At 71.0% G+C, this 115,343-nt stretch carries 99 protein-coding genes, 3 tRNA genes, 3 pseudogenes and 1 riboswitch (2 of these 106 running past the window's edge); of the genes and pseudogenes, 68 read left to right on the top strand and 37 right to left on the bottom strand.

The annotated features are described in order from the left end of the window. From IE212_RS02885 to recQ, 12 genes are all read left to right on the top strand, one after another. On the top strand, window positions 1-1,131 hold the 3' portion of the coding sequence (locus IE212_RS02885; protein WP_190196026.1) for an NADH-quinone oxidoreductase subunit D. 192 nt of this gene lie to the left of the window's left edge; 1,131 of the gene's 1,323 nt are visible here — the last part of the coding sequence; its start codon lies off the left edge, out of view; its stop codon occupies window positions 1,129-1,131. Beyond that, entirely contained in the window at window positions 1,128-1,988 is an 861-nt protein-coding gene (gene nuoE / locus IE212_RS02880; RefSeq protein ID WP_190196025.1) for an NADH-quinone oxidoreductase subunit NuoE, read from the top strand. The genes IE212_RS02885 and nuoE overlap by 4 nt, the downstream gene beginning before the upstream one ends. Further along, on the top strand, window positions 1,985-3,334 hold the full coding sequence (nuoF, locus tag IE212_RS02875) for an NADH-quinone oxidoreductase subunit NuoF (RefSeq protein WP_190196024.1): 1,350 nt from the start codon (window positions 1,985-1,987) through the stop codon (window positions 3,332-3,334). Before nuoE ends, nuoF begins: the two co-directional genes overlap by 4 nt. After that, complete coding sequence (locus tag IE212_RS02870; RefSeq protein ID WP_190196023.1) at window positions 3,331-5,835, top strand: NADH-quinone oxidoreductase subunit G; 2,505 nt, start codon at window positions 3,331-3,333, stop codon at window positions 5,833-5,835. The genes nuoF and IE212_RS02870 overlap by 4 nt, the downstream gene beginning before the upstream one ends. After that, entirely contained in the window at window positions 5,832-7,208 is a 1,377-nt protein-coding gene (gene nuoH / locus IE212_RS02865) for an NADH-quinone oxidoreductase subunit NuoH (RefSeq protein WP_190196022.1), read from the top strand. Before IE212_RS02870 ends, nuoH begins: the two co-directional genes overlap by 4 nt. Further along, the gene (nuoI, locus tag IE212_RS02860; RefSeq protein WP_030234330.1) at window positions 7,201-7,866 is read left to right on the top strand and encodes an NADH-quinone oxidoreductase subunit NuoI; all 666 of its coding nucleotides are present in this window, start codon (window positions 7,201-7,203) and stop codon (window positions 7,864-7,866) included. The genes nuoH and nuoI overlap by 8 nt, the downstream gene beginning before the upstream one ends. Beyond that, window positions 7,863-8,705, top strand: a complete 843-nt coding sequence (locus IE212_RS02855; RefSeq protein ID WP_190196021.1) for an NADH-quinone oxidoreductase subunit J — start codon at window positions 7,863-7,865, stop codon at window positions 8,703-8,705. The genes nuoI and IE212_RS02855 overlap by 4 nt, the downstream gene beginning before the upstream one ends. Continuing rightward, window positions 8,702-9,001: an NADH-quinone oxidoreductase subunit NuoK gene (nuoK, locus tag IE212_RS02850; RefSeq protein WP_003992252.1), complete on the top strand. Its 300-nt coding sequence runs from the start codon at window positions 8,702-8,704 to the stop codon at window positions 8,999-9,001. The genes IE212_RS02855 and nuoK (IE212_RS02850) overlap by 4 nt, the downstream gene beginning before the upstream one ends. A gap of 15 nt (window positions 9,002-9,016) precedes the next feature. Then, window positions 9,017-10,981, top strand: a complete 1,965-nt coding sequence (gene nuoL / locus IE212_RS02845) for an NADH-quinone oxidoreductase subunit L (protein WP_190196020.1) — start codon at window positions 9,017-9,019, stop codon at window positions 10,979-10,981. Window positions 10,982-10,986: 5 nt separating this feature from the next. Then, entirely contained in the window at window positions 10,987-12,558 is a 1,572-nt protein-coding gene (locus tag IE212_RS02840; RefSeq protein WP_190196019.1) for an NADH-quinone oxidoreductase subunit M, read from the top strand. After that, window positions 12,555-14,204: an NADH-quinone oxidoreductase subunit NuoN gene (gene nuoN, locus IE212_RS02835; RefSeq protein WP_190196018.1), complete on the top strand. Its 1,650-nt coding sequence runs from the start codon at window positions 12,555-12,557 to the stop codon at window positions 14,202-14,204. Before IE212_RS02840 ends, nuoN begins: the two co-directional genes overlap by 4 nt. Before the next feature lie 191 nt (window positions 14,205-14,395). Continuing rightward, on the top strand, window positions 14,396-16,402 hold the full coding sequence (gene recQ / locus IE212_RS02830) for a DNA helicase RecQ (protein ID WP_190196175.1): 2,007 nt from the start codon (window positions 14,396-14,398) through the stop codon (window positions 16,400-16,402). A gap of 79 nt (window positions 16,403-16,481) precedes the next feature. On the opposite strand, the gene IE212_RS02825 is transcribed toward recQ, so the two are convergent. The 8 genes from IE212_RS02825 to fahA form a co-directional block, all read right to left on the bottom strand. Further along, a complete protein-coding gene (locus tag IE212_RS02825) occupies window positions 16,482-19,286 on the bottom strand; it encodes a fumarate reductase/succinate dehydrogenase flavoprotein subunit (RefSeq protein WP_373301325.1) in 2,805 nt (934 codons plus the stop codon). Between the two features lie 11 nt (window positions 19,287-19,297). Further along, the gene (locus IE212_RS02820) at window positions 19,298-20,095 is read right to left on the bottom strand and encodes an ABC transporter ATP-binding protein (RefSeq protein WP_190196017.1); all 798 of its coding nucleotides are present in this window, start codon (window positions 20,093-20,095) and stop codon (window positions 19,298-19,300) included. Further along, a complete protein-coding gene (locus IE212_RS02815; RefSeq protein WP_190196016.1) occupies window positions 20,079-20,957 on the bottom strand; it encodes an ABC transporter permease in 879 nt (292 codons plus the stop codon). Before IE212_RS02815 ends, IE212_RS02820 begins: the two co-directional genes overlap by 17 nt. Beyond that, entirely contained in the window at window positions 20,954-22,360 is a 1,407-nt protein-coding gene (locus IE212_RS02810) for an ABC transporter substrate-binding protein (protein ID WP_229864002.1), read from the bottom strand. The genes IE212_RS02815 and IE212_RS02810 overlap by 4 nt, the downstream gene beginning before the upstream one ends. Window positions 22,361-22,390: 30 nt before the next feature. After that, window positions 22,391-22,618, bottom strand: a complete 228-nt coding sequence (locus IE212_RS02805; protein ID WP_003992261.1) for a 4Fe-4S dicluster domain-containing protein — start codon at window positions 22,616-22,618, stop codon at window positions 22,391-22,393. Window positions 22,619-22,651: 33 nt separating this feature from the next. Continuing rightward, window positions 22,652-23,452: a GntR family transcriptional regulator gene (locus IE212_RS02800; protein ID WP_373301323.1), complete on the bottom strand. Its 801-nt coding sequence runs from the start codon at window positions 23,450-23,452 to the stop codon at window positions 22,652-22,654. A 142-nt stretch (window positions 23,453-23,594) separates the two neighbouring features. Beyond that, window positions 23,595-24,533 (bottom strand): M56 family metallopeptidase, encoded by a 939-nt coding sequence (locus IE212_RS02795; protein ID WP_190196172.1) that lies wholly within the window; start codon window positions 24,531-24,533, stop codon window positions 23,595-23,597. A gap of 265 nt (window positions 24,534-24,798) precedes the next feature. Continuing rightward, window positions 24,799-26,016 (bottom strand): fumarylacetoacetase, encoded by a 1,218-nt coding sequence (gene fahA, locus IE212_RS02790; protein ID WP_190196014.1) that lies wholly within the window; start codon window positions 26,014-26,016, stop codon window positions 24,799-24,801. Between the two features lie 257 nt (window positions 26,017-26,273). Here fahA and IE212_RS02785 point away from each other — a divergent pair, with 257 nt between their 5' ends. The 10 genes from IE212_RS02785 to IE212_RS02740 all read left to right on the top strand — a co-directional run bounded on the left by IE212_RS02785 (window position 26,274) and on the right by IE212_RS02740 (window position 37,713). Next, a complete protein-coding gene (locus IE212_RS02785) occupies window positions 26,274-26,834 on the top strand; it encodes an RNA polymerase sigma factor (RefSeq protein ID WP_190196013.1) in 561 nt (186 codons plus the stop codon). Continuing rightward, a complete protein-coding gene (locus IE212_RS02780) occupies window positions 26,831-27,661 on the top strand; it encodes a zf-HC2 domain-containing protein (RefSeq protein WP_190196012.1) in 831 nt (276 codons plus the stop codon). The genes IE212_RS02785 and IE212_RS02780 overlap by 4 nt, the downstream gene beginning before the upstream one ends. Further along, the gene (locus IE212_RS02775; protein WP_190196011.1) at window positions 27,658-28,491 is read left to right on the top strand and encodes an ABC transporter ATP-binding protein; all 834 of its coding nucleotides are present in this window, start codon (window positions 27,658-27,660) and stop codon (window positions 28,489-28,491) included. The genes IE212_RS02780 and IE212_RS02775 overlap by 4 nt, the downstream gene beginning before the upstream one ends. Then, window positions 28,488-29,885, top strand: coding sequence for a hypothetical protein (locus IE212_RS02770; protein ID WP_190196010.1), 1,398 nt, complete (start codon window positions 28,488-28,490; stop codon window positions 29,883-29,885). Before IE212_RS02775 ends, IE212_RS02770 begins: the two co-directional genes overlap by 4 nt. After that, window positions 29,882-30,457, top strand: a complete 576-nt coding sequence (locus IE212_RS02765) for a hypothetical protein (protein ID WP_190196009.1) — start codon at window positions 29,882-29,884, stop codon at window positions 30,455-30,457. Before IE212_RS02770 ends, IE212_RS02765 begins: the two co-directional genes overlap by 4 nt. 150 nt (window positions 30,458-30,607) lie before the next feature. Then, entirely contained in the window at window positions 30,608-31,837 is a 1,230-nt protein-coding gene (locus IE212_RS02760; protein ID WP_190196008.1) for a DegT/DnrJ/EryC1/StrS family aminotransferase, read from the top strand. Then, window positions 31,830-34,088 carry a lipopolysaccharide biosynthesis protein gene (locus IE212_RS02755; RefSeq protein WP_190196007.1) on the top strand — a complete coding sequence of 753 codons (2,259 nt, stop codon included), beginning with the start codon at window positions 31,830-31,832 and terminating at the stop codon, window positions 34,086-34,088. Before IE212_RS02760 ends, IE212_RS02755 begins: the two co-directional genes overlap by 8 nt. Before the next feature lie 57 nt (window positions 34,089-34,145). After that, window positions 34,146-36,098: a glycosyltransferase gene (locus IE212_RS02750; RefSeq protein ID WP_229864001.1), complete on the top strand. Its 1,953-nt coding sequence runs from the start codon at window positions 34,146-34,148 to the stop codon at window positions 36,096-36,098. Next, window positions 36,095-36,568, top strand: coding sequence for a hypothetical protein (locus tag IE212_RS02745; RefSeq protein ID WP_229864000.1), 474 nt, complete (start codon window positions 36,095-36,097; stop codon window positions 36,566-36,568). The genes IE212_RS02750 and IE212_RS02745 overlap by 4 nt, the downstream gene beginning before the upstream one ends. Further along, window positions 36,565-37,713, top strand: a complete 1,149-nt coding sequence (locus tag IE212_RS02740; RefSeq protein ID WP_229863998.1) for a glycosyl hydrolase — start codon at window positions 36,565-36,567, stop codon at window positions 37,711-37,713. The genes IE212_RS02745 and IE212_RS02740 overlap by 4 nt, the downstream gene beginning before the upstream one ends. Window positions 37,714-37,742: 29 nt before the next feature. On the opposite strand, the gene IE212_RS02735 is transcribed toward IE212_RS02740, so the two are convergent. From IE212_RS02735 to IE212_RS02725, 3 genes are all read right to left on the bottom strand, one after another. Beyond that, the gene (locus IE212_RS02735; RefSeq protein WP_190196169.1) at window positions 37,743-38,498 is read right to left on the bottom strand and encodes a polysaccharide deacetylase family protein; all 756 of its coding nucleotides are present in this window, start codon (window positions 38,496-38,498) and stop codon (window positions 37,743-37,745) included. Between the two features lie 149 nt (window positions 38,499-38,647). Next, window positions 38,648-39,937 (bottom strand): glycosyltransferase family 2 protein, encoded by a 1,290-nt coding sequence (locus IE212_RS02730; protein ID WP_190196006.1) that lies wholly within the window; start codon window positions 39,935-39,937, stop codon window positions 38,648-38,650. 23 nt (window positions 39,938-39,960) lie between these two features. Further along, window positions 39,961-41,046 carry a GNAT family N-acetyltransferase gene (locus IE212_RS02725; protein WP_190196005.1) on the bottom strand — a complete coding sequence of 362 codons (1,086 nt, stop codon included), beginning with the start codon at window positions 41,044-41,046 and terminating at the stop codon, window positions 39,961-39,963. Between the two features lie 171 nt (window positions 41,047-41,217). Between IE212_RS02725 and IE212_RS02720 the strand changes: the two genes are divergently transcribed. Then, entirely contained in the window at window positions 41,218-42,066 is an 849-nt protein-coding gene (locus tag IE212_RS02720; protein WP_190196004.1) for an HAD family hydrolase, read from the top strand. Here the strand turns inward: IE212_RS02720 and IE212_RS02715 are convergent. After that, window positions 42,030-42,785 carry a transglycosylase SLT domain-containing protein gene (locus IE212_RS02715; RefSeq protein ID WP_190196003.1) on the bottom strand — a complete coding sequence of 252 codons (756 nt, stop codon included), beginning with the start codon at window positions 42,783-42,785 and terminating at the stop codon, window positions 42,030-42,032. The two genes, IE212_RS02720 and IE212_RS02715, sit on opposite strands and share 37 nt — an antisense overlap. A gap of 2 nt (window positions 42,786-42,787) precedes the next feature. Beyond that, window positions 42,788-42,966, bottom strand: a riboswitch (cyclic di-AMP (ydaO/yuaA leader). A gap of 500 nt (window positions 42,967-43,466) precedes the next feature. Here IE212_RS02715 and IE212_RS02710 point away from each other — a divergent pair. The 4 genes and pseudogenes from IE212_RS02710 to IE212_RS34770 all read left to right on the top strand — a co-directional run. After that, complete coding sequence (locus tag IE212_RS02710) at window positions 43,467-44,477, top strand: polyprenyl synthetase family protein (protein WP_190196002.1); 1,011 nt, start codon at window positions 43,467-43,469, stop codon at window positions 44,475-44,477. Between the two features lie 251 nt (window positions 44,478-44,728). Further along, window positions 44,729-45,973, top strand: a complete 1,245-nt coding sequence (locus IE212_RS02705) for a LolA family protein (RefSeq protein WP_190196001.1) — start codon at window positions 44,729-44,731, stop codon at window positions 45,971-45,973. Window positions 45,974-46,015: 42 nt separating this feature from the next. After that, window positions 46,016-46,212, top strand: a pseudogene (locus IE212_RS02700) (ABC transporter ATP-binding protein); the annotation flags it as partial. Further along, a pseudogene (locus tag IE212_RS34770) lies at window positions 46,194-46,331 on the top strand (RNA-guided endonuclease TnpB family protein); the annotation flags it as partial. The pseudogenes IE212_RS02700 and IE212_RS34770, both read left to right, overlap by 19 nt. A gap of 6 nt (window positions 46,332-46,337) precedes the next feature. Here IE212_RS34770 and IE212_RS02695 read toward each other — a convergent pair. The 3 genes from IE212_RS02695 to IE212_RS02685 form a co-directional block, all read right to left on the bottom strand. Beyond that, complete coding sequence (locus tag IE212_RS02695; RefSeq protein WP_190196000.1) at window positions 46,338-46,919, bottom strand: flavodoxin family protein; 582 nt, start codon at window positions 46,917-46,919, stop codon at window positions 46,338-46,340. Window positions 46,920-47,000: 81 nt separating this feature from the next. Further along, entirely contained in the window at window positions 47,001-48,236 is a 1,236-nt protein-coding gene (locus IE212_RS02690; RefSeq protein WP_190195999.1) for an amidase, read from the bottom strand. A gap of 5 nt (window positions 48,237-48,241) precedes the next feature. Beyond that, entirely contained in the window at window positions 48,242-48,748 is a 507-nt protein-coding gene (locus IE212_RS02685) for a DUF6668 family protein (protein ID WP_190195998.1), read from the bottom strand. 157 nt (window positions 48,749-48,905) lie between these two features. Here IE212_RS02685 and IE212_RS02680 point away from each other — a divergent pair, with 157 nt between their 5' ends. Next, window positions 48,906-50,180 (top strand): tetratricopeptide repeat protein, encoded by a 1,275-nt coding sequence (locus tag IE212_RS02680; RefSeq protein ID WP_190195997.1) that lies wholly within the window; start codon window positions 48,906-48,908, stop codon window positions 50,178-50,180. A 6-nt stretch (window positions 50,181-50,186) separates the two neighbouring features. Here IE212_RS02680 and IE212_RS02675 read toward each other — a convergent pair whose 3' ends face one another. The 3 genes from IE212_RS02675 to IE212_RS02665 all read right to left on the bottom strand — a co-directional run bounded on the left by IE212_RS02675 (window position 50,187) and on the right by IE212_RS02665 (window position 53,281). After that, complete coding sequence (locus tag IE212_RS02675) at window positions 50,187-51,134, bottom strand: M28 family metallopeptidase (protein WP_190195996.1); 948 nt, start codon at window positions 51,132-51,134, stop codon at window positions 50,187-50,189. Window positions 51,135-51,281: 147 nt separating this feature from the next. Beyond that, window positions 51,282-52,232: an EamA family transporter RarD gene (gene rarD / locus IE212_RS02670; RefSeq protein ID WP_190196168.1), complete on the bottom strand. Its 951-nt coding sequence runs from the start codon at window positions 52,230-52,232 to the stop codon at window positions 51,282-51,284. 194 nt (window positions 52,233-52,426) lie between these two features. Continuing rightward, complete coding sequence (locus tag IE212_RS02665; RefSeq protein WP_190195995.1) at window positions 52,427-53,281, bottom strand: SDR family oxidoreductase; 855 nt, start codon at window positions 53,279-53,281, stop codon at window positions 52,427-52,429. A 91-nt stretch (window positions 53,282-53,372) separates the two neighbouring features. Here IE212_RS02665 and IE212_RS02660 point away from each other — a divergent pair, with 91 nt between their 5' ends. Further along, window positions 53,373-53,753: a winged helix-turn-helix transcriptional regulator gene (locus IE212_RS02660; protein ID WP_190195994.1), complete on the top strand. Its 381-nt coding sequence runs from the start codon at window positions 53,373-53,375 to the stop codon at window positions 53,751-53,753. Window positions 53,754-53,787: 34 nt separating this feature from the next. Here the strand turns inward: IE212_RS02660 and IE212_RS02655 are convergent, their stop codons facing one another. From IE212_RS02655 to IE212_RS02635, 5 genes and pseudogenes are all read right to left on the bottom strand, one after another. Next, on the bottom strand, window positions 53,788-54,867 hold the full coding sequence (locus IE212_RS02655) for a 2-oxoacid:ferredoxin oxidoreductase subunit beta (RefSeq protein ID WP_190195993.1): 1,080 nt from the start codon (window positions 54,865-54,867) through the stop codon (window positions 53,788-53,790). Further along, window positions 54,860-56,788: a 2-oxoacid:acceptor oxidoreductase subunit alpha gene (locus IE212_RS02650; protein WP_190195992.1), complete on the bottom strand. Its 1,929-nt coding sequence runs from the start codon at window positions 56,786-56,788 to the stop codon at window positions 54,860-54,862. Before IE212_RS02650 ends, IE212_RS02655 begins: the two co-directional genes overlap by 8 nt. 157 nt (window positions 56,789-56,945) lie before the next feature. Next, complete coding sequence (locus IE212_RS02645; RefSeq protein ID WP_308430170.1) at window positions 56,946-57,605, bottom strand: response regulator transcription factor; 660 nt, start codon at window positions 57,603-57,605, stop codon at window positions 56,946-56,948. A gap of 260 nt (window positions 57,606-57,865) precedes the next feature. Next, window positions 57,866-59,228 (bottom strand): annotated as a pseudogene (locus IE212_RS02640) (sensor histidine kinase). A gap of 110 nt (window positions 59,229-59,338) precedes the next feature. After that, window positions 59,339-60,547, bottom strand: a complete 1,209-nt coding sequence (locus IE212_RS02635) for a sensor histidine kinase (protein WP_190195990.1) — start codon at window positions 60,545-60,547, stop codon at window positions 59,339-59,341. Between the two features lie 240 nt (window positions 60,548-60,787). Between IE212_RS02635 and IE212_RS02630 the strand changes: the two genes are divergently transcribed. From IE212_RS02630 to IE212_RS02575, 12 genes are all read left to right on the top strand, one after another. After that, window positions 60,788-61,195, top strand: a complete 408-nt coding sequence (locus IE212_RS02630) for an NADH-quinone oxidoreductase subunit A (protein WP_190195989.1) — start codon at window positions 60,788-60,790, stop codon at window positions 61,193-61,195. After that, the gene (locus IE212_RS02625) at window positions 61,186-61,800 is read left to right on the top strand and encodes an NADH-quinone oxidoreductase subunit B (RefSeq protein WP_190195988.1); all 615 of its coding nucleotides are present in this window, start codon (window positions 61,186-61,188) and stop codon (window positions 61,798-61,800) included. Before IE212_RS02630 ends, IE212_RS02625 begins: the two co-directional genes overlap by 10 nt. Further along, window positions 61,797-63,182 (top strand): NADH-quinone oxidoreductase subunit C, encoded by a 1,386-nt coding sequence (locus IE212_RS02620; RefSeq protein ID WP_190195987.1) that lies wholly within the window; start codon window positions 61,797-61,799, stop codon window positions 63,180-63,182. Before IE212_RS02625 ends, IE212_RS02620 begins: the two co-directional genes overlap by 4 nt. Continuing rightward, complete coding sequence (locus tag IE212_RS02615) at window positions 63,179-64,147, top strand: complex I subunit 1/NuoH family protein (RefSeq protein ID WP_190195986.1); 969 nt, start codon at window positions 63,179-63,181, stop codon at window positions 64,145-64,147. Before IE212_RS02620 ends, IE212_RS02615 begins: the two co-directional genes overlap by 4 nt. Before the next feature lie 2 nt (window positions 64,148-64,149). Further along, complete coding sequence (locus IE212_RS02610) at window positions 64,150-64,800, top strand: 4Fe-4S binding protein (protein WP_190195985.1); 651 nt, start codon at window positions 64,150-64,152, stop codon at window positions 64,798-64,800. Beyond that, entirely contained in the window at window positions 64,797-65,471 is a 675-nt protein-coding gene (locus IE212_RS02605; protein ID WP_190195984.1) for an NADH-quinone oxidoreductase subunit J family protein, read from the top strand. The genes IE212_RS02610 and IE212_RS02605 overlap by 4 nt, the downstream gene beginning before the upstream one ends. After that, the gene (gene nuoK / locus IE212_RS02600) at window positions 65,471-65,860 is read left to right on the top strand and encodes an NADH-quinone oxidoreductase subunit NuoK (RefSeq protein WP_190195983.1); all 390 of its coding nucleotides are present in this window, start codon (window positions 65,471-65,473) and stop codon (window positions 65,858-65,860) included. Before IE212_RS02605 ends, nuoK (IE212_RS02600) begins: the two co-directional genes overlap by 1 nt. Beyond that, window positions 65,857-67,851, top strand: a complete 1,995-nt coding sequence (locus tag IE212_RS02595) for an NADH-quinone oxidoreductase subunit 5 family protein (protein WP_190195982.1) — start codon at window positions 65,857-65,859, stop codon at window positions 67,849-67,851. The genes nuoK (IE212_RS02600) and IE212_RS02595 overlap by 4 nt, the downstream gene beginning before the upstream one ends. 6 nt (window positions 67,852-67,857) lie before the next feature. Continuing rightward, entirely contained in the window at window positions 67,858-69,432 is a 1,575-nt protein-coding gene (locus IE212_RS02590; protein ID WP_190195981.1) for a complex I subunit 4 family protein, read from the top strand. Further along, window positions 69,429-70,955: an NADH-quinone oxidoreductase subunit N gene (locus tag IE212_RS02585; RefSeq protein WP_190195980.1), complete on the top strand. Its 1,527-nt coding sequence runs from the start codon at window positions 69,429-69,431 to the stop codon at window positions 70,953-70,955. The genes IE212_RS02590 and IE212_RS02585 overlap by 4 nt, the downstream gene beginning before the upstream one ends. 271 nt (window positions 70,956-71,226) lie before the next feature. After that, window positions 71,227-72,090, top strand: a complete 864-nt coding sequence (gene htpX / locus IE212_RS02580; protein ID WP_190195979.1) for a zinc metalloprotease HtpX — start codon at window positions 71,227-71,229, stop codon at window positions 72,088-72,090. Continuing rightward, window positions 72,087-72,479 (top strand): YccF domain-containing protein, encoded by a 393-nt coding sequence (locus tag IE212_RS02575; RefSeq protein WP_190195978.1) that lies wholly within the window; start codon window positions 72,087-72,089, stop codon window positions 72,477-72,479. The genes htpX and IE212_RS02575 overlap by 4 nt, the downstream gene beginning before the upstream one ends. 257 nt (window positions 72,480-72,736) lie before the next feature. Here IE212_RS02575 and IE212_RS02570 read toward each other — a convergent pair whose 3' ends face one another. Beyond that, window positions 72,737-73,993 (bottom strand): APC family permease, encoded by a 1,257-nt coding sequence (locus tag IE212_RS02570; RefSeq protein WP_190195977.1) that lies wholly within the window; start codon window positions 73,991-73,993, stop codon window positions 72,737-72,739. Between the two features lie 188 nt (window positions 73,994-74,181). Between IE212_RS02570 and IE212_RS02565 the strand changes: the two genes are divergently transcribed. Then, window positions 74,182-74,448 (top strand): GlsB/YeaQ/YmgE family stress response membrane protein, encoded by a 267-nt coding sequence (locus tag IE212_RS02565; RefSeq protein WP_190195976.1) that lies wholly within the window; start codon window positions 74,182-74,184, stop codon window positions 74,446-74,448. Between the two features lie 123 nt (window positions 74,449-74,571). On the opposite strand, the gene IE212_RS02560 is transcribed toward IE212_RS02565, so the two are convergent. The 3 genes from IE212_RS02560 to IE212_RS02550 form a co-directional block, all read right to left on the bottom strand. Beyond that, on the bottom strand, window positions 74,572-75,060 hold the full coding sequence (locus IE212_RS02560) for a YajQ family cyclic di-GMP-binding protein (RefSeq protein ID WP_190195975.1): 489 nt from the start codon (window positions 75,058-75,060) through the stop codon (window positions 74,572-74,574). Window positions 75,061-75,523: 463 nt separating this feature from the next. Continuing rightward, window positions 75,524-76,057: a hypothetical protein gene (locus IE212_RS02555; RefSeq protein WP_190195974.1), complete on the bottom strand. Its 534-nt coding sequence runs from the start codon at window positions 76,055-76,057 to the stop codon at window positions 75,524-75,526. A gap of 86 nt (window positions 76,058-76,143) precedes the next feature. After that, a complete protein-coding gene (locus tag IE212_RS02550) occupies window positions 76,144-78,921 on the bottom strand; it encodes an AAA family ATPase (RefSeq protein ID WP_190195973.1) in 2,778 nt (925 codons plus the stop codon). Window positions 78,922-79,382: 461 nt separating this feature from the next. Between IE212_RS02550 and rox the strand changes: the two genes are divergently transcribed. After that, window positions 79,383-80,810, top strand: a complete 1,428-nt coding sequence (gene rox / locus IE212_RS02545) for a rifampin monooxygenase (RefSeq protein ID WP_190195972.1) — start codon at window positions 79,383-79,385, stop codon at window positions 80,808-80,810. A 230-nt stretch (window positions 80,811-81,040) separates the two neighbouring features. Further along, window positions 81,041-81,253 carry a hypothetical protein gene (locus IE212_RS02540; protein ID WP_020275027.1) on the top strand — a complete coding sequence of 71 codons (213 nt, stop codon included), beginning with the start codon at window positions 81,041-81,043 and terminating at the stop codon, window positions 81,251-81,253. Between the two features lie 167 nt (window positions 81,254-81,420). Here the strand turns inward: IE212_RS02540 and IE212_RS02535 are convergent, their stop codons facing one another. Continuing rightward, the gene (locus IE212_RS02535) at window positions 81,421-82,077 is read right to left on the bottom strand and encodes an NAD(P)H-binding protein (protein ID WP_190195971.1); all 657 of its coding nucleotides are present in this window, start codon (window positions 82,075-82,077) and stop codon (window positions 81,421-81,423) included. Between the two features lie 305 nt (window positions 82,078-82,382). Further along, window positions 82,383-83,642, bottom strand: coding sequence for an amidohydrolase family protein (locus tag IE212_RS02530; RefSeq protein WP_190195970.1), 1,260 nt, complete (start codon window positions 83,640-83,642; stop codon window positions 82,383-82,385). 237 nt (window positions 83,643-83,879) lie between these two features. Between IE212_RS02530 and IE212_RS02525 the strand changes: the two genes are divergently transcribed. The 9 genes from IE212_RS02525 to IE212_RS02485 all read left to right on the top strand — a co-directional run bounded on the left by IE212_RS02525 (window position 83,880) and on the right by IE212_RS02485 (window position 89,074). Then, a tRNA-Thr gene (locus IE212_RS02525) sits at window positions 83,880-83,952 on the top strand. Window positions 83,953-83,998: 46 nt separating this feature from the next. Next, a tRNA-Met gene (locus IE212_RS02520) sits at window positions 83,999-84,071 on the top strand. A gap of 89 nt (window positions 84,072-84,160) precedes the next feature. Further along, window positions 84,161-84,325: a 50S ribosomal protein L33 gene (gene rpmG / locus IE212_RS02515; RefSeq protein ID WP_003948671.1), complete on the top strand. Its 165-nt coding sequence runs from the start codon at window positions 84,161-84,163 to the stop codon at window positions 84,323-84,325. Window positions 84,326-84,424: 99 nt separating this feature from the next. After that, entirely contained in the window at window positions 84,425-84,877 is a 453-nt protein-coding gene (locus IE212_RS02510) for a MaoC family dehydratase N-terminal domain-containing protein (RefSeq protein ID WP_190195969.1), read from the top strand. A gap of 8 nt (window positions 84,878-84,885) precedes the next feature. After that, window positions 84,886-85,314, top strand: coding sequence for a MaoC family dehydratase (locus IE212_RS02505; RefSeq protein ID WP_190196167.1), 429 nt, complete (start codon window positions 84,886-84,888; stop codon window positions 85,312-85,314). A gap of 112 nt (window positions 85,315-85,426) precedes the next feature. After that, window positions 85,427-85,981 (top strand): TetR/AcrR family transcriptional regulator, encoded by a 555-nt coding sequence (locus tag IE212_RS02500; RefSeq protein ID WP_190195968.1) that lies wholly within the window; start codon window positions 85,427-85,429, stop codon window positions 85,979-85,981. Between the two features lie 92 nt (window positions 85,982-86,073). Continuing rightward, complete coding sequence (locus IE212_RS02495; RefSeq protein ID WP_190195967.1) at window positions 86,074-87,510, top strand: MFS transporter; 1,437 nt, start codon at window positions 86,074-86,076, stop codon at window positions 87,508-87,510. Between the two features lie 35 nt (window positions 87,511-87,545). Then, window positions 87,546-87,926, top strand: a complete 381-nt coding sequence (locus IE212_RS02490) for a DUF3291 domain-containing protein (protein ID WP_190195966.1) — start codon at window positions 87,546-87,548, stop codon at window positions 87,924-87,926. Window positions 87,927-88,018: 92 nt separating this feature from the next. After that, the gene (locus tag IE212_RS02485; RefSeq protein WP_190195965.1) at window positions 88,019-89,074 is read left to right on the top strand and encodes a UDP-N-acetylmuramate dehydrogenase; all 1,056 of its coding nucleotides are present in this window, start codon (window positions 88,019-88,021) and stop codon (window positions 89,072-89,074) included. A gap of 759 nt (window positions 89,075-89,833) precedes the next feature. On the opposite strand, the gene IE212_RS02480 is transcribed toward IE212_RS02485, so the two are convergent. Further along, window positions 89,834-90,865, bottom strand: a complete 1,032-nt coding sequence (locus IE212_RS02480) for an adenosine deaminase (RefSeq protein WP_190195964.1) — start codon at window positions 90,863-90,865, stop codon at window positions 89,834-89,836. A 137-nt stretch (window positions 90,866-91,002) separates the two neighbouring features. Continuing rightward, a complete protein-coding gene (locus IE212_RS02475) occupies window positions 91,003-92,229 on the bottom strand; it encodes a pyridoxal phosphate-dependent aminotransferase (protein WP_190195963.1) in 1,227 nt (408 codons plus the stop codon). Between the two features lie 306 nt (window positions 92,230-92,535). Here IE212_RS02475 and IE212_RS02470 point away from each other — a divergent pair. From IE212_RS02470 to IE212_RS02420, 11 genes are all read left to right on the top strand, one after another. After that, window positions 92,536-92,608 (top strand) — tRNA-Trp (locus IE212_RS02470). A 108-nt stretch (window positions 92,609-92,716) separates the two neighbouring features. Continuing rightward, complete coding sequence (gene secE, locus IE212_RS02465; protein WP_190195962.1) at window positions 92,717-93,001, top strand: preprotein translocase subunit SecE; 285 nt, start codon at window positions 92,717-92,719, stop codon at window positions 92,999-93,001. Window positions 93,002-93,081: 80 nt separating this feature from the next. After that, window positions 93,082-93,906 carry a transcription termination/antitermination protein NusG gene (gene nusG, locus IE212_RS02460; protein WP_190195961.1) on the top strand — a complete coding sequence of 275 codons (825 nt, stop codon included), beginning with the start codon at window positions 93,082-93,084 and terminating at the stop codon, window positions 93,904-93,906. 149 nt (window positions 93,907-94,055) lie between these two features. Next, a complete protein-coding gene (rplK, locus tag IE212_RS02455) occupies window positions 94,056-94,490 on the top strand; it encodes a 50S ribosomal protein L11 (protein ID WP_003992325.1) in 435 nt (144 codons plus the stop codon). Window positions 94,491-94,567: 77 nt separating this feature from the next. Beyond that, entirely contained in the window at window positions 94,568-95,293 is a 726-nt protein-coding gene (gene rplA / locus IE212_RS02450; protein ID WP_190195960.1) for a 50S ribosomal protein L1, read from the top strand. Between the two features lie 127 nt (window positions 95,294-95,420). Then, entirely contained in the window at window positions 95,421-96,278 is an 858-nt protein-coding gene (locus IE212_RS02445; protein ID WP_190195959.1) for an SCO4651 family lipoprotein, read from the top strand. 95 nt (window positions 96,279-96,373) lie between these two features. Further along, complete coding sequence (locus IE212_RS02440) at window positions 96,374-97,198, top strand: SCO4651 family lipoprotein (RefSeq protein WP_190195958.1); 825 nt, start codon at window positions 96,374-96,376, stop codon at window positions 97,196-97,198. Between the two features lie 292 nt (window positions 97,199-97,490). After that, window positions 97,491-98,021: a 50S ribosomal protein L10 gene (gene rplJ, locus IE212_RS02435; protein ID WP_190195957.1), complete on the top strand. Its 531-nt coding sequence runs from the start codon at window positions 97,491-97,493 to the stop codon at window positions 98,019-98,021. Between the two features lie 114 nt (window positions 98,022-98,135). Next, entirely contained in the window at window positions 98,136-98,525 is a 390-nt protein-coding gene (rplL, locus tag IE212_RS02430; protein WP_030233938.1) for a 50S ribosomal protein L7/L12, read from the top strand. A 573-nt stretch (window positions 98,526-99,098) separates the two neighbouring features. Further along, a complete protein-coding gene (gene rpoB, locus IE212_RS02425; RefSeq protein WP_190195956.1) occupies window positions 99,099-102,584 on the top strand; it encodes a DNA-directed RNA polymerase subunit beta in 3,486 nt (1,161 codons plus the stop codon). Window positions 102,585-102,678: 94 nt separating this feature from the next. Next, the gene (locus tag IE212_RS02420; RefSeq protein ID WP_190195955.1) at window positions 102,679-106,575 is read left to right on the top strand and encodes a DNA-directed RNA polymerase subunit beta'; all 3,897 of its coding nucleotides are present in this window, start codon (window positions 102,679-102,681) and stop codon (window positions 106,573-106,575) included. 56 nt (window positions 106,576-106,631) lie between these two features. On the opposite strand, the gene IE212_RS02415 is transcribed toward IE212_RS02420, so the two are convergent. The 6 genes from IE212_RS02415 to IE212_RS02390 form a co-directional block, all read right to left on the bottom strand. Continuing rightward, a complete protein-coding gene (locus tag IE212_RS02415; protein WP_190195954.1) occupies window positions 106,632-107,582 on the bottom strand; it encodes a M48 family metalloprotease in 951 nt (316 codons plus the stop codon). Between the two features lie 38 nt (window positions 107,583-107,620). Continuing rightward, window positions 107,621-108,127: a Pycsar system effector family protein gene (locus IE212_RS02410; protein ID WP_190195953.1), complete on the bottom strand. Its 507-nt coding sequence runs from the start codon at window positions 108,125-108,127 to the stop codon at window positions 107,621-107,623. After that, window positions 108,124-109,095, bottom strand: coding sequence for an SPFH domain-containing protein (locus IE212_RS02405; RefSeq protein WP_190195952.1), 972 nt, complete (start codon window positions 109,093-109,095; stop codon window positions 108,124-108,126). Before IE212_RS02405 ends, IE212_RS02410 begins: the two co-directional genes overlap by 4 nt. Window positions 109,096-109,114: 19 nt before the next feature. Then, window positions 109,115-111,214 carry a hypothetical protein gene (locus IE212_RS02400; RefSeq protein ID WP_190195951.1) on the bottom strand — a complete coding sequence of 700 codons (2,100 nt, stop codon included), beginning with the start codon at window positions 111,212-111,214 and terminating at the stop codon, window positions 109,115-109,117. Beyond that, entirely contained in the window at window positions 111,211-111,954 is a 744-nt protein-coding gene (locus IE212_RS02395) for a hypothetical protein (protein WP_190195950.1), read from the bottom strand. The genes IE212_RS02400 and IE212_RS02395 overlap by 4 nt, the downstream gene beginning before the upstream one ends. Before the next feature lie 134 nt (window positions 111,955-112,088). Further along, complete coding sequence (locus IE212_RS02390; RefSeq protein WP_190195949.1) at window positions 112,089-112,793, bottom strand: Crp/Fnr family transcriptional regulator; 705 nt, start codon at window positions 112,791-112,793, stop codon at window positions 112,089-112,091. 209 nt (window positions 112,794-113,002) lie between these two features. Between IE212_RS02390 and IE212_RS02385 the strand changes: the two genes are divergently transcribed. The 4 genes from IE212_RS02385 to fusA all read left to right on the top strand — a co-directional run. Further along, the gene (locus tag IE212_RS02385) at window positions 113,003-113,524 is read left to right on the top strand and encodes a DUF1707 and DUF4190 domain-containing protein (protein ID WP_229863993.1); all 522 of its coding nucleotides are present in this window, start codon (window positions 113,003-113,005) and stop codon (window positions 113,522-113,524) included. Between the two features lie 321 nt (window positions 113,525-113,845). Continuing rightward, window positions 113,846-114,217 carry a 30S ribosomal protein S12 gene (rpsL, locus tag IE212_RS02380; protein ID WP_003948652.1) on the top strand — a complete coding sequence of 124 codons (372 nt, stop codon included), beginning with the start codon at window positions 113,846-113,848 and terminating at the stop codon, window positions 114,215-114,217. A 2-nt stretch (window positions 114,218-114,219) separates the two neighbouring features. Further along, a complete protein-coding gene (gene rpsG, locus IE212_RS02375; protein WP_003998848.1) occupies window positions 114,220-114,690 on the top strand; it encodes a 30S ribosomal protein S7 in 471 nt (156 codons plus the stop codon). 39 nt (window positions 114,691-114,729) lie between these two features. Continuing rightward, window positions 114,730-115,343: the start of an elongation factor G gene (fusA, locus tag IE212_RS02370; RefSeq protein ID WP_190195948.1), read on the top strand. Its footprint extends 1,513 nt past the window's final position; the window shows 614 of its 2,127 coding nt (coding positions 1-614); it begins with the start codon at window positions 114,730-114,732; the stop codon falls past the right edge of the window.

Below are 115,343 nucleotides of genomic sequence, written 5' to 3'. Positions count from 1 at the left end.
GTCACCGAGGCCCGCTGCGGAATCGGTTATCTGCACACCGGCATCGAGAAGAACCTCGAGTACCGGACGTGGACGCAGGGCACCACGTTCGTGACGCGCATGGACTACCTGACGCCGTTCTTCAACGAGACGGCGTACTGCCTCGGCGTCGAGAAGCTCCTCGGCATCGAGGACCAGATCCCGGACCGCGCCTCGATCATCCGCGTGCTCCTGATGGAGCTGAACCGGCTGTCGTCGCACCTGGTGTGCATCGCCACCGGCGGCATGGAACTCGGCGCCACCACGATCATGATCTACGGCTTCCGTGATCGTGAACTCATTCTCGACATCTACGAGCTGATCACCGGCCTGCGGATGAACCACGCCTACATCCGCCCCGGCGGACTCGCCCAGGACCTGCCGCCCGGCGCGGTGGACCAGATCCGCGAGTTCGTGAAGAAGATGAAGAAGAACCTCCCGGAGTACGACAAGCTCGCCACCGGGAACCCCATCTTCAAGGCCCGTATGCAGGACGTGGGCTACCTCGACCTGGCCGGCTGCATGGCGCTCGGCGCGACCGGCCCGATCCTGCGCTCCACCGGCCTGCCGCACGACCTGCGCAAGGCACAGCCCTACTGCGGCTACGAGACGTACGACTTCGACGTCCCGACCGCCGACACCTGCGACAGCTACGGCCGCTTCCTGATCCGGCTGGAGGAGATGCGCCAGTCGCTGAGGATCGTCGAGCAGTGCCTGGACCGGCTCCAGCCCGGCCCCGTCATGGTCGCCGACAAGAAGATCGCCTGGCCCGCCCAGCTCGCCCTGGGCCCCGACGGGCTCGGCAACTCCCTCGACCACATCAAGAAGATCATGGGCACCTCCATGGAGGCCCTGATCCACCACTTCAAGCTGGTCACCGAGGGCTTCCGCGTCCCGCCGGGACAGGCGTACGCGGCGGTCGAGTCACCCAAGGGCGAACTCGGGGTGCACGTGGTGTCCGACGGCGGCACCCGCCCCTTCCGGGTCCACTTCCGCGACCCGTCCTTCACCAACCTGCAGGCCATGGCGGCGATGTGCGAGGGCGGCCAGGTCGCCGACGTCATCGTCGCGGTGGCGTCCATCGACCCCGTGATGGGAGGCGTCGACCGGTGACCACATCGTCTTCCGAGCGGGGCGTCAGCCTGGGCATGCCCGAACTGCCCGCACCCGCCTACCCGGACGACGTCCGGGCCCGTCTGGAGACCGACGCGCGCGAGATCATCGCCCGCTACCCGGACTCCCGGTCCGCCCTGCTGCCGCTGCTGCACCTCGTGCAGTCGGAGGAGGGCCACGTGACCCGCACCGGCATGCGGTTCTGCGCGGACATGCTCGGCCTGACCACGGCCGAGGTCACCGCCGTCGCCACCTTCTACACCATGTACCGGCGCCGGCCGAGCGGTGACTACCAGGTCGGGGTGTGCACCAACACCCTGTGCGCGGTCATGGGCGGCGACGCGATCTTCGAGGAGCTCCAGGAGCACCTCGGCGTCGGCAACGGCGAGACCACCGACGACGGCAAGGTCACCCTGGAGCACATCGAGTGCAACGCGGCCTGCGACTTCGCGCCGGTCGTGATGGTCAACTGGGAGTTCTTCGACAACCAGACCCCGGCCACCGCCAAGCGCCTCGTCGACGACCTGCGCGCCGGCCGGCCGGTCACGCCCACGCGCGGGGCGCCGATGTGCACCTTCAAGGAGACCGCCCGCGTCCTGGCCGGCTTCCCCGACGAGCGGGAAGGGGCCGTCGAGTCCGGGGGAAGCGCGGGCCCCGCCTCCCTGGTCGGCCTGAAGCTCGCCAAGGGGGAGTCCGCTCCCGCGCGCGTGGTGCATCCGCGCGGTGAGCCGACCCGCACCGGGACACCGCACGACCCGTCGCCGACGGAGCACCTGAGCTCGCACGACGCGCCGCAGGACACATCGGCCTCCGACCCTGCCCACCCGGCCGGGCCCACCGCCGAGGAGGGGGAGTGATGACCTTGGCAGCCGAGCTGAAAGACATGAGCCCCGAGAAGCTGCTCGCACCGGTGCTGTCGGCCTTCTGGGACGAGGACAGGTCCTGGACGCTGGACGTGTACCGGCGGCACGACGGCTACGAGGGGCTGCGCAAGGCGCTCGCCATGACGCCGGACGACGTGATCGCCTACGTCAAGGACTCCGGTCTGCGCGGGCGCGGCGGCGCGGGCTTCCCCACCGGCATGAAGTGGCAGTTCATCCCCCAGGGGGACGGCAAGCCGCACTATCTGGTCGTCAACGCCGACGAGTCGGAGCCCGGGACGTGCAAGGACATCCCGCTCCTCCTCGCGAACCCGCACAGCCTCATCGAGGGCATGATCATCGCGTGCTACGCCATCAGGTCGTCGCACGCCTTCATCTATCTGCGTGGTGAAGTCGTCCCCGTGCTGCGGCGGTTGCACTCGGCCGTGCGCGAGGCCTACGCGGCCGGCCTCCTCGGCGAGAACATCCTCGGCAGCGGACTCGACCTCGACATCACCGTGCACGCGGGCGCGGGCGCGTACATCTGCGGTGAGGAGACCGCGCTGCTGGACTCGCTCGAAGGCCGCCGGGGCCAGCCCCGGCTGCGTCCCCCCTTCCCCGCTGTCGCGGGCCTCTACGCGTGCCCGACCGTGGTGAACAACGTCGAATCGATCGCGTCGGTTCCCGCGATCATGCAGCGGGGCAAGGAATGGTTCCGGTCGATGGGGAGCGAGAAGTCACCCGGCTTCACGCTCTACTCCCTCTCCGGCCACGTCGCGAGCCCCGGCCAGTACGAGGCGCCGCTCGGGATCACGCTCCGCCAGCTGCTCGAGATGAGCGGCGGGATGCGCCCCGGACACCGCCTGAAGTTCTGGACGCCGGGCGGCTCCTCGACCCCGATGTTCACCGACGAGCACCTCGACGTCCCCCTCGACTACGAAGGAGTGGGCGCCGCGGGTTCCATGCTCGGCACCAAGGCCCTCCAGTGCTTCGACGAGACGACCTGTGTGGTCCGAGCCGTCACGCGCTGGACCGAGTTCTACGCCCACGAGTCCTGCGGCAAGTGCACGCCCTGCCGCGAGGGCACCTACTGGCTCGTGCAGCTGCTGCGCGACATCGAGGCCGGCAAGGGACAGATGTCCGACCTCGACAAGCTGAACGACATCGCCGACAACATCAACGGCAAGTCCTTCTGCGCCCTCGGCGACGGCGCCGCCTCGCCGATCTTCTCCTCGCTGAAGTACTTCCGCGAGGAGTACGAGCAGCACATCACGGGCCGGGGCTGTCCCTTCGACCCGGCCAAGTCGACGGCCTGGGCCGACCGCACGGAGGTGACCGCATGACCGTGACCACCAACGCTCCCTCAGGCGGGGGAGAGGCGGCGGTCCCGCCGGAGGACCTCGTGTCGCTGACGATCGACGGCGCGGAGATCAGCGTGCCCAAGGGCACCCTGGTCATCCGGGCCGCAGAGCAGCTCGGCATCGAGATCCCCCGGTTCTGCGACCACCCCCTCCTGGACCCGGCCGGAGCGTGCCGCCAGTGCATCGTCGAGGTCGAGGGCCAGCGCAAGCCCATGGCGTCCTGCACGATCACCTGTACGGACGGGATGGTGGTGAAGACTCACCTCACCTCGCCGGTCGCCGAGAAGGCCCAGAAGGGTGTGATGGAGCTCCTGCTCATCAACCACCCGCTGGACTGCCCGGTCTGCGACAAGGGCGGCGAGTGCCCGCTGCAGAACCAGGCCATGTCGCACGGCGACGCCGAGTCCCGCTTCGAGGGCCGCAAGCGGACCTACGAGAAGCCCGTCCCGATCTCCACGCAGGTGCTGCTCGACCGTGAGCGGTGCGTGCTGTGCGCCCGCTGCACCCGGTTCTCCAACCAGGTCGCGGGCGACCCGATGATCGAGCTGATCGAGCGGGGCGCGCTCCAGCAGGTCGGCACCGGCGAGGGCGACCCGTTCGAGTCGTACTTCTCCGGCAACACCATCCAGATCTGCCCGGTCGGCGCGTTGACCTCGGCGGCGTACCGATTCCGCTCCCGGCCCTTCGACCTGGTCTCCTCCCCGTCGGTCTGCGAGCACTGCTCCGGCGGCTGCGCCACGCGCACCGACCACCGGCGCGGCAAGGTCATGCGCCGCCTCGCGGCGAACGACCCCGAGGTCAACGAGGAGTGGATCTGCGACAAGGGGCGGTTCGCGTTCCGGTACGCGCAGCAGCGGGACCGGCTTCAGACGCCGCTGGTGCGCAACGCCGAGGGTGAGCTGGAGCCGGCCTCCTGGCCCGAGGCGCTGCAGATCGCGGCCCAGGGGCTGCTGGCCTCACGGGGCCGCACCGGTGTCCTCACCGGTGGTCGCCTCACCATCGAGGACGCCTACGCGTACAGCAAGTTCGCGCGGGTGGCGCTCGACACCAACGACATCGACTTCCGGGCGCGCGTGCACAGCGGCGAGGAGGCCGACTTCCTCGCCGCCCAGATCGCCGGCCGCGGCCGGGACCTCGACGGCACGGGCGTCACGTACGCCGCGCTGGAGAAGGCACCCGCGGTCCTGCTGGTCGGGTTCGAGGCGGAGGAGGAGGCGCCCGGCGTCTTCCTGCGGCTGCGCAAGGCGTGGCGGCGGCACGGACAGAAGGTCTTCTCCCTGGCCACGCACGCCACGCGCGGTCTGGAGAAGGCCGGCGGGACGCTGCTGCCGGCGGCTCCCGGCACCGAGACCGAGTGGCTGGACGCGCTCGCGAGCGGCGTCGGCCTGGAGGACGGCGGCGCCACCGCCGCCGAGGCGCTGCGCGCCGAGGGCTCGGTGATCGTCGTCGGCGAGCGGCTGGCCGCCGTGGCCGGTGGACTCACCGCCGCCGTCCGCACCGCCTCGGCGACCGGGGCCCGGCTGGTGTGGATCCCGCGCCGGGCCGGGGAGCGCGGCGCCATCGAGGCGGGCGCGCTGCCGTCGCTGCTGCCGGGCGGACGTCCGGCCACCGACCCCCGCGCGCGGGACGAGGTCGCCGCCGTCTGGGGCGTCGCGGGACTGCCGCACCGCTACGGCCGCGACACCGGCCGGATTCTGGAGGACGCCGCGACCGGCGAGCTCCAGGCCCTGCTGGTGGCGGGCGTGGAGATCGCCGACCTGCCCGACCCGGCACGCGCGCGTGCGGCCCTTGACGAGATCGGTTTCCTGGTCTCGCTCGAACTGCGGCCCAGCGAGATCACCCGCAAGGCCGACGTGGTCCTGCCCGTCGCCGCGGTCGCCGAGAAGGCCGGCACCTTCCTCAACTGGGAAGGCCGGGTGCGCTTCTTCGAGGCCGCGCTCAAGCCCGACCAGATGATTCGCCGCCTCGCGCCGACCGACGCGCGCGTGCTGCAGATGCTGGCCGACGCCATGGACGTCCACCTGGGGCTCCCGGACCTGCGCACCATTCGCGCGGAGATCGACCGACTCGGCGCCTGGGACGGTCCGCGGGCCACCGGGCCCCTGGAGACCGCGAGCGCGCTGCCCCGCCCGGCCGCCGGGGAGGCCGTGCTCGCCGGGCACCGGCTGCTGCTCGACCAGGGCGTCCTGCAGCAGGGCGACGAAGCACTCGCCGGGACGCGGCACGCCGCACGCGCGCGTGTGTCGTCCGCGACCGCCGCGGAGGCGGGCGTCAAGGAGGGCGACCTGCTCGCCGTGACCGGCTCGGCGGGAGTCGTGGAACTCCCGCTGCAGATCAGTGACATGCCCGACCGGGTGGTGTGGCTCCCACTGAACTCCACCGGTGGCGGCGTCGCCTCCGACACCGGGGCGCGGCCCGGCTCCCTCGTCCGCATCGGCCCGGCGACCTCCGCCGGCGAGGCCCCCAAGGAGGTGGAGGCATGAGCCCGTACCTCGCCGCTGAAGACCTCTCGATGTTCGGCACCGACCCCTGGTGGCTGGTCGTCGTCAAGGCGGTCTTCTGCTTCGCCTTCCTGATGGTGACCGTGCTGATCTCCATCGTCATGGAGCGCAAGGTCGTCGCCTGGATGCAGCTGCGCATCGGCCCCAACCGGCACGGCCCCTGGGGCATGCTCCAGTCGCTCGCCGACGGCATCAAACTGATGCTGAAGGAGGACGTCGTCGTCAAGCGCGCGGACAAGGTGGTGTACGTCCTCGCGCCGATCGTCGCGGCCATCCCGGCCTTCATGGCGATCGCGGTGATCCCGTTCGGCCCGGCCGGAAACGAGGTCTCGATCTTCGGCCAGCGCACCACGATGCAGCTCACCGACCTGCCGATCGCGATGCTCTACATCCTCGCGGTCGCCTCGGTCGGCATCTACGGCATCGTCCTGGCGGGCTGGAGCTCCGGCTCGACCTATCCGCTGCTGGGCGGCCTGCGCTCATGCGCGCAGATGATCTCCTACGAGATCGCGATGGGCGCCGCCTTCGCCTCCGTGTTCCTCTACTCGGGATCGATGTCGACGTCGGCGATCGTGGAACAGCAGCAGGACCGCTGGTACATCGTCCTGCTGCCGCTCTCCTTCGTCCTCTACATCGTGACGATGGTCGGCGAGACCAACCGCGCCCCCTTCGACATGCCGGAGTCCGAAGGCGACCTGGTCGGCGGCTTCAACACCGAGTACTCCTCGATCAAGTTCGCGATGTTCATGCTCGCCGAGTACGTCAACATGGTGACCGTCTCGGCCGTCGCCACCACGCTGTTCCTCGGCGGCTGGCGGGCACCGTGGCCGGTCAGCACCTTCTGGGAGGGCGCGAACCACGGCTGGTGGCCGATGCTCTGGTTCACCGTCAAGGTCCAGCTGCTGCTGTTCATGTTCATCTGGATCCGCGGCACCCTCCCGCGGGTCCGCTACGACCAGCTGATGAAGCTCGGCTGGAAGGTCCTCATCCCGGTCTCCCTGGTGTGGCTGATGCTCGTCGCGACCGTCCGGGCCTTCCGCAACGAGGGCTACGACTTCGGCGACATCGCCCTGTACGTCGGCGGCGGCGTGCTCGCCCTGCTGGTGCTCTCCTTCGTCGCGGACATGTTCCGCGAGAAGTCCAGGCAGGCCGAGCGGCCGGCCGAGACCCCCGCCGCCTTCGACCCCATGGCGGGCGGATTCCCCGTGCCGCCACTGCCGGGACAGGAACTCCCACCGGTTCCGCGACGCCGCCCGCGCGGTGAGCGGGAGCTGATTGTCAGTGGCGGCCCCGATACTCAGAGTGACGGACCCCTGGGCGGATCTACGGATGGAAAGGAGGCGTCCGATGGCTGAGGAACTCGAGCGTTCGCAGGCCGAGGAACCGAAGGACACCAAGCCCGGTTTCATGAACCCCGTGGCCGGCTTCGGCGTGACCTTCAAGGCCATGTTCAAGAAGCGGCTGACCGAGCAGTACCCGGAGCAGCAGAAGACCACGGCTCCGCGCTTCCACGGACGGCACCAGCTCAACCGCCATCCGGACGGCCTGGAGAAGTGCGTCGGCTGCGAACTGTGCGCGTGGGCCTGCCCGGCCGACGCCATCTACGTGGAGGGCGCGGACAACACCGACGAGGAGCGCTACTCGCCGGGCGAGCGGTACGGCCGCGTCTACCAGATCAACTACGCCCGCTGCATCCTGTGCGGCCTGTGCATCGAGGCCTGCCCCACGCGCGCCCTCACGATGACGAACGAGTTCGAGCTGGCCGACTCCAGCCGGGCCAACCTCATCTACACCAAGGAGCAGCTGCTCGCGGGCCTGGAGGAGGGCATGGTCGACTCGCCCCACGCCATCTACCCGGGCATGGACGAGCAGGACTACTACCGGGGCCTGGTGACCGAGGCCGCGCCCGGCACCGAGCGGCAGGTCGCCCACTCCAAGGGCGAGGTCGTGCAGGAGGCCGACTCGACCTTCGGCGGGACCGAGCCGGCGTCAGGGAAGGTGATCGGGCGATGACCACCCAGCTCGCCGCCTACTCCACCTCCACCGGAGAGGCCGTCCAGTTCTGGATCCTCGGCACCGTCGCGGTGCTCGGCGCCCTGGGCACCATCCTCATGAAGAGGGCCGTGCACAGCGCCCTCTGCCTCGCCGGGACCATGATCGTCCTGGCGGTGTTCTACCTCGCCAACGGCGCCTACTTCCTGGGCGTCGTGCAGATCATCGTCTACACCGGCGCGATCATGATGCTGTTCCTGTTCGTGGTGATGCTCGTCGGCGTCACCGCGGCGGACTCCCTGAAGGAGACCATCAAGGGCCAGCGCTGGCTGGCCGCGCTGTGCGGCCTCGGCTTCGGCATCCTGCTGACGGCCGGGATCGGCAACGCCTCCCTGGACGAGTTCAACGGCATCGGCCAGGCGAACGCCGGCGGCAACGTGGAGGGCATCGCCGCGCTCCTGTTCACCAGGTACGTGTTCGCCTTCGAGATCACCGGCGCCCTGCTCATCACGGCCGCCGTCGGCGCCATGGTGCTCACCCACCGCGAGCGCACCGAGCGCGCCAAGACGCAGCGCGAGCTCGCCGAGCAGCGCGTCCGGGAAGGCAAGTACCTGCCGCCGCTGCCGGCCCCCGGTGTCTACGCCCGGCACAACGCGGTCGACATCGCGGGCCTGCTGCCCGACGGCACCCCCTCCGACCTCACCGTCAGCAAGACCCTGCGCGAGCGGGGCCAGATCCGGGACGTGTCGCAGGAAGCGCTCAACGACCTCAAGGCCCTGGAGCAGCGTGCCGAGGAGCGCCTGGAGCGGAAGGCCATCGCGCCGGCCACCTTCAAGCGGCCCGAGGAGGCGTCGAAATGAACCCGGTCAACTACCTCTATCTCGCGGCCCTGTTGTTCACGATCGGCGCCACCGGCGTGCTGATCAGGCGCAACGCGATCGTGGTGTTCATGTGCATCGAGCTCATGCTCAACGCCTGCAACCTCGCGTTCGTCGCCTTCTCCCGGATGCACGGCAACCTCGACGGCCAGATCATCGCCTTCTTCACGATGGTCGTCGCCGCCGCGGAGGTCGTCGTCGGGCTCGCGATCATCGTGTCCCTGTTTCGTGCCCGCCACTCGGCCTCGGTCGACGACGCCAGCCTGATGAAGCTGTAAGGGGTCGGGAGAATCGTGGAGAACCTGATTGCGCTGCTGATCGCGGCGCCCCTGCTCGGAGCGGCGGTCCTGCTGTGCGGCGGACGCCGGCTGGACGCCGTCGGCCACTGGATCGGCACGCTGCTCGCGGCCGTCTCCTTCGTCCTCGGCGTCGTGCTCTTCACCGACATGCTGGGCAAGAGCGCCGATCACCGTCAGCTGAACCAGCACCTGTTCAGCTGGGTCCCGGTCGAGAGCTTCCAGGCGGACGTCGCCTTCCAGCTCGACCAGCTGTCCATGACGTTCGTCCTGCTGATCACGGGCGTCGGATCGCTGATCCACCTGTACTCGGTCGGGTACATGGAGCACGACGAGCGGCGCCGCCGCTTCTTCGGCTACCTGAACCTGTTCCTCGCGGCGATGCTGATCCTCGTCCTCGCCGACAACTACCTGCTGCTGTACCTCGGCTGGGAGGGCGTCGGTCTCGCCTCCTACCTGCTGATCGGCTTCTGGCAGCACAAGCCCAGCGCCGCCACGGCCGCGAAGAAGGCCTTCCTGGTCAACCGCGTCGGCGACATGGGCCTGTCCATCGCGATCATGCTGATGTTCTTCTGGTTCGGCACCTTCGCCTTCGGGCCGGTGCTCGGCGGCCACGGCGAGGCCGGGCTCGCCGGCGCGGCCGGTGAGGACAAGCTGACCGCCATCGCCCTGATGCTGCTGCTCGCCGCGTGCGGCAAGTCCGCCCAGGTGCCGCTGCAGTCCTGGCTCGGGGACGCGATGGAGGGCCCGACCCCGGTCTCGGCGCTCATCCACGCCGCGACGATGGTGACCGCGGGCGTCTACCTGATCGTCCGCTCCGGCGCCGTCTTCAACGGCGCACCCGACGCGCAACTCGTCGTCACCATCGTCGGTGCCGTCACGCTCCTGTTCGGTGCGATCGTCGGTTGCGCGAAGGACGACATCAAGAAGGCGCTGGCCGGCTCGACCATGTCGCAGATCGGCTACATGGTCCTCGCCGCCGGCCTCGGCCCCATCGGCTACGTCTTCGCGATCATGCACCTGGTGACGCACGGCTTCTTCAAGGCCGGGCTGTTCCTCGGCGCCGGTTCGGTCATGCACGGCATGAACGACGAGGTGGACATGCGGAGGTACGGCGGCCTCCGGAAGTACATGCCGGTCACGTTCGTCACCTTCGGCCTCGGCTACCTGGCCATCATCGGCTTCCCGGGCCTGTCCGGCTTCTTCTCCAAGGACAGGATCATCGAGTCGGCGTTCGCCAAGGGCGGCACCGAGGGCTGGATCCTCGGCGCCTGCGCCCTGCTCGGCGCGGCCATCACCGCGTACTACATGACGCGCGTGATGCTGATGACGTTCTTCGGCGAGGAGCGCTGGCGCAACGCCCCGACGCCGTCGCCGGCCCAGCCGGACGTGGAGCCCGCCGCCGAGACGCGCGGTGAGTACACCCCGCCGCACCCGCACGAGTCGCCCAAGGTGATGACGATCCCGATGATCGTGCTGGCCGTGGGGTCGGTCTTCGGCGGTGCGGTCTTCAGCATCGGCGACCGCTTCGTGCACTGGCTGGAGCCCGTCACCGGACACAGCCACGGCGACTCGCCGCTCAGCGCCGCCACGGTCACGAGCGCGACGGTCGCGTGCATGGTCATCGGCGTCGCCGTCGCCTGGGCCCAGTACGGCCGCCGCCCGGTCCCGGCCGTCGCCCCGCGCGGCTCGCTGCTCACCCGGGCCGCCCGGCGCGACCTGCTTCAGGACGACTTCAACCACGTCGTCCTGGTCCGCGGCGGGGAGCACCTCACGCGGTCCCTGGTCTACGTCGACCACACCCTGGTCGACGGCGTCGTCAACGGCACGGCGGCCTCGGTCGGCGGCCTCTCCGGGCGGATGCGCAGGCTGCAGAACGGCTTCGCCCGCTCCTACGCGGTCTCGATGTTCGGCGGCGCGGCGCTCATCGTCGCCGCGACCCTGCTGATGAGGGCGGTCTGATACCGATGTCCTTTCCTCTGCTGACAGCGACAGCGGTGCTCCCGGCCGTCGGGGCGATCGCCACGGCCGCCGTACCGGCCGCGAGGCGCACCGCCGCCAAGTGGCTGGCACTGCTCTTCTCGCTCGCCACGCTCGTCCTGGCGATCACCGTCCTGGTCCGCTTCGACCCGGGCGGCGACCGCTACCAGCTCACCGAGTCCCACGCCTGGATCGCGGACTTCGGCGTCCGCTACGAACTGGGCGTGGACGGCATCGCGGTGGCGCTGATCGCGCTCACGGCGCTGCTGATCCCGTTCATCGTCCTCGCGGGCTGGCACGACGCCGACCCGCTGGAGACCGGCAGCAGCCGGTGGCGGCCGACGCAGGGCTTCTTCGCCCTGATCCTGGCCGTCGAGGCGATGGTGATCCTCTCCTTCGAGGCCACCGACGTCTTTCTCTTCTACATCTTCTTCGAAGCCATGCTCATCCCGATGTACTTCCTCATCGGCGGCTTCGGGGACCGTGCCCACGAGCACGGCGAGAAGGCGGCGGCGACGCAACGGTCGTACGCGGCGGTGAAGTTCCTCCTCTACAACCTGGTCGGCGGTCTGGTCATGCTGGCCGCGGTGATCGGGCTGTACGTCGTCGCCGGGACCTTCTCGCTGACGGAGATCGCCGAGGCCCGAGCGGGCGGCTCGCTCGACATGGCGACCAACACCGAACGCTGGCTGTTCCTCGGCTTCTTCTTCGCCTTCGCGGTGAAGGCGCCGCTGTGGCCGCTGCACACCTGGCTGCCCAACGCGATGCAGGAGTCCACCGCCCCGGTCGCGGTGCTCATCACGGCGGTCGTCGACAAGGTCGGCACCTTCGCGATGCTCCGCTTCTGCCTCCAGCTCTTCCCGGAGGCCAGCAAGTGGGCGACGCCCGTGATCGTCGTCCTCGCGCTGATCAGCATCGTCTACGGGGCGCTGCTCGCGGTCGGCCAGCGCGACATGAAGCGGCTGATCGCCTACGCGTCGATCTCCCACTTCGGCTTCATCATCATGGGCATCTTCGCGATGACCAGCCAGGGCCAGTCCGGGGCGACGCTCTACATGGTCAACCACGGCATCTCGACGGCCGCGCTGATGCTGGTGGCGGGTTTCCTGATCTCCCGGCGCGGCTCGCGGCTCATCGCCGACTACGGCGGAGTCCAGAAAGTCGCCCCGGTGCTCGCCGGCATGTTCCTGATCGGCAGCCTCGCCACCCTCTCCCTGCCGGGCCTCGCCCCGTTCGTCAGCGAGTTCCTGGTCCTGGTCGGCACGTTCACGCGTTATCCGGTGATCGGCATCATCGCCACCTTCGGCATCGTCCTCGCCGCGCTCTACAGCCTCGTGCTGTACCAGCGGACGATGACGGGGCCGGTGAAACCCGAGCTCAGCGCCATGCCGGACCTGAGGGTGCGGGAACTCGTGGTCGTCGCCCCGCTGGTCGTGCTGCTGATCTTCCTGGGCGTCTACCCGAAGCCCGTCACGGACATCGTCAACCCCGCGGTGGAGCAGACCATGTCCGACGTTCAGAAGAAGGACCCCCAGCCCGAGGTGGAGGCGGCCAAGTGAGCGCATCAGCCGTCCACAGCCTGTGGACAACCGCGGCCGAACCGATCACCAAGATCGACGCGCCGAAGTTCGAGTACGGACAGCTGGCGCCCACCCTGATCGTCGTGGGCGCGGCGATCGTCGGGATCCTGGTCGAGGCGTTCGTACCGCGCAAATCGCGTTACTACGTCCAGATGTTCGTGTCCGTCGTCGCGCTCGCCGCCGCCTTCGCGGCGGTCGTCGCGCTGGCGGCCGACGGGTTCGGCACGACCAAGGCGCGCGTCGCGGCGATGGGCGCCATCGCCGTCGACGGCCCCGCCCTCTTCCTGCAGGGCACGATCCTGCTGGCGGGCCTGGTCGGACTGTTCACCTTCGCCGAGCGGCGCCTCGACCCGGCGGCGGACGGCAACCGCGTCGACTCCTTCGCCGCCCAGGCCGCGTCCGTGCCGGGCAGCGAGAGCGAGAAGGCGGCGGTGAAGGCCGGGTTCACCACCACCGAGGTGTTCCCGCTGCTGCTGTTCGCCGTCGCCGGCATGCTGATCTTCCCGGCGGCCAACGACCTGCTGACGCTGTTCGTCGCGCTGGAGGTCTTCTCCCTCCCGCTGTACCTGCTGTGCGCGCTCGCCCGCCGCAACCGGCTGATGTCGCAGGAGGCGGCGGTCAAGTACTTCCTGCTCGGCGCGTTCGCCTCCGCGTTCACCCTGTTCGGCATCGCGCTGCTGTACGGCTACGCGGGCTCGATGTCGTACGCGACGATCGCGCAGGTCGTCGACGGTACGGTCCAGGACGTGAACCCGGCGCTCGCCGGCACCATGGGCAACGACGTGCTGCTGCTGATCGGCGCCGCGCTGCTGGTGATGGGGCTGCTGTTCAAGGTGGGCGCGGTGCCGTTCCACATGTGGACCCCGGACGTCTACCAGGGCGCCCCGACCCCGGTGACCGGTTTCATGGCGGCGGCGACCAAGGTGGCGGCCTTCGGCGCGCTGCTGCGGGTGCTGTACGTCGTCCTGCCGGGCCTGCGGTGGGACTGGCGGCCGGTGATGTGGGCCGTCGCGATCGTGACCATGCTGGGCGGTGCCATCGTCGCGATCACCCAGACCGACATCAAGCGGCTGCTGGCGTACTCGTCGATCGCGCACGCCGGGTTCATCCTCGCGGGCGTCATCGCGACCACGCCCGACGGGGTGTCGTCCGTCCTGTTCTACCTGGCGGCGTACTCGTTCGTGACGATCGGCGCCTTCGCGGTGGTCACGCTCGTACGCGACGCGGGTGGTGAGGCGACGCACCTGTCCAAGTGGGCGGGGCTCGGGCGCAGGTCCCCGCTGGTGGCGGCGGTGTTCGCGGTGTTCCTGCTGGCCTTCGCGGGCATTCCGCTGACCTCCGGCTTCGCCGGGAAGTTCGCCGTGTTCAAGGCGGCGGCGGAGGGCGGGGCCGCCCCGCTCGTCGTCATCGGTGTGATCTCGTCGGCGATCGCGGCGTTCTTCTACATCCGCGTCATCGTGCTGATGTTCTTCAGCGAGCCGCGGCCGGAGGGCCCGACGGTGGCCGTGCCGTCGCCGCTGACGATGACGGCGATCGGGGTCGGTGTGGCGGTCACGCTGGTGCTCGGCGTGGCGCCGCAGTACTTCCTGGATCTGGCGGGGCAGGCGGGCGTGTTCGTGCGCTGACGCGGCGCTCGCTGTGTGGCTGCGGCCCGGTACCCGTTCGGGGTGCCGGGCCGCAGCCGCTTTCCTGGCCGCGATGCTGCGAGCCCGCTCAGCGGAGGACGCGGGCAGCCTGTGGATAACTCCGGGGGCTGTCGGCGCCGCCCCCTATCGTGGACGCAGTGGTCGAAGGACGACGTACGGGGGGCACGACGATGGGTGGGACGGGCGGTATCGCCGAGATGGCAGTGACGCAGAGCGAGGCGCTGGCCGCGCTGCACCGGGTCTTCGGGTACGAGGCCTTCCGGGGTGAGCAGGAGGCGGTCGTCGAGCACGTGGTGGCCGGCGGTGACGCTGTCGTCCTCATGCCGACCGGGGCCGGGAAGTCGCTGTGCTACCAGATTCCCTCCCTGGTCAGGCCGGGTACCGGCGTCGTCGTCTCGCCGCTCATCGCGCTCATGCAGGACCAGGTGGACGCCCTGCGGGCGCTGGGCGTGCGGGCCGGGTTCATGAACTCCACGCAGGACTTCGACGAGCGGCGGATGGTCGAGGCCGAGTTCATGGCGGGGGAGCTTGACCTGCTGTACCTGGCGCCGGAGCGGCTGCGGCTGCAGAGCACGCTCGACCTGCTCTCCCGCGGAAAGATCTCCCTCTTCGCGATCGACGAGGCGCACTGCGTCTCCCAGTGGGGCCACGACTTCCGGCCCGACTACCTGGCCCTGTCCCTGCTCGGCGAGCGCTGGCCGGACGTGCCGCGGATCGCGCTCACGGCGACGGCCACGCACGCGACGCACCAGGAGATCACCGAGCGGCTGGGCATGCCGTCGGCCCGGCACTTCGTGGCGAGCTTCGACCGGCCCAACATCCAGTACCGGATCGTGCCGAAGGCCGACCCGAGGAAACAGATGCTGGGCTTCCTGCGCGAGGAGCACGCGGGCGACGCGGGCATCGTCTACTGCCTGTCGCGCAACTCGGTCGAGAAGACCGCCGACTTCCTGAGCCGCAACGGCATCGAGGCCGTGCCGTACCACGCGGGCCTGGACGCGGGTACGCGCGCGGCCCACCAGTCCCGCTTCCTGCGGGAGGACGGCCTGGTCGTGGTGGCGACCATCGCCTTCGGCATGGGCATCGACAAGCCGGACGTCCGCTTCGTCGCCCACCTCGACCTGCCCAAGTCGGTGGAGGGCTACTACCAGGAGACGGGCCGGGCCGGGCGGGACGGGCTGCCGTCCACGGCCTGGATGGCCTACGGGCTGAACGACGTCATACAGCAGCGCAAGCTCATCCAGTCCGGCGAGGGCGACGAGGCGTTCCGGCGGCGGGCCCAGGCCCACCTGGACTCGATGCTGGCGCTGTGCGAGACCGTCCAGTGCCGCCGGGGCCAGCTCCTCGCCTACTTCGGCCAGGACCCGGACACGTCCGGCTGCGGCAACTGCGACACCTGCCTGACCCCGCCGGAGACCTGGGACGGCACGATCGCGGCCCAGAAGGTGCTGTCGACGGTGGTGCGGCTGCAGCGGGAGCGCGGGCAGAAGTTCGGCGCGGTGCAGATCGTCGACATCCTGCTGGGGAAGCGGACCGCCAAGGTCATCCAGTTCGATCACGACCAGCTGTCGGTGTTCGGTATCGGCGACGACCTGACCGAGGCCGAATGGCGGGGCGTCATCCGGCAGTTGCTCGCCCAGGGGCTGCTCGCGGTGGAGGGCGAGTACGGCACGCTGGTGCTGACCGAGGCCAGTGGGACGGTGCTGCGGCGGGAGCGGGAGGTGCCGCTGCGCAAGGAGCCGAAGAAACCGGTGACCTCCCGGCCGGGGACCTCGTCGTCCTCGGGTTCCGGGCGGGGCGAGCGCAAGGGGAGGACCGCAGCCGCCGAGCTGCCCGAGGCGTTGCAACCGGCCTTCGAGGCACTGCGCGCCTGGCGGGCGGAGCAGGCCCGTGAGCAGGGCGTCCCGGCGTACGTGATCTTCCACGACGCGACACTGAGGGAGATCGCCACGGTGTGGCCGACGTCGGTGGCGGAGCTCGGCGGGATCAGCGGGGTGGGCGAGAAGAAGCTCGCGACGTACGGCGAGGGCGTGCTGGAGGTGCTGGCGTCGATGGACGGGGCACCCGGACCGGCCCCGGCACCCGGGCCCACCGCCGGCCAGTCGTCCGGCCCGGAGGCGGCCGGGCCTGACGACTGGCCGGAGCTCGACGAGGAGCCGGAGCCCGACTGGATCTAGGGCCGGGCGCCGGGGCAGGACTCGGGCGTGGCGGCCCGGCACGGTCAGGGCAGCGGCAGGTCCGGGCGCCGGACGCCGGTCACAGCGCCCGTGCCGCGTACGCCCTGACGTCGGCGTCGGAGTCCGTTGTCGCCGTGGCCAGCGCCGCGCGGGCCTCCTCGATGGTGCCGTGCCTGGTCAGTGCGAGGACGGCGGCCTTGCGGACGTCGGCGTTGGCGTCCGCGAGGGCCTTCGCGAGGGAGGGCACGGCGACCTCGGGGTCGGCCACGGACAGGGCCGTGGCGGCACCCGCCCGCACCTGCCAGGCCGTCTCGGACAGGGCGGCCACCGCTCGCGCGGTGAGGGGCGCCGGGCAGCCGGTGGTGCCCAGTGCCCCGTAGGCCGCGGCACGCACCAGGGCGTCGGGGTCGTCGAGGAGGCCGGTGAGGGCCGCCTCGATCGGGGCGGCGGAGCCGGCCGGGGCGTCACCCGTCAGCCGCCCGGCGCCCACCGTGGCCAGCCCCTTGGCGATCGCCACCCGGACCTCGCGGGACGGGTCGGCCGGGGCCGCGCCGGCCAGTTCACCGGCGGCGTCGATCGACACCAGCGCCCGCACGGCCTCGATCCGGACGGCGGTGTCGGAGTCGGCCAGGGCGCCCGCGAACAGGACGGCGTCTCCGAGGCGCAGGGCACGCAGGACGTCCAGCGCCGCGGCACGGACCACCGGGTCGGGCTCGGCCAGGGCGGCGGCCAGGCCGTCGCGCAGGTCGGGTCCGGGCGGCAGCGTCTCGACGAGCTCGCGCAGGGACGCGGCCGCGGCGGCACGCACCTCGGCGGCGGGGTCACGCAACGCGGCGGCGAGGGCGGGGCCGGTGCCCGGCGGCAGCGTCTCGGTGAGCACGGCGACCGCCTCGCGGCGGACGGCGGGCACGGGGTCGGTCAGGTAGGGGTGGAGGGCGCTGAGTTCGGGCTCCTCGTCGGCGAGCGCGACCAGTTCCAGCAGGCGGGCGGAGGACTCTTCGGCAGTGGCGGCTGAGGGCAGTTCCCGGCCACCCGGAGTCCGCTCCGGCCCGGCCTCCACCAGGGCAGCCACCGGTGCCAGTTCATGTGACCCGGCCGTCGCCACGTCCTCGGCGTGGACCTCGCCGAGGTGACGGGAGGCGCCGCCGACGGGGGCGAAGCCGTCGACCGGAACGAGATAGGGAGCCACGGGGCGGGCCGTGAACTCCATCGCACCGGCAGGGGACTTGCGCAGATCGAGATGGTGGAACCAGGACGCGTCGTCGCGGGCGGGATGGTCGAGACGGTCGTGGTAGAGGCCCCAGCGGGACTCCGTGCGGGCCAGGGAGGAGCGCGCGGCCATCTCCGCGCAGTCGCGGATGAAGGTGACCTCCGCGCAGCGCATCAGTTCGTGCGCCGTGCGGGCGCCCATCGCGGCGATGTCGTCGCGCATCCGCTCGAACGCCTCCAGGGCCAGCGACAGCCGGGCACCGGACTTCGGCGGTGCCACGTAGTCGTTCACGAAGCGGCGCAGTTTGTACTCGACCTGGGGCTGGGGCGGGCCGTCGGGGTTGCGCAGCGGGCGGTAGATCAGCTCGTGCGCCTCCCGGAGCTGCTCCAGCGGCAGTTCCCCCTGGTACGCCGAGTACCGCGAGGCGTCCGCGCCGGCCAGGTCGCCGAAGACGAAGGCGCCGATCATGTAGTTGTGCGGCACGCAGGCCAGGTCACCGGCCGCGTACAGGCGGGGCACGGTCGTTCGGGCGTGGTCGTCCACGCGGACGCCGGAGGCGGAGTGGCCGCCGCACAGGCCGATCTCGGAGATGTGCATCTCGATGTCGTGGGTGCGGTAGTCGTGGCCTCGGCCGGAGTGGAAGGTGCCGCGGGTGGGGCGCTCGGTGGAGTGCAGGATCGACTCCAGGGCCGAGACCGATTCCTCGGGCAGATGGCTCAGCTTCAGGTAGACGGGGCCCCGGTCGGACGCCACCTCCGCCGCGAACTCGGCCATCATCTGGCCGGACCAGTAGTCGGAGTCGACGAAGCGCTCGCCGTGCCGGTTGACCTGGTAGCCGCCGAACGGGTTGGCGACGTAGGCGCAGGCCGGGCCGTTGTAGTCCTTGATCAGCGGGTTGATCTGGAAGCACTCGATGCCGGTGAGCTCGGCGCCCGCGTGGTAGGCCATGGCGTAGCCGTCGCCCGCGTTGGTGGGGTTCTCGTAGGTGCCGTAGAGGTAGCCGGAGGCGGGCAGGCCGAGGCGGCCGCACGCGCCGGTCGCGAGGATCACGGCGCCCGCGCGGACCTGGACGAACCGCCCGGTGCGGGTGTTGAAGCCGGCCGCCCCCACGGCCTGCCCGCCGGCCGTGAGCACGCGCACCGGCATCACCCGGTTCTCGATGCGGATCCGCTCCCGCATCTCGCGCCGCCGCAGCTGCCGGTACAGCACCTTCTTGACGTCCTTGCCCTCCGGCATCGGCAGGACGTAGGAGCCGGAGCGGTGGACCTGGCGGACCGCGTAGTCGCCGTGCTCGTCCTTCTCGAACTTCACGCCGTACGACTCCAGCCTCTGCACCATGGCGAAGCCGCGGGTGGCGGTCTGGCGCACGGTGGACTGGTCGACGATGCCGTCGTTGGCGCGGGTGATCTCGGCGACGTAGTCGTCCGGTTCGGCACGGCCGGGGATGACCGCGTTGTTCACGCCGTCCATGCCCATCGCGAGCGCGCCGGAGTGGCGGACGTGGGCCTTCTCCAGCAGCAGCACGTCCTTGCCGTGCTCGGCGGCGGTCAGGGCCGCCATGGTGCCGGCGGTGCCGCCGCCGATGACGAGGACGTCGCAGGTCAGTTCCTCGGCGTCGGTGAGGGACGGGACGGCCAGGGGGGTGTCCGCAGGGGGGTTCACGGAGGTGGTCACCGCAGTGCCTTTCACGTACCGAGCGAGGTGAGGACGTCGCGCCGCAGGGCCAGGCGCGCCGGGTCGTCGTGCGCGCCGCGGTCGCGGGGGCGGGGCACGTCCCGTACGGCCACGAGGCCGCCCGCGCCGAGCAGGGCCACCCGGTCGCCGAGGAACAGGGCCTCGTCCACGTCGTGGGTGACGAAGACGACGGTGGCGCCCGTGCCCCGGAGCACCTCCACGAGCAGGTCCTGCATGCCCGCGCGGGTCTGGGCGTCGAGCGCGCCGAACGGCTCGTCCATCAGGACGGCGCGTGGCCGCCCGGCCAGGGCGCGGGCCAGCTGGGCCCGCTGGCGCTGCCCGCCGGAGACCCGGTGCGGCAACTGCCGTGCCTGCGAGGCGAGTCCCACCCGCTCCAGCCAGGCCTGGGCCTGTTCCCGGCGTTCGGCGCGGGGCACACCGCGGATGGCGAGGGGGAGTTCGACGTTGGCGCGCAGGGTGCGCCAGGGGAGCAGGGCGTCCTCCTGGAAGACCAGGGCGCGGTCGGCCGAGGGGCCGGTCAGTGGGCGCCGGTCCTCGGTGATGTCTCCGGCGAGCGGGGACAGCAGGCCGGCGAGGGTGCGCAGGAGGGTCGACTTGCCGCAGCCGGAGGGGCCGACGACGGTGAGGATCTCACCGGCGGCGATGTCCAGGCCGACGCCGTCCAGGGCGGGGGCGCCGGGGCGGCCGAGGCGGGCCGCGGTGAGGGTGAGCCGGGTGCCGCGGATCGGCGATGCGGCGACGGCGGTCTCCGAAACGGTGCTCGGGACGGTCTCAGACGAGGTGCTCATCGCGTGCCTCCTCGGGTGCGGAACCGCCCTTCCCGGCGGTGGGGGCGGCCGGCGCGGGCCGCGCGGACCCGGCGGGCCGGGGCGGCCGGGCCCCGGGGACATAGGCGGTGCGCGGCAGCCAGCGGGTCAGACGGCGGCCCAGCAGTTCCACGGCCGTGGAGGTGAGCCAGCCGAGCACGCCGATGGTGACCATGCCGACGAACACGCCCGGGTAGTCGACGACGGTGTAGTCCTGCCAGGTGCGGTAGCCGACCCCGTACTGGCCGGAGATCATCTCGGCGGAGATCACACAGATCCAGGACACGCCGATGCCCACGGACAGGCCGCCGAACACCCCGGGCAGCGCGCCCGGCAGGACGACGGAGCCGAGGATCCGCCACCGGCCGCCGCCCATGGTGCGCACCGCCTCCTCCCACACGGGGGTCAGGGCCCGCACCGCGTGCCGGGTGGAGACCAGGACCGGGAAGAAGGCGGCGGTGAAGGTGATGAAGACGATGCCCTGTTCGTTGGAGGGGAACAGCAGGATCGCGACGGGGACCAGGGCGATCGCGGGGATCGGGCGGATCACCTCCAGCACCGGGCCGAGCAGGTCCTCGGCGAGCCGCGAGCGGGCCACGAGCACGCCCGTGGCCACGCCCAGGACGGCGGCCAGCAGGAAGCCGGCGAGGATCCGGGTGAGGCTGTCGGTGAGGTCCGTCCAGTAGTCCGGCCCGGACAGCCGGGCGGCGAAGGCCCGGGCCACGTCGGTGACGGTCGGGAACTGCGAGAACCGCAGCCACAGGTCGACGTTCAGGCTGGTCAGCGCCTGCCACAGGCCGAGCGCGGCGACCAGCGAGAACACCCGGAGCGCGTACCGCTTCACGAGGCCCGCTCCAGAGCGTCGGCGTACGGGACGACGCGGGCCCCGTCGTGTCCGGCGACGTACGCCTGCGCGGTGTCGGGCGCGACGAAGGGCAGCAGCCGGTCGCCGTCGGCCACCCACACGGCCTTGTCGGCGAACCACAGCGTGCCGGTGGTGGCGTCGGGGACGTAGGCGGCGCGGAGATCGTCGCGGTGCCCGGCGGCGTAACGCAGCAGCGCGGAGGGAGAGTCGAAGGTGACGGTCTTCGAGGCGCCCTTGGGCCAGGCCTCGCTCGCGGCCGGCGCGGGCTCGGTGGCGAGACGCCTGGCGTACGCCGCCGGTCCGAGGGCCTTCTTCACGTACCGGTCGTCGACGAAGGAGTCGACGTCCACGTCGCCGGTGAGTTTCGCCGACTTGAGGACCGGCACGTCCTTCTTCAGGGCGGAGACGAGCTGGGGCTTGATCGCCGGGTCGAAGGTGGCGATGCCGTGCGCGCCGTTGTAGAGGTAGACGACCTCGGCGGGCAGGCCGGTGGCCTTCGCGACCTTCTCGGCGGCGTCCACCGGGTGCTCGTTCAGGTAGTCCGTCGCCTGCGCCTGGGCCTTCAGGAACGCCTCCAGCACGGCCGGGCGCTCCTCGGCGAACTTCTCGCGGGCGGTGACGCCGTGGAAGGTCGGCAGGTTCAGCCGGGCGCCGTCGTACACGGCCTTCGCCTTGCCCTGGTAGGCGAGCAGGCCGGGCCACGCGACGAACTGGGACAGCGCGTCCGCGCTGCCAGCGGTGAGGGCGGAGGCGCCGACGGAGGGCTGCTGGTTGAGCTTCTCGATGCCGCTGTCCGGGTCGATGCCGGCGCGCCGCAGGGCACGGACGAGGGTGCCGTCGGCGGCCGAGCCGACGCTCGTGGAGACCTTCCTGCCCTTCAGGTCCTTCAGGGAGGTCAGCTTCGAACCGGGCGCCGTGACGATGGTGTTGAGGCCGCCGCGCAGGTTGTAGCCCGTGACCGACACCAGGTGGGTGGGGCTGTTCAGCTGCTTGCCGCGGGCCGCGTTGATGAGCAGCGGGAAGTCACCCATCGAGCCGATGTCGATCTTCCCGGCGGTCATCTGGGCGGTGATCGGCGCTCCGGTGGCGTAGTCCTGCCAGTCCACCTTGTAGTGGACGCCGTCGTCGAGCGAGTCGAGCTGCTTCTCGAAGGAGCCGAGGGAGCGGAGCAGGGTGCCCGCCGTGACGGTGTTGATCGTCCGGGACTGGTAGCCGACGGTGACGGTGACCGTGGAGCCGCTGCCGGCCTCGGCGTCACCGCCGCAGGCGCTGAGCGGGAGCAGGAGGACGACCGCGGACAGCGCGACCGCTGTGCGTCGCGTCGTGGTCGGGGACGTCGTAATTCGGGACAGCGTGGTTCGGGACAGCGTGGTTCGGGACATGGTGGTTCGGGACATGGTGGTTCGGGCCTCTCACCGCAGCAGATAGGGCATGTTGACCGTGACGGCTCCGGTGGGGCAGCGCGCCGCGCACGGGCCGCAGTACCAGCACTCGTCGACGTGCATGTAGGCCTTGCCATTGCGCTCGTCGATGGCGAGGGAGTCCAGCGGGCACATGTCCACGCAGAGCGTGCAGCCGTCGATGCACTTCGACTCGTCGATGGTCACGGGCACGTCGGCCCGCTGGGGCGCCAAGGGCATGGATGTCTCCGGGAGAGTGCGCGAGCGGGGTGGTTACCGGTTCCGGTGCAGCAGGCCGCTCATGGTGATGCGGTCGCCGCGGAAGCGGATGAACTCGAGGTCGACGGGGCGGCCGTCGGCGAGGTGGGTGAGGCGTTCCAGCATGAGGACGGCGGCACCGCGCGGGGCCTCCAGCACGGCGGCCGAGTGGGTGTCCGCGCTGACCGCTTCCAGGGTGATCTCGGCGTGGCCGAGACGCCGGCCGGTGACGGCCTCCAGGAGGCGGAAGACGTCGGTGTTCTCGAGGTCGGCGCCGAGCAGCTCGGTGCCGATGTCGAGAGGGATGTAGGTGAGGTCGAGGGACAGGGGCAGACCGCCCAGGCGGCGCAGGCGTTCGATGTAGAGGACGTCGGTGCCGGGCGCCAGGTGGAGGCGTTCGGCGACCGGCGCGGGTGCCGGGGCGGGGCCCATGGTGCGGACCTCGTTGGTGACCCGGCCGTGCTCGCGGAGGGTTTCCGCGAGGCCCATCAGGCGGTCGAGCCCGTGCGGGTACTTGCGGGCCACGACCACGGTGCCCACACCGGGTTGGCGTTCCACGAGGCCCTCGGCCCGCAGCAGGTCGAGTGCCTCGCGGACCGTGTTGCGGCTGGCGCCGTAGTCGGTCGCGAGGGTCGACTCGTGGGGCAGGGTGCCGTCGGGAAAGGCGCCGGCGAGCAACTGGCGGCGGAGCAGATCGGCCAGTTGCCTCGCCCGGTCGGCGCGCAGCCGGCGCCGCGCGCGGTGGGCGGCGACGGTGGTCGCGGCTCCCTGGCCGGCGTGGTCCCGGATGCGGTCGGTAGGCATGGATCGGACCATACCTATCCGATAGGGAAAGTAGTGTTGCGGGAGTGTTGCGCCACCGGGAGTGTGACCGGTTCGACGACTGAACTGGGGGTTTCGGCCGTGGCGCGGCAAGATCTGCCACCGGTCCGCCACGACCGATGGCGGGCCGGTACGGCTACGACATGGCCGTCAGGCCGGGCGCGAACACGATCAGCAGGGGCACCAGCGGTACCAGCGCGGCCATGGTGGTGGTCATGGCCCGGTGCCGACGGCCCAGCCGGGGCGGCGGTTCCAGCAGCCGGTCGACCCGCTCGCCCAGCAGCCGGTGGCTGGAGGCGCAGGACAGCACGCCACGGTGCTGGTTGAGCTCGATCAGGGCCAGAGCCGTGGTCAGGTGGCCGCAGCGACGGGAGGCGGTGTCGTCGGCGGCCAGTTCGACCAGTCGGTGGGTCTGGTCGCAGAAGTGGGCGAACAGCGGGACCCGCGGGAAGCCGGTGGCCAGGGCGGTGGACAGGTGCAGCAGCCAGTCGTGGCGGGCGCGGGCGTGTCCGCGCTCGTGGGTGAGGACGGCGTCCAGCTGGTGCCGGGTGAGGCGGTGCAGCGCGCCGGTGGTGACGATCAGCTGGGGCGGGTTGCCGGGCATCCACCAGGCGTCCGGGTACTCGTCCTCCAGCACGAGCAGGGGACCACGCGCGGCTCCCAGGTCCGCCGGCAGATCGGGGGCGCGCTCGCGCAGATGGGCACGGGACCGGGCGCGGCGGCGGCGCGCCTCGACCAGTTCACGCGCGAGCATCGCGGTCGTCCAGGCGGCACCACAGGCCAGCAGCAGGGTGAGGGCGGCGGCCCACGGCGGGGCGGTGGACAGGTCGTACGCCGCGGTCACCGCGGGCGGCGCCGGGGCGAAGAGCTGGGCGCGGACGGTTCCGAAGACGGCCGCGGCGCCCAGGGCGAGTGCCGTGACGCAGCACAGCAGGACGGTGGCGACCAGGCACTGCCACACCCACAGCCCGACCACCGGTTCCCGCTCGGGCCACGCGGCCCGGGTCAGCGCACGGGGAACGGGTACGGCGGCCAGCACGGCGACGACACTCAGCAGGAGCAGGCAGACGGTCATGGCCACGGGCTCCGGTTCCTGGTCGGAAGAGGGGCGGCTACGGGTCGTGCTGGAGGGCGGCCGCCGGGCGCGCGGGCGACGCGGTCGCCGTGCGCGCCGGTGACCGCGACGAGCGCGGCGGACGTGCCGTGCGCCGTGCGCGTGCGGGCGCACGCACCGCCCGACGCCCAGTATGACGGTGCCGGGCGGTGCGAGTCAGGGGTCGAGCGGATCGGAACAACCGGGACCGGGCGACGGTCCGCCGGACCCGGGCTCCTCGGTGGGCTCACGCACCTCCGGGCACGACCCGCCCCGTCACCTCTCCCAGCCCCACACGCACCCCGTCGGGCCCGGGCGCCCAGGCCGAGAGCGTCACCACGTCGCCGTCCTCCAGGAACGTCCGCTTGCCGTCGGGGAGTTCGAGCGGGTCGCGGCCGTTCCAGGTCAGCTCCAGGAGCGAGCCGCGCTCCCGTTCCGACGGGCCGCTGACCGTGCCCGAGCCGTACAGGTCGCCGGTGCGCAGACTGGCGCCGTTCACGGTCATGTGGGCCAGCTGCTGCGCGGCCGTCCAGTACATGGTGGAGAAGGGCGGCTCGGAGACGACGTGGCCGTTGACGGCGACGGTGATCCGCAGGTCGTAGCCGCCGGGTTCCTCGTCGCTGTCGTCCAGGTACGGCAGCAGCGCGTGGGTGCGGGCAGGCGGGGCCACCCGGGCTTCCTCCAGGGCGTCCAGCGGGGTGATCCACGCCGACACCGACGTCGCGAAGGACTTGCCGAGGAACGGGCCGAGCGGGACGTACTCCCAGGCCTGGACGTCGCGTGCGGACCAGTCGTTCAGGAGGCAGAGACCGAAGACGTGCTCGCGGAAGTCGGCGAGGGCCACGGGCGCGCCGAGCCGCGACGGCACGCCGACGACGAAGCCGACCTCCGCCTCGATGTCCAGGCGGACGGACGGGCCGAAGACGGGAGCGGCGTCGGTGGGCGCCTTGCGCTGGCCCGAGGGGCGTGCGATGTCCGTGCCCGAGACGACGACCGTGCCGGAGCGGCCGTGGTAGCCGATCGGCAGGTGCTTCCAGTTGGGGGGCAGGGAGTCCTCGGCGTCGGGGCGGAAGATCCGGCCGACGTTCCGGGCGTGGTTCTCGGAGGCGTAGAAGTCGACGTAGTCGGCGACCTCGAAGGGCAGGTGCAGGGTCACCTGGGACAGGGGGTGGAAGAGCGGCTCGACGGTCTCGCGGTGGGACGGCACGGTCACCCAGGCCGTCAGCGCCCGCCGAACGTCCGACCAGGCCGTGCGGCCGGCGGCCAGCAGCGGGCCGAGGGTCGGCTGCGCGAGCAGGGAGGCGTACGGGGAGCCGAGGGCGTGGGCCGCCGCGCCGGCGTCCAGCACGTGGTCGCCGAGCCGGACACCCACGGCCCGGTGCGAGGAGCCGGGGAGGGAGAACACGCCGTACGGCAGGGTGTGCGGACCGAAGGGATCGCCCTCGGGGACATCGAAGGGGGGCATCGGGTGCTGCCTCGCTTTCGGGTGTGCCGTGTCGTCGCCACGTGTTCGTGGTCATGCCACACGTTACGGGTGACACACCGCTCCTGGGCAGAGGCCGAGGAGGTGGACACGGACGAACGGGGCAGGTGAGCCCGGGGATGACCGCCCGGTGCGCCTTTCCCGGCACCTTCCTGCCGGACGCGCCTCCCGCAGGTTCGCGTGTGGCGTGGATCACGGGAAAGGGAAAACCTGCCGTCCGCACCCGGCGTCTAGCGGGTGTGAGAGCAGTCAGGAAAGCACCGGGCGAGCCGGACGAGGAGCGTCTCGTCCGGCTGGTGGCCGCAGGCGACCGCGCGGCGTTCGAGGAGCTGTACCGGCGCACCGCGCCATGGCTGGCGGTGCGTCTGCGGCGCCGCTGCGCCGACGAGCAGATCGTCGCCGAGGTCATGCAGGAGACGTATCTCGCGGTGTGGCGTGCGGCGGGCGCGTTCGCCGGGGCCGCGGTCGGAGGGACCGCCGTCGGCTGGCTGTGGACGATCGCGGCACGCCGTCTCGTCGACGCCTTCCGCCGCAGGGCCCACCACGCCCAGCCGCCGCCCGCGGCGGCCGCGCACCCCGTGGCGCCCGCCGCCGAGGAGGAGGCCCTTGCGGCGACCGTCGACGGCGACATCGGGGACGCGCTGCGGCGCCTGGCACCCGAACTCAGACAGGTACTGCAGGCCATGGTGCTCGACGGACTGTCCGTCCGGGAGACCTCGGTCCTGCTCGGCGTGCCCGAGGGCACCGTCAAGACCCGTGCCCGCCGGGCACGGACCGAGATGCGGAGGGCCCTGGCATGAGCGCGGAACACGCGGCGGCGCGGCTCATCGACGCGTACGCGCGCGGCGACACGCACATCGCAGCCGACGAGGTGTGGGCCCTGGAGGCCCATCTGGAGCTGTGCCGGATCTGCCGCGACCGGCTGTCGGCCGCCACCGCGGCGGGAGCACCGGCCGTGACGGCGGTGGTCGACGCCGTGTGGGCGGACCTGGAGCCCCGGCTGGCCGCCACCGCCCCCCACCGGCGGCTCCGGCCGGCCCGGTGGCCCAGGTGGCTGACCCCCACGATGGTGCCGTGGCTGGCCACGGTCATGAGCGTCACCCTGTTCGCCCTGCTGTTCGACCTGACCGGCACCGGCCCGGGGCACGGCCCCGGCGCCGGCCGGGTGCCGCTGGTGCTGCTGCTCGCCCCCGTCCTGCCCGTGCTCGGTGTCGCGGCGTCGTGGTCGCGCGGCCTGGACCCGGCCTGCGAACTGACCGCCTCCACACCCCGGGCCGGTCTTCCCCTGGTGCTGCGGCGTACCGCGTCGGTGCTCGCCGTGGTCGTCCCCGCCCTGCTGGCGTGCGGATGGGTGACCGGGGTGACGGCCGGGCAATGGCTGCTTCCCTGCCTGGCGTTCACCTCCTCGGCCCTGGCGCTGGGAGGAGTCGTCGGTGTGACCCGCGCCGCCGCCGTGCTCATCACGGTGTGGGCCGCCGTGGTCGTCGCACCGGCCCTGGCCACCAGCCGTACCCCTCTCGTCCTGCACACGGACGGCCTGCCCGTGTGGGGCCTGATCCTCGCCCTCGGCACCGGTGCCGTCATCGCCCGCAAGGGCGCGTACGCCGGCCCCGGAGCACTTCGATGACCGACCGGAAGGAACACCACTCGATGTCCGCGATCAGCGCGGCCGACCTCGCGCCGACGCCCTACGCCTGGCAGATCCGGGCCACGGGGCTGAAGGTGAGAGCAGGCCGCACACGGCTGGCCGTCGACGGGCTCGACCTGTCGCTGGGCACCGGCGTGACCGGTCTGCTGGGACCCAACGGGGCCGGGAAGACCACCCTCATCCGGGCGCTGGCCACCGTGCTGCGCCCCGCCGGAGGCAGCCTGGAACTGCTCGGCAGGTCCGTGACGGACAGGGGCGAGCACCGGGCGCTGCGCCGCCGGATCGGGTATCTGCCGCAGGAGTTCGGCTACTACAAGCGCTTCACGGTGCGCGAGTTCGTCGAGTACATGGCGTGGCTGAAGGAGGTCCCCAAGGCGGACGTCCCCGCCGCGGTGCAGCGGGCAGTGGAGCGGGTCGGCCTCGCCGACCGCGCCGACGAGCGGCTGAAGACCCTGTCGGGCGGCATGGTGCGGCGCGTGGGGATCGCCCAGGCCATCGTCAACGACCCGGCGATCCTGCTCCTGGACGAACCGACCGTCGGCCTGGACCCGGCCCAACGGCTGCGCCTGCGCCAGCTGTTGCAGGAGCTGGGAACCGACACCTGCGTGGTCGTCTCGACCCACCTGGTGGAGGACGTCGCCGCCGCCTGCACCGACGTGGTGCTCTTCGACGAGGGCCGGCTGGTCTTCCAGGGCACCCCGGGCGACCTCGCCGCGGCGGGCGGGCCCGAGCACGTGGGCGACAGCCCCCTGGAACGCGGCTACTCGGCGCTGCTCCAGGGCCCCGAGCAAGGAAGGGGCACCTGGTGAACTCACGTGTCCTGCGCACCGAGCTGAGACGCTCCGTCGCCCCGTGGGCCGGCGCCCTGATCCTGACGATCGCGCTGGCCTTCCTGTATCTGCTGGACGGGATGTGGTGGAAGGGCACCACGGCGTGGACCGCCCAGTGGACGCCCCTGGCGCTGTGGACCCGCGCCCTGCTGTTCTACCTGTGGCCACTGGCCGTGGGACTCGGGGCGCTGCAGGGCCTGCGCGACCACCGCTCGAAGATGTCCGAACTGCTGACGACCACATCGCGCCCCGCCTGGCACCGCGCGGCCGCGTCGGCGGGTGCGACGGCCGTCACCCTGGTCTCGGGCTTCGCGCTGCTCGTCCTCGTGGGCGCGGTCCACGTGCTCGGCGACACCCAGTACACGCACCTCGGTTGGCTGCCGATCTCCCTGGTGGGAGCACTCGCCCTCGTCGCGGGATCCGTACTGGGCATGGGGGCCGGGCGCACCCTGCCCTCCGTGCTCACCCCTCCGGCCCTCGCCATGGGCGCCTTCGTGTTCACCGCTCTCATGCACATGTCGCTGGGCCGGACGAAAACGACCACGGCGGAGGGGCTCCCGGTCTCGGAGCCGAATCGGATCTCCCTGCTGTCACCGGCGGTGGAAGAGGTGCGCGACACGCTGCTCACACTCTCCGCCGCCGTGCACGCCGGGCAGACGATCTGGCTGCTGGGCATGGCCGCGACGGGCTTCGCGCTGCTGGTCGCCGCGACCCCGCGCACCCGGCTGCTGGCCCTGGCGCCCGTCCTGGCGGGCGCGCTGCTCGCCCTGCTCGTCCTGCCCTCCGACCCGCGCCGGATGTACGTCGTCGACGAGGCCGCCGCGGAGCCGGTGTGCGACGGCCCGGTATGCGTGACCAGAACGCACCGGGCGCGACTCGCCGAACTGGCGGGCCCCGGCAAGGAGGCACTGCGTCTGCTGCGCGGCTCCCTGGGCGGCCGGGCACCGGTCTCGGTCCGGGAGAACACCGCCGTACTGCCGGACGGCGCCACGCCGCGGTGGTCCCCCAGGACCGTGCTCTTCGACTTCGACGACGACGTCATCGCCGCCGCGAAGGGCCGGGAACTGACCCGGTCCCTGATCGCCGAAGGCATGGTGCCGGGGTGCACCCCCGCCGGCTGGAGCGGTTTGGGCAACGACGAGTTCGCGCAGGCCGTCGCGGTGGGCTGGGTCCTCGGAGACCTCGAACCCCTGCCCGGCACCTGGTCGGCACGTCTGCGCCGCGAGGTCGAGGTCCAGGCCCGCCCGGTGTGGATCAAGCTCCGGGCGCTGCCGCGGGACGAGCAGCTCTCGCGGATCCACGCGATGCGGGCCGCCGCGCTCTCCTGCGAGGGCGACCCCCTGGAGGCCCTGAAAGGCGGTAAGTCCCGGTGAGATGGCTGGTGCTGTACGCGCGCTCGCGTCAGGTACCCGCGTCGCTCGCCGCGGTGGTGGTCAGCGCGGCGGCGGTGTGGGGACTCGCCCGGGACGGCGGCGCCGGGCAGGGCGACCCGCGGCCGTCCGTGCTCGTCCTCGCCGCGGGGGCCATGGCGGTCTCGATCGGACTCAGCGGGCAGGACCTCGCGCTGGACCGTACCGCGGCGATCGCCTGGGCCCCCCGCAGAGCGGCGCACGTGCTGCTCGCGGCCGCGTTCGTCTGCGCCGTCCTGCTGACCCTGCAGGCGCTGGGCCATGACCTGGCAACCACCGCGTTCGTCGCCCGGGACAGCGCCGGACTGGCGGGACTGGCCGCCCTGGGCGCGGCCCTCTCGGGTGGCCGGTACGCCTGGGCGCTGCCGTTCGGCTGGCTCTCGTTCGCGTTCCTCGCACCACCCCCGGCCGGCGTGCCCGCGCAGGTGGCGGCCTGGATGCTGCTGCCGGCCGGCACGGCGGCGGCCACCTGGACAGCAGGGGGCCTCGCGATCGTCGGCGTCACGGCCTACGCCGTCGCGGGACCGAGGAGGTAGCCGCTTCCACAGCCGCGTCCACAGCCGCGTCCATGGCCTTGTCCACCGGAGTCGACGCAATCTTGACGGAGCGGTGCGAACGGGGCGACTCTGGGCGGGTGCCGGAAGGCCTCGGGGAGGGGGCGTTCCCACGGCACATCTGGGGGGCGGATGGCCATTGGGGAGGCCGGTCCGGGCGCGGCGCGGCATGGTTCTCGGCTGAAACGGCTGGAAGAGACCATGCGGGCGCGGCTCGGCCGGGAATGTGTGTACGTACCGTCGTGCCGTTTCGGGCTGTACGTGGCGCTGCGCCACTGGTGCCCGCCGGGCGGCCGGGTGCTGATGTCGCCGGTCAACGACGACGTGATCCTCTTCGTCGTGCTCGCGGCCGGACTGCGCCCCGTGCAGGCGCCGTTGAACCCGCTCGACGCGTCCATCGACATCGACGCCGTGCCCGACGAGACGTGGAGCTCGGTGTCGGCCGTGCTCACCACCAACCTGTACGGGAACCCGGACCCGGCGCCGCGCCTGCGGGAGAGATGCGACGCGCTGCGGATCCCGCTGTTCGAGGACGGGGCGCACGCCATCGGCAGCCGGGTGGGGGACCGGCCGGTCGGCGCGTGGGGGGAGGCTTCGGCGTTCAGTCTGTCCAAGCACGTCGGGGCCAAGGCAGGAGGCATGCTCTCTCTGGCGGACCCGGGTCTGCGGGACGCGGTGGAGAAGACCTGCGCCGGATTGCTCACGCCGAATCGGCTGACGTCCGAACTCGCCTACGCCGTCCGGCCGTACGCGGAGGCGGCGGTGCGCGGGCTGCGGCTGCGGCGCGCCGCCTGGGCCGCGGTCCGGCTGCTGGGGCTGGCGGACCGCGAGGAGATCCGGATGCCCCTGCGCCCGGACGAACTCGCGCGGGCCGCCCCCCGGGCGCCCGGCCTCGACGCCCACGACCCGTGGGTACGCGTCGACATGCACGACTACCGCCAGGAGTCCGGCCGGCTGCGGCTGCGGCGCATCGGACGCCGGCTCGACCGGCTGGACGACGTGCTCGACGCCTGCCGCGTGGGGACGCAGCTGCTGCTGTCCACGCCCTGGGCCAAGCCGCGCGACGCGTACGGCACCCAGCCGCTCTTCCGCGTCCCGCTCTTCGTGGCGGACCGGGACGCGGCGATCGCGGCCCTGGCACGTCAGGGCGTCGTCGTCGGCTACCTCTACGACCCGCCGCTGGACGACTACGCCGGTGCGGAGTTCACCGACCCCTCACCGGCGCCCGAGGCGGCCCGCTGGTTCGCGCGGCACGCGCTGCCCGCGGACCCGCTGCGGGCCCGGACGGTGGTCGAGGCGCTGGAGCGGTCCGGGGCACGCCCCGTCGAGGCACCGGGAGGGCCGGGTCAGTACCGTGGCTGAGATCCAGGTGCACGCGCCCGCCACCACGCGCGCCGACGGCGACGGACCGGAGCCCGCCGGCAGCGGGCCCACCCACGACTCGCTGTTCAAGAACGCCTACTTCCTCATGCTCAGCACCGGCGTGTCCGCCGTACTGGGCCTGGGGTTCTGGCTGGTGGCCGCGCGCTACTACTCCGAGGAGGCCGTCGGGCAGGGCTCCGCCGCCATCGCGGCGATGCGGCTGCTCGCCAGCATCACCGCCACCACGATGATCGGCGCCGTCGTCCGCTTCGTGCCCCGCGCGGGACCGGAGACCGGGCGTCTGGTGTGGGGCACGTACGCGGCGAGTTCGCTGGTCGTGGCGCTCGCCGCCGCCGTCTTCCTGCTCACGCTGGACGCCTGGGGAGCGTCGTACGCCCCGCTGGGCACACCCATGGCCGGGGCGGTGTTCGTCGCGGCGTGTGTGGCCTGGGCGCTGCTCACCCTCCAGGACGGGGTGCTCACCGGATTGCGCAAGGCGGAGTGGGTGCCGGCCGGGAACGCGGTGTTCTCGATCGGGAAACTGGCTCTCCTGGCCGTCTTCGCCGGCACGCTGCCCGTCCTCGGCATCTTCGTGTCCTGGGCGGTGGCGATCGCCTTCTCCACCCTGCCGCTTGGCTGGCTGATCTTCCGCAGGCTCATCCCGCGCCAGTCCGCGGCCGACCGGCATCTGCGGCCGCCCGGATTCCGCGAGATGGGCCGCTTCCTCGCCGGGGACTCGCTGGGCGCCCTGTTCAGCCTGGCGATGATCAACCTGCTGCCGGTGATGGTCGCGGTCCGCTTCAGCGCCGCCGAGAACGGCTACTTCTACGTGGCGTACACCGTCGGCGGCACGATGGAGTTCATGGCCATCAACATGGCCTCGTCCCTCACCGCGCACGCCTCGCACGACCCGCGTCAACTCGCCGACGGCGTCCGGGGCGCACTGCGCCGCATGACGCTGCTGCTGGTCCCGGTCGTGGCGGTGCTCGTCCTGTTCGCCCCGTACATCCTCACGCCCTTCAGCCCGGACTACGCCGAGCACGGCTCGACGGTGCTGCGGCTGCTCGCCCTCGGCGCGCTGCCGCGGGTCGTGGTGGAGCTGTACATCGGCGTGCTGCGCGTTCAGGGGCGTACGGGGGTGCTGGCCGCGCTCCAGGGGGCCATGTGCGCCCTGGTGCTGGGCAGCGCGGCCGCGCTGTTCACCCCGGCCGGCATCGCGGGCGCCGGCTGGGCGGTGCTGCTGAGCATGACGGTGATCGCCGTCGTCTCCACGGCCGGACTGCGTGCGGCCCTGCGCCACGACGACAGCGCACCCGCCGCCCGCCCGCCCGTCACCGACGCCTACGGCACCCGCTGGGCGAAACTCAACGCCACCGCCGGATACGGCACGACCTGGGCCCGCCGTGCCGCGTACCGGCAGGGGGGCGGCGACGAGGACACGGTCACGTTGTTCATCGGGCGCCCCGGGTACGAGCGTGAGGCGCTGCAGGCGGACACACTGGCGCTGATCGTGCGGCCGGATGGTCCGACCCGCGAACCACCACCCCGCGAACCACCACCCCGTGAGCCCACGGACCAGGAGCCACGGGAACGGCGGCTGCGCGGTGCCCTCTGGAGCCTGCTCGGTGTCGCCGCCGTCTTCTTCTCCGCGCCGCTGCGCGAGCTGCCCTGGCTCGGCGGCACCACCGTGAACGAGCCGACGGGGCGGCAGCTGCTGGCGGGCCTGCCGCTGCCGTCGCTCACCGCCCAGGGCCTGCTGCTCGTGGTGTTCGCCGCCGCGGTCACCCTCTGCGCCCGGCGCGAACCGTGGTTGCCCGGCGCGGCGTTGTGCGCCGCCCTGCTGGCCCTGTACGCCGCACCGGTCGCCCTCGGACGGGAACCGCCCCCGGTGGACGGGGCGTTGTATGTGAAGACCGCCGGGTTCCTCGCGGACGTGCTGGGCCTCGACGGGCCCGAGCCGCTGCTGCGCTGGGCGCCGCCGGCCTGTCAACTGCTGTGCCTGGTGCCGCTGTGGCTGCTGCTCGCGAGCGCGGGCGGACGGCTGCCGTGGCAGGCGCGCTGGGGGGTTCTGTATCTCGTCGCGGTCGGCGGCTGGGTGTGGCGCGAGGCGCTCGCACCGGTCGCGCCGCCCCTGCTCGCCGTACTCGCCGTACTCGCCGTACTCGTCAAGGTCTTGCCGCTCTGCCGTCGCGCCGCGTGGGTCCGGTGGCAGCCGCACCGCGGACAACCGGACGGACCGACCGCCCACTGACCCGTCACCCGAGCCGAACAGAGCCACACCGAGCCGAACCGCCAGGGGGGAACCACCGTGCGTCCGCCAGCAACTCCACGGGAGAGAGCCACGCCGGAACCCACGCCCGCCCAGGACGGCACGGACCGGTCCGGCACCGCACCCGAGACCTCCAGCCAGTCCTCCAGCCCCTCCTCCTCGGAGTCGTCGAGCCCTGCCCATGAGCCCGTGACGGACCTGTCCGACCTGCCCCCCGCCCGGACCGGACGGCGCGCGCCCGCCTGGCCGGGTGTGCCGCTGCTCGCCGCGCTCGCCCTCTGGGCGTACGCGGTGCGGCACACCGACGTCTCGCGGCTCGACGACTACGGGCTGGTCACCGCGCTGCACCCCGCCTTCTGGGCCGGGCTGCTGGTGCTCACCACCGGCTTCTGGTTCACGGTCCGCGACCCGCGCCGGCCGGGCGGCTGGGGGGCGGCGTACGTCCTCGGCCTGCTGGTGATGGAGCGGGCCACCCAGGCCGTGGTCTACCCGACCCCGCTGTACGCCTGGGCGTGGAAGCACGACGCGGTCATCGACCATCTGCTGACGGCCGGCGGACTCCAGACGGCCGACCAGATCGGCGACATGGCGGTCTACGACCAGTGGCCGGGCTTCTTCGCCGCCCAGGCCGCCCTGGTTCGGTTGCTGGGCGTGGAGTCGTCGGCGATGTTCATGGCCTGGTGGCCCCTGGTCTCCAGCCTGATGCTGCTCCTTCCGCTGCTGCTGATCTACCGCACCTTCACCGAGGACCGGCGGCTGATCTGGACGGCCGTCTGGCTCTTCTGCGTCGCCAACTGGGTCGGGCAGGACTACTTCTCGCCCCAGTCCGTCGCCTACGCGCTGCACCTGGGCATCCTGGCCGTCGTCCTGCGCCGCTTCGGCCGGTCCGCCGTGCGCAGCGGGCAGCCCCGGCAGGCCGTGTGGACGGTGGTGATCACCGTCATGATCGTGGCGATCGTCATCTCCCACCAGCTCACCCCGGGCATGCTCGTGGCCTGCCTGCTCGCCCTGTGCCTCAGCCGGCGCCACCGCGACTGGGTCCCGCTGGCCACGACGCTCGTGATCTTCCTCGCCTGGTGCCTCACGGCCGCGCTGCCGTTCCTGTCCGCGGCCATGCCGGACATGATCCGTTCCATCGGGGACGTGGGCGCCAACGTCGAGACCGGTTACGGCGCCACCCCGACGGGCACCGGAGCGATCGCGACCTCCTGGGCGGCCCGGCTGCTGTCCGGCGCCGTCCTGCTTCTCGCGGCGGCCGGCGTCCTGCGGCAGCGCGTGCTGCGGCACCGCGCACTGCCCCTGCTGCTGATCGGGGCGGCCCCGCTGCCGATGTTCGCGGCCAGCGGCTACGGCAGCGAGATGATCTTCAGGGTGCTGCTGTTCATGCTGCCGGGCGCCGCGTTCTTCGCCGCCGCCGCGCTGCTGCCCACGCTCCGCACGCCGGCCGCCGACGCCGCCGCGAGGGAGGCCGGCGGCCCCGCCGTGAGCCGCCGGCGGGGTATCGGCACCTGGGTGCCGCTGACCGCCCTGCTCCTCGGCACCCTGGCGTTCGTCCCGGCCTACTCGGGCAAGGACCGGATCAACTACTTCCCGCCGCAGGAAGTGCGCCTGGTGCGGCAGCTCTTCGACGAGGCTCCCGAAGGCTCGCTCGTGGTGGCCGCCAACCGCAACTACCCCCTGGCGTACGACTCCTACGGGAGCGTCGACCACTACTGGTTCCTCGACGACGCGCGCGGTCACGTCGACCGGATCGTCAGGAACCCGGCCGCCACCCTCGCCGGTGACATGGCGGGGGTGGAGCGGCCGGCCCGGGCCTACTTCCTGCTCACCCAGGGCCAGCTGGCCAACTCCGAGATGAACGGGCAGCTCACGAAAGCGCAGCTGGACCGCGTCCAGAAGTCCGTCGCCGCCTCACCACGGTTCCACCTGGTCGCCGAGAACAGCGCCGGATGGCTCTACGAACTGAAGCAGACCCGAGGAGGGGAGCGATGACACCGCAGGAACTCGTGGTCCGGATGCTGCCGCCGTTCGGCGGCTGGCTCGCGCTCGCCGCGCTCGCCCTGCCCGGCGGATCGCCGCTGCGGGGGGCCGCCGTCGTCGCCTTCCTGGCCGCCGGCCCGGGAGCGGCCGCGGTCAGAATCTGCGCCCCGGCGCCGGCGGCGGGGGCCGCCGAAGGGCCCGCCGAGGGCCGCGACCCGGACTTCGCCCGCCACTCCGACCTGCTGGAGCGGCTGATGCTGGTGCTGTTCCTGGGCGTCGGCGCCGTGCTGCTCGTCGCGACCGTACTGATCGCCACGCACACCTTCAGCGCGCAGCGTGTGCTGCTGACGCTGACCCTGCTGACCACACTCGCCGCGTTCTGTCCGCCGCTGCGTGCCTCCCCGCCGCCGACGACGCCGACGACGCCGAGGACGCCGAGGACACAGAGGACGCCGAGGACACCGAAGGGTTCCGCTCAGTGAGGTTCAACCGTCCCCACCGTCCCTTCCGCCGCGACCCGGACCCGGCCGGACGGCCCCGCACACCCGGGCCGGACGGCAAGCATCCGGCCGCCGGCCTGTTCGCATCGGGCCGGCGCCGTCTGCTGATCGCGGCCGCCACGGTGGTCAGCGCGGTCCTGGTCGCCGGTCTCGCCCTCCGCGACGCCTCCGGACCGGAACCTGGAGCCACCGGTTCCCGCGCGGACTGCCGCCCCACGGCCCTCCTGGAACCTCCCTGCGGCGCCTGGTTCGGCGCCTTCGTGCCGCACGAGCGGGACAACCTGCCCGAGAAGGTGCGGGCGTACGAGGAACGCGTGGGCCGCAAGCTCGACATCGTGTACACGTACCACGACATGTCCCTGCCCGAAGGCACCCGCCGGGAGGGCCGGCTCCTCACCCCGGAGGAGCAGCGCGTCGGCGAGGACCACCTGCTGCTGCTGTCGTGGGAGAGCAAGTGGTGGGGCGGCACGAAGAAGCAGCAGCCGACCTGGAGGCAGATCGCGGCCGGCGAGCTGGACAGGACCGTCATCGACGTCCAGGCCCAGCGCATCAAGGACTACGGCAGGAAGGTGTTCCTCTCCTTCGACCTGGAGATGGACACCCGCACCCCGGCCAACGGCACGCCCGCCGAGTACGTGAAGGCGTACCGGCACATCCACGACCGGTTCCGCGAACTGGGCGTCGACAACGTGGTGTGGACGTGGATCACCACGGGCTATCTCGACCACGCCGACGTGATCAAGGCGATGTACCCCGGCGACGGCTACGTCGACTGGGTCGCCTACAACCAGTACAACTACTACCGCTGCCACGACACCGGCTGGCTGACCTTCGCGCAGACCCAGGACACCACGCACGAGTGGATCCGGAAGAACATCTCCGACGACAAGCCGCTGATGCTCTCCGAGTTCGGCACCGCCGCCGACCCGTCCCGACCGCGGCGGCAGGCCGAGTGGTACGCGCAGGTGCCCCGGGTGCTGAAGAACCTGGAGGGCGTCAAGGCCGCCCTCCAGTGGAACCACCGCGACCCCGGGCCGCACTGCGACCTGGCCCTCGCCAACGACGCCGCCTGGGAAAGCCTGCGCGAGGCGGTAGCCGACCCGTACCTCAACCAGCCGCTCGAGTAGCCCGGCCGTCCTCCGGTACGGCCGCGGGTTCAGCCCGCGAACTCGGGCCCCCGCACCGCCGCGCGGGCCCGCCGGTACCACCGCCAGGCGATCGTCTTCGGCCCGTCCCGGTAGGGCGCGACCCGTGCCCCCGCGCCCGCCAGCCAGCCCTCGACGTCGGCGACGGTATGGGTGCGCCGGACGATGAGCCGGGCGATGCGGTACCGCTCGTCGCGGTCGGAGCTCAGCGCGTGGCGCACGGCGGTGGCCGTCTCGTAGCCGGCCCGGGCCGACATGGCCCGCACCCGCGGGCTGTTGTAGCCGTGCGGGTAGGCGAGGTGCCGGATCTCGTGCCCGAGGGCGTCCTCCAGCACGGCCTTGGAGGTGCGCAGTTCGTACGCGAGGTCCCTGCCGGGCAGGGTGTCGAGCTGCGCGTGCGTCACGGTGTGGCTGCCGATCTCCATGCCGGAACGTTCCAGCGCCGACGCCCCGGCCAGCGTCATCATCGGGGCGGGCGGCAGCAGACTGCGGCCGCCCGGGGCGATGGCGCCGGTGGTGAGGTAGGCGGTGGCCGGCAGGGAGCGGCCGGCCAGCGCCTCGGCGGTGGGCCCGGGCAGATCGGCGAATCCGTCGTCGAAGGTGAGCAGCACGGGCCGCGGCGGCAGCGGCGCCCGGCCGGCCAGGTGGTCGGCGACCGCGCTGATCGTGACGGGCGCACGCCCGCTGCGGACCACCGCGTCGAGATGCGCGGCGAACTGCTTCGGCGTGACCGTGAACTCGGCTATCCAGCCGGGCGGGTCGTCCATCACGGCGTGGTACAGGAAGACGGGAATCGCCGGCGTGGCGACAGAACCGGCAACGGAATCGGCGACGGAACCGGCGACGGAATCGCCCGCGGCTGCCGGCCCCTCCCCGTGCCGCGCGCCCCGCTCCGCCCCGCCGCTGCCGGCCGTCCTCATCTCGCCCCCCGCGCCGTCGCGCGCAGCGCCCGCCGCGCCTTCAGATAGCCGACCGGCCCGTACGCCATGCCCCTGCGCTGCAACCGCGACAGCCGCCGTGGCCAGGGATGCGTCCGCACGTCGTGGTCCCCCGGCGTGCCGCCCCCGTCCGCCCCCTCCGTCGCGCGTACGGCGGTCAGCGCCCGGGCATGACGAAGTCCCCGCGGCAGCCGCGCGAGGAAGGCCGGCAGCAGCGCCGGCCGGTTCACCAGCACCGCCGTGAGATACGCGGTGAGCCCGGCCCCGTAGCCGTACGCCTGTGTCTCCAGGTCCCGCCAGGTCTCCCGGTGGTGGTGCCACACCAGCGCGTACGGCGTGTAGCGCAGCCGGTGGCCCTCGGCCAGGACGCGGACGAAGCCGTACAGGTCGTCACCGCCCCTGGCGGCCGTCCCGGCACCGGTGGCCGGGTCGAAACCGCCGACCTCACGCAGTACGGCGGTACGGAACGCCATGTTGGCGCCCGAGCCGAACCGCCCCGCCGTGAACGGGAACAGCGGCTCGTCGCCCGGCGGGTGCGCGGGGTCGTACGTCCTTGGAGTGAAGCCTTTCGCGAAGCCGCCGTGACTCTCCAGCAGCACCTGGGCCGGGGTGGTCAGCCGCGCGGGCAGGATCAGCCCCGTGCTGCACCCGAGTCCGGCGTCGGCGGCGAAGGGCGCGGTCAGCTCGGTCAGCCAGCGCAGATCGGCGACCACGTCGTCGTCGGTGAAGGCGACGACCTCACCGCGCACGGCGTCCAGCCCCGCGTTGTGCGCGCTTGCGAGCCCCGGAACAGGCTCACACACGTACCGCACACGCTCCGCGTACTTCCGCTCGACCAGCTCCCGCGTCCGGCTCGTCACGGGCGCGTTGTCGACGACGACGATCTCGAACCGCGGATGGTCCTGCGCCAGCAGCGAGTCCAGCGCGCGGGCCAGCTGCCCGGCCCGCTCCCGGGTGGCCACGACGACGCTCGTGAACGGCGGCTCCTGCCAGGGCTCCTCCGCGAGGGCCGGTGCGCACTCCGCCCGCGCCCGCTCCACGAGCACGGCCCGCGCGTCCGCCCCCTCCGGCACCCGTCCGAGCAGCGTGCCCACGGGCCGGCCACCCCACCGCACCAGCACGAACACCTCGCCGTGCGTCAGCGGCGGACTCCCCGGACCCGGTCTGAGCACCGCGTCCTCACCGTCGATGTCCAGCTCGGCGACCTGCACCGCCCCGATGTCCAGGAACCGCCGTATCTCCTCCTGCGCAACGGCCGAACGAGCCACGCGCCCTCCCCCCCACTCGTGTGTCACGCACGGCGCAGCCGAGCCGCGCCCTTCAGCGCCCGCGCGGCCAGCGACGCGAGCCGCGGCCTGCCGCGGACGAAGCTGTGCGCGCGGCGCGCCGGCTCGCGGCTCAGCCAGTGCAGCGCCGCGCCCGCCCCCGGACGCGTCACCGCACCCTCGTACACGGGCAGTTCGCCCGTCTTCAGCGCGTCCTTGTACTCGGCCGCGCCCCGCCCCAGGTCGAGCGTGCCGATGCCCTCGGCGGCCGCCGCCTCGGCCATGCGCAGGTGCAGCACCAGCCCCGGCGAGTACTTCGAGAACTCCGGGTCGTAGGACGGGAACCAGCAGGCCAGAACCGATGCCGAACGCAGCCCGAAGTGCGCGGCGACCGGCCGTTCACCCGCGTACAGCACGGACAGCGTGCCGCTGCACTCCGGCGCCCGGGTCCCGGACAGGTGCCCGACGAGCCGGGTGATCCACCCCTGCGCGAACCGGTCCCGGCGGCCCGTCCTGCGGTACTGCGCCGACTTCCACTCCATGAGGGTGCGCAGCGCGGCCGGATCGCGTTCGTCGAACACGAACCGCAGCGCTCCGGCCTGCCGGCCCAGCCTGCGCTCCTTGGCCAGGGTGGTCTTGAGGAACTTCGGCGACTGGGCGCGCAGCACCGACTCGTACGTGTCGTAGCCCTTCTCCACGTCGATGACGTAGGTGGGGTGCCGCTCCGCCGCGTACCGGACGAACAGCCGCTGCTCGGCCTCCAGGTTGTCGAAGGCGAAGCTGGACACCGAGCAGGCCCGCAGCAGTTCGTCCGCGGTCAGGTCCAGGCCCGGCCGCAGGATCGCGCCCTGCGCGTCCGAGACGCCGAGCCCGATCGCCCGGCCCTGCCCCAGCCGGCCCCGCTCGTAGGGCAGGAAACCGGCCGGTTCCAGCCCCTCGTACACCACCGCGACGCGAGCCTGTGGCCGCACCAGGCCCACCGCTTCGGTGAACTCCGGTTCCATGAAAGGGTTGCGCGGCGCCACGGAGGCCGCGCGCAGCGCGCGCCAGCGCTCCCTCTCCCTCTCGCCCAGCTCTCCGGCCCCGGCCACACGAATGCGCCCACTGCTCAACCCGACCCCCCGATCAAGTCCCCCCTGGACACTTGGAAGGTACCGCTCGAGGCGGCCTCTCGGGTAGGTAGCGGACCATCCTGTTGCCAACTGGTACAGACGCCTTCAACCGGGCAATCGGTGACCGCCGTGGGATGAAACGAAGCGGCGCGCTGTCCGTATTCTCTGATCATGGCCGCACCCCTCGCATACGCACTCATCGCCACCGACCTGGACGGGACGCTGCTGCGCGGCGACGACACCCTCTCCGACCGGTCTCTCGCCGCGCTCGGGCGGGTGGCGGACGCCGGTGCCGAGCACCTCGTGGTGACCGGCCGCCCGGCGCCGAGAGTGCGGCCGCTCCTGGACGACCTCGGCACCACGGGGCTCGCGGTGTGCGGACAGGGCGCGCAGGTGTACGACGCCGGCGCCGACCGGCTGCTGTGGTCCATCACGCTGGACCGGGAACTGGCGGAGACCGCCCTCGGCAAGATCGAGGCCGAGGTGGGGCAGGTGTACGCGGCGGTCGACCAGGACGGGGTGGACGGGCTCACGCTGATCGAGCCGGGCTACCTCATGCCGCACCCGACCCTGCCCGCGGTACGGGTCGACCGGCGTGACGACCTGTGGGGCGAGCCGATCAGCAAGGTGCTGCTGCGCCACCCCTTCCTGACGGACGACGAGCTGGCGGCGACGGCCCGCTCGGTGATCGGCTCACTGGCGACCGTGACGATGTCGGGGCCGGGCACGGTCGAGCTCCAGCCGTGCGGTGTCACCAAGGCGACGGGCCTGGCACTGGCCGCCGAGCACCTGGGGCTGCGTCCGGCGGACACCATCGCCTTTGGTGACATGCCCAACGACATCCCGATGTTCGACTGGGCCGCCCACGGTGTCGCGATGGCCAACGCCCATCCCGAACTGAAGGCCGTGGCCGACGAGGTCACGCTGTCGAACGAGGACGACGGCATCGCCGTCGTCCTCGAGCGACTGCTGGGCGGGGCGGCTCAGTACGGGCCGTTGACGTTGTCGATCGAGCCGTAGCGGTCGGCCGCGTAGTTGCAGGCCGCCGTGATGTTGGCGACCGGGTCGAACGGGTCGTAGGCGGTGCCCGGCACGTGGTAGGCGGCGAAGGTCGGGTCGATCACCTGGAGCAGGCCCTTGGACGGGGTGCCCTTGGCGGCGTTGGAGTCCCAGTTGTTGATCGCCTGGGGGTTGCCGGACGACTCACGCATGATGTTGCGGTAGATGCCGTCGTACGACCCCGGAATGCCGTTCTGCGCCATGATGTCCAGCGCCTCGCGGATCCACCCGTCGAGGTTGTTCGCGTAGGTCTTCGCGGAGGCCTGGGTGGCCTGGGCGACGCCCCCGGCGGGCTTCGCGGCCGGCTTCGCGGGCGCGGACGACTTGGTCGCCTTCTCCGCCGCGGCGGTCCCGGTGGTCTTCACCTTCAGCTTCAGACCCGGGTGGATCAGCTTCGGGTCGGCGCCGACGGCGGCGCGGTTGTCCTTGTAGAGCTGCTTCCAGCCGCCCGGGACGTCGTACTTGTCCGCGATGCCGTAGAGCGTGTCGCCCTTGGCCACCGTGTACGTGACGGACTTGGCGGGCTGGTTCGCCTGCGGCACGGCCTGCGGGGCGGCGCTCGCCTGGGTGGCCCCGAGGAGCGGGAGGGTGAGGGCCGCTCCGCCGGTGGCGACGGCCACGGCGCCTCGGGTCAGCGGGTTGGTTCTTCTGGCGCGGCGGTGCTTGCCTCGTCCGGGCATGGTGATGTCCTCTCCGGCGCCTGCGAGGTGAGCTGTCGGGTTCGGGCCGGGAGGTGCCCGGCCGCGTACGGCGCTGTGCTGCCGTGCGCGGCTTCACCCCGAGCCGTGCCGCTGTGCGGACCGGCGACGTACCTGGGTCCCCCGCTCCTGCCCTGCGTGGATGAGTCGGTGTGTGGGGAGTCCGGGCGGTGGCAGGATTCGGCGTCCGCCGGACTGGCCGGGAACGTATGCGAGAGCACATGCCGGGAACAAGCACCGGAGTCACATGCTGTGCCTGTTGACCTTGATATGGGTGTTATGGGCCGCTTGATCCTTTGCGGAAGCCAAGGCTCAACTGGCTTTCGGGAGAAGGGGGTACAGGTCGGTGGCGAAGTGGCACCTCAAAGGGGTTAACGTGATGGAACTCACTGATCAAGAGCCTGTGGGGCAATGTGCACCAAGAGGATTTGCTTACTTAAAACGGCAAATCGTGTATATCTGGCTACCTCCCGGTTAGGCGATAAATGTCTGTTCTTATGGGTCGATCGAAAACATGGAGGTCGTGATCGGATACCGCCCGGCCTGTAACCATGGGCGCTGGCGGTGATCGAAACGTGACCGGATACGCTGACTTGAGTGATGGCAGCGACCTATCGACAAACCGCGTGATCACCGGCAGACACAGCAGACAGGAGACCCCTCGTGACCGACGTCGGGCCGTTCGGGCTGAGCGTGCGGGACCAGGCTCTGGAAGCCGATGTCCAGGCCGGGTTGGCGGCTGTCGAGGAAGGCTTGTTCGAGGCCACCAAGAGTGCGGTGCCCTTCATCACGGAGGCCGCCCAGCACCTGGTGCGGGCCGGCGGCAAGCGGTTCCGTCCGCTGCTCGTGATGCTGTCCGCCCAGTTCGGTGACCGGTACGCACCCGGGATCGTGCCGTCGGCCGTGGTCGTGGAGCTGACCCACCTCGCAACGCTCTACCACGACGACGTGATGGACGAGGCCTCGGTGCGCCGCGGAGTGGCGAGCGCGAACACCCGCTGGGGCAACTCCGTCGCGGTCCTCACCGGCGACTTCCTCTTCGCCCGCGCCTCGCACATCCTGGCCGACCTCGGCCCGGAGGCGGTCCGCGTGCAGGCCGAGGCGTTCGAGCGGCTGGTGACCGGGCAGATCCTGGAGACCGCCGGACCGCAGGACGGCCGGGACCCCATCGAGCACTACCTGGACGTGCTGGGCGGCAAGACGGGCTCGCTGGTGGCGGTGTCGTGCCGGTTCGGCGCGATGATGTCCGGCGCCGACGAGTCGGTCGTGGACGTGCTGACCCAGTACGGCGAGCGGCTCGGCGTCGCCTTCCAGCTCGCGGACGACGTCCTGGACATCGCCTCCGACTCCCACGAGTCCGGCAAGACCCCCGGCACCGACCTGCGCGAGGGCATCGCCACACTGCCGGTGCTGCGGCTGCGCGAGCGGGCGGCCCGGCTCGGGCTCGCGGACGACCTCGCCCTGTGCGAGCTGCTGGACTCCGACCTCACCGACGACGCCCGGCACGCCGAGGCCCTGCGGCTGCTGCGGGCTCACCCGGCCCTGGAACAGGCCCGCCGGGACACCGTCCGCTATGCCCAGGACGCCCGCTCGGCCCTGGCGCCCCTGCCGGAGTGCGCCGCGAAGGCGGCCCTCGTGGAACTGTCCGACGCCGTGGTGCACCGGGCCGGTTAGGCCGGACAGGGCCCTGCGACCTGCTGCCTCCTCCCACGACCCCTACGGGTCGGGGGAGGAGGCGCCGTCTTGTGTCATACCGCAGCAGTACGCGGAGTTGAGCCCGAGGTCTGACGTATCTCCCCGGCGGATTTGGTCAGATGGAAACCACGGAAAACACCACTCCTCACCTGTTCGGGTGAGAATGGCGGCTCAGGGACGAGTGCGTGACGACACGGACAGCCGCCGCCGATCACGGAGGTAGGGCACACATGGCACCGTACGCATCCGACGACAGCACGACCGCCGGGGAGGCCGACGAGCGGGGCTCCGGCCGGCGCAAAGCCGCGCGGTACGTCGTCCCGGTCACGGTGGTGGGGGTGGCGGCCGCGATGATCGGCCTGGTCCCCGCACTCGCCGACTCCGGTGACCCCGACCTCCCGAAGATCACCGCGCAGCAGCTGATCGAGAAGATCGGGAAGTCGGACGTCCAGCAGCTGTCCGGCACGGTGAAGATCAGCACCGATCTCGGACTGCCGGACCTCGGCGGGCTCCAGAGCAGCCTGATGTCCGGTGCGGCCGGCCCGGACCAGGGCGGTTCCTCCGCCGACCCGACGGCCAAGCTGACCGAACTGGCCTCCGGCACGCACATCCTGCGCGTCGCGGCCGACGGCCCGGACAGGCAGAAGCTGTCGCTGCTGGAGAACGCCGCGGAGTACAGCATCGTCCACAACGGCAAGGACGTCTGGGGCTACGACAGCAAGTCGAACGAGGTCTACCACGGCACCGCCTCCGACAGCCCGGAGCACGAGAAGACCCAACCGCCCGCCACGCCGAAGGACTTCGCCGAAGAGGCCCTGAAGGCCGTCGACGACACGACCTCCGTGACCGTGGACGGCACCGCCCGGGTCGCCGACCGGGACGCCTACAAGCTGCTCATCAAGCCGAAGCAGTCCGGCTCGACGGTGGGCGCGGTCACCGTGGCCGTCGACGCGAAGACCGGTATGCCGCTGAAGTTCACGCTGACCCCGGCGAGCGGCGGCGCCGCCGTCGTCGACGCGGGCTTCACCCAGGTCAGCTTCGCCAAGCCGGCCGCCTCGACCTTCGACTTCACCCCGCCGAAGGGGGCGAAGGTCACCGAGGAGAAGGACGTCCCCGCCGACGTCCGCGCCGGCGCCCCCGCCAAGACGGACAAGGCGCCCAAGCGGGCTGCCAAGTCCGAGGAGGACCTCGGCGGGGGCCTCGAAGGCCTCGACGGCATGAAGACCATCGGCGAGGGCTGGAACGCCATAGCCGCCTTCGACACCGGCGGCGAGGGCGGCGTGCCCTCCGGGGAGGCCGGCGGTGACCTCGGCGGCTTCGTGAACTCGCTCGGCGACAAGGTCACCGGCAAGTTCGGCTCGGGCACGGTCTTCTCGACCCGCCTGGTCAACGCGCTGATCACCGACGACGGCAAGGTCTACGTGGGCATGGTCACCAAGGACGCCCTCGTGAAGGCGGCGGACGCCGGGAAGTAACCCCCGCACCGCCACGGGGCACCGAGAGAACGAGGAAACCGAATGGGCGAACCGTCCGCCACGGAGCCGGGGCAGCGGGGCGAGCAGGCCGGGGGACCGGCCGTCGACACCCGTGGGCTCACCAGGCGCTACGCGGCGGGCGGTTCGCCGTCGACGGTCTGGACCTGACCGTCCCGGCGGGCAGCGTCTTCGGTTTCCTCGGCCCCAACGGCTCCGGTAGGTGGTCCGCGACCACGACGCCATCGCCGTGGAGGACTTCAAGCCCCGGTTTCCTTCCAACAGCACGATGGCCCGCAAGGCCGCGGACGCCGCCATCGGCGCCACCAAGGCATCGCCCCTCCCTCTGAGGGAGGGACACGCACACTCACCGCTCGTACGGGAAGCGGGCGAGCGGAGCCTCCTGCTCGAAGAACGTCTTGGCGCGGGCCAGCGCCTCGGTGTCGTTCAGCACGTCACCGGGCTTGCTGCCGTTGCCGAGCAGTACGCCGCCGAAGCGCATCCCCAGGTACGCGGCCGCGTTGTTGAGCGTTCCGACCAGCGGGTCGGCCACCACCTGCTCCGTGTGCGCGAGCGCGGAGACGCCCCACAGGGTGCGCCCGGCCATGGTCGCCTTGAAGTCGAGGCCGGGTGTGCGCAGCCAGCCCGACCAGTGGTCCAGGTAGCGCTTGGTGTGCGCGGAGACCGAGTACCAGTACAGCGGCGAGGCGATCACGATGTCCGTGGCGGCGAGGGTGGCGTCGAGCAGGAGGGCCAGGTTGCCCTCGGTCGGCCGGACGTGGTCGCTGTCGTGCCGCAGGTCCTCGAAATCCGGAATCGGGTGCTCCGTGAGGTCGATCCACTGCTGTTCGACGTCCGGCGGCAGTTGCTCGGCGGCCCGGCGGGCCAGCAGTCCGGTGTTGCCGTCGGAGCGGGCACTGCCCAGGACGAAGAGGAAACGGCGGGCCATGGGATCCCCCAGAAGATAGGCGCACGTCAATTACACGCGCATGCATCATATGCGCGTGCATTCAGATTGGCCAGGGGGCGGTCAGCTCCCGACGCGCGCCTCCGCCTCCCGGGCCACGGCCAGCAGCAACTCCTCCCGCCCGTGCGGTGCCACCAACTGCAGCCCGGCCGGGCAGCCGTCGCCGCCGAAGCCCGCCGGGAGGCTCAGTGCCGGATGCCCGCTGAGGTTGAACGCCCAGGTGAGCGAGGTGGAGTAGCGGTCGCCCGGCCCCTCGTGGCCGTGCGGTGCGGTGGGCGCCGTGGGGGTCAGCAGCAGCTCGGCACCGGCGAACAGCGCGGCCAGCCGCCGGTCGTTCTCCGCACGGACGCGGTGGGCATCTGCCAGATCGGCACCGGGTGTGCGCAGGGCGAGCCAGGCGGGCCCCGGGTCCACGAGCCGGGGCGGCACCCGCGGCCGCACCAGGCGCACGACACCCGCCGCCTCTAGCCGATCCACCGCCGCCCGGGCGAGAGCTACGGGCTCCGGGTCGGGTTCGGCGAAACCCAGGTCGGGCGACCAGAGGGCGGTGACAGGAAGGGACGTGCGGGCCGCCACCGCCTCCCGGGCCATCACCTCCCACCAGCTCGCCGCGTCCGAAGCCGAGCGGGCGAGCACGCCGGGGACGGCGAGCCCCGTACGGTCGGCGGAGGGCAGTCGCCCGCGCGTCGTCTTCAAGCCGAGCACCCCGCACCACGCCGCCGGGATCCGCACCGACCCCGCCCCGTCGCCGCCCGTCGCCAGCGGCACCAGCCCGGCCGCCACCGCCACCGCCGCCCCGGCCGACGAGCCGCCCGGCGTACGGTCGGCCCGCCACGGGTTGACCGTCCGGCCGTGGGCGCCGAGCCCCCAGGTCTGCCAGGGCGTTCCCGGACCGGGCACGGAGGTCGCGCCCACCGCGACACAGCCGGCCGCGAGCAACGGCCCCGCCGCGCGCAGGCCGTGCCGCCCCTTCACCGCGAGGGGAACGCCGGCCAGCGGCAGCGAGCCGCCTCTCCCGGAAGGCACGGCATCCCTCGTACGAGTGGCATTCCCGGGGAACGCCCCGTCCCCGCCGAAGCCACCGGCACCACTCTCGCGAGGGACGGCCCCGGCAACCCGATCAAGTCGTGCGTCCACCTCGCCCGCCTGCCGCAACGCCTCCTCACGCCACACCTCGACGAACGCGCACAGCTCCCGGTCGGCCCGTTCGATCCGGTCCAGCGCCGCAGCGACCACGTCGACAGCGCGCAGCTCCCGGGCTAGTACCGCCGCCGCGATCTCCCCGGCCGACAGGGCCACGGCCGTCAGCGCGCCGCTCCCGTCAGGCGTGCCAGGGCCGCGGTCTCGCGCGGCGGGTTGCCCAGCTCGCCGAGCCGCCAGGACGGCACCCACGGCACGCGGTACACGTCGATCGCCGACTCCAGGGACTTGACCCGCTGGGCCAGCGGGCGAGGCAGCCGGCCCGGAGCGTCCGCCACGAGGACCACGCCGCCGAGGTCGAGTCCCGGCGGAGCCTGACCGTGCCGGAAGATCTCCACCGCGCCGGCGACCGCGTCCAGTCCGGCCGCGTGCGTCCGCGCGACCAGCAGTACCGACGGGGGGCCGCCCGCCCCGGGCCAGGCCCGGCCGCTGTCGTGGCCGCCGTACACCTCGGCGAGAGTGGAGACGCCCGCGCCGCCGTGCGTGCCGACCCAGGAGAAGCGCCGTGCCCCGGCGTGGGTACGGGCGGATGCCGGCGCCGGCCCCGGCTCCGGGCTGGTCACCGGGCCGCGGATCCAGATCTCCGGCCCCTGTCGCATGTCTGTGCGCATGCACCTCTCCTCCCTCGTGTTCCCGATCTTCATGCGGTACGGAACGATGGCACGGGCATACGGCCCTTGGGACGAGCCTGTGACACCGTGGTGACGTGAGAAACCGGAGCGGGCGGACACACTCGACCGTAGGTGTACGACGCCGAGTGAGGGGACGATGTCTCGACTCAGCCGCGAGAAGAAGCGGGAACAGCAGCAGGCCGCGCACGCGGCGACCCCGGCGGCGCCGATCGACGTCCGTGTGGGGGGCGGGTCCGACGGGGCGTCGGTCGGTGGCGTCCCGGTCTTCCCGGCCCCCGGCGAGGAGGTCCAGCGGGCCGTCCTGAACCGCCTCCACCACATCGCCCTCGCCACCGGCCACCCCGTACTCGCCACGGTCCACGACGAACGCATCGGATACGTCGTCCCGCTCCAGGTCGACCCGGACGGCTCCAGCCGTTTCACCGCCGAGCCGGTCCGTACGGCACCGCCCGTGACGGACGCGGTGCCGGAACCGCCCGCTCGGGCGCCCGGGCCCGTGCCACCCGCCCCGGCACAGCACGAGCGGAGCGACAGGCCCACGCACATCCTGCGTCCCATTCCGGAGCCGGGTCGCGGGGAGCCTTCGGCTTTCCCGCCGGCCGCGGCGCCCGAGCCGCAGCCGGCCGACGGCTCCGTGCCGACGTTCGAGCTGCGAACCGTGGACGAGCCGTCGGAGCCCACATCCGAAGACACGCCCCAGGGCCCGGGCTCACCATCCGGCACCGTCCTGCCGCCGACCGGCCGGTTCGGCCCGCCTCCGCCCATGGACGCGCCGCCGCTGCCCCTCCCGGAAGCCGGCCCGGCGCCGAAGCACCGCCCGGCTCCCGGGCCGCTGTCCGAAGCGGAGCTGCTCACCGCCGACCCCGACCCCAAGCCGGCCCCGGTCCGTGGTTTCGACGCCGTCGCGGAGGCGGTGCTCGGCGACGAACCGATCGGTGCCCCGGGCGACTCCACGGCACCGGCCCTCCTCGCGGAGCCGATCGCGCGGATCGGCGACGCCGTCAAGGAGGGCCGGATCGACGAGGCGGCCGGACTGGCCGACCAGACCCTGGCCCAGGCGTCGGGGACGCTGGGGCCGGAGCACCCGGAGGTGCTCCGGCTCGGGGAACTCACCGCCTACGTCGCCTATCTGGCCGGCGACCCGGTCCGCGCCTTCCGCCTGTCGCTCGACCTGGCCGGTGCCCACCACCGCGCGGGCGACGCGGAGACCGCCTACGGCAACGTGCAGAGCGCGGCCACCGCATGGCGCGCGGTCCGTGACCCGGCGCTGGGGCTGGAGTTGGGGCACGAGCTGATCGGCCTGTGGGCGGACCTCGCCGCCGGGGACGGCCCCGCCGCCGAGGAGACCGAACGGCTGGAGTCGGCCCGCGCCCGCATGGGCCGCCTCACCGAACGCGCCCGTACCGCGTGACCGCCGCTACTCCGACAGCTCCCACACCGCGTACGCGAGGGCGTCGCTGTTGCGGTCGAGGGCCGTGTCGTCGATGTTGGCGCTGGTGTCGCAGGAGGAGTGGTAGCAGCGGTCGAAGGCCCGCCCCGCCGTACCGCCCCACTTGGCCGCCTGGGCCGCCGTCTTGGCACGGCTGGCTCCCGTGAACAGGCCGCCCACCGGCACCCCCGCGCTCTTGAAGGGCGCGTGGTCGGAGCGGCCGTCGCCCTCGGTCTCGATCTCCGTCGGGACGCCGATGCCGCTGAAGTACTCCTTGAAGGTCTTCTCGATCGCCGGGTCGTCGTCGTAGACGAAGTAACCGGCGTTCGGTGAGCCGATCATGTCGAAGTTCAGGTAGGCGCTGATCCGCGAACGGTCGCCGGTGGCGAGGCGGTTGACGTAGGTGCGGGAGCCGACGAGGCCGAGTTCCTCCGCTCCCCACCAGGCGAAGCGCAGGTGCTTGGTGGGCTTGTACTGCGCCCGGGACACGGCGAGGGCCGCTTCGAGGACCGCGGCCGAGCCGGACCCGTTGTCGTTGATGCCGGGCCCGGAGGAGACGCTGTCGAGGTGCGAGCCGGCCATCACGACCCGGCTCGTGTCGCCGCCGGGCCAGTCGGCGATCAGGTTGTAGCCGGTGCGGCCGGAGGCGGTGAACTGCTGGACCGCGGTGGTGTATCCGGCCGCGTCCAGCTTGGCCTTGACGTAGTCGAGCGAGGCCTTGTAACCGGCCCGGCCGTGCGCGCGGTTGCCGCCGTTGGCGGTGGCGATGGACTGCAGCTGCGACAGGTGGGCCTTGACGCCCGCCAGGGGGATGTCGGGCGCGGCGGCGGATCTTCGGGGAGCGGACGCGGCGTCGGCCACGGCACCGCCGGCCAGCAGCATGGTGGTCGCCAGGCCGGCTGCCGCCAGGGCGCGCGCGGAAACGGAGAGCTTCATGTGGGGGCTCCGAATTCCTTCGGGCAGCCCGTGGGGTGACCACGGGCAGCCCACAGTGAATGGGGTGCCTGGATGGTGAAGCTGCTACTGACTCTCCGTCAAGAGGCGTATCCGGCCAGCGGGTTGGGCGCTTCGGCCGACCTCGGTCTACTGCCTCGCGTCCACCGGTCCCGGTTCCGTGGTGACGCTCTCGGCGTTCCGGCCGGTTCCGGGCGTGCCGGTCGCCGCACCGGTGGCGGGCACGCCGATCTCGCCGGTGAGCACCCGGACGGACCGGCGGGCGGTGCGCAGGGCGTCCCAGGTGAGCAGTGCGAGCGCCAGCCACACCAGTGCGAATCCGGCCCAGCGCTCCGGCGGCATCGCCTCGTGGAAGTAGAGGACGCCGAGCAGGAACTGGAAGACCGGCGTCAGGTACTGGAGCAGGCCGATGGTGGACAGCGGCACACGGATGGCGGCGGCGCCGAAGCAGACCAGCGGCAGCGCGGTGACGATCCCGGCCGAGGCGAGCAGCGCCGCGTGCCCCGCGCCCTCGGTGGTGAAGGTGGACCCGCCCTGAGCGGTCAGCCACGCCAGGTAGGCGAGCGCGGGCAGGAACTGGATCGCGGTCTCGGCGGCCAGCGACTCCACGCCGCCGAGGTTCACCTTCTTCTTCACCAGCCCGTACGTGGCGAAGGAGAAGGCGAGGGCGAGCGAGATCCACGGGGGCCGGCCGTAGCCGACCGTCAGCACCACGACCGCGGCGCAGCCGGTCGCGACCGCCGCCCACTGCACCGGCCGCAGCCGCTCCTTGAGCAGCAGCACGCCCATCGCGATCGTGACCAGCGGGTTGATGAAGTACCCGAGCGAGGCCTCGACGACGTGCCCGGAGTTCACGGCCCAGATGTACAGGCCCCAGTTGATGGTGATGACCGTCGCCGCGATCGTGATGAGGCCCAGCCTGCGAGGCTGCCGCAGCAGCTCACCGGCCCAGGCCCAGCGGCGCAGCACGAGCAGCGCGGCCCCGACGAAGACCAGCGACCACACCATCCGGTGGGCCAGGATCTCCACCGCTCCGGAGGGCTTCAGCAGCGGCCAGAACAGGGGGACGAGCCCCCACATCCCGTAGGCCGCGAAGCCGTTCAGCAGTCCTATGCGCCGCTCGGCCTTCGGCTTGCCGGTCACGGGCCCCTCCTCCGCACATGTCGTTCGCGACCACGAAGGTAACGCCGAGCACCCCCGGCTGTCATGTCCGTATCGGCATACGGTCATGACAGTCGGGGGTGGTGGGCGTCGAGGGGGCCGGCCGGCGGTGCTCAGCCCTTGAGTGCGGCGGCGATGGCCTCGGAGAGCGGGGTGGTGGGACGGCCTGCCAGGCGGGACAGGTCACCGGTGGAGACGACCAGCTCGCCCTTCTCGATGGAGACGTCGACTCCGGCCAGGATCCGGGCGAACGGCTCGGGCAGGCCCGCGCCGGTCAGGATGCCGACGAGGGCGTCGGCGGAGACGGGGCTGTACGCGATCTCCCTGCCGGTCTGCCGGCTCAGCTCGGCCGCGTACTCGGCGAAGCTCCACGCCGTGTCGCCGCCCAGCTCGTACGTCTTGTTCTCGTGCCCCTCGCCGGTCAGCACGGTGACGGCGGCAGCGGCGTAGTCGGCGCGGGAGGCGGAGGAGACCCTGCCCTCGCCGGCGGCGGCGACGACCGCGTTGTGCTCCAGCACCGGGGCGAGGTTCTCGGTGTAGTTCTCGTGGTACCAGCTGTTGCGCAGCAGCGTGTAGGGCACGCCGGAGCCCACCAGGATCTCCTCGGTGCCGCGGTGGTCGTCGGCGAGCGCGGCGGTCAGGCTGCCCGGGGCGCTGGTGTAGGCGAGCAGGGCGACCCCGGCCGTCTGCGCGGCGTCGATGACGACCTTGTGCTGCTGTACGCGGCCCTTGTCGACCTCGCTGCCGGAGATCAGCAGCACCTTGTCACCGGCGGAGAAGAGGCCGTCGAACGAGGCGGGGGTGTTGTAGTCGGCCGTCGCGACCTTCACGCCGCGCTCCGCGAGGTCCGCCGCCTTCTCCGCGTTGCGGACGACCGCGGTGATCTGCTCGGCGGGGACCTTCTCCAGCAGCTGCTCCACGACGTGACGGCCGAGGTTTCCGGTCGCTCCGGTGATGACGATGCTCATGGGACTGACTCTCCTTGTGGGGTGCGATGCCACTAACCCTAGGGGAGGCGCTAACTATTGGAAAGTACCAACTTTGAAGTAAGGTACTGGCATGGGAGTAAGTGATGCTGAGGCGCTCTGCCCGTACAGGCTGGTCCTGGAGCACGTCACCAGCCGCTGGGGTGTGCTCGTCCTGATCGAGCTGCTGGACCGCCCGTACCGGTTCAGCGAGCTGCGCCGGGCGATCGGCCGGTGGGGCGGCCGGGGTGTCAGCGAGAAGATGCTCACCCAGACGCTGCAGACCCTGGAGCGCGACGGCCTCGTCCACCGCGACGCCAAGCCCGTGATCCCGCCCCGTGTCGACTACTCCCTCACCGGCCTCGGCCGGGAGGCCGCCGAGCAGGTACGGGCCCTGTCGCAGTGGACGCGCGACCGCATGGACGACGTGGAGAAGGCACGCCGGACATACGACGAGACCCGGGCCGCCTCCTAGCGGTCCCGGGCCTCATCGTGTGGTTCCGGGCAGGTCAGCCGACGACCGTCCAGGTGTCGCCGCCCGCCAGCAGCGCGGCCAGATCGCCCTTGCCGCCCTGCTCGACCGCATGGTCCAGCTGGTCGGCCATCTGGGTGTCGTAGACGGGCCGGCTGACGGAGCGCAGGACACCGATCGGGGTGTGGTGCAGGGTGTCCGGGTCGGCGAGGCGGGACAGCGCGAACGCCGTGGTCGGGGACTCGGCGTGCGCGTCGTGCACGAGTACCTGGTCCTCGTTCTCCGGCGTCACCGCGACCACCTTCAGGTCCCCGGTCGCCTGGTCCCGCACGACACCCTTGGCCAGGTCGCTGCCGAAGCGGATCGGTTCGCCGTGCTCCAGCCGGATCACGGCCTCCTCGGCCTGCTGCTTGTCCTTGAGGGCGTCGAACGCGCCGTCGTTGAAGATGTTGCAGTTCTGGTAGATCTCGATCAGCGCCGTGCCCTCGTGCGCGGCGGCCTGGCGCAGCACCTCCGTCAGGTGCTTGCGGTCGGAGTCCACCGTCCGCGCCACGAACGACGCCTCCGCGCCGATCGCCAGCGACACCGGGTTGAACGGCGCGTCCAGCGAACCCATCGGCGTCGACTTCGTGATCTTCCCGACCTCGGACGTGGGCGAGTACTGGCCCTTGGTCAGGCCATAGATCCGGTTGTTGAACAGCAGGATCTTGAGGTTCACGTTGCGGCGCAGCGCGTGGATCAGGTGGTTGCCCCCGATGGACAGCGCGTCGCCGTCACCGGTGACGACCCACACCGACAGGTCCCGGCGCGAGCTGGCCAGACCCGTGGCGATGGCCGGGGCGCGGCCGTGGATGGAGTGCATCCCGTAGGTGTTCATGTAGTACGGGAAGCGGGACGAGCAGCCGATGCCCGACACGAAGACGATGTTCTCCTTCGCCAGCCCCAGCTCGGGCATGAAGCCCTGCACCGCGGCGAGGATGGCGTAGTCGCCGCAGCCAGGGCACCAGCGCACTTCCTGATCGGACTTGAAGTCCTTCATCGACTGCCTGCCCTCGGCCTTGGGGACCAGGGAAAGCGCCTCGACGGTGCCGGTGCCTCGCGTGGACGTCTCAGCCATCGATGGCCTCCTTCAGAGCCGCGGCGAGCTGCTCCGCCTTGAACGGCATGCCGTTGACCTGGTTGTACGAGTGGGCGTCGACCAGGTACTTCGCCCGGATGAGCGTGGCGAGCTGCCCGAGGTTCATCTCGGGGATCACCACCTTGTCGTAACGCTCCAGCACGGAACCCAGATTCCTCGGGAAGGGGTTGAGGTGGCGCAGGTGCGCCTGCGCGATCGACTCCCCGGCCCTGCGCAGCCGCCGCACGGCCGCCGTGATCGGCCCGTACGTCGAACCCCAGCCGAGGACGAGGGTCCGGGCGCCGTCCGGGTCGTCCACGTCCAGGTCCGGGACGTCGATGCCGTCGACCTTGGCCTGCCGGGTGCGCACCATGAAGTCGTGGTTGGCCGGGGCGTAGGAGATGTTGCCCGTGCCGTCCTCCTTCTCGATGCCGCCGATCCGGTGCTCCAGGCCCGGCGTGCCCGGGATCGCCCAGGGACGGGCCAGGGTCTGCGGGTCGCGCTTGTACGGCCAGAACACCTCGGTGCCGTCGTCGAGCGTGTGGTTCGGGCCCTGCGCGAACCGCACCTTCAGGTCCGGCAGCTCCTCCAGGTCCGGGATCCGCCAGGGCTCGGAGCCGTTGGCGAGGTAGCCGTCGGAGAGCAGGAACACCGGGGTGCGGTACGTCAGCGCGATCCGGGCCGCCTCCAGCGCGGCGTCGAAGCAGTCCGCCGGGGTGCGGGGCGCCACCACCGGCACCGGCGCCTCACCGTTGCGCCCGTACATCGCCTGCAGCAGGTCCGCCTGCTCGGTCTTGGTCGGCAGACCGGTCGACGGGCCACCGCGCTGGATGTCCACGATCAGCAGCGGCAGCTCCAGGGAGACCGCCAGGCCGATCGTCTCCGACTTCAGCGCCACACCCGGACCGCTGGTCGTGGTCACGGCCAGCGAACCGCCGAAGGCCGCGCCCAGCGCCGCCCCGATACCGGCGATCTCGTCCTCCGCCTGGAAGGTCCGCACGCCGAAGTTCTTGTGCTTGCTCAGCTCGTGCAGGATGTCCGACGCCGGAGTGATCGGGTACGAGCCCAGGTACAGCGGCAGATCCGCTTGCCGGCTCGCGGCGACCAGCCCGTACGACAGGGCGAGGTTGCCGGAGATGTTGCGGTAGAGACCCGGCGGGAACGCGGTGGCCGCCGGGGCGACCTCGTAGGAGACGGCGAAGTCCTCCGTGGTCTCGCCGAAGTTCCAGCCGGCCCGGAACGCGGCGATGTTGGCCGCCGCGATATCGGGCTTCTTGGCGAACTTCGACTTCAGGAACCGCTCCGTGCCCTCCGTGGGCCGGTGGTACATCCAGCTCAGCAGGCCCAGCGCGAACATGTTCTTGCTGCGCTCGGCCTCCTTGCGGGTGAGGTCGAACTCCTTCAGCGCCTCCACGGTCAGCGTGGTCAGCGGCACGGGATGGAGCTGGTAGCCGTCCAGCGACCCGTCCTCCAGCGGGGAGGTCTCGTAGCCCACCTTCTGCATCGCCCGCCTGGTGAACTCGTCGGTGTTGACGATCACCTCGGCGCCGCGCGGCAGGTCGCCGATGTTCGCCTTCAGCGCGGCCGGGTTCATCGCCACCAGCACGTTCGGTGCGTCACCGGGCGTCAGGATGTCGTGGTCGGCGAAGTGCAGCTGGAAGGACGACACACCCGGCAGGGTTCCGGCGGGTGCCCTGATCTCGGCCGGGAAGTTCGGCAGCGTCGACAGGTCGTTGCCGAACGACGCGGTCTCCGAGGTGAAACGGTCACCGGTGAGCTGCATACCGTCACCCGAGTCCCCCGCGAACCTGATGATCACCCGGTCCAGACGGCGGACGCCCTTGGCGTCCCCCGTTTTGCGCTGCTCTCCTACGACTGCTCCGTCGGCGTGCTCCGCTGGGCTACTGACCTGGCTGGTCACTGAACTGGACCTCCCTAGAGGCGGCTGTCCGGGACAGGCCTTCCCACAGGCCTTCCCAGATCAACCCTACGACCGCAGGGGGTGCCTTCTGCGGGTCATTCGCATGTTGGACACGACTTTGGGCCGATCAAACACCTTGACCTGTATGCCGGAAGTTTCATGAATTGAGGTACGTCAGCACGGCGAGGACCCTGCGGTGGTCCCCGTCGCTCTGGGACAGCCCCAGCTTCAGGAAGATGTTGCTGACGTGCTTCTCGACCGCTCCGTCGCTGACCACGAGCTGCCGGGCGATCGCCGAGTTCGTCCGCCCCTCGGCCATCAGCCCCAGCACCTCCCGCTCGCGTGGGGTGAGCCCCGCCAGCACGTCCTGCTTACGGCTGCGGCCCAGCAGCTGTGCCACCACCTCCGGGTCCAGGGCCGTACCGCCCTCGGCCACGCGCACCACCGCGTCGACGAACTCCCGCACCTCCGCCACCCGGTCCTTCAGCAGATAGCCGACGCCCCGGCTGGACCCCGCGAGCAGCTCCGTGGCGTAGCGCTCCTCCACGTACTGCGACAGCACCAGCACACCCAGACCCGGATGCGCCTTGCGCAGCTGCACCGCCGCCCGTACGCCTTCGTCGGTGTGGGTCGGCGGCATCCGCACATCGGCCACCACGACATCCGGCAGCATCGCCTGCGCGTCCAGCTCCGCGATGGTCTTGATCAGTGCCTCGCCGTCCCCGACCCCGGCGACGACCTCGTGCCCCCGGTCGGTCAGCAGCCGGGTCAGGCCCTCCCTGAGCAGCACTGAGTCCTCGGCGATGACCACCCGCACCCTGTCCTCCACGATGTTCCGGCTCCCCACAGCCCCACGCCGCCCGTCCGCGGCCCACAACGGCTCCGCGCCCACCCGTGCGACGGGTTCAGCATTTCAGGATCGGGGGGCGGATGGGGGAGAGACCGGTTTCTCGTCCGACCGCGTCGGTGGGGGAGGGGGGGAGAGGGGAGGGGGAGGCCGGGGACCAGGGGGCCAGGGAGGAACCCGCCGGCCGGGTTACAGGGGCACAGCCCCCGCATCAACCCCCCGAGCGGAGGTCACCGCGCATGAGCCCCCCGCCACGGCAGCTCCGCGGTCACCCGGGTCGGCCCGCCCGCCGGAGAGTCCACCACCAGGATCCCGTCCACCGCGCCGAGCCGCTCCGCCAGCCCCGCGAGCCCGGACCCCTCGGACACCTCGGCCCCACCCACACCGTTGTCCACGACCTGCAGCATCAGCCGGTTCTCCGCCCGCCACACCTCCACGCCCGCCCAGGTCGCCCGGGCGTGCTTGCTGATGTTCTGCAGCAGCTCCGACACCGTGAAGTACGCGATCCCCTCGATCGCCGGCGCCGGCCGCTCCGCCAGATCGACCTCCACCCGCACCGGCACCGTGCACCGCGACGCCACCGCCGACAGCGCCGCGTCCAGCCCCCGGTCCGTCAGCACCGCCGGATGGATCCCCCGGGCCAGGTCCCGCAGCTCCTGAAGCGCCGTCTTCACCTCACCGTGCGCCTCGTCCACCATCCGCGCGGCCGCGTCCGGATCCTCCTGGAGCTTCTCCCTCGCCAGCCCCAGATCCATGGCCAGCGCCACCAGCCGGGCCTGCGCCCCGTCGTGGAGGTCCCGCTCGATGCGCCGCAGGTCGGCGGCGGCCGTGTCGACGACGACCCCGCGGTCCGACTCCAGCTCCACCATCCGCGAGACCAGCCGCGACGGGCCGAGCAGCCCGTGCACCAGCAGCCGGTCCACCGTCGTCAGCGCCCGCACGATCCACGGCGTGGCGATCGTGAACAGCAGACCCACCAGCGCGGTCACCGCGATCTCGAACGGGTTGTCGAGATAGACCTGGTGCGTCTCGTCGCCGTACAGCTGGATCCCGTCCTGCCCGGCATGCATCGGCAGCACCCAGAACCACAGCGGGTACGTCAGCAGCCCCCACCCCAGCACCCACACGTTCACGGTGACGACGAACGAGATCACCGCCCAGGGCAGATACAGCACCGAGTACAGCAGGGCCCGCCACGAGGCGCCGCTCCCCAGAACCGCACCCATCCAGGCCATGGCGCCCGGCTTCCTCGTCCGCAGCGGCTCCGGCTCGGCCACCTGAAGTCCCAGCAGCGCCCGGGCCCGCATCCGCTCCAGCCCCCCCGAAGCCACGGCATCCCGCCAGCGCGGCCGCCAGCACCGGTACCCCGAGGAACGTCACCAGCAGCCCCGCCCCGAGCGACACCATCGTCACCGCGTAGACGAACAGCAGGATGCCGACCGGCAGGCCGAGCAGCACATGACCGAGCTCGCGCCAGGTGCGGCCCTCGACCGGCGCCCGCAGCGCGGCGGGCAGCACGTGCCGCCGCCCGGTGCTCCCGGCGAACCCGGGCCCGCCGTCGAGCCCGTACCCCTGTCCGTACTCCGTGGCCATCGGCGTCGTCCCTCTCCTCGTCCCGCGGCTGTGCTCCCGTACCTCCACCCTGCTCCGCCGCAGGCCGGCGGACCATGGAGTCCGTCGGCGTCTTGAACCGGGGGTTTTCCCTACCCAGGGGCCCCCGACCGGTCGCGCCAGGGCAGTTCTGCCGTGACCGTCGTCGGGCCGCCCTCGGGCGACTCCAGGACGAACAGTCCGTCGACGGCGTCCAGCCGCTCGGCCAGGCCCCTCATCCCCGTACCGCCGTCGAGACTCGCGCCCCCACGGCCGTCGTCCCACACCTGGATGAGCAGCCGGTCGGCGGTGTGCCACACCTCCACCGACGCCGACCGCGCCCCGCTGTGCTTGCTGACGTTCTGCAGCAGCTCCGAGACGGTGAAGTAGGCGATGCCCTCGATGGCCGCGGCCGGGCGCGCCGGCAGGTCGACCGTCACCTTGACCGGGACCGTGCAGCGGGTGGCGACCGAGGACAGCGCCGCGTCCAGCCCCCGGTCCGTCAGCACCGCCGGGTGGATGCCGCGCGCCAGGTCACGCAGCTCCTGGAGCGCCAGCTTCACCTCGCCGTGCGCCTCCGCGACCATCGCCGCCGCCGCGTCGGGATCCTCCAGCACCTTCTCCTTGGCCAGCCCCAGCCCCATCGCCAGATTGACCAGCCGGGCCTGCGCCCCGTCGTGCAGATCCCGCTCGATGCGCCGCAGGTCGGCGGCGGCCGTGTCGACCACGACCCCCCGGTCCGACTCCAGCTCGGCGATGCGCCGCTCCAGCTCGTCGGAGGGCGACAGCAGCCCGCGCACCATGGCCCGGTCGGCGTTGGTCAGGCCCCGCGCGAGGAACGGCAGCACCGGCCACAACACGAACAGCGAGGTCAGCGTCACGGAGAAGGTGAGAACACCCCACGGCAGCCGTATGAACTCGTACAGCACCGCACGCCAGCCCACCGGGTCCTTCAGCGACATCCACAACCAGGGGAGGACACCGCCCGAGCCGCGCAGCGGCAGCCGGCTCGGCTCGTCCACCCGCACCCCGAGCAGCGCCCTGGCCCGCGCCCGCTCCACCCTGCCCAGCTGACGCGCCCCCAGGAGCCCGGCCGCGAGCAGCGGGAACCCGACCACCGTGATGGTCAGCCCCAAGCTGGTGAACAGCACCGTCATGACATAGGTGAAGCCGATCAGCGCGGCCGGAAGGTTCGCCAGCAGGTGCGCGATCTCCTTCCAGGTGTGCGGGTCGTAGGCGAGACGGGGCGGCGGCGGGCGGTCGTCCTGCCCGGCCGCCCACGCGGCCGCGCTCGCGCCGGGCGACGGGATACGTTCGGTCATAGGCGTCAGCGTGCCGGGCGGCGGGCTGCCGCGCCATGAGGCGGACCGCCTGCATCGACTGGGGAAAACCCCACCCCCGCACACCGGCCGCGCAACGGGCTGCTTACCCTGCCTTTATCAGGGCCTAGACTCCCGTGCGTACAGATCGTCGAACGGCGGCGTCCGTGGTACCCGGCCGGACCAGGGAGCCGCGAGAGGGTCGCAGGATCCAGTCCGAGTTTCAGGGAGCGAGGGACGGACGTGCCGGAACCGACCGTCGTCACCACGACCGTCGTCGCGGCGGACTACTTCCAGTCCTATTCGGTCGTCGGACTGCTCGCCGTCGTCGGCGTGCTGTTCGTCGCCGTCGCCTTCGGGGCCGGCCGCCTGCTGCGGCCCGTGGTCCCCACCCCCGAGAAGCTCCTGACGTACGAGTGCGGCGTCGACCCCGTCGGCGAGGGCTGGGCCCACACCCAGGTCCGCTACTACGTCTACGCCTTCCTGTACGTGATCTTCGCCGTCGACTCGATCTTCCTTTTCCCCTGGGCGACCGTCTTCGCCGCCCCCGGCTACGGCGCGGCCACCCTGGTGGAGATGTTCATCTTCCTCGGCTTCCTGGCCGTGGGCCTGCTCTACGCATACAAGAAGGGCGTCCTGTCATGGACGTGAACCCCTCGGTGTCCGAGCCTGTTCTGCTGCCCGAGCCCAAGCGGCTCGGAGCCCTCGCACGCCTCGCCCCCGAGCCGATGAAGGTGGTCCTCAACTGGGGCCGCCGCTACTCCCTCTGGGTCTTCAACTTCGGCCTCGCCTGCTGCGCGATCGAGTTCATCGCCGCGTCGATGGCCCGCCACGACTTCATCCGCCTCGGCGTCATCCCGTTCGCGCCGGGCCCGCGCCAGGCCGACCTGATGGTGGTGTCCGGCACGGTCACCGACAAGATGGCGCCCGCGGTCAAACGCCTCTACGAGCAGATGCCGGAGCCCAAGTACGTCATCTCCTTCGGCGCCTGCAGCAACTGCGGCGGCCCGTACTGGGACTCGTACTCCGTCACCAAGGGCGTCGACCAGATCATCCCGGTGGACGTGTACGTGCCGGGCTGCCCGCCGCGCCCGGAGGCGCTGCTCCAGGGCATCCTCAAGCTCCAGGAGAAGATCGCCCGCGAGTCGCTGGGGGAGCGCTACGGCACGGACGCGACACGGCCCTCGGCGGCGGCGCTGCAGAGCGGCCTGGTGCGGCCGCCCGCCGCGGACCCGGCCGCGGGGGAGGGACGATGAGCACGGTCGGCTGGCTGCCCGCCGACGCCGGGGAACTCTTCGGCACGGACGCCACGGCCGAGGAGTCGTACGAGGTCCTGACGGTCGACGTACCCCCGGCGAGCTGGATCTCCGCCCTCGAGACCGCCCGTGACCGGCTCGGCTGCACCTACTTCGACTGGCTGAGCGCGGTCGACGAACCGGGCACGGGCTTCCGCGTCACGGCACACGTAGCGGCTCTGTCGCCCCTGCGGCGTCTCCTGCTGCGTACGACGGTCCCGCACGAGGCCGCCGCGCTGCCCTCGGCGGTCGGTGTCTACGCGGGAGCCGCCTGGCACGAACGCGAGACCCACGAGATGTTCGGCATCACCTTCGAAGGCCACCCGGCGCTGGACCACCTGCTCCTGCCCGACAACTTCGAAGGCCACCCCCTGCGCAAGGACTTCGTCCTGGCCGCCCGGGTCGCCAAGGCCTGGCCCGGCGCGAAGGAACCCGGCGAGCCGGAACACGGCGGCCCCAAGCGCCGCCAGATGCTCCCCCCGGGCGTCCCCGACCCGAACGAGTGGGGCCCCCTCAAGGGCCAACTCCCCCCGGCCCCGGCCCGCCCGGCCCGTGGCACGGCACGCGCGGCAGGCGAACGCCCGGCCCGGGGCGCGGCACGCCCGGCGGGGGAGCGCCCGGTGCGGCGGACTCGCTCGGCGGCGGAAGGCTCAGCCAGCCAGGCCACCACCGGCGACGAGCCCACCACCGCTCCGGCAGCCCCACGCCGCACCCGGTCCGCCGCGGAGGGGTCCGCGAGTCAGTCCGCGCCCGGCGAGCGGGCTGCCGGGGCTCCGGAGGGTCCGCGTCGTGCCCGGTCGGCGGCGGAGGGGTCGGTGAGTCAGTCCGCGGCTGAGGACACGTCGGACGCGACCCCGGCCACCCCACGGCCTGCCCGCACGGCGGCGGACGGCTCGGCGAGCCGGCGGCTCACCGGCGCCGAGTCCCCGACCTCGGACACCGAGTCCCCGACCTCGGACACCGAGTCCCCGACCTCGGACACCGAGTCCCCGACGAACGGTTCCGACTCGGCACCCGCCGGCTCCGACTCGGCACCGACCGGCTCCAAGTCCCCGGCGGCCGGTTCCGACCGGCCTTCGCGACCCGTCCGCAGCTCGGATGCCCCCTGGCACCACGCTCGCCCGGCCTTCGGCGAGCCGGTGCCCGAACCGGTGCCCGAACCGGCGCCCGAGGGCGGACCGGTGCCTCCTCCCGCACCCGCAGATGACTCCGGGGGCGAGAAGACCCCTGAGGCAGGCGGGGCGGAGCAGACCCCTGAGGTCCGCGAAAATCCCGGGAACCCGGCGGACGACCGCGACCCCGGCACGGACACCCCCGATGACCCCACAGGAGGCCCGCGGTGAACGACGCGCTCGACGTCACCCTGCGACTCCTGATCGTCTTCGTCGTCTTCCTCACCTTCCCCCTGGTCATCGGCCAGACCGAACACAAGGTGATGGCCCACATGCAGGGCCGCCTCGGCCCCATGTACGCCGGCGGTTTCCACGGCTGGGCCCAGCTGGTCGCCGACGGCGTGAAGTTCGCGCAGAAGGAGGACATCGTCCCCGCGGGCGCCGACCGCCGCATCTTCCAACTGGCTCCCGCCGTCGCCCTCCTGCCCTACCTCCTCGTCCTGCTGGCCATTCCCATCGGCCCGGGCGAGGGAGCCGTCGGCCAGGTCATCGACGCGGGCGTCTTCTTCGTGCTGGCCGTCATGGGCGTCGGCGTCCTCGGCTCGCTGATGGCCGGCTGGGCGTCCGCGAACAAGTTCTCCCTCCTCGGCGGCCTCCGCACCGCCGCCCAGCTCCTCGCCTACGAACTGCCGATGCTGCTGACCGCCGCCTCGGTGGCGATGGCAGCCGGCACCGTCTCCCTCCCCGGCATCGTCGACGCCTTCGAGTGGTGGTGGGTGCCGTGGCAGATCGTCGGCGCGATCGTCTTCTTCGTGGCCGGCCTCGCCGAACTCCAGCGCCCGCCCTTCGACATGCCCGTCGCCGACTCGGAGATCATCTTCGGCGCGTACACCGAGTACACCGGCCTTCGCTTCGCCCTCTTCCTCCTCGCCGAGTACGCCGGGATCGTCGTCCTGTGCGGTCTGACCACCGTCCTCTTCCTGGGCGGCTGGCACGGACCCTGGGGTGCCGACGGCCTCGGCTGGGTGTGGACCCTGCTGAAGGCAGCCGTCCTCGCCTTCCTCGTGATCTGGCTGCGCGTCACCTACCCCCGGCTTCGCGAGGACCAGCTCCAGAAACTGTCCTGGACCCTCCTCGTCCCCCTCTCCCTCGCCCAGATCGCCCTCACCGGCATCGTCAAGGTGGTGATCCAGTAACCATGGCCCCGATTCCAGGAAGTGGCCTGGCCAAGGGCCTGGCCGTCACCCTCCGCACGATGACGAAGAAGTCCGTCACCGCGCAGTACCCGGACGCCCAGCCCGACCTGCCGCCCCGCACCCGCGGCGTGATCGGCCTGTTCGAGGAGAACTGCACGGTCTGCATGCTCTGCGCCCGCGAGTGCCCGGACTGGTGCATCTACATCGACTCCCACAAGGAGACGGTCCCGGCGGCGACCCCCGGCGGCCGCGAACGCAGCCGCAACGTCCTCGACCGCTTCGCCATCGATTTCTCCCTGTGCATGTACTGCGGTATCTGCATCGAGGTCTGTCCTTTCGACGCCCTGTTCTGGTCCCCGGAGTTCGAGTACGCCGAGACCGACATCCGCGACCTCACCCACGAGCGCGACAAGCTCCGCGAGTGGATGTGGACCGTCCCCGCCCCGCCGGCCCTCGACCCCGGCGCGGAGGAACCGAAGGAACTCGCCGCGGCCCGCAAGACCGCCGACAAGCTCGCCGCGCAGCAGGTCCCGCCGGCCACCGAACCGCACGCCGACGAGCAGGCCCGGGCGGCCGAACAACCCACCCGCCCCCAGGGCGACTCCAAGCAGCAGACGGACCAGCCGAAGCCGGGACAGGAGGGCCAGGGATGACCCTCGCCGCAACCGCCGGCCTCCTCGCGGCAGGCCCGAACGCCAGGGCCGCCGCCGAGACCCACGGCTTCCTCTCCCCGACCGGCGTCGAGATCGCCTTCCTCCTGGTGGGCCTGGTCACCTTCGGCGCCGCGATCGTCACCGTCACCACCCGGCAGCTGGTGCACGCGGCGCTGTGGCTGGTGGTGGCCCTCGGTGGCCTGGCCGTCGAGTACCTCCTGCTCACCGCCGAGTTCATCGCCTGGGTGCAGGTCCTCATCTATGTCGGTTCCGTGGTCGTCCTCCTGCTGTTCGGTCTGATGCTCACCAGGGCCCCCATCGGCCGCTCCCCGGACGCCGACTCCGGCAACCGCTGGGCCGCCCTCACCGTGGCCGTCGCCGCGGCCGCCGCCCTGGTCTGGGTCGTCGTCGACGCCTTCCGCACGACCTGGATCGACCTGGACGGCCCCGCCGCCGGTTCCACCGAGGCCACCGGCGCGAGCCTCTTCCAGAACTGGGTCCTCCCCTTCGAGGCCCTTTCCGTCCTCCTCCTCGCCGCCCTGGTGGGCGCGATCGTCCTGTCCCGCAAGGCGAAGGCCGAGGCGGCGACCGCCGCCGACAGCACCCCGGCCACCCGGAGCCGGACGGACCGGAGCGAGACGGACCGGAGCGAGAAGGAAGGGACCCGCTGATGCACCTCGCCTATCCCGCCGTGCTCTCCGCCCTCCTGTTCTGTACGGGCCTGTACGGCGTCCTCGCCCGCCGCAACGCGATCCTGGTCCTGATGTCGGTCGAGCTGATGCTCAACGCCGTCAACCTCAACCTGGTCGCCTTCGACGTCTGGCTGAGCAAGACAGCCGAGGAGACCCTGCACTCCGGCCAGGCCCTGACTCTGTTCACCATCGCCATCGCGGCCGCCGAGATCGGCATCGGCCTGGCGATCGTCCTCGCCGTCCACCGCAACCGCGGCACCTCGGACATCGACCGGCTCCGCGACACCGCCGAGCGGCACGACACCGACGGCCCCGACCACGACGCCGTCACGGCCGGAGAGACCGAGAAGGCTGAGGCCACCGCGTGACCACGACCACCCTCGCCGTCCTCGTCCCCCTCCTGCCGTTCCTCGCCGCTGCCGCCGGTCTGCTCCTGGGCCGCACGGCACCCGGCTTCGTCCGTCCCCTCGCCGTCCTGCCGACGCTGACCTCCCTGGTACTCGCCGTGCTGGTCGCCGTACGCCAGGGCGGTGACCAGGCCGTCAACTCGGCGACGGAGCTCACGCCCACCGGCTCGGTCCCGATCGAACTCGCCCTGCACATCGACGGCTTCGCCGCGCTCGTCGCCGTCCTCGTCGGCCTCGTCGCCTCCTGCGTGCAGATCTACTCGACGGGCTACCTGCGCGACGACCCGCGCTACCCCTCGTACGCCGCCCTCGTCTCCCTCTTCACCTCCGCGATGTTCCTGGTCGTCTACTCCGGCGACCTGATCGTGCTGCTGGTCGGCTGGGAAGTCATGGGCATCTGCTCCTACTTCCTGGTCGGCCACTACTGGGAGACCCCGGAGGCCCGCGCCGCCTCCCTCAAGGCCTTCCTGGTCACCAAGCTCGGCGACGTCCCCTTCCTCATCGGCCTGTTCGCCCTCGCCACCGACGCCGGCTCCTTCCGCATCACGAAGGTCCTCGGCACGGTCGTCAGCGGCGGACTCGACCATCCGACGCTGATCGCCCTGCTGCTCCTCGCGGGCGTGGCCGGCAAGTCGGCGCAGTTCCCCCTGCACACCTGGCTCCCCGACGCGATGGCGGGCCCGACCCCCGTCTCCGCGCTGATCCACGCCGCGACGATGGTCGCCGCCGGTGTCTACTTCATCGCCCGCCTCCTTCCGGTGTTCGAGGCCTCCCAGGCCGCGATGGCCGTCCTCGCCGTCATGGCCGCCGTCACGATGATCGGCTCGGGGCTCGCAGCGCTCGCCCAGGACGACATCAAACGCGTTCTCGCCTACTCGACGATCGGGCAGCTCGGCTACATGACCGGAGCGCTCGCCGTCGGCGACCGCGGAGCCGCCGTCTTCCACCTCCTGTCCCACGGCGCCTTCAAGGCGCTGCTGTTCCTCGCGGCCGGCGCCGTCATCCACGCCGCCGGCACCAACTCCCTCGCCGCGATGTCCCGCATGCGGAACCTGCGCCACCGTGTCCCCGACGCCTTCTGGACCATGACCGTGGCACTGCTCGCGCTCGCCGCGATCCCGCCCTTCAGCGGCTTCTTCTCCAAGGAGGCAGTGCTGGGCGCCTCCGAGCACGTCGTCGACGGACACACCGAGCACGCCCCCGCCACCGCGGGCTGGATCGTCCTCGTCGCCGGTCTCGTCACGGCCCTGCTCACCGCCGCCTACGCGACGCGCCTGTGGCTGCTCGCCTTCCGCGGCCGTGGCGCCGAAGCCCCCGACCACGGCAGGCAGCCGCTGACCATGACCGTCGTGCTCTGGGTGCTGGCTATCCCCTCCCTGGCCTTCGGCGGATTCGCGTTCCGCCTGCTGCCGGACTGGTTCGACGGCCGCGACCTCGGCCCGACGCTCACCACCTCCGTGCTCGGTACGGGCGTGGCCCTGGCCGGCGGCATCGTCACCTACGGAGCCTGGCGGCACACCACCGCTCTCGCCGCCCGCGTCCCGCTGGGTGCGGTCGCCGCCCACCCGGAGGGGGACGCCGCCCGGGTCGAGGCCGAGGCCATCGCCACCCACAAGCCGGCCTACGGCGACATCGCCCACGCCCAGGACCCCGCCGACCCCGGACGGCTGCTGCTGGGCCCACTGCACCGCCACGCGGCCGCCGGCTTCCACCTGGACGCCGTGTACAGGGTCCTCCTCGTCCGCCCGGTCCAGGCCGGAGCGCGCCTCGTCCGGTTCCTCGACCGCGAGGTCGTCGAGACCTACGTACGGGGTGCGGGGGTGCTGCCCCGCTGGCTCGGCGCCGCCGTACGGCGCGCCCAGACCGGCAACGTCCAGACCTATGTGAGCGCGCTGCTCGCCGGCACCGTCGTCCTCGCGGTCGCCGCCGTCCTCGTCGCCACGGGAGCGTGAGCAGGCGTGATCGATATCAACGAGTCCGTGATGCAGTTCCTTCTGGCGTTCATCGTCGTCGGTCCGCTCCTCGGCGCCGTAGCGGCTCTGCTGCCCGCCCCGCCCGGACTGAGGGGGAAGTCACCCGAGCAGGCCGTGCTCCGGCACGGGATCACCGTCACCGGCGCCGTCCTCATCGCGGCGATCGTCCTCGCGCTCGGCTTCGACCACGACCAGCCGTCGAAGATGCAGGCCAGCACGGACATCAGCTGGATCCCCGCACTCGACGTGCGCATCCACCTCGGCATCGACGGCATCTCCCTCCCCCTTCTGGTCCTGACCGCGCTGCTGACCTTCCTCTGCGCGCTCTACTCGTACTTCAAGATGCCTGCGGGGCCGGGCCCGAAGGCCTTCGTCGCCCTGCTGCTCGTCCTCGAGTCCGGCATGCTGGCGACCTTCGCCGTCCTCGACCTGCTGCTGTTCTTCCTCGCCTTCGAGATGGTCCTCATCCCGATGTACTTCCTCATCGCCCGCTGGGGCGGCGAGGGCCGGAGCCAGGCCGCGTGGCGGTTCATCCTCTACACGCTGCTCGGCTCCGTGGTCATGCTGCTCGGCCTGCTCCTGATCGGAATCAAGGCGGGCACGTTCGACATGATGGCACTGGCCACTGACAACGGCCGGTCACTGACCGCATCGGTGCAGGTCATCGCCGTTCTGGCGATCGGGATCGGGCTCGCGGTCAAGACGCCGATGTGGCCCCTGCACAGCTGGCTGCCCGACGCCCACACCGCCGCGCCGACCGTCGGCTCGGTCCTCCTGGCCGGTGTCCTGCTGAAGATGGGTACGTACGGGTTCGTCCGGATCCTGCTCCCCATAGCGCCGGACGGCTTCCGCACCTTCGCCCCCTACCTCGCGGCCCTGGCCGTCGTCGGCATCATCTACGGATCCCTCGCCTGCCTGGCCCTCGCCGAGCAGGGCGCGAAAGGCGACCTCAAGCGCCTCATCGCCTACTCCTCCGTCGGCCACATGGGCTTCGTGCTGCTCGGCATCGCCACCATGACCCCTACCGGTGTGAACGGCGCCCTGTTCGCCAACATCGCCCACGGCCTGATCACCGGCCTGCTCTTCTTCCTGGTCGGCGCGCTGAAGGACCGCACCGGCACCACCGACCTGGACACCCTCGCCGAGGAGACCGGCGCCGCCCTCTACGGCAGGGCGCCGCGTCTCGGCGGCCTGCTCGCCTTCGCCGCGGTGGCCTCGCTCGGTCTGCCGGGCCTGGCCGGGTTCTGGGGCGAGATGCTGGCCCTGTTCGGCGCGTTCCAGCCCGCCGAGGGCCTCAGCCGCCCCGCCTTCCTCACCTTCATGGCGATCGGCGCGTTCGGGACGCTGCTGACGGCCGCGTACCTGCTGATCGTGGTCCGCCGCGTCTGCATGGGAGCCCTGCCCCAGGACGCCCCGGCACTCCCTGACGTCCGCTCGTATGAGTTCGCGGCCTGGACCCCGCTCGTCGCCCTCACCGTCGTCGCGGGCCTCTGGCCCAGGGCCCTGCTCGGCCTGAGCGACCCGGCCGTCCAGCAGCTCCTCGCAGGAGGCACCCGATGAGCTCCCCGGCCCAGCCCCTGGCCGCGTCACTGGTCCAGTCCGTCGACTGGCTCGCGATCGCGCCGCCCACCATCGCGGCGGTCGTCGGACTCGTCGTCCTGGTCGCCGACCTGTTCGTCGCCGAGCACCGGAAGCCGCTGCTCGGCTGGGTGTCGGTCGCGGGACTCGCCGCCGCCACGGCCATGCTGCTGCCCCTCCTGGGCGGTGACCGCAGCACCTTCTGCCTGACCGGCGACGCCGCCGTCTGCAGCTACACGGCCGACCGCTTCACCCTGGTCATCCAGTTCCTGGTCCTCGGCGGCGCCCTCCTCGCCGCCCTGCTGTCGGTCACCGCCCTGAAGGACGCCCGCAAGGAGCTCCCCGAAGGGGAGTACTGGTTCCTGCTGCTGTCCTCCGCGGCCGGCGCCGCCCTGCTGCCCGCCTCCCGCGACCTCGCGACCTTGATCGTCGCCCTCGAGGTGGCCTCCCTTCCGGCGTTCGCCCTGGTCGGCCTCAGGCACGGCGACCGGAAGTCCTCCGAAGCGGCTCTGAAGTTCTTCCTGTCCTCGGTCACCGCCACGGCGGTCAGCCTCATGGGCATCAGCTTCGTGTACGCCTCCACCGGCACCCTCTACCTCACCGAGGTCGCCGACCGCATCCAGACCGTCGACGGGCAACTCCACACCCTCGCCCAGACCGGCGTCGTCCTCACCCTCGTCGGCTTCGCCTTCAAGACGGCCGCCGTGCCCTTCCACTTCTGGGTGCCCGACACCTACGTGGGCGCCCCCCTCCCGATCGCCGCCTACCTGTCGGTCATCGGCAAGGCGGTCGGCTTCAGCGGTCTGATCCTCGTCACGGTCGTCGCCCTCCCGTCGTACGCCGACGTCTGGGGGCCCGCCCTCGCCGCCCTGGCCGCGCTGACCATGACCGTCGGCAACGCCGCAGCGCTGCGCCAGCAGGCAACGCGCGCGCACAGCGCGGTCCGCCTGCTCGCCTGGTCCTCCGTCGGCCAGGCCGGCTACCTCCTGGTCCCCATCGCGGCCGCCGCGTACTCCGGGGACGCCGAGAAGTCGATCGGCTCCACCGTCGCCTACGCCCTCATGTACGGCGCCGTGAACCTGGGCGCCTTCGCCGTGGCCGCCCTCGTCGGCCGCACGAAGCCCCTCAACCGCGTCGCCGACTACCGCGGCCTGTACGCGTCCAGCCCCCTGTCCGCACTGCTCCTGGCGTTCTTCCTGCTCTGCCTCGCCGGGCTGCCGCCGGGCGTCATCGGCCTCTTCGCCAAGGTCACCGTCTTCTCGGCGGCCGTCGACGCCGGCCTCGGCTGGCTGGCCGTGATCATGGCCGTCAACGTCGTGATCGCGCTGTTCTACTACCTCCAGTGGACGGCGCTGCTCTTCCGCGCCGCCCCCGAGGGCGAACCGGCGAAGCACCGCGTCCCCGCCCCCCTCACCGCCGCGATCGCCCTGACGGGCGTCCTCGGCATCGCCCTCTCAGGGGCGCCCCAGCTGGTCCTGCGCTTCACCGACACCGGGCTCTTCTAGAACGACCGCACGCGCTCCACCGAACCAGGGACCACCGTCTTCCGGCCGCTTTCACCACGCGCGCTGGGGCACTCGCCTCCCACGCGCGCGTTGCGCCTTCCGGCGTCCTCACCCGTAAGGCCCACACCGGCGCCGCTCGCACAAGGGAACTAGCGCCTCCCGCCTGGCGTTGACCAGTACGGGAGGGTCCACTGGACGTAGCACAGCGGCACCAGTGGCACCGCAGATCGCAAGCAAGGGTCCCCCTGCCGCACCACTTGGAGGGCGTACCGTGCACCGCCGGCACAACGGGCTCAGGACCGCAGTCCTCCTCGGGGGACTGTCCGCCATCATCATCGTCATCGGCAGCTTCTTCGGCCGCACGGGGCTCGTCATCGCCGTACTGGTAGCGCTGGCCACCAACGCGTACGCCTACTGGAACAGTGACAAACTGGCCCTCCGCGCGATGCGCGCCCGCCCGGTGAGCGAGTTCGAGGCCCCGGCGCTGTACCGCATGGTCCGCGAGCTCTCCACCCAGGCCCGCCAGCCCATGCCGCGCCTGTACATCTCGCCGACGGAGGCGCCCAACGCGTTCGCCACCGGCCGCAACCCGCGCAACGCCGCCGTGTGCTGCACAGAAGGAATCCTGCGCCTCCTGGACGAACGCGAACTGCGCGGGGTCATCGGACACGAACTCAGCCACGTCTACAACCGGGACATCCTCATCTCGTCGGTCGCCGGCGCCCTCGCGTCCGTGATCATGTTCCTGGTCAACTTCGCCTGGCTGATCCCGATCGGCCGCTCCGACGACGATGACGGCCCCGGCCTGCTCGGCATGCTGCTGATCATGATCCTGGGCCCGCTCGCCGCCTCGCTCATCCAACTGGCCATCAGCCGCTCCCGCGAGTACCAGGCGGACGCGTCCGGCGCCCACCTCACCGGTGACCCGCTCGCCCTGGCCGGCGCCCTGCGCAAGCTCGAACTCGGCACCAAGCAGCTGCCGCTGCCGCCGGAGCCGCGCATCGAGACCGCCAGCCACATGATGATCGCCAACCCGTTCCGGCCCGGCCAGGGTCTCTCGAAGATGTTCTCCACGCACCCGCCGATGGCGGACCGCATCGCCCGGCTCGAGAAGATGGCAGGTGGGAACCAATGAAGACTGTCCTGAACGTCATATGGCTCGTCCTGAGCGGCTTTTGGCTGTTCCTCGCCTACATGGCCGCGGGCCTGCTCCTCTGCGTCACCATCATCGGTATCCCGTTCGGCATCGCGGCGTTCCGCATCGGCGTCTACGCCCTGTGGCCCTTCGGGTACACCACGGTCGAACGGAGTGACGCGGGCGCGCCGTCCTGCGTCGGCAACGTCCTGTGGCTGGTGCTCGCGGGCTGGTGGCTGGCCCTCGGCCACATCGCCACCGGCCTCGCCCTGTGCATCACGATCATCGGGATCCCGCTCGGCGTCGCCAACTTCAAGCTCATCCCGGTCTCACTGCTGCCGCTGGGCCGCGACATCGTACGGACGGACGAGCCGTTCGCCGTGCGCTGACGGCGGGCCGACGCGGCCCGTCTCGCAGGGCCGACACACCTGGCACTGCACGATCCCGGGTCAGTCCCGGGTCTCCGCAGTCCCGGGTCTCCACAGCCCACGGTTTATCCACAGGCCGGCACGGCTGTCAGCGGTGGCCCGCATCATGAACCCATGACCGCGACCGAGCAGTTGCCGACACGAGTAACGACCGGGACCCACAACACCCGCGCCCGTGACAGGGCTTCTCACCGACGGCAGAGGCAGGGCAGAAAGCCCTACGCCCTCCCGCCCCCGACTCGCGCCTGCCGCCGCACCCCGTACGCCACCGCCCCCAGCACCAGCACACCCGCGCCCACGAGCACCGGAACGACCGGCAGCGAGAACGCCAGAGCCGCGCACCCGACCAGCCCCACCACCGGCACCACCCGCGCAGCCGGCGCCGGATCCAGCGTCCAGGCCGACGCGTTGGCCACGGCGTAGTAGGCCAGCACACCGAAGGAGGAGAACCCGATCGCGCCCCGGACGTCCACCGTGGCGGCCAGGACCGCGACCACCGCACCCACGGCCAGCTCCGCCCGGTGCGGCACCTGGAACCGCGGATGCACGGCGGCCAACGCCCCCGGCAGATGCCGGTCCCGGGCCATGGCCAGCGTGGTCCGCGAGACACCCAGGATCAGGGCGAGCAGCGACCCCAGCGCGGCCACGGCGGCACCGACGCGCACCACCGGCACCAGCCAGGGCGTCCCGGCCTCCCGTACCGCGTCGGCCAGCGGCGCCGAAGCCTCCCCGAGACCGTCCGGACCCAGAACCGAGAGGACAGCCACCGCCACACACGCGTACACCACCAGCGTGATGCCCAGCGCCAGCGGGATGGCGCGCGGAATCGTTCGCGCCGGATCCCGTACCTCCTCGCCGAGCGTCGCGATCCGGGCGTATCCCGCGAACGCGAAGAACAGCAGACCGGCCGCCTGGAGCACCCCGCCCGCACCGTCCGAGACCCCGATGTCCAGCCGGCCGGCGTCCGCCTCACCGGACACCAGACACGCGACCACCACGGAAGCGAGGACAGCCAGAACCACCGCCACGATCACCCGCGTCAGCCACGCGGACTTCTGGATGCCGCCGTAGTTCACCGCGGTCAGCGCCACCACGGCCGCGACCGCCACCGCGTGCGCCTGCCCCGGCCAGAGGTAGGTGCCCACGGTGAGCGCCATGGCCGCACAGGAGGCGGTCTTCCCGACCACGAACGACCAGCCCGCGAGATATCCCCAGAACTCGCCCAGCCGCTCCCGGCCGTACACGTACGTACCCCCCGAGGCCGGATACCGGGCGGCGAGGCGAGCCGACGACATGGCGTTGCAGTAGGCGACCACTGCGGCGACGGCCAGCCCGAGGAGCAGCCCGGACCCGGCCGCGTGGGCCGCGGGCCCGAGGGAGGCGAACACCCCGGCTCCCACCATCGAGCCGAGCCCGACGACGACCGCGTCCCCCACTCCGAGGGTGCGGCGCAGTCCTGAACTGGAGGCTGACATACCTCGCACCCTACTGATCAGCGCAACCGCCGGGTGGAGCCAGGCGTCCTTCCCACCAACACGGCGTGACGCGCGCGCCACGACGACGCGCGCGGGGCGCCGACGTACGACGTACGAGCACGGCCCGCCGAAAGCGAGATCACACGGCCGGACCGTGCGGGCACAGCGTGAAAGGGCAGGTTCACGGCATGACCATCATCAGCTGGATCATCCTGGGACTGCTGGCCGGAGCCATCGCGAAGTTCCTGCTGCCGGGGCGTGACCCGGGCGGCCTCATCGGCACGACTCTGATCGGCATCGCGGGCGCGTTCATCGGCGGCTGGATATCGGCCCGTTGGATGGACCACCCGATCAGCAAGGACTTCTACGACGGCACGACCTGGGCCGCGGCGATCGGCGGGTCGCTCGTCCTCCTGATCGCCTACCGCCTTCTGTTCGGCCACTCGCGCGACTGACCGCGCCATTCGACCGCGTGCGTCAGGACCCACCGACCGCAGCCGGCAGCCGAGAAGGGCGGGCACCGGATGGTGCCCGCCCTTCGTACCGCGTGCCGTTCGGGAGCCCGGAGGCCGATCGACCTACCGGTAGTTCACGAACTGCATCGCGAAGTCGAAGTCCTTGCCCTTCAGCAGCGTGATGACGGCCTGCAGATCGTCACGGCTCTTCGAGCTGACCCGCAGCTCCTCGCCCTGCACCTGGGCCTTCACGCCCTTGGGGCCCTCGTCACGGATGATCTTGGCGACCTTCTTCGCGTTCTCCTGGGAGATGCCCTCCTGGACCGACGCGAAGATCTTGTACTCCTTGCCGGAGAGCTGGGGCTCGCCCGCGTCCAGAGCCTTCAGCGAGATGCCGCGCTTGATCAGCTTGGACTGGAAGACGTCGAGGATCGCCTTCACCCGGTCCTCGGAGTTCGCCTCCATGAGGATCTTCTCACCGGACCACGCGATCGAGGCGCCCACGCCCTTGAAGTCGTAGCGCTGCGAGATCTCCTTGGCGGCCTGGTTGAGTGCGTTGTCGACCTCCTGCCGCTCGACCTTCGAGACGATGTCGAAACTGGAGTCGGCCATGTCCTGTGGCTCCTTGTATCGGGGTGCGTATCTGCGTACCGGCGTACGTGGCGGCCGCCGGGCCCGTTCAGGCCCTTGGCCGCATCCGGACAAGCCTAGCCACCCCCCGCCGTCCGGGCGCCGATCAATCGGGTGGCGAAGCACCCCTCCGCATCAGGTATCGTTTACGTCGTTGCCACGGAGCACCACCGCAAGGCGGTGCGACAGGCAGCTACCCAGGCGGTGTGGCTCAGCCTTCCCAGGTTCGAATCCTGGCGCCGCCACGCTGAGGGAAACCCTCTCTGAACAGTTACTTTACCTGTTCAGAGAGGGTTTTCTTGTGTCCCTTGTTGTTCGGTTCGCCGTGGGTGAGATGTGGACGCGCCCTCCTCGGGGGTGATCACGATCACTTCGGACCCGACTTCGACGTGCTGTCGCAGCATGCGTACCAAGCGTGGCCGGATGGAGAGTCGGCCGTGTCCCGTTACGAGTCGCAGCTTCCAGGGACGTAGCTGAAGTCGTCGAGATAGAGCAGGTTGAAGCCGAGGGCTTCTTCGTAACTCACCGACCAGGTCGACTGGAACGGGGAGCCGCCTTCCACGTAGAACGTCATGACGCCACCCTCGGTGACGACGTACCCGGTGAAGCCTCCGTCCTGGTTCCGGGCAGCGAATTCACCGTCGCTGGTGAACGCGTATGTCCAGTGCCCTTCGGGTGTGTCGTTTCGGCCACCACACCAGACGCCTACAACGCTCTCGGGAACGTAACCTTGCGGCTCCGGCTCCGGCTCCGGCTCCGGCTCCGGGTCGAGTTTCGGCTCCGGGGCAGGCTCCGGGTCATGTTTCGGCTCCGGGTCGGGCTCCGGTTCCGGTCGGTCCGGTTCGGTCTGGGTCGCCGGGATCTGTTGCTCCGAGCCGGACGAATCCTCGTTTGAGCAGGCACCCACTGCCAGGAGAACCAAGCTCAATCCAACGGCACAGAAGAAACGTGAAATCACGGCTGCCGCAGAAGCGTGCATTCCTTCCCCCCAATCGAACATGCGCGGTGGAACTTCGTCCTCTGCACGTTATGGAGTGGCAGCACAGGAGCACACCAGTGATTTCCCTAGGCCCGCCGCGCATCGATGGCCAGACATCTGGCCAGTTCAACTCGGGACCGCACGGATAGTTTGGTGTAAATGCGGCGAAGGTGGTACTCGACGGTTTTCTCCGACAGGAACAGTGTCGCGGCCACTTCGCGGTTGGTGTGTCCCTTGATGACGAGGGCTGCCACCTGGGTCTCCCGTTCGGTCAGGGTGAATGGCTCGGGGCTGCGACGGATGGGCGTTTCGAAGCCGGCCGCTCGGAGTTCCCGCTCTGCCAGCGCGGTCCACGGATCAGCACGGAGACGCTCGAACGTCCGTCTGGCAGCGATGAGGGGCCGACGGGCGGCGCCGCGCTTCCGCTGCCTGCGCAGAAAGCGCCCGTAGGCGAGCTCGGTACGAGCCTTGGCGAAGGGATCCGGCAGTTGCTCGTGGTGCCGCAGAGCCTCCGCGTAGGCGTCTTCGTCGGCTTCCACGAGCCCTCGGCACCGTGCGCTCACCGCCAGCCCCCACCGGGACGGCGCTTGCTGGACCTGGCCCGCGAGCTCAGCCAGTGTCGCCCGAGCGCCGGACGCATCACCTGCGGCCAAGCAGGCCTCGATGAGGTCGGACTGATGCTGCAGCACCGTCGGTTCCCGCAGTCCCACCCTGACGAGTTGCTGCTGAAGATCGTTCAAGCGGGCGGCCGCTTCGGAGTCCTTTCCGGTGCCCAGCTCGAGAAGGCCGAGTGCTGCCTCCATGTATGGGCTGACCAGTTCAGCCCCCCGGCCCCGGAGGAGTTCGCGGAACTGGCGGGCATGCTCGAGGCATTCCGCCGCGCGCCCTTGGGCGGCCTCCATCCGGGCCAGTGTGGAGATCGCATAAGCCTGCAGGACCGGCTGCCCGATCTCACCGGCGAGAGCGGCTCCTTCACTGGCCGACGCGTAGGCGTCGTCCCAGTAGCCGGTGCGCAGCTGTGTGTCGGCCAGGACGGTCAGATACGGGACGAGCCGCTCCGAGGCGCCGATTCTGCGGGCGCACCGGACCGCTCGTTCCAGCAGCGTCCGTGCGGTGGAGAACCGCTCGAGCCACATGAGGTCCATCGCGGAAAAGCTCGTCACCTCGACGCCGATGGAGAGCGGATCGGTGGCGGTGAGGAACTCCTCGCAGTGTCCAAGAACGGCCGCTGCCTCACGGCGCTCACCAGCCAGCATCATCGTGTGCGCCCGCATCACAGCCGCGGAGTGGTCGAAGACCGCTGTTTCACCGGTGCGGGAGAGAGCGAAAGCCCGGTCCGCGGTTACCCGGGCCTGGAGGATCGCGCCTCCCATGCACGCTGCGCCGGCTGCGGCCACCAGCAGGGGCGCCGCTTGAGCAGCCTCCAGTCCGCTCGCCATGTCGACCAACTGGTCATGGACACGGCGGGGTGGCTGGCGTACGAGCAGTATCTGGCTGCGCAACCCGGCCGCTCCAGCACGTACCGCTGCGTCATCGGTGGTCCTGGTCGCCGCATCGGCCAGAACCAATGCCCGGTCGCCTCGGCCGGCGAGCTGTGCCACCTCGGCGGCCGCCAGCAGGTAGCGGCCCTGATCGACCGGAAGAGGCGCAAGGTCAGCGGCACGTTCGTAGGCGCGAAGGGCGGCGGGCAGAGCACCCCGGTCGCGGGCCCGCGCAGCGGTTTCACCCAGTGCTGATGCCGCGCACGCATCCGGCCCGGCCGCCGCCGCGGCAAGATGCCAGCTCCATTGGTCACGGTTGGCCGGTCCATTTGTGTCAGCCAGTGCCCTGGCCAGGGCGCGGTGGGCCTCTCGTCGCCCCTCGGGTCCTGCTGTGTGGTAGGCGGCGGCCCGCAGCAGCGGGTGGACGAACCTCACTTTGCCACCGGACAGGTCGAGAACCTTCGCCGCCTCGAGCGCCTGGAGTGCTCCGCTGTCCAGGCCAAGGTCATGAAGCGCTGCGACCAAGACCGAGGCCTCCCCGCTGTATCCGGCGGCCGCGACTGTCGCCGCGCGGCGACTGGGCTCCGGCAGGGTGGCCAAGCGGGCGGCGTGGGCGGCGGTCAGCCGCGGTCCCACTGGCAGAGGCCCGTCGGGTTCCTGCGCGGCCCCGGCGCAAGTGCGCAGAGTCCGCGCTGCTTCCAGCAGGGCCAGTGGGTTGCCGGCGGTCTCTCGGTGCAGCCGTTCGAACAGCTCACTGTCGGTGGGTATGGCGGCAACCCTCTGCACCAACGCGGCGGCGGCCGCCGGCGCGAGACCGGCGAGGGTCAGTGCCGGCAGGTGGGCCTCGGTGAACCGGCAACCCTCGCCGTTGCGTGCCGTGATGAGCACCGCCACCGCCTCGGCCTGTAGACGCCGGAAGGCGAAGAGCAACGCATGGGTGCTGGCCTCGTCCAGCCAGTGCGCATCATCCACGGCAACCAGCACGGGAGTGGTCGCCGCGGCATCCGTGAGCAGTGTCAATGTGGCCGCTCCCAAGGTCAGTTGGTCCGGAGCGGGTCCCTCCGCCAAGGAGAGGGCGGTACGCAGAGCGCGCGCCTGCACCGGCGGCAGCCGGCCGATCAGTCCCGCCACGGGTCGCACGAGTTCGTCGAGCCCGGCGAAGGCGAGTTCGGCCTCCATCTCGATTCCCGTGGCCCGCAGCACCGTCATCCCCGCGGACTCTGCCACCGCCTCTTCCAGCAGAGCGCTCTTCCCGATGCCCGGCTCGCCGTACACAACGAGGACTCCGCTCTGGCCTCGCCGAGCGTCGGCAAGGAGGCGCCTTACACGATTCTGTTCTTCCGAACGGGACAGCAGCCCATGCCGTTCAACCCCAGGCGCCACAACAACATCCCCGAGAAAAGACGATCACTCAGCGGCGGGTCCACATGCGCCGCGTGACGATTGTGGCCGCTCCCCAGCCGCTCCCGCAGGGATTGGGGGATTGCGATTGCTGTCGGTACAACGCGGTTCTTTAACCAGCGAGCGGCCGCGGAAAGCGCCCAACTTCGGAAAGCATCCGGTCGAACTCGTGCAAAAATTGCCACATTCCATGACCGAGTGGCTCTGTAATCCGCCGCACCGCGATTCACTGCCGCCGCATTGCCCGGGCGCCCGGCACAAGTGCGGGCCGACTACGCCCCCGGCCCACCCCGCCGGCCGGGAAGCTGAGAAAAAAAGAAAGGCAAGGAGCCCTCTCCTTGCCACTCCTAACTTATAGCACGAGGGGGGCCTTGCCGCAAGGCCCCCCTCGTCCCGCAGAATCACCGGCCGAAGAAAGAAATCGCGGAAATTGGGGGATTGAGATGTTCGACGTGATCGTGGTCGGCGGGGGACCGACAGGCATGATGCTGGCCGGCGAGCTCCGGCTGCGCGGTGTGCGGGTGGCCGTGCTGGAGAAGCTGGCGGAGCCGACCGGGCAGTCACGTGCGCTCGGCATCCATGTCCGCAGCATCGAGTTGATGGACCAGCGCGGTCTGCTGGAGCGGTTCCTCTCGCACGGCACGAAGTACGAGACCGGCGGGTTCTTCGCCGCCCTGGGCACGTCGTGGCCCACCCGGATGGACACCGCGCATTCCTACGTCCTCGGCATTCCGCAGAGCACCACCGAGCGTCTGCTGACCGAGCACGCCACCGGACTCGGCGCCGAGGTCCGGCGCGGCTGCCCGCTGGTCGGTCTGGAACAGGACGAAGAGGGAGTGACCGCCGAGCTGGCCGACGGCACGCGGCTGCGCTCGCGCTACCTCGTCGGCTGCGACGGCGGCCGCAGCACCGTGCGCAAGCTGATCGGCGTGGACTTCCCCGGCGAGCCCGCCAGGATCGAGACGCTGCTGGGCGAGATGGAACTGGACACGCCGCCGGAGGATCTGGCGGCCGTCATGACCGAGGTGCGCAAGAAGGAGTGGCGGTTCGGCGCCATGCCGCTCGGGGAGGGGCGGTACCGCGTCATCGTGCCCGCCGAAGGGGTGGCCGAGGACCGTTCCGTCCCGCCGACCCTGGAGGAGTTCAAGGACCGCCTGCGGCACTTCGCGGGCACCGACTTCGGAGTGCACTCGCCGCGCTGGCTGTCCCGCTTCGGCGACGCCACCCGGCTGGCCGAGCGCTACCGCGTCGGCCGTGTCCTGCTGGCCGGCGACGCGGCGCACATCCACCCGCCGACCGGTGGGCAGGGCCTCAACCTCGGCATCCAGGACGCGTTCAACCTCGGCTGGAAGCTCGCCGCCGAGGTGTGCGGCTGGGCACCGGAGGGGCTGCTGGACAGTTACCACTCCGAACGGCGCCCGGTCGCCGCCGCCGTGCTGGACAACACCCGCGCACAGACCGAACTGCTGCGCTCCGAACCAGGACCGCAGGCCGTGCGCCGACTGGTCGGAGAGCTGATGAACTTCGAGGAAGTGAACCGGTACCTGATCGAGAAGATCACCGCGATCGCGGTCCGCTACGACTTCGGCGAGGGCCACGAACTGCTCGGCCGGCGCCTGCGGGACGTGCCTCTGAAGCGCGGGCGCCTCTACGAACTGATGCGCACCGGCCGCGGCGTGCTGCTCGACCAGACCGGACGCCTGTCCGTGGCCAGCTGGGCGGACCGGGTCGACCACGTGGTCGACGTCAGCGAGGAACTCGACGTGCCCGCGGTGCTCCTGCGGCCCGACGGCCATGTCGCCTGGGTCGGGGAGGACCAGCAGGAGTTGCTCAGCCGACTGCCGAGGTGGTTCGGCGCGTCAACCGGCTGAGCACGGGGTGAGTACCCCGGACCGGGGGAGGGGGCGTCACGGTCCGGGGCACCCTTCATGGAACGGGTCGGGCATGGACGACTGACTGCCCCGGCCACCACACCGGAGGTACGTACGGCGGCGGGGGCCGGGGCACCAGGCCGTCGTCCCTCGGCACCTGCCGTCCCGTCACCACCTCGAAGAAGAACCGGGACGGCATGCCCGGGCCGCTCGCGCGGCACACTGGCTCCATGTCCTCCCGCCGCAGAACCTGCCCCGAGTGCCGTCGCGAGATCGCCGTCGTCGCCGGCCGGTACGCGCGCCACGACCCGCCCGGCGCCCGGGAGCACGGCGAACTCACCTCGTGCCCGGGCTCCCGCCGCCAGGCCAGGCCCGGCCCGGAGCAGCCCTCCCTCGACGGCTACGCCGTACCGGACTTCCCCGGCCAGCTGCCCTTGTTCTGAGCGCTCCCGGCCCCCGGGCGTCCAACCGCCAGCAGCCCGGCCCGCCGACCCGTTTCACGTGATCGACGGTCCACAGCCGCACGAGGGGATGCCGGGCACAGCAGCCGGTCGAGCCGGCCGGCATCGGCACCGGCCGCGCCCCAGGAACCCTCGCGCCTCCGGCAGGCTCAGTTGCCCGCCACCGACTTCACCGCCACGGACACCGGCGCGGGCCCGCTGATCAGCTCCAGAGTGAGCCCGGCCGTCGCGGAGGTGTCCACCAGTTCCGCCAGTACGGCGGCCACGTCGTCGCGCGGGATCGGGCCTCGGCCCGTGTGCGCCTCCAGGCGTACGAGACCGGTGCCGGCGTCGTCGGTGAGCTGACCGGGGCGCAGGATCGTCCAGTCGAGGGCGTCCAGTCCACGCACGTACGCGTCCGCCTCGCCCTTGGCGCGCAGGTACACGTCGAACACCTCGTCGCCCTCGTGGCGCGGGTCGGCGCCCATGGACGACACGATCACGAAACGCCGTACGCCCGCCTTGACGGCCGCGTCCGCGAAGAGGATCGCCGCGGCCTTGTCCACCGTGTCCTTGCGGGCCACCCCGCTGCCCGGGCCCGCGCCGGCCGCGAACACCGCAGCGTCGGCGCCCCGCAGCCGTTCCGCGACCTCGTCCACGGACGCCGACTCCAGGTCGAGCACGACCGGTTCGGCACCGGCCTCCCGCAGATCGTCGGCCTGTTCGGCCTTGCGGATGATTCCCGCCACCTCGTCCCCGCGCGCGGCGAGCAGCCGCTCCAGCCGCAACGCGATCTGACCATGACCACCAGCGATGACAATGCGCATGCCTTCGACCGTACGCCCGGACGCCCCCGTCCGCCGCACGGCCCGGCCATGCCCCTGGATGCCCCCGTCCGCCGCACGGCCCGGCCACGCCCCTGGATGCCGCGGTCCGCCGCACGGCCCGGCCATGCCCCTGGACGCCCCGGTCCGCCGCACGGCCTGGCCACGCCCCTGGATGCCGCGGTCCGCCGCACGGCCCGGCCATGCCCCTGGACGCCCCGGTCCGCCGCACGGCCCGGCCATGCCCCTGGATGTCCCGGTCCGCCGCACGGCCCGGCCATGCCCCCGGGCTCCACCGTCGGAGGCCGTTACGACACTTCCCCCCGCCCCTGCCTCGGCAGCCCCAGCTCCGCCGAGGCGGCCGAACCGCAGTACTCCCGCACCGCGCTGGTACGCGCCACCACGCGCCCCTGGTGCACCACCACCCGGCTGTATCCCATCGACAGCGCCCCGGCCAGTCCGTCCCCGCGCACCGCGAGCAACTCGGCCGGGAATCCCGCCTCGACCCGTACCTCGGGCAGCCCCAGCACCGCCCGCGCCGACCCGCTCACCGCGCCGTACGCCTCCTCCGGGGCCAGCCCGCACCGCGAGGCCAGCAGGAACGCCGCCTCCAGCGGGTCGCCGCGCCCCACCGGGTTCGACACGTCCCGCAGCGCCCCGCTCCCCGCGGCCACCCGGACCCCGGCCGCGCGCAGCAGCCGCACGGGAGCCGCACCCCGCCGGTCCACAGCCCCGCAGCCGCCCTGCGGCAGGCACACCACCGCCACCCCGGCCGCCGCGAGCTGGTCCGCGGCCCGCGAGGCGACTTCGGAGGGCAGCCGGCCGAGATCACCGCACGGACTGAGGGTCACCCCGGGGCGCAGCCCGCCCGCCATCGCCGCGAGCCGGGCCAGCCGCGCCGGGTCCCCGGCCTCCGTGTGCAGGTCGACCGGACAGCCGTGCTCGGAGGCCACCTCCAGGACCGCCTCCACGTACCCCGTCGGATCCGGGTCGAGATCCGGCCGGCCGCCCACCACCGAGGCGCCCATCTTCACCGCGTCCCGCAGCATCGCCAGCCCGTCCGCCCCGGCCACCCCGGTCAGCACCCGGGGCATCGCCACCGTGGTCAGCTCGGCCAGCCCCCGCAGTGCCCGCCGCGCCTGCAGCACGGCCTCCAGCGCGCCCAGGCCCTGGACATCCCCCACACGTACGTGGGCCCGCACCGCCGTCGCGCCGTGCCCCAGTTGGAGCAGCGCGGCCTCGGTCGCGCGGCGCTGGACCTCCCGGGGCTCGTAGGAGACCGGTCCCCCCGGGTCGGCCGACAGGGCCGTGTCGGCGTGGGAGTGCGGCTCGGCCGGGGCCGGCAGCAGCAGATAGCCGCCGAGATCCAGCCGCGCCCCGCACGCGCGCGTGCCGCCGGCGGCCAGGCTGCCGGCCGTGCCGACCGCCTCGATGCGCCCGCCGCCCAACCGGACGTCCACGGTCCGGCCGTCGGTGAGGCGCGCACCGCACAGCAGCAGCGACGACGGGTCGGCCGGGCCCGGCGAGGGTGACGACGGCGGGGGTGGCTGCGGCTGACTGTCGGGCATCGCGCTCCAGGGGCTCGGCTGCGCAGGCGAGGACGCATGATCACTCAGAGTGAGTCGAGCCTAGGACGGCCGTACGCCGGTGTCGGGGAGGAGCGCAATAGTCGTACCGGTGTGGTCCGCCGTGCCGAACGCGAGACACGGACGAGGCGGCTGGGAGGACGGTCCGCGCGTCCGGGGCGGGTGCCTCGAAACGGATTTGGGCGAACGGCGGCGGAGCGTGTAATGTCTTCATCGCTCGCCCCAATAGCTCAGTCGGCAGAGCGTCTCCATGGTAAGGAGAAGGTCAACGGTTCGATTCCGTTTTGGGGCTCTGGTGTGAACGGTTCCCGCCGTGAGGCGGGGTCCGATCGCATCGCAGCGGTGTAGCTCAGTCGGTAGAGCAAGCGGCTCATAATCGCTGTGTCACCGGTTCAAGTCCGGTCACCGCTACTGACAGTAGCCGATTGCGGGGTCGGTCCTTCGATCGGCTACTCTTTCTTGCGTTAAACCATTCCATCCGTTCGTCAAGGAGCACTCACGTGGCTGCCACCGACGTCCGCCCGAAGATCACGCTGGCCTGCGTGGAGTGCAAGGAGCGGAACTACATCACCAAGAAGAACCGGCGTAACAACCCGGACCGTCTTGAGATGAAGAAGCACTGCCCGCGTTGCAACGCGCACACCGCGCACCGCGAGACGCGATAAATCAGGCTCGTACGCGAGGCCGTCCCCGAGTGTCGGGGGCGGCCTCGCGTCGTTGAGTCACCCGTACCGTTCAGTAGAGCAATCAGGAGGTGCCGGGCCATGGCGCTCGACCAGTCCTTCGTGGGGCGGACGTACCCGCCCACCGCGCCCTACGAGGTGGGCCGGGAGAAGATCCGCGAGTTCGCCGAGGCGGTCGGGGACACCAACCCGGCGTACACGGACGCGGAGGCCGCCAAGGAGCTCGGCCACCCCGACGTGATCGCTCCGCCGACCTTCGTCTTCTCGATCACCTTCAAGGCCGCCGCGCAGGTCGTCCAGGACCCGCAGCTCGGCCTGGACTACAGCCGGGTGGTGCACGGCGACCAGAAGTTCGCCTATCGCCGCCCCGTCCGCGCCGGCGACCGCCTCACGGTCACCTCGACCATCGAGGCAGTCAAGTCCCTCGCGGGCAACGACATCCTGGACATCCGCGGCGAGGTCCACGACGAGGCCGGCGAGCACGTCGTGACCGCCTGGACCAAGCTCGTGGCCCGCGCGGCCGAGGAGGCGTGAGCGATCCCATGACGGCGAAGATCTCCTACTCCGACGTCGAGGTCGGCACGGAACTGCCCGCGCAGACCTTCCCGGTGACCCGCGCGACGCTCGTGCAGTACGCGGGCGCCTCCGGCGACTTCAACCCGATCCACTGGAACGAGAAGTTCGCCAAGGAGGTCGGCCTGCCTGACGTCATCGCGCACGGCATGTTCACCATGGCGGAGGCGATCCGCGTGGTCACCGACTGGGCCGGCGATCCCGGCGCGGTCGTCGAGTACGGCGTCCGCTTCACCAAGCCCGTGGTCGTGCCGAACGACGACCACGGAGCCGTGATCGAGGTCGCCGGCAAGGTCGGGGCCAAGCTCGACGACAACACGGTCCGCGTGGACCTGACGGCGACGAGCGCAGGGCAGAAGGTGCTGGGCATGTCCAGGGCGGTCGTACGACTGGCCTGAGGCCGTCAGCGGCACGACGTGAGGGGCGCTCGCCACCGCGGGGCGCCCCTCACGCATGAGGCGGCGCGGAACCGCTTGACAGAGTTAGTGATTGAGCACTAACTTCACTTGCATGGCCAGGATGAGTGCGGAAGAGCGGCGCGAGAGTGTCATCCGGGCGGCGACGACCGAGTTCGCCCGAGGTGGTTACCACGGCACCTCGACCGAGGCGATCGCCCGCCGGGTCGGCGTCTCGCAGCCCTATCTCTTCCGGCTCTTCCCGGGCAAGAAGGCGATCTTCCTGGCGGCGGCCGAGCGGTGTGTCGAGGACACCATCCGGATGTTCGCGGAGGCGGCCGAGGGGCTGGAGGGCGAAGAGGCCCGCCGCGCCATGGGTGAGACATACGTCCAGACCATCTCCGAGCAGCCGGAGCGGCTGATGATGCAGATGCAGATGTATCTCGCCGTGACGGCCGCCGAGGAGGAGGGGGACCGCGAGTTCGGCGAGGCTGTGCGCGCGGGCTGGATGCGGCTGTGGGACACCATCCACCTGCCGCTGGGGGCCGACGCTCACGAGACGACGTCCTTTCTCGCGCAGGGCATGCTCATCAACTGCCTCGTGGCGATGGGCTTCCCGGCCGATCACCGGGTCTGGGCGGGACTGACCCCGTCGGACTCGGGGAGCTGACACTCCGGACGAGGATGCCGGCCCCTTTTCATGACCTCGAAAGTTAGTAATCAATAACTAATCGATCACCGCACACACTCCATGGGGGAGCGATGTCAGAGCACACCGCACGTCGCGGAGGAGCCGCCTGGGCCCTCATGATTACCAGCGTCGCCGGATTCATGGCGGCCCTGGACAACCTCGTCGTCACCACCGCCCTGCCCTCCATCCGCGAGGACCTCGGCGGAGCCCTGCACGACCTGGAATGGACCGTGAGCGCCTACACGCTCACCTTCGCCGTCCTGCTGATGACCGGAGCGGCCCTAGGCGACCGCTTCGGCCGCCGCCAGCTCTTCATCGCCGGACTCGCCGTCTTCACCGGCGCCTCCGCCGCGGCCGCCATGGCGCCCGGCATCGACTCCCTCATCGCCGCCCGCGCGGTCCAGGGCGCCGGTGCCGCGGTGATGATGCCGCTGACGCTCACCCTGCTGACCGCGGCCGTGCCCGCCGCCAAGCGCGGCATGGCGTACGGCATCTGGGGAGCGGTCAACGGACTCGCCGTCGCCTCCGGACCGCTGGTCGGCGGCACCCTCACCGAACACATCTCCTGGCAGTGGATCTTCTGGCTGAACGTCCCGCTGGGCCTCGCCCTGCTCCCGCTCGCCCGCCTCCGCCTCGCCGAGTCGCACGGCACCGGAGCCCCGCTCGACATCCCCGGCACCCTGCTCGCCAGCGGTGGCCTCTTCGGCATCGTCTACGGCCTGGTCCGCGGCCCCGCCGACGGCTGGACCGGCGGCCTGGTCCTCATGGGCCTGTTCGCCGGCTCGGCGCTGCTGGTCGCCTTCGTCCTCTACAGCACCCGCGCCAAGACCCCCATGCTCCCCATGCGGCTCTTCCGCTCCCGGGCCTTCGCCGGCATCAACGCGGCGAGCCTGCTGATGTTCCTCGGCATGTTCGGCTCGATCTTCCTGCTCAGCCAGTACATGCAGGGCGTCCTCGGCTACTCGCCCACCGAGGCGGGCCTGAGGATGCTGCCCTGGACCGGCATGCCGATGCTGGTCGCCCCCGTCGCCGGCGTCCTCGCCGACCGTGTCGGCGGCCGCCCGGTCGTCGCCGCAGGCCTCTTCCTGCAGGCCCTGGGCCTCGGCTACATGGCGACGGTGGCCACGGCCGACGCCTCCTACGTGGCCCAGTTGCCCGCCCTGATCATCAGCGGCGTCGGCATGGCGCTGTTCTTCGCCCCCGCCTCCCATCTGGTGATGTCCAGCGTGCGGCCGTCGGAGCAGGGCATCGCCTCCGGCGCCAACAACGCCCTGCGCGAGGTGGGCGGAGCGCTCGGCATCGCCGTCATGGCGTCGATCTTCGCGGCCCAGGGCGGATACGAGACCGGCCAGACCTTCGTCGACGGCATGCGGCCCGCGCTGGTCACCGGCTCCGCCGTGGTGGCCCTGGCGGGCGTCGCGGCCCTGCTGATCCCGACCCGGCGACGCACCGAGCGGCAGACCGGCGCCACCGAGCCGGCGCCCGTGCTGCAGACCACCGCCCACTGACCCCGGCGCACCCTCGACCAGAAGGAGGAACGGACATGCCCACCCTTCCCTGGACCGTCCCTAACACCCCGCCCCGCGACACCGAGGTGCACGTCTTCGCCTCCCGCTTCGAGACCCGCACCCTGTGGGGAGCACTGCGGTTCCTCGCCGGTACCCCCGCCGTCTGGCGGCAGGTACGCCGCAGCCCCGGCGCCTACGGAGCGACACTGAGGGCGAAGCCCCTGCGGCGGACCTTCTGGACCCTGTCGGCCTGGGAGTCGAAGGACGCACTCCAGGCCTTCGTCCGCGCCGGCGCCCACGGGCCCGCCTCCCGGGGCCTCGCCCCGCAGATGAGGGACGCGGCCTTCACCACCTGGCAGGCGAGCAGCGAGGACCTCCCGATCTCCTGGCCCGAGGCGCTGCGCCGCCTGCCGTGACGACCCCCCTGCGCGTGCGGCCCACGTCACCCTCGACGAGGGCCGCACACACCCGCCGAGGACCGCCAGCGCCGTCTCGTACTCTTGAGCCCGTGCAGGAACTCCACGACGCCCCCCTCGCCCCACTGACCACCTTCCGGCTGGGCGGCCCCGCCACCCGGCTGGTCACCGCGACGACGGACGACGAGGTGATCGCCGTCGTCCGCGAAGCCGACGAGGCGGGCACCCCCCTGCTGCTCATCGGCGGCGGCTCGAACCTGGTCATCGGTGACAAGGGCTTCGAGGGCACCGCCCTAGTCATCGCCACCAAGGGCTACTCCCTCGACGGCACGAGCCTGGAGCTGGCGGCCGGCGAGGTGTGGACCGACGCCGTCACCCGCACGGTGGAGGCGGGCCTGGCCGGCATCGAGTGCCTGGCCGGCATCCCCGGCTCGGCCGGCGCGACCCCCATCCAGAACGTCGGGGCGTACGGCCAGGAGGTCTCCTCGACGATCACCGAGGTCGTCGCCTACGACCGCCGCACCGGCGAGACGGTCACCCTGACCAACGCGGAGTGCGCCTTCTCCTACCGTCACAGCCGCTTCAAGTCCGACCCCGAGCGGTACGTGGTCCTGCGCGTCCGCTTCCGGCTGGAGGACGCCGACGGGCTCTCCGGCCCGCTCAAGTACGCCGAGACGGCCCGCGCTCTCGGCGTCGGACCCGGCGACCGCGTCCCGCTCGCGTCGGCCCGCGAGACGGTCCTCAAGCTGCGTGCCGGCAAGGGCATGGTCCTGGACCCCGAGGATCACGACACCTGGTCGGCGGGCTCCTTCTTCACCAACCCGATTCTCACGGACGCCGACTTCGCGACGTTCCGCGCGCGCGTGAAGCAGCGGCTCGGCGACGAGGCCGAGCCTCCCTCGTACCCGGCGGGGGAGGGCCACACCAAGACCTCCGCGGCCTGGCTGATCGACAAGGCGGGCTTCACCAAGGGATACGGCGACGGTCCCGCCCGCATCTCCACCAAGCACACCCTGGCCCTCACCAACCGGGGCGGCGCGACCACGGAGGACCTGCTGGCCCTGGCCCGCGAGGTCGTGGCCGGCGTCCGCGAGGCCTTCGGGATCACGCTGGTCAACGAGCCGGTGACCATCGGGGTCAGCCTGTAGGCACCCGGCGTCGGTGCGGGGGCCGGGACGCTCCGCGGCCTCCCCAAGCTCTCGGCTTCGCTCGAGCAGGGGGCTGGGACCCCATCGCCCCAGCGGCACGACTGCCCGCAGCGGCGGCCTGCGCTCCAGGTGCTCGGCGTGGGTGCTGGGGGTGGGGCGTTTCGCGGCCCGGCGTTGCGGGGTGCCGCTGCGCCCACCCGTGCCGCCCCAGCGGCACGACTGCCCGCAGCGGCGGGGCGACTGCGCAACGGCGGCGGCCGGCGCTCCAAGTGCTCGGCGTAGGTGCGGGGGGTGGGGCGTTTCGCGGCCCGGCGTTGCGGGGTGCCGCTGCGCCCACCCTCCCCCAAGCTCTCGGCTTCGCTCGAGCAGGGGGGACCCCCATCGCCCCAGCGGCACGATTGCCCGCAGCGGCGGGGCGACTGCGCAACGGCGGCGGCCGGCGTTACGAGGTGCTGGGCGTTGGTGCTGGGGGTGGGGCGTTTCGCGGCCCGGCGTTGCGGGGTGCCGCTGCGCCCACCCGTGCCGCCCCAGCGGCACGATTGCCCGCAGCTGGGGCGGCCACGACTGCCCGCAGTTGGGGCGGCCACGACGCGCCCGCAGCCGCGTACGTACGGAAGGGGACGTGTCGGGGGGTGTCCGCCCGCAGCGGTTGGCGCGTCAACGGACCAGTCACTCGTTATCCGACTGAGTCGCGCCGTTCCGAGGACGGACACCCCCCGGCGCGGCCCCGACCCACCACCCAGCGGCACGCGCAACGCGCTACGACAGCAACCAGTCGTCGATCCCCGACAGCAGCTTCGCCTTCACGTCCTCCGGCGCCGCCGACCCCCGCACCGACTGCCGCGCCAGCTCCGCCAGCTCCTCGTCCGTGAACCCGTGATGCCGCCGCGCGATCTCGTACTGCGCGGCAAGCCGAGAGCCGAACAGCAGCGGGTCGTCCGCGCCCAGCGCCATCGGAACCCCCGCCTCGAACAGCGTCCGCAGCGGCACGTCCTCCGGCTTCTCGTACACCCCGAGCGCCACGTTCGACGCCGGGCACACCTCACACGTCACACCCCGCTCGGCCAACCGCCGAAGCAGCCACGGGTCCTCCGCGGCCCGCACCCCGTGCCCCACCCGGTTCGCCCCGAGGTCGTCCAGACAGTCCCGCACCGACGACGGCCCGGTCAGCTCACCCCCGTGCGGTGCCGACAGCAGCCCGCCCTCCCGGGCGATCGCGAACGCCCGGTCGAAGTCGCGCGCCATGCCCCGCCGCTCGTCGTTGGACAGACCGAACCCGACGACCCCCCGGCCCGCGAACCGCACCGCCAGCCGCGCCAGTGTGCGCGCGTCCAGCGGATGCTTCATCCGGTTCGCCGCGACCAGCACCCGCATCCCGAGCCCCGTCTCCCGCGACGTCGTCTCCACCGCGTCCAGGATGATCTCCAGCGCGGGGATCAGCCCGCCCAGCCGCGGCGCGTACGACGTCGGGTCGACCTGGATCTCCAGCCACCCGGAGCCGTCCCGGACGTCCTCCTCCGCGGCTTCCCGCACCAGCCGCTGGATGTCCTCCGGCTCCCGCAGACACGAGCGCGCCGCGTCGTACAGCCGCTGAAAGCGGAACCAGCCCCGTTCGTCCGTCGCCCGCAGTCTCGGCGGCTCCCCGCCGGCCAGCGCCTCGGTCAGCGACTCGGGCAGCCGCACCCCGTGCTTGTCGGCCAGTTCCAGCACGGTCGTGGGCCGCATCGACCCGGTGAAGTGCAGGTGCAGATGGGCTTTCGGCAGCTCAGAGACATCACGTACACGCTCCATCCCAAGATCCTGCCGTACGTCTCAGCCGTCCCGGTAGCTGTTTGCCCGAACGTGGTCTTGCTCGCACGCGCACACGACAGAGCGGGCCGCTCCCGCCAAAGGGGAGCGGCCCGCTCTCACTACTCACGTGAGCAGAGTCAGTCCTTGGCCTCCGCCAGCAGCTTCTGGAGCCGGCTCACGCCCTCCACCAGGTCCTCGTCGCCCAGCGCGTACGACAGCCGCAGATACCCGGGCGTACCGAAGGCCTCACCGGGCACCACCGCGACCTCGGCCTCCTCCAGGATCAGCGCGGCCAGCTCGACCGTGTCCTGCGGCCGGCGCCCCCGGATCTCCTTGCCGACCAGCGCCTTCACCGAGGGGTAGGCGTAGAACGCGCCCTCCGGCTCCGGGCACACCACACCGTCGATCTCGTTCAGCATCCGCACGATCGTCTTGCGGCGCCGGTCGAACGCCTCACGCATCTTCGCGACGGCGTCCAGGTCGCCGGAGACGGCGGCCAGCGCGGCGGCCTGCGCGACGTTCGACACGTTCGACGTGGCGTGCGACTGCAGGTTCGTCGCCGCCTTGACCACGTCCTTCGGGCCGATGATCCACCCGACCCGCCAGCCGGTCATCGCGTACGTCTTCGCGACACCGTTCACCACGACGCACTTGTCGCGCAGCTCCGGCAGCACCGCCGGCAGCGACACGGCGGAGGCGTCGCCGTAGACCAGGTGCTCGTAGATCTCGTCGGTCATGACCCACAGGCCGTGCTCGACGATCCAGCGGCCGATCGCCTCGGTCTCCTGCTCGCTGTAGACCGCGCCGGTCGGGTTCGACGGAGAGACGAACAGGACGACCTTCGTCTTCTCCGTACGGGCCGCCTCGAGCTGCTCGACGGTCACCCGGTAGCCGGTCGTCTCGTCGGCGACGACCTCCACCGGGACACCCCCGGCCAGCCGAATCGACTCCGGGTACGTCGTCCAGTACGGCGCGGGCACGATGACCTCGTCGCCCGGGTCCAGGATCGCGGCGAAGGCCTCGTAGATGGCCTGCTTGCCGCCGTTGGTGACCAGGATCTGCGAGACGTCGACCTCGTAGCCCGAGTCGCGCAGGGTCTTCGCGGCGATCGCGGCCTTCAGCTCGGGGAGGCCGCCGGCCGGCGTGTAGCGGTGGAACTTCGGGTTCTTGCAGGCCTCGATCGCGGCCTCGACGATGTAGTCCGGCGTCGGGAAGTCGGGCTCACCGGCGCCGAAGCCGATCACCGGCCGCCCTGCGGCCTTGAGGGCCTTGGCCTTGGCGTCCACGGCGAGGGTGGCGGACTCGGAGATCGCGCCGACTCGGGCGGAGACCCGGCGCTCGGTGGGAGGGGTTGCAGCGCTCATGGCCCCATCGTTTCAGACCGGAAACGCACGCGGCACGGGGGTTTCACAGACTGAACAACGTCGGGCAAATCCCAGAACAACAGTCCGGATCGCCCGCCCGACCTGGACGATCTTCAGGTGAAATCCCGGCTCCCGCCTCCCGCCCACCCGACGATCTCCGGCCAACGAGCCCTCCCCGCGAGCCGTATCTGTTCGACGACCGGGCGCAGAGCACGTACACTCTCACCTCGTTGGCCATCAGCGGCCCGCGCCCATTCGGTGCACACCAAGCATCCGGACGGATGCGGTACGTTGGGGGACACACAAAGGGTCGTAGCTCAATTGGTAGAGCACTGGTCTCCAAAACCAGCGGTTGGGGGTTCAAGTCCCTCCGGCCCTGCTACACACACCTTCGCCAGGATGTGTGCGCATGTACGTACAGCAATGCACCGCCGTGCGGCTCAGACCGGGCGCGGCACGGCCACGACCCGGAATCAGGTGAGGACGAGTGACGGACGCCGTGGGCTCCATCGACATGCCTGATGCCCAGGACGAGGCGCCGGAGTCCAAGAAGACCCGCAAGGGCGGCAAGCGCGGCAAGAAGGGCCCGCTGAAGCGTCTTGCCCTCTTCTACCGCCAGATCATCGCGGAGCTGCGGAAGGTCGTCTGGCCGACCCGCAACCAGCTGACGACGTACACGACCGTAGTGATCATCTTCGTCGTCATCATGATCGGCCTGGTCACCGTGATTGACTATGGTCTCAGCCACGCCGCCAAGTACGTGTTCGGCTGAGCAGCCAGCGAAGAGCGCCGAGGTACCCGGCGCTCCTTTCGCATGTTCCACCCCTATGTATCCAGGAAGAAGCAGCCACCGTGTCTGACCCGAACGTGAACGACGCCATCGAGCCTGTCGAGTCCGTCGAGGACGAGCTCGACGCCGTCGAGGGCACGGACAGCGAGGACACCGACGCCTCCGCCGAGGTCGAGGCTGCCGACGCCGCCGCGGACGACGCCCCCGAGGCGGAGACCGAGACCGGCGAAGAGGCCGCGGACGAGCCCGAGGAAGAGGTCGAGGACGACCGCGACCCGATCGAGAAGCTCCGCGAGGAACTGCGCGGCCTGCCCGGTGAGTGGTACGTCATCCACACCTACGCGGGCTACGAGAAGCGCGTGAAGGCCAACCTGGAGCAGCGCGCCGTCTCGCTGAACGTCGAGGACTTCATCTACCAGGCCGAGGTGCCCGAGGAAGAGATCGTCCAGATCAAGAACGGCGAGCGGAAGAACATCAAGCAGAACAAGCTCCCGGGCTACGTCCTGGTCCGCATGGACCTGACGAACGAGTCCTGGGGCGTCGTCCGCAACACCCCCGGTGTCACCGGCTTCGTGGGCAACGCCTACGACCCGTACCCGCTGACGCTGGACGAGATCGTCAAGATGCTCGCCCCCGAGGCCGAGGAGAAGGCCGCCCGCGAGGCCGCCGAGTCCGAGGGCAAGCCGGCTCCGCAGCGCAAGGTCGAGGTCCAGGTGCTGGACTTCGAGGTCGGCGACTCGGTCACCGTCACCGACGGCCCGTTCGCCACGCTGCAGGCGACCATCAACGAGATCAACCCGGACTCGAAGAAGGTCAAGGGGCTCGTGGAGATCTTCGGTCGTGAGACCCCGGTCGAGCTGAGCTTCGATCAGATCCAGAAGAACTGACTCTTCTGCGACAGAGCCACCGGCCAGGTCAGACGGGCTCACAGCCTGTCTGACCTGCTCGGTTTTTAGACGCGCGAGCCTAGCCGTTAGGGTTGTGCGGTTGCCTTCGGGCACTCGGAAATCGACGAAGAAACGGGAGAGGACCCGAAATGCCTCCCAAGAAGAAGAAGGTCACGGGGCTCATCAAGCTCCAGATCCAGGCCGGTGCGGCCAACCCGGCTCCGCCGGTCGGCCCCGCGCTGGGTCAGCACGGCGTGAACATCATGGAGTTCTGCAAGGCCTACAACGCCGCGACCGAGTCGCAGCGTGGCTGGGTCATCCCGGTGGAGATCACGGTCTACGAGGACCGTTCCTTCACCTTCATCACCAAGACCCCGCCGGCCGCCAAGATGATCCTCAAGGCCGCGGGCATCGAGAAGGGCTCCGGCGAGCCGCACAAGACCAAGGTCGCGAAGATCACGCGTGACCAGGTCCGTGAGATCGCCACGACCAAGATGCCCGACCTCAACGCCAACGACCTGGACGCCGCCGAGAAGATCATCGCCGGCACCGCCCGTTCCATGGGCGTCACGGTCGAGGGCTGAGCCCCAACCTCCATCAGCAGAAGTGGCAGGGCCTGCTCGGCCCGGACCACGACTCCTAAGAACCCACAGGAGCAGCAGTGAGCAAGCGCAGCAAGTCCCTTCGCGCTGCGGACGCCAAGGTCGACCGGGAGAAGCTCTACGCCCCGCTCGAGGCCGTCCGTCTCGCCAAGGAGACCTCCACGACCAAGTTCGACGGCACCGTCGAGGTCGCCTTCCGTCTGGGTGTCGACCCGCGCAAGGCCGACCAGATGGTCCGTGGCACCGTGAACCTCCCGCACGGCACCGGTAAGACCGCCCGGGTCCTGGTCTTCGCGACCGGCGACCGTGCCGAGGCCGCGCGTGCCGCGGGCGCCGACATCGTCGGCGCCGACGAGCTGATCGACGAGGTGTCGAAGGGCCGCCTGGACTTCGACGCCGTCGTCGCCACCCCGGACCTCATGGGCAAGGTCGGCCGCCTCGGCCGCGTGCTCGGTCCGCGTGGTCTGATGCCGAACCCGAAGACCGGCACCGTCACCCCCGACACCGCCAAGGCCGTCACCGAGATCAAGGGCGGCAAGATCGAGTTCCGCGTCGACAAGCACTCGAACCTGCACTTCATCATCGGCAAGACGTCGTTCGACGACACCAAGCTGGTGGAGAACTACGGTGCGGCCCTGGAGGAGATCCTCCGTCTGAAGCCGTCCGCCGCCAAGGGCCGCTACATCAAGAAGGCCGCGGTCAGCACCACCATGGGCCCCGGCATCCCGGTCGACCCGAACCGCACCCGCAACCTCCTCGTCGAGGAGGACCCGGCGGCGGTCTGAGCCTCCAGGCTCACCCAACCGGTCACGGGCCCCGCACCTCTCACAGGTGCGGGGCCCGTTCCCTTTTCCGGTACGTACGCCGGTGGCCTGGGTTAACGTGCGGGCACGGGATACGAACGGGGGACGTATGCAGGGCACGACCATGCGCCGTGCGGGACTGGCGCTCGCGGTGGCGACCGCGCTGACGGCACTGGCCGCCTGTACCTCCCCGGAGTCCTCCGACCGCCCCGGCGAGGAGCAGCGCGCCTCCCGCGGCAGGTCCCTGACGGCCCTGCGCGCCGCCGAGCGCGCCACCGAGCGGGCCCGGTCCGCCCGGGTCGAGTCGACGATGACCATGGGCGAGCTGATGTCCATGACCGCCGACGGCATCCTCGCCTGGGGCGATGGCATCACGGGCACCATGACCATCAGGTACACCGGCGGCACCCTCGCCGACACCCTGCGCGGGCTCGGCACCACCTCGATGGAGGCGCGCTACCTGCCGGACGCCTACTACGCGCGGATGGGCGAGGAGTTCGCCGCGCGGGCCGGTGGCAAACGCTGGATCCGGTACGCGTACGACGACCTCAGGGCCCTCGCCGGCGGTTCCGGCGCCCACCTCGGCGACCAGATGCGCCGCACCACCCCCAACCAGTCCGTGCGGCTGCTGCTGGCCTGCGAGGACGTCAGGAAGGCCGGCGAGGAGACCGTGCGCGGCCGGACCGCCGCGCACTACTCCGGCACCGTCGCCACCGCCGACGTCACCGACCCCGCCCTGAAGAAGCGGCTCACCGAGGCCGGCGTCACCGCCGAGACCGTCGACATCTGGATCGACGAGCGGAACCTGCTGGTCAAGAAGGTGGAGAAGGCGGAGATGACGGCGGGCCGGATGACCCAGACCGCGCACTACGGTGACTACGGCGCACGAGCCCGGGCCGAGCGGCCCCCGTTGTCCGACACGGCGGACTTCGAGGAGCTGGTGGGCAAGCATGCCGGTACGCCCTGAGGCCGCCGTCAATCCGGATAGATCACTTGTGCCCGTCTGGGATAGGCTCACGACCTTGCTGTGAAGGCAACACCTGTATTCCTTGGGGGGAATCGATGAGGACGTCCATACCCGCCGCCGGTCTCGGCGCTCTGCTGCTCGCCGCCGGCGCGGTCTCCTGCGGGGCCGACAAGTCGCCGGAGATGACACCCGCGGCCGCCGTCGCCAAGGCGGCGAAGAACACGGAGGACATCACGTCCCTCCACTACCGCCTGAGCGGCACGGCGCCGGGGGAGGGCCGCGTCAAGGGTGAGGCCTCCATGCGCCTGAAGCCCTCGGTGGCCATGAGCATGAAGATGACGGCGCCCGACAAGGGAGCCACCGAGGCCGTGGAGATCCGTCTCGTCGACAAGGCCATGTACATCGGCGGAGCCGACATGGCCAAGCAGATGGACGGCAAGAGCTGGATGAAGTTCGACCTGTCCAAGACCAAGGCCGGCAAGGACCTCGACCAGATGGGGACCACGAGCCAGGCCGAGCAGAACCCGGCGGCGGAGTCCGGCTTCCTCGCCGGGGCCAAGGACGTGAAGGAAGTCGGCTCCGAGAAGGTCGACGGCGTCGAGACGACCCACTACACGGGCACGGTCACGCTCAAGGACCTCCGCGCGTCCCTCAAGGACGAGAAGGCGGCCGTCCGCGAGCAGCGCGAGAAGAGCATCAAGCAGTACGAGAAGCTCGGCGTCGACAAGCTCACCATGGACATGTGGGTCGACGGCGATGACCACACCAAGCAGTTCCGCATGAAGGGCGACGCCGACAAGGGTCCGCTCGACATGACCATCACCTTCCTCGACTACAACAAGCCGGTGAACGTCGAGGCCCCGCCGGCCAAGGACGTCGCGGACCTGGCCGACATGTTCAAGGGACTGGACGCGAGCTGATCTCCGGTACGGGCGGATTTGCTTGACAGCGACCCGTTCCCGTACCCTCCTACAGAAGCCAAAGACCGCTGGTCGTTACCGCGCGCTCCGACGAGGGCGCGGTGGCCGAAGGATCCGCTGAACGGCGGACGGCCCGCGCAGGTGACACAGGAGAAGCTCCCGGATTCCGCGCCCCGTGCGGGTGTGAAACCGGTCGAGCTACGCCCCGTGCGCTTGCGCCGGGGCGTTTCGTTTTCCCCAGTCCTCCTTCGGGTCCGCGCGGTCCGAATCACCCGGAAGGAGGCCGAGGCTCATGGCGAGGCCTGACAAGGTCGATGCCGTCGTGGAGATGCGGGACAAGTTCCGCAACTCCAACGGCGCCGTCATCACCGCGTACACCGGTCTCACCGTGGCGCAGCTTCAGCAGCTGCGTCGTTCACTCGGTGAGAACGCTCAGTACCGTGTGGCGAAGAACACGCTGACCAAGATTGCGGCCAACGAGGCCGGGATCAACACGATCGACGATCTCTTCACGGGTTCGTCGGCCGTCGCCTTCGTGACCGGTGACCCGGTCGAGGCGGCAAAGGGTCTCCGTGACTTCGCCAAGGACAACCCCAACCTGGTCATCAAGGGCGGCGTCCTTGACGGCAAGGCGTTGTCCGCGGACGAAATCAAGAAGCTTGCGGACCTCGAGTCCCGCGAGGTTCTGCTCTCCAAGCTGGCCGGTGCCATGAAGGGCAAGCAGTCGCAGGCTGCCTCTGTCTTCCAGGCGCTGCCGTCGAAGCTCGTCCGCACCGTGGACGCGCTCCGTGCCAAGCAGGACGAGCAGGGCGGTGCCGAGTAACTCGGCTCGCATCCCGGCCCCCGCTGCCTGAACGCGGAGGCCGTCGCGGGCCAGTAGTACGCCCGCCTCACATGTACATCCGGCACCTGCCGATTTAGTGGAAGGACCGCCATCATGGCGAAGCTCAGCCAGGACGACCTGCTCGCGCAGTTCGAGGAGATGACCCTCATCGAGCTCTCCGAGTTCGTGAAGGCCTTCGAGGAGAAGTTCGACGTCACCGCCGCCGCTGCCGCGCCGGTCGTCGTCGCCGGTGGTGCCGCTGGTGGCGCCGCTGCCGAGGCCGCTGAGGAGAAGGACGAGTTCGACGTCATCCTCACCGGTGCCGGCGACAAGAAGATCCAGGTCATCAAGGTCGTGCGTGAGCTGACCTCCCTCGGCCTGAAGGAGGCCAAGGACCTGGTCGACGGTGCGCCGAAGCCGGTTCTGGAGAAGGTCAACAAGGAGGCCGCCGACAAGGCCAAGGAGTCCCTCGAGGGCGCCGGTGCCTCCGTCGAGGTCAAGTAAGACCTCCCGGATCCGCCAGGATCCACCACACGTCCCGCAGGGCGTGTAACGCGCAAGCGCTGGGGAGCGATCATCCATCCGGGTGGTCGCTCTTCGGCGTTCCGGGGGTCCGGCCACGGTTGCCTTGCACCCTCTGAGGCGGGGGGTATGGTGATCTTCGTCGTGTCTCTGGGTGGCCCCCGGTTCGGGCAGGGGGGCCTTGACGAACCGCACGCAGCGCGCAATTCTCAGGACGCGTCGTCACAAGGATCCGATTCCGAGGCATGGATCGGCGGCGAAGAGGGCAGTATCAACGTGCGTTGAGGGCAGGGCCTTGTCGCAGGAGTGGAACAACGAGGTCAACACGGGTTTCAAAACCCGCACTGGACATCAGTGTGCCGGGTGGCTACACTGACCCTTTGCGCTGCCTGTTAGCTGTCCCCTGCCCGTCACCAGGGGTCTGCCCTCGCCCGAGCATCGACGACAAGATCCGCCCGACCTGGCCTTATCGCCGGATGGACACAGCTTGTCTCCGTGTACGGGAGAGGGGCCGGTACGCGCGTAGTGAGTCCGAGCCCTCGGAAGGACCCCCTCTTGGCCGCCTCGCGCAACGCCTCGACCGCGAATACGAACAACGCCGCCAGCACTGCCCCGCTGCGCATCTCTTTTGCAAAGATCAAGGAGCCTCTCGAGGTTCCGAACCTGCTCGCGCTGCAGACCGAGAGCTTCGACTGGCTGCTCGGTAACACCGCCTGGCAGAGTCGGGTCGAGGAGGCTCTGGACAACGGTCAGGACGTCCCCACCAAGTCCGGGCTCGAGGAGATCTTCGAGGAGATCTCCCCGATCGAGGACTTCAGCGGGTCGATGTCGCTGACCTTCCGCGACCACCGCTTCGAGCCGCCGAAGAACTCGATCGACGAGTGCAAGGAGCGCGACTTCACGTACGCGGCCCCGCTCTTCGTCACCGCCGAGTTCACCAACAACGAGACCGGCGAGATCAAGTCCCAGACCGTCTTCATGGGCGACTTCCCGCTCATGACGAACAAGGGCACCTTCGTCATCAACGGCACCGAGCGTGTCGTGGTGTCGCAGCTGGTCCGTTCGCCCGGCGTCTACTTCGACTCCTCGATCGACAAGATGTCCGACAAGGACATCTTCTCCGCCAAGATCATCCCCTCCCGGGGTGCCTGGCTGGAGATGGAGATCGACAAGCGCGACATGGTCGGTGTCCGCATCGACCGCAAGCGCAAGCAGTCCGTCACCGTCCTGCTCAAGGCGCTCGGCTGGACCACCGAGCAGATCCTCGAGGAGTTCGGCGAGTACGAGTCGATGCGCGCCACCCTGGAGAAGGACCACACCCAGGGCCAGGACGACGCGCTGCTCGACATCTACCGCAAGCTGCGTCCGGGCGAGCCCCCCACGCGTGAGGCCGCGCAGACGCTGCTGGAGAACCTGTACTTCAACCCCAAGCGCTACGACCTGGCCAAGGTCGGCCGCTACAAGGTCAACAAGAAGCTGGGTACGAACACCCCGCTGGACGCCGGGATCCTGACCGTCGAGGACATCATCGCGACGATCAAGTACCTGGTGAAGCTGCACGCCGGCGAGACCGAGACGGTCGGTGACAACGGCACGTCCGTGGTCGTCGAGACCGACGACATCGACCACTTCGGCAACCGCCGCCTGCGCAGCGTCGGCGAGCTCATCCAGAACCAGGTCCGCACGGGTCTGGCGCGTATGGAGCGTGTCGTCCGCGAGCGGATGACGACCCAGGACGTCGAGGCGATCACGCCGCAGACCCTGATCAACATCCGGCCGGTCGTCGCCTCCATCAAGGAGTTCTTCGGCACCAGCCAGCTGTCCCAGTTCATGGACCAGAACAACCCGCTGTCGGGTCTGACGCACAAGCGGCGTCTGTCCGCGCTCGGCCCGGGTGGTCTGTCCCGTGAGCGGGCCGGCTTCGAGGTCCGTGACGTGCACCCGTCGCACTACGGCCGCATGTGCCCGATCGAGACTCCCGAAGGCCCGAACATCGGTCTGATCGGCTCGCTCGCCACCTACGGCCGGGTCAACGCGTTCGGTTTCGTCGAGACCCCGTACCGCAAGGTGTTCGAGGGCCAGGTCACCGACCAGGTCGACTACCTCACGGCCGACGAGGAGGACCGCTTCGTCATCGCGCAGGCCAACGCGCCGCTGACGGACGACCTCCGCTTCGCCGAGGCCCGCGTGCTCGTCCGCCGCAAGGGCGGCGAGGTCGACTACGTCGGCGGCGAGGACGTGGACTACATGGACGTCTCGCCGCGCCAGATGGTGTCGGTCGCGACCGCCATGATCCCCTTCCTCGAGCACGACGACGCCAACCGTGCCCTCATGGGCGCGAACATGATGCGTCAGGCCGTGCCGCTGATTAAGTCCGAGTCCCCGCTCGTCGGCACCGGCATGGAGTACCGCTCCGCGGTCGACGCCGGCGACGTGGTCAAGGCCGAGAAGCCCGGTGTGGTCCAGGAGGTCTCCGCGGACTACATCACCACCGCCAACGACGACGGCACGTACATCACGTACCGCCTGGCCAAGTTCGCCCGCTCCAACCAGGGCACCTCGGTCAACCAGAAGGTCATCGTCAGCGAGGGCGACCGGATCATCGAGGGCCAGGTCCTGGCCGACGGCCCGGCCACCCAGAACGGCGAGATGGCGCTGGGCAAGAACCTGCTCGTGGCGTTCATGCCGTGGGAGGGTCACAACTACGAGGACGCGATCATCCTGTCGCAGCGCCTCGTGCAGGACGACGTCCTCTCCTCGATCCACATCGAGGAGCACGAGGTCGACGCCCGTGACACCAAGCTCGGCCCCGAGGAGATCACCCGGGACATCCCGAACGTCTCCGAGGAGGTCCTCGCCGACCTCGACGAGCGCGGCATCATCCGCATCGGTGCCGAGGTCATCGCCGGTGACATCCTCGTCGGCAAGGTCACGCCCAAGGGTGAGACCGAGCTGACGCCCGAGGAGCGCCTGCTGCGCGCGATCTTCGGTGAGAAGGCCCGTGAGGTCCGTGACACCTCGCTGAAGGTGCCGCACGGCGAGACCGGCAAGGTCATCGGCGTCCGCGTCTTCGACCGCGAGGAGGGCGACGAGCTTCCCCCCGGTGTGAACCAGCTGGTGCGCGTGTACGTGGCGCAGAAGCGCAAGATCACCGACGGTGACAAGCTCGCCGGCCGTCACGGCAACAAGGGCGTCATCTCGAAGATCCTGCCGATCGAGGACATGCCGTTCCTGGAGGACGGCACCCCGGTCGACATCATCCTCAACCCGCTCGGTGTGCCGTCCCGAATGAACCCGGGACAGGTTCTGGAGATCCACCTCGGCTGGCTCGCCAGCCAGGGCTGGGACGTCTCCGGTCTCGCCGACGAGTGGGCCCAGCGTCTGCAGGCCATCGACGCCGACCAGGTCCCGCCGCGGACCAACGTCGCGACGCCGGTCTTCGACGGTGCCCGCGAGGACGAGCTGGCCGGTCTGCTGAACCACACGATCCCGAACCGCGACGGCGAGCGCATGGTGCTCCCGTCCGGCAAGGCCCGGCTGTTCGACGGCCGCTCCGGCGAGCCGTTCCCGGACCCGATCTCGGTCGGGTACATGTACATCCTCAAGCTGCACCACCTGGTCGACGACAAGCTGCACGCCCGGTCGACCGGTCCGTACTCGATGATCACCCAGCAGCCGCTGGGTGGTAAGGCCCAGTTCGGTGGCCAGCGCTTCGGTGAGATGGAGGTGTGGGCGCTGGAGGCTTACGGCGCCGCGTACGCCCTCCAGGAGCTGCTGACCATCAAGTCCGACGACGTCACCGGCCGCGTGAAGGTCTACGAGGCCATCGTCAAGGGCGAGAACATCCCCGAGCCCGGCATCCCCGAGTCCTTCAAGGTGCTCATCAAGGAGATGCAGTCCCTGTGCCTCAACGTGGAGGTGCTGTCCTCGGACGGCATGTCCATCGAGATGCGCGACACCGACGAGGACGTCTTCCGCGCTGCGGAGGAGCTTGGCATCGACCTGTCCCGGCGTGAGCCGAGCAGCGTCGAAGAGGTCTGACGGGAGTCCGGCGGCCTTCGTGACGAAGGCCGCCGGCCCCAGGACCCCCGTATCAGACCCCATGACTTACAACCCTGAGAGGGATTGACGCATAGTGCTCGACGTCAACTTCTTCGACGAGCTCCGGATCGGTCTGGCCACCGCTGACGACATCCGTCAGTGGAGCCACGGCGAGGTCAAGAAGCCCGAGACCATCAACTACCGCACCCTCAAGCCCGAAAAGGACGGACTCTTCTGCGAGAAGATCTTCGGTCCGACCCGGGACTGGGAGTGCTACTGCGGCAAGTACAAGCGCGTCCGCTTCAAGGGCATCATCTGTGAGCGCTGCGGCGTCGAGGTGACCCGCGCCAAGGTGCGCCGTGAGCGGATGGGCCACATCGAGCTGGCCGCGCCCGTCACGCACATCTGGTACTTCAAGGGTGTCCCGAGCCGGCTGGGCTACCTGCTCGACCTGGCTCCCAAGGACCTCGAGAAGGTCATCTACTTCGCGGCGTACATGATCACGTACGTCGACGAGGAGCGCCGCACGCGCGACCTGCCCTCGCTGGAGGCCCACGTCTCCGTCGAGCGCCAGCAGATCGAGCAGCGCCGCGACGCCGACCTGGAGGCCCGCGCCAAGAAGCTCGAGACCGACCTGGCCGAGCTGGAGGCCGAGGGCGCCAAGGCCGACGTGCGCCGCAAGGTGCGCGAGGGTGCCGAGCGTGAGATGAAGCAGCTGCGCGACCGTGCGCAGCGCGAGATCGACCGCCTCGACGAGGTGTGGAACCGCTTCAAGAACCTCAAGGTCCAGGACCTCGAGGGCGACGAGCTGCTCTACCGCGAGCTGCGTGACCGCTTCGGCACGTACTTCGACGGCTCGATGGGTGCCGCGGCGCTGCAGAAGCGCCTGGAGTCCTTCGACCTCGACGAGGAGGCCGAGAAGCTCCGCGAGATCATCCGCACCGGCAAGGGCCAGAAGAAGACCCGCGCGCTCAAGCGCCTGAAGGTCGTCTCCGCGTTCCTGCAGACCAGCAACAGCCCCAAGGGCATGGTGCTGGACTGCGTGCCGGTCATCCCGCCGGACCTCCGCCCGATGGTGCAGCTGGACGGTGGCCGCTTCGCGACCTCCGACCTGAACGACCTGTACCGCCGTGTGATCAACCGGAACAACCGCCTGAAGCGGCTTCTCGACCTCGGTGCGCCCGAGATCATCGTGAACAACGAGAAGCGCATGCTCCAGGAGGCCGTGGACGCGCTGTTCGACAACGGCCGTCGTGGCCGTCCGGTCACCGGTCCCGGTAACCGCCCGCTGAAGTCCCTCAGCGACATGCTGAAGGGTAAGCAGGGCCGCTTCCGTCAGAACCTGCTCGGTAAGCGTGTGGACTACTCCGCGCGTTCCGTGATCGTCGTCGGTCCGCAGCTGAAGCTGCACCAGTGCGGTCTGCCGAAGGCGATGGCGCTGGAGCTCTTCAAGCCGTTCGTGATGAAGCGCCTGGTCGACCTGAACCACGCGCAGAACATCAAGAGCGCCAAGCGCATGGTCGAGCGCGGCCGCACGGTCGTGTACGACGTGCTGGAAGAGGTCATCGCGGAGCACCCGGTTCTGCTGAACCGTGCGCCCACGCTGCACCGCCTCGGCATCCAGGCCTTCGAGCCGCAGCTGGTCGAGGGCAAGGCCATCCAGATCCACCCGCTCGTCTGCACCGCGTTCAACGCGGACTTCGACGGTGACCAGATGGCCGTGCACCTGCCGCTGTCCGCGGAGGCGCAGGCCGAGGCCCGCATCCTGATGCTGTCCTCGAACAACATCCTCAAGCCGGCCGACGGCCGCCCGGTGACGATGCCGACCCAGGACATGGTCCTCGGTCTGTTCTTCCTCACCACCGACGGCGAGATGCGCGAGCTCAAGGGCGAGGGCCGTTCCTTCGCCTCGGTCGCGGAGGCGATCATGGCCTTCGACGCGGGCGAGCTGTCGCTCCAGTCGAAGATCGACGTCCGCTTCCCGGTCGGCACCATCCCGCCGCGTGGCTGGACCCCGCCGGCGCGCGAGGAGGGCGAGCCCGAGTGGCAGCAGGGTGACAGCTTCCGGCTGAACACCACGCTGGGCCGCGCGCTCTTCAACGAGCTGCTGCCCGAGGACTACCCGTTCGTCGACTACGAGGTCGGCAAGAAGCAGCTCTCCGAGATCGTCAACGACCTCGCCGAGCGCTACCCGAAGGTCATCGTGGCGGCGACGCTCGACAACCTGAAGGCGGCCGGCTTCTACTGGGCCACCCGTTCCGGCGTCACCGTCGCCATCTCCGACGTCGTCGTTCCCGAGGCGAAGAAGGAGATCGTCCGCGGCTACGAGGCGCAGGACGAGAAGGTCCAGAAGCAGTACGAGCGCGGTCTGATCACCAAGGACGAGCGCACGCAGGAGCTCATCGCGATCTGGACCAAGGCGACCAACGAGGTCGCCGAGGCGATGAACGACAACTTCCCGAAGACCAACCCGATCTTCATGATGGTGAACTCGGGTGCACGAGGCAACATGATGCAGATGCGTCAGATCGCCGGTATGCGTGGTCTGGTGTCGAACGCGAAGAACGAGACGATCCCGCGTCCGATCAAGGCGTCGTTCCGTGAGGGCCTGTCCGTGCTGGAGTACTTCATCTCCACGCACGGTGCCCGTAAGGGTCTGGCGGACACCGCTCTGCGTACCGCCGACTCGGGTTACCTCACCCGTCGTCTGGTCGACGTCTCCCAGGACGTCATCATCCGCGAGGAGGACTGCGGCACCGAGCGCGGTCTGCGTCTGAAGATCGCCGACCGGACCGAGGCCGGACTGGTCAAGACCGAGGACGTCGAGACGTCCGTGTACGCGCGCTGCCTCGCCGAGGACATCGTGGTCGACGGTCAGGTGCTGGCCCCGGCCGGCACCGACCTGGGCGACGTCCTCATCGAGGAGCTCGTCCAGCGCGGCGTCGAGGAGGTCAAGACCCGCTCGGTCCTGACCTGCGAGTCCGCCGTCGGTACCTGCGCGATGTGCTACGGCCGTTCGCTGGCCACCGGCAAGCTGGTCGACATCGGTGAGGCGGTCGGCATCATCGCCGCCCAGTCCATCGGTGAGCCCGGTACCCAGCTGACGATGCGTACCTTCCACACCGGTGGTGTGGCCGGTGACGACATCACCCAGGGTCTGCCGCGTGTCGTCGAGCTCTTCGAGGCCCGTACCCCGAAGGGTGTCGCCCCGATCTCCGAGGCCCAGGGCCGCGTGCGGATCGAGGAGACCGAGAAGACCAAGAAGATCGTCGTCACCCCGGACGACGGCAGCGACGAGACGGCCTACCCGATCTCGAAGCGCGCCCGGCTCCTGGTCAGCGAGGGCGAGCACGTCCAGGTGGGCCAGAAGCTCACCGTGGGTGCCACCAACCCGCACGACGTGCTGCGCATCCTGGGTCAGCGTGCCGTCCAGGTCCACCTGGTCGGCGAGGTCCAGAAGGTCTACAACTCGCAGGGTGTGTCGATCCACGACAAGCACATCGAGATCATCATCCGGCAGATGCTGCGCCGCGTGACGATCATCGAGTCCGGCGACGCCGAGCTGCTGCCCGGCGAGCTGGTCGAGCGCTCGAAGTTCGAGCACGAGAACCGTCGTGTGGTCCAGGAGGGCGGTCACCCGGCCTCCGGTCGTCCGCAGCTCATGGGTATCACCAAGGCCTCGCTGGCGACGGAATCCTGGCTGTCGGCCGCCTCCTTCCAGGAGACGACCCGAGTCCTGACGGACGCGGCGATCAACGCCAAGTCCGACAGCCTCATCGGCCTCAAGGAGAACGTCATCATCGGTAAGCTCATCCCGGCCGGTACGGGCCTGTCCCGCTACCGCAACATCCGGGTCGAGCCGACCGAGGAGGCCAAGGCCGCGATGTACTCGGCCGTCGGCTACGACGACATCGACTACTCGCCGTTCGGCACGGGCTCCGGCCAGGCCGTTCCGCTGGAGGACTACGACTACGGTCCGTACAACCAGTAAGCGAGTCGCTTGAGTCGAAGGGCGGTCACCCTGCGGGGTGGCCGCCCTTCGGCGTGTCAGCGTCGGCTCTCCAGGTGGGCCTGTAAGTGGTGGAGCCGGGTGTGGACGTCCGGATGGGAGTCGAGCAGCCGCGCGATCGTTCCGTCCTTCGCGAAGGCGAGGCCCGGGGCGGTGGCTGCGACCTCCCGTTCGCGCTCCTGGTGCAGTACGGCCATCAGCTGGGGTGCGAAGCCGAGTCCCGCGGCGTGCTCGTCGGCCCGCAGCTCGGACCGCCGGGAGACAGCGGCCACTAGATAGGGCGTCGCCAACGGCAGGAAGATCAGCCCGTACGTGGCGGTCGCCAGCGCGACCAGGACCGCCCCGGCCGTTCCGATCAGCACGGCGGCCGCGCCCGTCGGGAGCCGGCCCAGCCGGGTGGCCAGCCGGAGCAGCAGACGCCAGGCCAGCCGGGCCGGCAGCGCATACCAGAGGGACAGCAGCGAGGCCCACGCGTGCCCCCTGGTGTGGTGACCCAGTTCGTGGGCCAGTACGCCGCCGAGCTGTGCGGGCGTCAGCGTCCGCAGGGAGTGCCTGGTCACGCCGACGATGTGACCGGCCGCCGCCATGGCGTTGATCTCGTCGCTCTCCTCTATCCACAACTGATAGGCGTTCCCGTCCACTCCGGCCCGGGCGGCCACCTCCCGCCACACGGGCCGCAGCCGCCTGTCCTCCTCCGGTGTGGGGTAGCGCAGGCCGAACAGCCACCGGGCCAGGATCCGTTCGCACGGCCGGTGGAAGATCAGGGCTCCGCTCAGGACCCAGCAGCCGGAGAGGAGCGGCCAGGGCAGGTTGCTCAGGTGACCGAGGGCGTACGACAGGACGAAGACCACGGCCAGACTGGCGGCCACATGCGGAAGGTGCAGCGCCAGGGAGCCGAGAGCGGTGAGGTCCACACCTCGCTGACGGGCGGCGATATGGACCCGTCCAGGCCGGCGGGGGAGGTCGTCGTCGGGTGCGGACCCGGGCATGGGCCTTCCTTCCGGTTCGGGGCACGGAGCGGCGAGAATCAGGCGAGAAGCATCGATCCGGGGCACAGAACGGCAGCGCAGCCGAACGAGATCAGCCCGGTCCGGATCCAGAAGTGCTTGCGGGCGGCGATGCCGCTCGTCTCGGTGAGGGCGAGCAGGAGGCCGAGGGCGGGGTCGCGGCCCGTGTCCGCGAGGGCCGTCGTGAGCCGGCCGATTGCCGCGGCCCGTCGCACGTCGCCGAAGTAGGTGAGGGGGTGGCCGGGCGCCCAACGGCTCCTGCGGTAGCGGGGCATGACCGCCAGCAGGAGGGCGAACAGCGCGACGGCCAGAGATGCCGCCCCGGCCCACCACAGCAGCGCGGCGAGCGCGGGGAGCCGGCCGGGAGTCCAGTCGCGGGTGGTCAGCAGCGCGGCGAGCAGCCCCGTGGAGAGGCCGAGCGCGCCGACCAGCACGGTGGCCTTGGCGTCCGCGCGGGCGATCTCGCCGCGGAGGTCGGCGAGCAGTTGGGTGCCCGCCCGTGTCCCGGGATCGTCCGGCGGGGTCATGCGCCGGGCTCCGAGTCGGCCTCGGGCGGGGCGGACGGGTCCGTGGTCCGCAGGATGGCCTTCATCCGCTCGGCGACGAGCTTGTGGGGCTCATCGAGCTGGTAGCCCTCCAACTGCTGGTTGTCCAAGGCCTGGTTGATCAAGCTCACCTGGGTGTCCAGCAGCCTGTTCTGGCCTGCCTGGAGGTGTTCCAGGACGAGCTGGGTCTCCTCGGGGTGTGCCGCCAGGTGCAGGGCGAGAGCGGCCGTGCCGCCCCTGGCCAGGGTGAGTTCGTAGAACCTGATCTGTTCGGCCCGGCGCTCGGCCTCGAGCGACTCGCGGAGCAGGGCCGCCTCGTGCTCCGGCTTCGCGGCCTCCGCCTCGTGCCGGGCGGTGCGCAGACGGGCCTGGTGGGAGCGCTCGGTGGCGTCTCGGCGCAGACGTATGGAACAGGTGACGCGAAGGCCCTGCGGCTCGCCGAGCGAGGTCGCGTCCCGTACGGCCCGCTGCACGGCCCGCTCCGCCTCGGCGCTCGCTTCGACGGGGTGACGGCGGCCGGCGTCCCGCATCAGCGGCAGCAGCTCCCTCGTGAGCAGGCCGGGCACGTCCCGCTCCTGGCTGCGGATGAACAGCGCCGGGTGGGCGACCCGCCAGCCGACGTCGGCGGTGACCTCGAACTCGAAGCTGTCGACCAGGCTGGGCACGGGCACGTTCAGCTGGAAGGCGTGAGGGTCCGTGTCGACCTCGTAGACGGCGACGTAGCGCCGCATCGACGTGGGACGGTCGGGTGGTGGGAAGGTCTCGAACGCGCCCTTCCGGGTCACGCAGACCAGCGCGTGGTCGATGCGCCCGGTGAAGCGCCGGCCGCCGAGGCGGAAGCGCGGGAGCTGCCAGACCGTGCGGACGGGGTCCGCGTCGGTGTGCGGGACGGCGGGGTGCTCGGGCTGCTGCTGGAACCAGTCCAGTTGCTCCTGGCCGGGGTGTTCCATGGCTGTCCTCCGAAGCGGATCAGTCGAGGGCGAGACGCTTGCGCAGCCGGTCCGCGGCCGGTGTGACCGCTCCCCTGGAGTCGCGGACCGTGCCCAGCAGATGCGTGATGCGCCGCCGGTTGGTGGATGTGGTGACAAGGGCGCCGAGCAGCGCAGCCAGCGCAGACTCGGTCTCCGGGTCGTCGTCGGCCCTGCGCACCCAGCCGCGCAGGACGCTGAGGGCCTTCGGGTTGTGCGTCCGGTCGGTGAGCAACGCGTCCCAGAAGAAGACCAAGTGCTGAGCGGCGGTCGGGTCCTCCGCTGCCGCGGCCTGCGTGTACCAGTCGAGGACGGGCGGGCGGTCGCTCTCGTCACCCTTGGTCTGCTTGCAGGCCTGCAGGAAGGCGAGCAGGGCGTGCGGCCGGACCACGCGGTCGGTGCGCAGGAGTTCGGTCAGGGCGGCCAGTACGGGGTCCCGCACGGCGAGGAGCAGCAGTTCCAGGGCGTCCGCGAGCTGCCGGGCCTCCTCAGGTGGTTCCTCGCCCACGGGGCCGCTCTCGTCCTCGGCGGGCGGCGGCCGGTGCATGGCGTCCACGAGTGCCGCCAGGGTCTGCTCGTGGTGCACCGGCCCCAGGAGGCCGTAGGCGCGGATGGCCGTCCAACGGCGGCTCTTGACGTCTCCGGTACACCAGTCGTGCAGGATGCGGGAGACGGCTGGCACCTCCAGCAGATGGGTCATGGTGAGGGCGTTCGCCGCAGTCAGCCAGGCGTGCGGTTTACGGCCGTCCGCCCACGGCTCGATGAGATGGGCCATGGCGGCCGACAGATCGGCCTTGGCCAGCAGCGCGGCGGCCGACGCTGCTCGGGTCCGCACCAGCGGACGGCGGTCGTCGGCCAGCTTGCGGATCCACTCCGCGAAGGCCGGGCGGGCCGACGGGTGGAGGTTCCACACCTCCTCCATCAGCATCCGGGGCGTGCGCTCGTCCCGGAAGGCGGCGCAGAACCGGCCTTCCAGCGGACCCCATTCGGTGACCTCCGCGGTCACGTATCCGTCGGCGTGCGCGAGCCGGAGCCGTTCCTCCCGCGAGCTGCCGAAGACCGGGACGGACGGCCGCACGTTGGGATCCTGGATGTGGTGCAGGCGCACGAAGAGGCTGTCTGCGAGCTCGGCCGTCACCGCGTACGGCGCCTTGTCGAACACGGCGAGGGAGACGAGGAACGCCTTGTCGTGCAGACCCGGCTTCGCCTCGGTGAGCCACCGGCTCACCTGGTTCGTCACAGCCGTCTCACCGAAGGCGGCGAGCTCCGCCTCGTCGTTCTCGCCGCGATGGTGTGCGACGAGTCGCAGCGCGAACTGCCTGATCTCCTCCGGCCGGTGGTGCCGGGTGAGGAACTCCTTCACCGCGGTCAGGCCCAACAGGCCGGGCCAGGCGGCCTCCCCGGTCACCGCGGTGACGTGGGCGTGCAGCATGTCCTGGGCCGGCGGGGGCTCCCACCGTACGCAGGGGACGTCGCCCAGGGCCGCCGAGGGCTCGACGGTGATCACGAGGCGTGCCTGGCTGCGTACCAACTGCTCGCGAAGAGCCAGCAGCTGGGCCTCGCGCAGGGGGCGGTTCCGGCTGACGGGCAGATCGCACAGCACGTATCCGGTCGGTGCGTCGACCTGGTCGGGCAGTGAGGAGAAGGACCCGGGGGGATCGAGGGAGCGCATACGGTCGATGCCGAGTCGGTGCAGCAGCATCAGCGCGGCGGAGCGGCGGCCTGTCTCGCGTCCGCCGGACAGGATGACGAGCCTGTCCTCCCGTAGCCGCCTGAGCGCCTCGTCGAAGCTGTCGCAGCCCCGGAAGACGCGCGTCAGTTCGTTGATCTCCGTGTGCGGTATCGGTCCGGACCGGGCGGGCGGCGTCCCGGCCCGGTCTCCGAAGTGGAAGTGCTGGTCACCGTAGTGGTAGCCGCCCGTCTGACCGAACTGGTCACGGGTGACCAGGGTGGAGACGAAGTCCGGGCCGTGCGCGATCAGGTCCCGGCGCGCGGCCCAGGCCTCCTGCCGTGGCTGCTCCACGGCCTCCTCCTGCTGCTGCTCGCCGTCCTGGGCCTCGGCGGGTTTCGCCGCGTCGGCGGGCGTCTCCTCCTGGCTCATCGGCGTTCGTCCCCGGCAGGGCGAGTGAAGTCGAAGCGCTGGTCGCCGTGGTGGGTGCCGCCGGCCTGACCGTACTGACTGCCGCGGATGCGGATGTCGTGGTGCTGGGCGACGGGTGCGTCCGTGCCGGGTGCGGTGGCACCGGCGGCGGCTTCGGGCGAGCCCGGCGTGCCCGGCTCCCCGTGCACCCAAGCCACCGTAGGCCCCTCCTTCGTCCCCACCGTCACCCGATGGAACTCCTCCGGCCGCACGCCCAGGGGCCCGTGCCGTACCACCCCCTGGTAGACGCTGTCCGAGACGCACAGCACGCAGTCGGTGTCCCGTTGCTTCAGGGCGTCGCGCAGGGGGTCGGAGTTCAGGAGGCGGACCGCGTGGTTGAGGTCCGAGCCGACCCAGCCGTCGAGTTCGTCGACGGCGACGTAGCCGGAGGAGAGGACGATGCGCAGGCGCATGCGGGCGCTGGTCGCGAGCAGGCGGTTCTTGTTGTGGAGGAGGGCGGGGGTCTCGGTCAGGAGGGTCTTGACCAGGGCCGGCACCGGGACCGCGGTGTCGATGAGTTCCATGACGGAGTCACCGCGGTCGGCGCGCAACCGGGCCGTCTCGTCGACGGCGGCGGTGAGCAGGGTGGAGTCGACGACGTCGTAGAGGACCCGGCGCAGGAACGCCTGTTCCACGTCGTCGCGTGAGCCGTACTGCTCGATGTCGAAGAGGAGGATCGTGCGGTACACGGGGTCGGTCATGGCTGCCTCTCGCACGTCGGTGTCCGTCGCCCAGCACGATGGCGGGCAGCGGGCGGTCGGCGCAGGGCCGATGACACGGACGAACTGTGACCGTGTGCACAGACGGGAGAACGGGGATGTGCCCTCTCCTGCCGTCAGGCGGAGGCGTCGCCGGCTATGCGGCGCAGTACGTCGGGGCGGAGTACGACGATGCGGCGGCGCCGGGTGGCGACGACCTGCCGGTCCCGCAGCTCCTTGAGGAGCCGGGCCACCGCCTCGCGTGAGGAGCCGACCGAACCGGCGAACTCCTGCTGGCTGAGCCCGATGGTGAGTTCGATGCCCTCGTCCGTGCGGCTGCCGTGCGTGCGGACCAGTTCGAGCAGCAGGACGGCCAGCCGCTCCCGCACGCTGAGGGCTGCCCACTCCAGCCGGCGGCGGTCGGTCGAGCGCTGCCGGTCGGTGGACAGGCTCAGCAGGTGCAGCGCCACGCTGGAGTGGTCCGCCACGAACATGGTGAAGCGGCTCTGGTCGATGACGACCGCGTCGACCGGGTCCAGAGCCGTCACGGTCGCTGAGCGGCCGCGGCCGCTCAGCGCCGCGCCCTCACCGATGATGTCGCCGGGGCCGCGCAGGGCGAGCAGGGCCTCGTAGCCGTTGGCCGCGATCGCGGTGACCTTGGTCCAGCCCCGCAGCAACAGCAGGACGTGGGCCGACGGCTCGTCCTGGTGCAGGATGACGCCGCGGGCCCGGTAGCGCAGGGGACGGCCGATGGCGAGCAGTGCGGCGCGGTCCTCCCTCTCCAGCCGGGCGAGGAAGGGGACGCCGTCGTCTTCCCACGGTCGTGCCTGCCCCCCGGTCATCCGCCCGACCCCCGCGTCCACCTGTGCCGATACCTGCCCTGTACAGGTGCCTGCCCCGTACAGGCGTCAACGTACTGGAAACGACCATGGAGGAAATGGGCGACAATCGGCCTCCTGGCTGATGATCGACCCCGGGGTGTGACGTACCGGTGCCGGAAACGGCGCTTCGGCGCATGATGGAAGGACTCCGGCTCCCGGGGAGGTGCTCCGTGTCGCAGCCGCCCTATCCGTCCTGGCAGCCCTGGCAGGGCCACGGTGCCCCGTCGATGCTCGCCTCGCACGCCGACCGCGAGCGGGCCGTCGACGTGCTCAGAGCCGGGTACGGCGAGGGGCGGATGGAGCACGGCGAGTTCGAGAAGCGGGTGGCGCGGGCGTACGCGGCGCGGACCGTGGGGGAGCTGGCGCTGCTCGTCGCCGACCTGCCGCAGGGGCCCGTAACGCAGTCGGCCTCGTACGCGCCCGTGCCGCGGACGTTCCTGCCCGTGCCGCGGCCGCAGACGAACGGGAAGGCGGTGGCGGCGGCCGTGTGCGGGCTGCTGTGCGTGCCGACGATGGGGCTGACCGGGATTCCGGCCGTCGTGCTGGGGCATGTGGCGCGGGCCGAGATCCGCAGCCGCGGGGAGCTGGGGGACGGGCTCGCGCTGACCGGGCTGGTTCTCGGGTGGTTGTCCACGGCCGGCTGGGCACTCGTCCTGGTGTTGCTGATGGTGGTGTCCGTCGTAGCATCGTGAAGGTGCGCAAAGCGGGCACTCGCCGTCGAATTGAAGATCGACGACGGCCGGGGGGCTTGACATGTCCCGCATGGCGACGTGGGCGGTGCCCATTTGTTTTGACCGCAGCGAATGCGATAGGTACGCTCAGACCTTGTGCCTGGGGTGTGCCCTGGCTCTCGTGTGTGCCATCAACCGCACGGCGAGCTGACACCGGCCACCGTAATCCGCGCTTCATTCTGCCTCGCGGCGGGAGTCCGCGGGATTCGACACACCCGACCGCGTGGGTCGGCGACGTTCCAGGTTAGCTTCACCTATCGGCACACAGAAACCGGAGAAGTAGTGCCTACGATCCAGCAGCTGGTCCGTAAGGGCCGGCAGGACAAGGTCGAGAAGAACAAGACGCCCGCACTCGAGGGTTCCCCTCAGCGTCGTGGCGTCTGCACGCGTGTGTTCACGACCACTCCGAAGAAGCCGAACTCGGCCCTCCGTAAGGTCGCGCGTGTGCGTCTGACCAGCGGCATCGAGGTCACGGCTTACATTCCGGGTGAGGGACACAACCTGCAGGAGCACTCCATCGTGCTCGTGCGCGGCGGCCGTGTGAAGGACCTGCCGGGTGTTCGCTACAAGATCATCCGCGGCTCGCTCGACACCCAGGGTGTCAAGAACCGCAAGCAGGCCCGCAGCCGCTACGGCGCCAAGAAGGAGAAGTAAGAATGCCTCGTAAGGGCCCCGCCCCGAAGCGCCCGGTCATCATCGACCCGGTCTACGGTTCTCCTCTGGTGACCTCCCTGATCAACAAGGTGCTGCTGAACGGCAAGCGCTCCACCGCCGAGCGCATCGTCTACGGCGCCATGGAGGGCCTGCGCGAGAAGACCGGCAACGACCCGGTCATCACGCTGAAGCGCGCTCTCGAGAACATCAAGCCGACCCTCGAGGTCAAGTCCCGCCGTGTCGGTGGTGCCACCTACCAGGTCCCGGTCGAGGTCAAGCCCGGCCGTGCCAACACCCTGGCGCTGCGCTGGCTCGTCGGTTACTCCCGCGCCCGCCGCGAGAAGACCATGACCGAGCGTCTGCTCAACGAGCTCCTCGACGCCAGCAACGGCCTGGGTGCCGCTGTGAAGAAGCGCGAGGACACGCACAAGATGGCCGAGTCCAACAAGGCCTTCGCGCACTACCGCTGGTAGTCGCAGACCCCATCGAGACCGAGAGAAGACTGAAGCCTTATGGCTACCACTTCGCTTGACCTGGCCAAGGTCCGCAACATCGGGATCATGGCCCACATCGACGCGGGCAAGACGACCACCACCGAGCGGATCCTGTTCTACACCGGCGTGTCGTACAAGATCGGTGAGGTCCACGACGGCGCTGCCACCATGGACTGGATGGAGCAGGAGCAGGAGCGTGGCATCACGATCACCTCTGCTGCCACCACCTGTCACTGGCCGCTCGAGGACAACGACTACACCATCAACATCATCGACACCCCGGGTCACGTCGACTTCACCGTCGAGGTGGAGCGCTCCCTGCGCGTGCTCGACGGTGCCGTGACGGTGTTCGACGGTGTCGCCGGCGTCGAGCCGCAGTCCGAGACCGTGTGGCGTCAGGCGGACCGCTACGGCGTTCCGCGTATCTGCTTCGTCAACAAGCTCGACCGGACCGGTGCCGAGTTCCACCGTTGCGTCGACATGATCTCCGACCGCCTGGGCGCGCAGCCGCTGGTCATGCAGCTGCCGATCGGCGCGGAGGCCGACTTCAAGGGCGTCATCGACCTCGTGACGATGAAGGCCCTGGTCTGGTCGGCCGAGGCGACCAAGGGCGAGATGTACGACACCGTCGA

Source organism: Streptomyces djakartensis (assembly GCF_014651075.1).
In the GTDB taxonomy this organism is placed as follows: Bacteria; Actinomycetota; Actinomycetes; order Streptomycetales; family Streptomycetaceae; genus Streptomyces; species Streptomyces djakartensis.
The sequence above is the reverse complement of the archived record's forward strand: the minus strand, read 5'-3'. Positions and strand labels throughout refer to the sequence as shown.

Bases quoted from the DNA above. Each gene is read 5' to 3' on its own strand.
- IE212_RS02655 (WP_190195993.1), bottom strand. From the start codon at position 54,867: ATGGCTGAGACGTCCACGCGAGGCACCGGCACCGTCGAGGCGCTTTCC.
- IE212_RS02635 (WP_190195990.1), bottom strand. From the start codon at position 60,547: ATGACCGAACGTATCCCGTCGCCCGGCGCGAGCGCGGCCGCGTGGGCG.
- IE212_RS02660 (WP_190195994.1), top strand. From the start codon at position 53,373: ATGGGAGTAAGTGATGCTGAGGCGCTCTGCCCGTACAGGCTGGTCCTG.
- IE212_RS02480 (WP_190195964.1), bottom strand. From the start codon at position 90,865: ATGGAGCGTGTACGTGATGTCTCTGAGCTGCCGAAAGCCCATCTGCAC.
- IE212_RS02840 (WP_190196019.1), top strand. From the start codon at position 10,987: ATGTCCTTTCCTCTGCTGACAGCGACAGCGGTGCTCCCGGCCGTCGGG.
- rpsG (WP_003998848.1), top strand. From the start codon at position 114,220: ATGCCTCGTAAGGGCCCCGCCCCGAAGCGCCCGGTCATCATCGACCCG.
- IE212_RS02495 (WP_190195967.1), top strand. From the start codon at position 86,074: ATGTCAGAGCACACCGCACGTCGCGGAGGAGCCGCCTGGGCCCTCATG.
- IE212_RS02500 (WP_190195968.1), top strand. From the start codon at position 85,427: ATGGCCAGGATGAGTGCGGAAGAGCGGCGCGAGAGTGTCATCCGGGCG.
- IE212_RS02575 (WP_190195978.1), top strand. From the start codon at position 72,087: ATGAAGACTGTCCTGAACGTCATATGGCTCGTCCTGAGCGGCTTTTGG.
- nuoK (WP_190195983.1), top strand. From the start codon at position 65,471: ATGCACCTCGCCTATCCCGCCGTGCTCTCCGCCCTCCTGTTCTGTACG.
- IE212_RS02665 (WP_190195995.1), bottom strand. From the start codon at position 53,281: ATGAGCATCGTCATCACCGGAGCGACCGGAAACCTCGGCCGTCACGTC.
- rox (WP_190195972.1), top strand. From the start codon at position 79,383: ATGTTCGACGTGATCGTGGTCGGCGGGGGACCGACAGGCATGATGCTG.
- IE212_RS02530 (WP_190195970.1), bottom strand. From the start codon at position 83,642: ATGCCCGACAGTCAGCCGCAGCCACCCCCGCCGTCGTCACCCTCGCCG.
- IE212_RS02555 (WP_190195974.1), bottom strand. From the start codon at position 76,057: ATGCACGCTTCTGCGGCAGCCGTGATTTCACGTTTCTTCTGTGCCGTT.
- IE212_RS02510 (WP_190195969.1), top strand. From the start codon at position 84,425: ATGGCGCTCGACCAGTCCTTCGTGGGGCGGACGTACCCGCCCACCGCG.
- fahA (WP_190196014.1), bottom strand. From the start codon at position 26,016: ATGCCCCCCTTCGATGTCCCCGAGGGCGATCCCTTCGGTCCGCACACC.
- IE212_RS02625 (WP_190195988.1), top strand. From the start codon at position 61,186: ATGGACGTGAACCCCTCGGTGTCCGAGCCTGTTCTGCTGCCCGAGCCC.
- IE212_RS02820 (WP_190196017.1), bottom strand. From the start codon at position 20,095: ATGAGCACCTCGTCTGAGACCGTCCCGAGCACCGTTTCGGAGACCGCC.
- IE212_RS02390 (WP_190195949.1), bottom strand. From the start codon at position 112,793: ATGACCGGGGGGCAGGCACGACCGTGGGAAGACGACGGCGTCCCCTTC.
- IE212_RS02560 (WP_190195975.1), bottom strand. From the start codon at position 75,060: ATGGCCGACTCCAGTTTCGACATCGTCTCGAAGGTCGAGCGGCAGGAG.
- IE212_RS02570 (WP_190195977.1), bottom strand. From the start codon at position 73,993: ATGTCAGCCTCCAGTTCAGGACTGCGCCGCACCCTCGGAGTGGGGGAC.
- nuoK (WP_003992252.1), top strand. From the start codon at position 8,702: ATGAACCCGGTCAACTACCTCTATCTCGCGGCCCTGTTGTTCACGATC.
- IE212_RS02720 (WP_190196004.1), top strand. From the start codon at position 41,218: ATGGCCGCACCCCTCGCATACGCACTCATCGCCACCGACCTGGACGGG.
- IE212_RS02745 (WP_229864000.1), top strand. From the start codon at position 36,095: ATGACACCGCAGGAACTCGTGGTCCGGATGCTGCCGCCGTTCGGCGGC.
- IE212_RS02675 (WP_190195996.1), bottom strand. From the start codon at position 51,134: ATGAAGCTCTCCGTTTCCGCGCGCGCCCTGGCGGCAGCCGGCCTGGCG.
- IE212_RS02395 (WP_190195950.1), bottom strand. From the start codon at position 111,954: ATGACCGACCCCGTGTACCGCACGATCCTCCTCTTCGACATCGAGCAG.
- IE212_RS02505 (WP_190196167.1), top strand. From the start codon at position 84,886: ATGACGGCGAAGATCTCCTACTCCGACGTCGAGGTCGGCACGGAACTG.
- IE212_RS02565 (WP_190195976.1), top strand. From the start codon at position 74,182: ATGACCATCATCAGCTGGATCATCCTGGGACTGCTGGCCGGAGCCATC.
- IE212_RS02585 (WP_190195980.1), top strand. From the start codon at position 69,429: ATGAGCTCCCCGGCCCAGCCCCTGGCCGCGTCACTGGTCCAGTCCGTC.
- IE212_RS02775 (WP_190196011.1), top strand. From the start codon at position 27,658: ATGACCGACCGGAAGGAACACCACTCGATGTCCGCGATCAGCGCGGCC.
- IE212_RS02440 (WP_190195958.1), top strand. From the start codon at position 96,374: ATGAGGACGTCCATACCCGCCGCCGGTCTCGGCGCTCTGCTGCTCGCC.
- IE212_RS02415 (WP_190195954.1), bottom strand. From the start codon at position 107,582: ATGCCCGGGTCCGCACCCGACGACGACCTCCCCCGCCGGCCTGGACGG.
- IE212_RS02445 (WP_190195959.1), top strand. From the start codon at position 95,421: ATGCAGGGCACGACCATGCGCCGTGCGGGACTGGCGCTCGCGGTGGCG.
- rplJ (WP_190195957.1), top strand. From the start codon at position 97,491: ATGGCGAGGCCTGACAAGGTCGATGCCGTCGTGGAGATGCGGGACAAG.
- IE212_RS02535 (WP_190195971.1), bottom strand. From the start codon at position 82,077: ATGCGCATTGTCATCGCTGGTGGTCATGGTCAGATCGCGTTGCGGCTG.
- IE212_RS02610 (WP_190195985.1), top strand. From the start codon at position 64,150: ATGGCCCCGATTCCAGGAAGTGGCCTGGCCAAGGGCCTGGCCGTCACC.
- IE212_RS02685 (WP_190195998.1), bottom strand. From the start codon at position 48,748: ATGCGCACAGACATGCGACAGGGGCCGGAGATCTGGATCCGCGGCCCG.
- rplK (WP_003992325.1), top strand. From the start codon at position 94,056: ATGCCTCCCAAGAAGAAGAAGGTCACGGGGCTCATCAAGCTCCAGATC.
- rarD (WP_190196168.1), bottom strand. From the start codon at position 52,232: ATGTGGGGGCTCGTCCCCCTGTTCTGGCCGCTGCTGAAGCCCTCCGGA.
- IE212_RS02400 (WP_190195951.1), bottom strand. From the start codon at position 111,214: ATGAGCCAGGAGGAGACGCCCGCCGACGCGGCGAAACCCGCCGAGGCC.
- nuoH (WP_190196022.1), top strand. From the start codon at position 5,832: ATGAGCCCGTACCTCGCCGCTGAAGACCTCTCGATGTTCGGCACCGAC.
- IE212_RS02715 (WP_190196003.1), bottom strand. From the start codon at position 42,785: ATGCCCGGACGAGGCAAGCACCGCCGCGCCAGAAGAACCAACCCGCTG.
- nuoI (WP_030234330.1), top strand. From the start codon at position 7,201: ATGGCTGAGGAACTCGAGCGTTCGCAGGCCGAGGAACCGAAGGACACC.
- IE212_RS02695 (WP_190196000.1), bottom strand. From the start codon at position 46,919: ATGGCCCGCCGTTTCCTCTTCGTCCTGGGCAGTGCCCGCTCCGACGGC.
- recQ (WP_190196175.1), top strand. From the start codon at position 14,396: ATGGGTGGGACGGGCGGTATCGCCGAGATGGCAGTGACGCAGAGCGAG.
- IE212_RS02805 (WP_003992261.1), bottom strand. From the start codon at position 22,618: ATGCCCTTGGCGCCCCAGCGGGCCGACGTGCCCGTGACCATCGACGAG.
- IE212_RS02410 (WP_190195953.1), bottom strand. From the start codon at position 108,127: ATGACCCCGCCGGACGATCCCGGGACACGGGCGGGCACCCAACTGCTC.
- IE212_RS02795 (WP_190196172.1), bottom strand. From the start codon at position 24,533: ATGACCGTCTGCCTGCTCCTGCTGAGTGTCGTCGCCGTGCTGGCCGCC.
- IE212_RS02810 (WP_229864002.1), bottom strand. From the start codon at position 22,360: ATGTCCCGAACCACGCTGTCCCGAACCACGCTGTCCCGAATTACGACG.
- IE212_RS02540 (WP_020275027.1), top strand. From the start codon at position 81,041: ATGTCCTCCCGCCGCAGAACCTGCCCCGAGTGCCGTCGCGAGATCGCC.
- IE212_RS02735 (WP_190196169.1), bottom strand. From the start codon at position 38,498: ATGGACGACCCGCCCGGCTGGATAGCCGAGTTCACGGTCACGCCGAAG.
- IE212_RS02475 (WP_190195963.1), bottom strand. From the start codon at position 92,229: ATGAGCGCTGCAACCCCTCCCACCGAGCGCCGGGTCTCCGCCCGAGTC.
- IE212_RS02760 (WP_190196008.1), top strand. From the start codon at position 30,608: ATGGCCATTGGGGAGGCCGGTCCGGGCGCGGCGCGGCATGGTTCTCGG.
- IE212_RS02680 (WP_190195997.1), top strand. From the start codon at position 48,906: ATGTCTCGACTCAGCCGCGAGAAGAAGCGGGAACAGCAGCAGGCCGCG.
- IE212_RS02490 (WP_190195966.1), top strand. From the start codon at position 87,546: ATGCCCACCCTTCCCTGGACCGTCCCTAACACCCCGCCCCGCGACACC.
- IE212_RS02780 (WP_190196012.1), top strand. From the start codon at position 26,831: ATGAGCGCGGAACACGCGGCGGCGCGGCTCATCGACGCGTACGCGCGC.
- IE212_RS02620 (WP_190195987.1), top strand. From the start codon at position 61,797: ATGAGCACGGTCGGCTGGCTGCCCGCCGACGCCGGGGAACTCTTCGGC.
- IE212_RS02605 (WP_190195984.1), top strand. From the start codon at position 64,797: ATGACCCTCGCCGCAACCGCCGGCCTCCTCGCGGCAGGCCCGAACGCC.
- IE212_RS02705 (WP_190196001.1), top strand. From the start codon at position 44,729: ATGGCACCGTACGCATCCGACGACAGCACGACCGCCGGGGAGGCCGAC.
- IE212_RS02800 (WP_373301323.1), bottom strand. From the start codon at position 23,452: ATGGTCCGATCCATGCCTACCGACCGCATCCGGGACCACGCCGGCCAG.
- IE212_RS02870 (WP_190196023.1), top strand. From the start codon at position 3,331: ATGACCGTGACCACCAACGCTCCCTCAGGCGGGGGAGAGGCGGCGGTC.
- rplL (WP_030233938.1), top strand. From the start codon at position 98,136: ATGGCGAAGCTCAGCCAGGACGACCTGCTCGCGCAGTTCGAGGAGATG.
- IE212_RS02855 (WP_190196021.1), top strand. From the start codon at position 7,863: ATGACCACCCAGCTCGCCGCCTACTCCACCTCCACCGGAGAGGCCGTC.
- IE212_RS02405 (WP_190195952.1), bottom strand. From the start codon at position 109,095: ATGGAACACCCCGGCCAGGAGCAACTGGACTGGTTCCAGCAGCAGCCC.